This window comes from Nocardia sp. CDC160, from assembly GCF_035818795.1.
Classification (GTDB): Bacteria; Actinomycetota; Actinomycetes; order Mycobacteriales; family Mycobacteriaceae; genus Nocardia.
In genome coordinates this window covers 968,334-1,082,975 of sequence record NZ_JAYKYT010000002.1, presented here as the reverse complement: position 1 = coordinate 1,082,975, position 114,642 = coordinate 968,334, and the positions used below count along the sequence as shown (strand labels likewise).

101 protein-coding genes (2 of these 101 running past the window's edge) are annotated in these 114,642 nt (G+C 68.3%); 58 read left to right on the top strand and 43 right to left on the bottom strand.

What is annotated here, in order from left to right:
- The 3 genes from VMT40_RS12480 to VMT40_RS12470 all read left to right on the top strand — a co-directional run.
- On the top strand, positions 1-275 hold the 3' portion of the coding sequence (locus VMT40_RS12480) for a DUF6879 family protein (protein ID WP_326358132.1). It extends 244 nt beyond the left edge of the window; only the last 275 of its 519 coding nucleotides appear in the window; its start codon lies off the left edge, out of view; it ends in the stop codon at positions 273-275.
- Positions 276-278: 3 nt separating this feature from the next.
- The gene (locus tag VMT40_RS12475; protein WP_326358131.1) at positions 279-1,112 is read left to right on the top strand and encodes a helix-turn-helix domain-containing protein; all 834 of its coding nucleotides are present in this window, start codon (positions 279-281) and stop codon (positions 1,110-1,112) included.
- Between the two features lie 299 nt (positions 1,113-1,411).
- The gene (locus VMT40_RS12470; RefSeq protein WP_326358130.1) at positions 1,412-1,912 is read left to right on the top strand and encodes a GNAT family N-acetyltransferase; all 501 of its coding nucleotides are present in this window, start codon (positions 1,412-1,414) and stop codon (positions 1,910-1,912) included.
- Here the strand turns inward: VMT40_RS12470 and VMT40_RS12465 are convergent.
- From VMT40_RS12465 to pflB, 3 genes are all read right to left on the bottom strand, one after another.
- Positions 1,909-2,592, bottom strand: coding sequence for a response regulator transcription factor (locus VMT40_RS12465; RefSeq protein WP_326358129.1), 684 nt, complete (start codon positions 2,590-2,592; stop codon positions 1,909-1,911). The two genes, VMT40_RS12470 and VMT40_RS12465, sit on opposite strands and share 4 nt — an antisense overlap.
- Positions 2,593-2,711: 119 nt before the next feature.
- A complete protein-coding gene (pflA, locus tag VMT40_RS12460; RefSeq protein WP_326358128.1) occupies positions 2,712-3,461 on the bottom strand; it encodes a pyruvate formate-lyase-activating protein in 750 nt (249 codons plus the stop codon).
- Positions 3,461-5,707 (bottom strand): formate C-acetyltransferase, encoded by a 2,247-nt coding sequence (pflB, locus tag VMT40_RS12455; RefSeq protein ID WP_442789978.1) that lies wholly within the window; start codon positions 5,705-5,707, stop codon positions 3,461-3,463. Before pflB ends, pflA begins: the two co-directional genes overlap by 1 nt.
- A 113-nt stretch (positions 5,708-5,820) precedes the next feature.
- Here pflB and VMT40_RS12450 point away from each other — a divergent pair, with 113 nt between their 5' ends.
- A complete protein-coding gene (locus tag VMT40_RS12450; protein WP_326358126.1) occupies positions 5,821-7,035 on the top strand; it encodes a GAF domain-containing sensor histidine kinase in 1,215 nt (404 codons plus the stop codon).
- A 34-nt stretch (positions 7,036-7,069) separates the two neighbouring features.
- On the opposite strand, the gene VMT40_RS12445 is transcribed toward VMT40_RS12450, so the two are convergent.
- Positions 7,070-7,807, bottom strand: a complete 738-nt coding sequence (locus VMT40_RS12445) for a hypothetical protein (RefSeq protein ID WP_326358125.1) — start codon at positions 7,805-7,807, stop codon at positions 7,070-7,072.
- A gap of 212 nt (positions 7,808-8,019) precedes the next feature.
- Here VMT40_RS12445 and VMT40_RS12440 point away from each other — a divergent pair, with 212 nt between their 5' ends.
- Entirely contained in the window at positions 8,020-8,520 is a 501-nt protein-coding gene (locus VMT40_RS12440) for an NUDIX domain-containing protein (RefSeq protein ID WP_326358124.1), read from the top strand.
- Between the two features lie 161 nt (positions 8,521-8,681).
- Here VMT40_RS12440 and VMT40_RS12435 read toward each other — a convergent pair whose 3' ends face one another.
- Together VMT40_RS12435 and VMT40_RS12430 are read right to left on the bottom strand one after the other, a co-directional pair.
- On the bottom strand, positions 8,682-11,258 hold the full coding sequence (locus tag VMT40_RS12435; protein ID WP_326358123.1) for a polynucleotide kinase-phosphatase: 2,577 nt from the start codon (positions 11,256-11,258) through the stop codon (positions 8,682-8,684).
- Complete coding sequence (locus VMT40_RS12430) at positions 11,258-12,865, bottom strand: 3' terminal RNA ribose 2'-O-methyltransferase Hen1 (protein ID WP_326358122.1); 1,608 nt, start codon at positions 12,863-12,865, stop codon at positions 11,258-11,260. Before VMT40_RS12430 ends, VMT40_RS12435 begins: the two co-directional genes overlap by 1 nt.
- A gap of 278 nt (positions 12,866-13,143) precedes the next feature.
- Here VMT40_RS12430 and VMT40_RS12425 point away from each other — a divergent pair, with 278 nt between their 5' ends.
- From VMT40_RS12425 to VMT40_RS12395, 7 genes are all read left to right on the top strand, one after another.
- Entirely contained in the window at positions 13,144-14,424 is a 1,281-nt protein-coding gene (locus VMT40_RS12425) for a DUF7373 family lipoprotein (RefSeq protein ID WP_326358121.1), read from the top strand.
- A 127-nt stretch (positions 14,425-14,551) separates the two neighbouring features.
- Entirely contained in the window at positions 14,552-15,118 is a 567-nt protein-coding gene (locus tag VMT40_RS12420) for an FKBP-type peptidyl-prolyl cis-trans isomerase (RefSeq protein ID WP_326358120.1), read from the top strand.
- 163 nt (positions 15,119-15,281) lie between these two features.
- Entirely contained in the window at positions 15,282-16,685 is a 1,404-nt protein-coding gene (gene tig, locus VMT40_RS12415) for a trigger factor (RefSeq protein WP_326358119.1), read from the top strand.
- Between the two features lie 233 nt (positions 16,686-16,918).
- Complete coding sequence (locus VMT40_RS12410; protein WP_326358118.1) at positions 16,919-17,500, top strand: ATP-dependent Clp protease proteolytic subunit; 582 nt, start codon at positions 16,919-16,921, stop codon at positions 17,498-17,500.
- A 102-nt stretch (positions 17,501-17,602) separates the two neighbouring features.
- Positions 17,603-18,226, top strand: coding sequence for an ATP-dependent Clp protease proteolytic subunit (locus VMT40_RS12405; protein ID WP_326358602.1), 624 nt, complete (start codon positions 17,603-17,605; stop codon positions 18,224-18,226).
- A gap of 326 nt (positions 18,227-18,552) precedes the next feature.
- The gene (gene clpX / locus VMT40_RS12400) at positions 18,553-19,833 is read left to right on the top strand and encodes an ATP-dependent Clp protease ATP-binding subunit ClpX (RefSeq protein WP_326311754.1); all 1,281 of its coding nucleotides are present in this window, start codon (positions 18,553-18,555) and stop codon (positions 19,831-19,833) included.
- Between the two features lie 136 nt (positions 19,834-19,969).
- Positions 19,970-20,158, top strand: a complete 189-nt coding sequence (locus tag VMT40_RS12395) for a hypothetical protein (RefSeq protein WP_326358117.1) — start codon at positions 19,970-19,972, stop codon at positions 20,156-20,158.
- On the opposite strand, the gene VMT40_RS12390 is transcribed toward VMT40_RS12395, so the two are convergent.
- The 5 genes from VMT40_RS12390 to VMT40_RS12370 all read right to left on the bottom strand — a co-directional run bounded on the left by VMT40_RS12390 (position 20,155) and on the right by VMT40_RS12370 (position 25,106).
- Positions 20,155-20,769 carry a dihydrofolate reductase family protein gene (locus VMT40_RS12390; protein ID WP_326358116.1) on the bottom strand — a complete coding sequence of 205 codons (615 nt, stop codon included), beginning with the start codon at positions 20,767-20,769 and terminating at the stop codon, positions 20,155-20,157. The genes VMT40_RS12395 and VMT40_RS12390 overlap by 4 nt on opposite strands.
- Before the next feature lie 200 nt (positions 20,770-20,969).
- Positions 20,970-21,509: a hypothetical protein gene (locus VMT40_RS12385; RefSeq protein ID WP_326358115.1), complete on the bottom strand. Its 540-nt coding sequence runs from the start codon at positions 21,507-21,509 to the stop codon at positions 20,970-20,972.
- A 73-nt stretch (positions 21,510-21,582) separates the two neighbouring features.
- Positions 21,583-21,954 (bottom strand): nuclear transport factor 2 family protein, encoded by a 372-nt coding sequence (locus VMT40_RS12380; protein WP_326358114.1) that lies wholly within the window; start codon positions 21,952-21,954, stop codon positions 21,583-21,585.
- Between the two features lie 42 nt (positions 21,955-21,996).
- Entirely contained in the window at positions 21,997-22,809 is an 813-nt protein-coding gene (gene fdhD, locus VMT40_RS12375) for a formate dehydrogenase accessory sulfurtransferase FdhD (RefSeq protein ID WP_326358113.1), read from the bottom strand.
- Positions 22,806-25,106, bottom strand: a complete 2,301-nt coding sequence (locus VMT40_RS12370) for an FdhF/YdeP family oxidoreductase (RefSeq protein WP_326358112.1) — start codon at positions 25,104-25,106, stop codon at positions 22,806-22,808. The genes fdhD and VMT40_RS12370 overlap by 4 nt, the downstream gene beginning before the upstream one ends.
- 149 nt (positions 25,107-25,255) lie before the next feature.
- Here VMT40_RS12370 and VMT40_RS12365 point away from each other — a divergent pair, with 149 nt between their 5' ends.
- The 4 genes from VMT40_RS12365 (at position 25,256) to VMT40_RS12350 (ending at position 33,084) form a co-directional block, all read left to right on the top strand.
- Positions 25,256-26,563, top strand: a complete 1,308-nt coding sequence (locus VMT40_RS12365; RefSeq protein WP_326358111.1) for a hypothetical protein — start codon at positions 25,256-25,258, stop codon at positions 26,561-26,563.
- A complete protein-coding gene (locus VMT40_RS12360; RefSeq protein ID WP_326358110.1) occupies positions 26,560-27,795 on the top strand; it encodes a hypothetical protein in 1,236 nt (411 codons plus the stop codon). Before VMT40_RS12365 ends, VMT40_RS12360 begins: the two co-directional genes overlap by 4 nt.
- A complete protein-coding gene (locus VMT40_RS12355) occupies positions 27,792-29,921 on the top strand; it encodes a serine/threonine-protein kinase (RefSeq protein ID WP_326358109.1) in 2,130 nt (709 codons plus the stop codon). Before VMT40_RS12360 ends, VMT40_RS12355 begins: the two co-directional genes overlap by 4 nt.
- A gap of 94 nt (positions 29,922-30,015) precedes the next feature.
- Entirely contained in the window at positions 30,016-33,084 is a 3,069-nt protein-coding gene (locus VMT40_RS12350) for an FAD-dependent oxidoreductase (RefSeq protein WP_326358108.1), read from the top strand.
- Between the two features lies 1 nt (position 33,085).
- Here the strand turns inward: VMT40_RS12350 and VMT40_RS12345 are convergent, their stop codons facing one another.
- Positions 33,086-34,375: an FHA domain-containing protein gene (locus VMT40_RS12345; RefSeq protein WP_326358107.1), complete on the bottom strand. Its 1,290-nt coding sequence runs from the start codon at positions 34,373-34,375 to the stop codon at positions 33,086-33,088.
- A gap of 205 nt (positions 34,376-34,580) precedes the next feature.
- On the opposite strand from VMT40_RS12345, the gene VMT40_RS12340 reads away from it, so the two are divergent.
- Positions 34,581-34,991 carry a hypothetical protein gene (locus VMT40_RS12340; protein ID WP_326358106.1) on the top strand — a complete coding sequence of 137 codons (411 nt, stop codon included), beginning with the start codon at positions 34,581-34,583 and terminating at the stop codon, positions 34,989-34,991.
- Positions 34,992-35,027: 36 nt separating this feature from the next.
- On the opposite strand, the gene VMT40_RS12335 is transcribed toward VMT40_RS12340, so the two are convergent.
- Both VMT40_RS12335 and VMT40_RS12330 read right to left on the bottom strand, forming a co-directional pair.
- Positions 35,028-36,566 carry a glycerol-3-phosphate dehydrogenase/oxidase gene (locus VMT40_RS12335; protein WP_326358105.1) on the bottom strand — a complete coding sequence of 513 codons (1,539 nt, stop codon included), beginning with the start codon at positions 36,564-36,566 and terminating at the stop codon, positions 35,028-35,030.
- Positions 36,567-36,609: 43 nt separating this feature from the next.
- Positions 36,610-37,197, bottom strand: a complete 588-nt coding sequence (locus VMT40_RS12330) for a TetR/AcrR family transcriptional regulator (protein WP_326358104.1) — start codon at positions 37,195-37,197, stop codon at positions 36,610-36,612.
- Positions 37,198-37,360: 163 nt separating this feature from the next.
- Here VMT40_RS12330 and VMT40_RS12325 point away from each other — a divergent pair, with 163 nt between their 5' ends.
- Positions 37,361-38,938 (top strand): FAD-binding oxidoreductase, encoded by a 1,578-nt coding sequence (locus tag VMT40_RS12325; protein ID WP_326358601.1) that lies wholly within the window; start codon positions 37,361-37,363, stop codon positions 38,936-38,938.
- Positions 38,935-39,861, top strand: a complete 927-nt coding sequence (locus VMT40_RS12320; protein ID WP_326358103.1) for a diacylglycerol/lipid kinase family protein — start codon at positions 38,935-38,937, stop codon at positions 39,859-39,861. Before VMT40_RS12325 ends, VMT40_RS12320 begins: the two co-directional genes overlap by 4 nt.
- Before the next feature lie 80 nt (positions 39,862-39,941).
- Here VMT40_RS12320 and VMT40_RS12315 read toward each other — a convergent pair whose 3' ends face one another.
- A complete protein-coding gene (locus tag VMT40_RS12315) occupies positions 39,942-40,316 on the bottom strand; it encodes a hypothetical protein (RefSeq protein WP_326358102.1) in 375 nt (124 codons plus the stop codon).
- 226 nt (positions 40,317-40,542) lie between these two features.
- On the bottom strand, positions 40,543-41,181 hold the full coding sequence (locus tag VMT40_RS12310) for a class I SAM-dependent methyltransferase (RefSeq protein ID WP_326358101.1): 639 nt from the start codon (positions 41,179-41,181) through the stop codon (positions 40,543-40,545).
- 326 nt (positions 41,182-41,507) lie between these two features.
- Here VMT40_RS12310 and VMT40_RS12305 point away from each other — a divergent pair, with 326 nt between their 5' ends.
- From VMT40_RS12305 to VMT40_RS12260, 10 genes are all read left to right on the top strand, one after another.
- On the top strand, positions 41,508-44,207 hold the full coding sequence (locus VMT40_RS12305; protein ID WP_326358100.1) for a valine--tRNA ligase: 2,700 nt from the start codon (positions 41,508-41,510) through the stop codon (positions 44,205-44,207).
- Between the two features lie 74 nt (positions 44,208-44,281).
- Positions 44,282-45,652 (top strand): bifunctional tetrahydrofolate synthase/dihydrofolate synthase, encoded by a 1,371-nt coding sequence (gene folC / locus VMT40_RS12300; protein WP_326358600.1) that lies wholly within the window; start codon positions 44,282-44,284, stop codon positions 45,650-45,652.
- Positions 45,649-46,068 (top strand): DUF4233 domain-containing protein, encoded by a 420-nt coding sequence (locus VMT40_RS12295; protein WP_326358099.1) that lies wholly within the window; start codon positions 45,649-45,651, stop codon positions 46,066-46,068. Before folC ends, VMT40_RS12295 begins: the two co-directional genes overlap by 4 nt.
- A gap of 84 nt (positions 46,069-46,152) precedes the next feature.
- On the top strand, positions 46,153-46,569 hold the full coding sequence (gene ndk, locus VMT40_RS12290; protein ID WP_326358098.1) for a nucleoside-diphosphate kinase: 417 nt from the start codon (positions 46,153-46,155) through the stop codon (positions 46,567-46,569).
- A gap of 485 nt (positions 46,570-47,054) precedes the next feature.
- Positions 47,055-50,291 carry a translation initiation factor IF-2 N-terminal domain-containing protein gene (locus VMT40_RS12285; protein ID WP_442789953.1) on the top strand — a complete coding sequence of 1,079 codons (3,237 nt, stop codon included), beginning with the start codon at positions 47,055-47,057 and terminating at the stop codon, positions 50,289-50,291.
- Positions 50,292-50,627: 336 nt separating this feature from the next.
- Positions 50,628-50,939 (top strand): 50S ribosomal protein L21, encoded by a 312-nt coding sequence (gene rplU, locus VMT40_RS12280; RefSeq protein ID WP_036547931.1) that lies wholly within the window; start codon positions 50,628-50,630, stop codon positions 50,937-50,939.
- A gap of 43 nt (positions 50,940-50,982) precedes the next feature.
- Positions 50,983-51,249: a 50S ribosomal protein L27 gene (gene rpmA, locus VMT40_RS12275; protein ID WP_040806195.1), complete on the top strand. Its 267-nt coding sequence runs from the start codon at positions 50,983-50,985 to the stop codon at positions 51,247-51,249.
- A 135-nt stretch (positions 51,250-51,384) separates the two neighbouring features.
- Positions 51,385-52,839 (top strand): GTPase ObgE, encoded by a 1,455-nt coding sequence (gene obgE, locus VMT40_RS12270; RefSeq protein WP_326358097.1) that lies wholly within the window; start codon positions 51,385-51,387, stop codon positions 52,837-52,839.
- 139 nt (positions 52,840-52,978) lie between these two features.
- Positions 52,979-54,079: a glutamate 5-kinase gene (gene proB, locus VMT40_RS12265; RefSeq protein ID WP_326358597.1), complete on the top strand. Its 1,101-nt coding sequence runs from the start codon at positions 52,979-52,981 to the stop codon at positions 54,077-54,079.
- A gap of 142 nt (positions 54,080-54,221) precedes the next feature.
- Positions 54,222-54,905 (top strand): hypothetical protein, encoded by a 684-nt coding sequence (locus VMT40_RS12260; protein WP_326358096.1) that lies wholly within the window; start codon positions 54,222-54,224, stop codon positions 54,903-54,905.
- A gap of 177 nt (positions 54,906-55,082) precedes the next feature.
- Here VMT40_RS12260 and VMT40_RS12255 read toward each other — a convergent pair whose 3' ends face one another.
- Both VMT40_RS12255 and VMT40_RS12250 read right to left on the bottom strand, forming a co-directional pair.
- A complete protein-coding gene (locus VMT40_RS12255; protein WP_326358095.1) occupies positions 55,083-56,183 on the bottom strand; it encodes a methyltransferase in 1,101 nt (366 codons plus the stop codon).
- Between the two features lie 146 nt (positions 56,184-56,329).
- Positions 56,330-57,172 (bottom strand): NAD(P)H-binding protein, encoded by an 843-nt coding sequence (locus VMT40_RS12250; RefSeq protein ID WP_326358094.1) that lies wholly within the window; start codon positions 57,170-57,172, stop codon positions 56,330-56,332.
- 111 nt (positions 57,173-57,283) lie between these two features.
- Here VMT40_RS12250 and VMT40_RS12245 point away from each other — a divergent pair, with 111 nt between their 5' ends.
- Positions 57,284-57,778: a MarR family winged helix-turn-helix transcriptional regulator gene (locus VMT40_RS12245; RefSeq protein ID WP_326358093.1), complete on the top strand. Its 495-nt coding sequence runs from the start codon at positions 57,284-57,286 to the stop codon at positions 57,776-57,778.
- Between the two features lie 6 nt (positions 57,779-57,784).
- On the opposite strand, the gene VMT40_RS12240 is transcribed toward VMT40_RS12245, so the two are convergent.
- The 4 genes from VMT40_RS12240 to VMT40_RS12225 form a co-directional block, all read right to left on the bottom strand.
- Entirely contained in the window at positions 57,785-57,955 is a 171-nt protein-coding gene (locus tag VMT40_RS12240) for a hypothetical protein (RefSeq protein ID WP_326358092.1), read from the bottom strand.
- Between the two features lie 33 nt (positions 57,956-57,988).
- Positions 57,989-60,142 (bottom strand): RecQ family ATP-dependent DNA helicase, encoded by a 2,154-nt coding sequence (locus VMT40_RS12235; protein ID WP_326358091.1) that lies wholly within the window; start codon positions 60,140-60,142, stop codon positions 57,989-57,991.
- Between the two features lie 121 nt (positions 60,143-60,263).
- On the bottom strand, positions 60,264-60,578 hold the full coding sequence (locus tag VMT40_RS12230; protein WP_326358090.1) for a hypothetical protein: 315 nt from the start codon (positions 60,576-60,578) through the stop codon (positions 60,264-60,266).
- Positions 60,575-60,784 (bottom strand): hypothetical protein, encoded by a 210-nt coding sequence (locus tag VMT40_RS12225; RefSeq protein WP_326358089.1) that lies wholly within the window; start codon positions 60,782-60,784, stop codon positions 60,575-60,577. The genes VMT40_RS12230 and VMT40_RS12225 overlap by 4 nt, the downstream gene beginning before the upstream one ends.
- A 56-nt stretch (positions 60,785-60,840) precedes the next feature.
- Here VMT40_RS12225 and VMT40_RS12220 point away from each other — a divergent pair, with 56 nt between their 5' ends.
- Together VMT40_RS12220 and VMT40_RS12215 are read left to right on the top strand one after the other, a co-directional pair.
- Positions 60,841-61,587: an MBL fold metallo-hydrolase gene (locus VMT40_RS12220; protein ID WP_326358088.1), complete on the top strand. Its 747-nt coding sequence runs from the start codon at positions 60,841-60,843 to the stop codon at positions 61,585-61,587.
- 199 nt (positions 61,588-61,786) lie between these two features.
- Positions 61,787-62,185 carry a hypothetical protein gene (locus VMT40_RS12215; protein WP_326358087.1) on the top strand — a complete coding sequence of 133 codons (399 nt, stop codon included), beginning with the start codon at positions 61,787-61,789 and terminating at the stop codon, positions 62,183-62,185.
- A gap of 4 nt (positions 62,186-62,189) precedes the next feature.
- Here VMT40_RS12215 and VMT40_RS12210 read toward each other — a convergent pair whose 3' ends face one another.
- The 3 genes from VMT40_RS12210 to VMT40_RS12200 form a co-directional block, all read right to left on the bottom strand.
- Positions 62,190-63,413, bottom strand: a complete 1,224-nt coding sequence (locus VMT40_RS12210; protein WP_326358086.1) for an RtcB family protein — start codon at positions 63,411-63,413, stop codon at positions 62,190-62,192.
- A 74-nt stretch (positions 63,414-63,487) separates the two neighbouring features.
- Positions 63,488-64,711 (bottom strand): glutamate ABC transporter substrate-binding protein, encoded by a 1,224-nt coding sequence (locus tag VMT40_RS12205; protein WP_326358085.1) that lies wholly within the window; start codon positions 64,709-64,711, stop codon positions 63,488-63,490.
- Positions 64,712-64,918: 207 nt separating this feature from the next.
- Positions 64,919-65,473 carry a TetR/AcrR family transcriptional regulator gene (locus VMT40_RS12200; protein ID WP_326358084.1) on the bottom strand — a complete coding sequence of 185 codons (555 nt, stop codon included), beginning with the start codon at positions 65,471-65,473 and terminating at the stop codon, positions 64,919-64,921.
- Between the two features lie 84 nt (positions 65,474-65,557).
- Between VMT40_RS12200 and VMT40_RS12195 the strand changes: the two genes are divergently transcribed.
- The 3 genes from VMT40_RS12195 to VMT40_RS12185 all read left to right on the top strand — a co-directional run bounded on the left by VMT40_RS12195 (position 65,558) and on the right by VMT40_RS12185 (position 66,931).
- Complete coding sequence (locus VMT40_RS12195; protein ID WP_326358083.1) at positions 65,558-65,989, top strand: nuclear transport factor 2 family protein; 432 nt, start codon at positions 65,558-65,560, stop codon at positions 65,987-65,989.
- Positions 65,990-66,077: 88 nt separating this feature from the next.
- Positions 66,078-66,566: a MarR family winged helix-turn-helix transcriptional regulator gene (locus VMT40_RS12190; protein ID WP_326358596.1), complete on the top strand. Its 489-nt coding sequence runs from the start codon at positions 66,078-66,080 to the stop codon at positions 66,564-66,566.
- On the top strand, positions 66,563-66,931 hold the full coding sequence (locus VMT40_RS12185) for a DUF5313 family protein (protein ID WP_326358082.1): 369 nt from the start codon (positions 66,563-66,565) through the stop codon (positions 66,929-66,931). The genes VMT40_RS12190 and VMT40_RS12185 overlap by 4 nt, the downstream gene beginning before the upstream one ends.
- Positions 66,932-66,964: 33 nt before the next feature.
- Here VMT40_RS12185 and VMT40_RS12180 read toward each other — a convergent pair whose 3' ends face one another.
- The 4 genes from VMT40_RS12180 to VMT40_RS12165 all read right to left on the bottom strand — a co-directional run bounded on the left by VMT40_RS12180 (position 66,965) and on the right by VMT40_RS12165 (position 70,341).
- Positions 66,965-67,369 (bottom strand): DUF4189 domain-containing protein, encoded by a 405-nt coding sequence (locus VMT40_RS12180; RefSeq protein WP_326358081.1) that lies wholly within the window; start codon positions 67,367-67,369, stop codon positions 66,965-66,967.
- Between the two features lie 92 nt (positions 67,370-67,461).
- Positions 67,462-68,415, bottom strand: coding sequence for an alpha/beta hydrolase (locus VMT40_RS12175; RefSeq protein WP_326358080.1), 954 nt, complete (start codon positions 68,413-68,415; stop codon positions 67,462-67,464).
- Positions 68,416-68,442: 27 nt separating this feature from the next.
- Positions 68,443-69,198, bottom strand: a complete 756-nt coding sequence (locus VMT40_RS12170) for an SDR family NAD(P)-dependent oxidoreductase (protein WP_326358079.1) — start codon at positions 69,196-69,198, stop codon at positions 68,443-68,445.
- Positions 69,199-69,213: 15 nt separating this feature from the next.
- Complete coding sequence (locus VMT40_RS12165; RefSeq protein ID WP_326358078.1) at positions 69,214-70,341, bottom strand: LLM class flavin-dependent oxidoreductase; 1,128 nt, start codon at positions 70,339-70,341, stop codon at positions 69,214-69,216.
- A gap of 166 nt (positions 70,342-70,507) precedes the next feature.
- Here VMT40_RS12165 and VMT40_RS12160 point away from each other — a divergent pair, with 166 nt between their 5' ends.
- The 4 genes from VMT40_RS12160 to VMT40_RS12145 are packed head-to-tail and all read left to right on the top strand — an operon-like array spanning position 70,508 to position 74,543.
- The gene (locus VMT40_RS12160; RefSeq protein WP_326358077.1) at positions 70,508-71,272 is read left to right on the top strand and encodes a glucose 1-dehydrogenase; all 765 of its coding nucleotides are present in this window, start codon (positions 70,508-70,510) and stop codon (positions 71,270-71,272) included.
- Between the two features lie 13 nt (positions 71,273-71,285).
- Positions 71,286-72,965, top strand: a complete 1,680-nt coding sequence (kstD, locus tag VMT40_RS12155; RefSeq protein ID WP_326358076.1) for a 3-oxosteroid 1-dehydrogenase — start codon at positions 71,286-71,288, stop codon at positions 72,963-72,965.
- Between the two features lies 1 nt (position 72,966).
- A complete protein-coding gene (locus VMT40_RS12150) occupies positions 72,967-73,698 on the top strand; it encodes a glucose 1-dehydrogenase (RefSeq protein ID WP_326358075.1) in 732 nt (243 codons plus the stop codon).
- A gap of 29 nt (positions 73,699-73,727) precedes the next feature.
- Complete coding sequence (locus VMT40_RS12145; RefSeq protein ID WP_326358074.1) at positions 73,728-74,543, top strand: SDR family NAD(P)-dependent oxidoreductase; 816 nt, start codon at positions 73,728-73,730, stop codon at positions 74,541-74,543.
- On the opposite strand, the gene VMT40_RS12140 is transcribed toward VMT40_RS12145, so the two are convergent.
- Positions 74,540-76,102 carry a FadD3 family acyl-CoA ligase gene (locus VMT40_RS12140; RefSeq protein WP_326358073.1) on the bottom strand — a complete coding sequence of 521 codons (1,563 nt, stop codon included), beginning with the start codon at positions 76,100-76,102 and terminating at the stop codon, positions 74,540-74,542. The two genes, VMT40_RS12145 and VMT40_RS12140, sit on opposite strands and share 4 nt — an antisense overlap.
- Positions 76,103-76,396: 294 nt before the next feature.
- On the opposite strand from VMT40_RS12140, the gene VMT40_RS12135 reads away from it, so the two are divergent.
- On the top strand, positions 76,397-78,553 hold the full coding sequence (locus VMT40_RS12135) for a pyruvate, phosphate dikinase (RefSeq protein ID WP_326358072.1): 2,157 nt from the start codon (positions 76,397-76,399) through the stop codon (positions 78,551-78,553).
- Positions 78,543-79,304, top strand: a complete 762-nt coding sequence (locus VMT40_RS12130; protein WP_326358071.1) for a tyrosine-protein phosphatase — start codon at positions 78,543-78,545, stop codon at positions 79,302-79,304. The genes VMT40_RS12135 and VMT40_RS12130 overlap by 11 nt, the downstream gene beginning before the upstream one ends.
- On the opposite strand, the gene VMT40_RS12125 is transcribed toward VMT40_RS12130, so the two are convergent.
- Positions 79,301-80,263, bottom strand: coding sequence for a LysR family transcriptional regulator (locus tag VMT40_RS12125; RefSeq protein WP_326358070.1), 963 nt, complete (start codon positions 80,261-80,263; stop codon positions 79,301-79,303). The genes VMT40_RS12130 and VMT40_RS12125 overlap by 4 nt on opposite strands.
- Before the next feature lie 210 nt (positions 80,264-80,473).
- Between VMT40_RS12125 and VMT40_RS12120 the strand changes: the two genes are divergently transcribed.
- Genes VMT40_RS12120 through VMT40_RS12110 form a run of 3 tightly spaced genes read left to right on the top strand, consistent with a single transcriptional unit; the run spans position 80,474 to position 83,857 of the window.
- A complete protein-coding gene (locus VMT40_RS12120) occupies positions 80,474-81,163 on the top strand; it encodes a succinate dehydrogenase cytochrome b subunit (protein WP_326358069.1) in 690 nt (229 codons plus the stop codon).
- A 2-nt stretch (positions 81,164-81,165) separates the two neighbouring features.
- Entirely contained in the window at positions 81,166-83,100 is a 1,935-nt protein-coding gene (locus VMT40_RS12115; protein ID WP_326358068.1) for a fumarate reductase/succinate dehydrogenase flavoprotein subunit, read from the top strand.
- A 13-nt stretch (positions 83,101-83,113) separates the two neighbouring features.
- Positions 83,114-83,857, top strand: a complete 744-nt coding sequence (locus VMT40_RS12110; protein WP_326358067.1) for a succinate dehydrogenase/fumarate reductase iron-sulfur subunit — start codon at positions 83,114-83,116, stop codon at positions 83,855-83,857.
- 42 nt (positions 83,858-83,899) lie between these two features.
- Here the strand turns inward: VMT40_RS12110 and VMT40_RS12105 are convergent, their stop codons facing one another.
- A complete protein-coding gene (locus tag VMT40_RS12105) occupies positions 83,900-84,991 on the bottom strand; it encodes a winged helix DNA-binding domain-containing protein (RefSeq protein WP_326358066.1) in 1,092 nt (363 codons plus the stop codon).
- Between the two features lie 54 nt (positions 84,992-85,045).
- Here VMT40_RS12105 and VMT40_RS12100 point away from each other — a divergent pair, with 54 nt between their 5' ends.
- The 5 genes from VMT40_RS12100 to VMT40_RS12080 all read left to right on the top strand — a co-directional run bounded on the left by VMT40_RS12100 (position 85,046) and on the right by VMT40_RS12080 (position 89,965).
- A complete protein-coding gene (locus VMT40_RS12100; RefSeq protein WP_326358065.1) occupies positions 85,046-85,888 on the top strand; it encodes a glycosyl hydrolase family 32 in 843 nt (280 codons plus the stop codon).
- Between the two features lie 88 nt (positions 85,889-85,976).
- Positions 85,977-87,395, top strand: coding sequence for an L-fucose/L-arabinose isomerase family protein (locus tag VMT40_RS12095; RefSeq protein ID WP_326358064.1), 1,419 nt, complete (start codon positions 85,977-85,979; stop codon positions 87,393-87,395).
- A gap of 1 nt (position 87,396) precedes the next feature.
- Positions 87,397-88,872 carry an FGGY-family carbohydrate kinase gene (locus VMT40_RS12090; RefSeq protein WP_326358063.1) on the top strand — a complete coding sequence of 492 codons (1,476 nt, stop codon included), beginning with the start codon at positions 87,397-87,399 and terminating at the stop codon, positions 88,870-88,872.
- A 110-nt stretch (positions 88,873-88,982) separates the two neighbouring features.
- On the top strand, positions 88,983-89,735 hold the full coding sequence (locus VMT40_RS12085; protein ID WP_326358062.1) for an ATP-binding protein: 753 nt from the start codon (positions 88,983-88,985) through the stop codon (positions 89,733-89,735).
- Positions 89,732-89,965 carry a CopG family transcriptional regulator gene (locus VMT40_RS12080; protein ID WP_326358061.1) on the top strand — a complete coding sequence of 78 codons (234 nt, stop codon included), beginning with the start codon at positions 89,732-89,734 and terminating at the stop codon, positions 89,963-89,965. The genes VMT40_RS12085 and VMT40_RS12080 overlap by 4 nt, the downstream gene beginning before the upstream one ends.
- On the opposite strand, the gene xylB is transcribed toward VMT40_RS12080, so the two are convergent.
- The 5 genes from xylB to VMT40_RS12055 all read right to left on the bottom strand — a co-directional run bounded on the left by xylB (position 89,956) and on the right by VMT40_RS12055 (position 97,120).
- Positions 89,956-91,344, bottom strand: a complete 1,389-nt coding sequence (gene xylB, locus VMT40_RS12075) for a xylulokinase (RefSeq protein WP_326358060.1) — start codon at positions 91,342-91,344, stop codon at positions 89,956-89,958. The two genes, VMT40_RS12080 and xylB, sit on opposite strands and share 10 nt — an antisense overlap.
- 15 nt (positions 91,345-91,359) lie before the next feature.
- A complete protein-coding gene (locus VMT40_RS12070; RefSeq protein ID WP_326358059.1) occupies positions 91,360-92,370 on the bottom strand; it encodes a zinc-dependent alcohol dehydrogenase family protein in 1,011 nt (336 codons plus the stop codon).
- A gap of 176 nt (positions 92,371-92,546) precedes the next feature.
- A complete protein-coding gene (locus tag VMT40_RS12065; RefSeq protein WP_326358058.1) occupies positions 92,547-93,551 on the bottom strand; it encodes a glycoside hydrolase family 172 protein in 1,005 nt (334 codons plus the stop codon).
- A 112-nt stretch (positions 93,552-93,663) separates the two neighbouring features.
- Positions 93,664-94,581: a tyrosine-protein phosphatase gene (locus VMT40_RS12060; protein ID WP_326358057.1), complete on the bottom strand. Its 918-nt coding sequence runs from the start codon at positions 94,579-94,581 to the stop codon at positions 93,664-93,666.
- A gap of 151 nt (positions 94,582-94,732) precedes the next feature.
- Positions 94,733-97,120 (bottom strand): PEP-utilizing enzyme, encoded by a 2,388-nt coding sequence (locus VMT40_RS12055; RefSeq protein ID WP_326358056.1) that lies wholly within the window; start codon positions 97,118-97,120, stop codon positions 94,733-94,735.
- Positions 97,121-97,286: 166 nt separating this feature from the next.
- Here VMT40_RS12055 and VMT40_RS12050 point away from each other — a divergent pair, with 166 nt between their 5' ends.
- The 5 genes from VMT40_RS12050 to VMT40_RS12030 all read left to right on the top strand — a co-directional run bounded on the left by VMT40_RS12050 (position 97,287) and on the right by VMT40_RS12030 (position 103,686).
- Positions 97,287-98,795, top strand: a complete 1,509-nt coding sequence (locus VMT40_RS12050; RefSeq protein WP_326358055.1) for an FAD-dependent oxidoreductase — start codon at positions 97,287-97,289, stop codon at positions 98,793-98,795.
- A gap of 279 nt (positions 98,796-99,074) precedes the next feature.
- Positions 99,075-100,967: an alpha/beta hydrolase gene (locus tag VMT40_RS12045; protein WP_326358054.1), complete on the top strand. Its 1,893-nt coding sequence runs from the start codon at positions 99,075-99,077 to the stop codon at positions 100,965-100,967.
- Between the two features lie 93 nt (positions 100,968-101,060).
- Positions 101,061-102,221, top strand: coding sequence for a 3-hydroxy-9,10-secoandrosta-1,3,5(10)-triene-9,17-dione monooxygenase oxygenase subunit (hsaA, locus tag VMT40_RS12040; protein WP_326358053.1), 1,161 nt, complete (start codon positions 101,061-101,063; stop codon positions 102,219-102,221).
- Complete coding sequence (locus tag VMT40_RS12035; RefSeq protein ID WP_326358052.1) at positions 102,221-103,075, top strand: alpha/beta fold hydrolase; 855 nt, start codon at positions 102,221-102,223, stop codon at positions 103,073-103,075. The genes hsaA and VMT40_RS12035 overlap by 1 nt, the downstream gene beginning before the upstream one ends.
- A gap of 86 nt (positions 103,076-103,161) precedes the next feature.
- The gene (locus VMT40_RS12030; protein ID WP_326358051.1) at positions 103,162-103,686 is read left to right on the top strand and encodes a DinB family protein; all 525 of its coding nucleotides are present in this window, start codon (positions 103,162-103,164) and stop codon (positions 103,684-103,686) included.
- Positions 103,687-103,688: 2 nt separating this feature from the next.
- On the opposite strand, the gene VMT40_RS12025 is transcribed toward VMT40_RS12030, so the two are convergent.
- Both VMT40_RS12025 and VMT40_RS12020 read right to left on the bottom strand, forming a co-directional pair.
- Positions 103,689-104,315, bottom strand: a complete 627-nt coding sequence (locus VMT40_RS12025; RefSeq protein WP_326358050.1) for a hypothetical protein — start codon at positions 104,313-104,315, stop codon at positions 103,689-103,691.
- A gap of 6 nt (positions 104,316-104,321) precedes the next feature.
- Positions 104,322-106,625, bottom strand: coding sequence for a LuxR C-terminal-related transcriptional regulator (locus VMT40_RS12020; protein WP_326358049.1), 2,304 nt, complete (start codon positions 106,623-106,625; stop codon positions 104,322-104,324).
- Positions 106,626-106,781: 156 nt separating this feature from the next.
- Here VMT40_RS12020 and VMT40_RS12015 point away from each other — a divergent pair, with 156 nt between their 5' ends.
- Positions 106,782-107,159 carry a hypothetical protein gene (locus tag VMT40_RS12015; RefSeq protein WP_442789977.1) on the top strand — a complete coding sequence of 126 codons (378 nt, stop codon included), beginning with the start codon at positions 106,782-106,784 and terminating at the stop codon, positions 107,157-107,159.
- Position 107,160: 1 nt separating this feature from the next.
- Here VMT40_RS12015 and VMT40_RS12010 read toward each other — a convergent pair whose 3' ends face one another.
- Together VMT40_RS12010 and VMT40_RS12005 are read right to left on the bottom strand one after the other, a co-directional pair.
- Complete coding sequence (locus VMT40_RS12010; RefSeq protein ID WP_326358047.1) at positions 107,161-108,081, bottom strand: alpha/beta hydrolase; 921 nt, start codon at positions 108,079-108,081, stop codon at positions 107,161-107,163.
- Between the two features lie 59 nt (positions 108,082-108,140).
- Entirely contained in the window at positions 108,141-108,989 is an 849-nt protein-coding gene (locus VMT40_RS12005; protein ID WP_326358046.1) for an alpha/beta fold hydrolase, read from the bottom strand.
- Between the two features lie 52 nt (positions 108,990-109,041).
- On the opposite strand from VMT40_RS12005, the gene VMT40_RS12000 reads away from it, so the two are divergent.
- The 3 genes from VMT40_RS12000 to VMT40_RS11990 all read left to right on the top strand — a co-directional run bounded on the left by VMT40_RS12000 (position 109,042) and on the right by VMT40_RS11990 (position 113,117).
- Entirely contained in the window at positions 109,042-109,635 is a 594-nt protein-coding gene (locus VMT40_RS12000; RefSeq protein WP_326358045.1) for a TetR/AcrR family transcriptional regulator, read from the top strand.
- Positions 109,636-109,690: 55 nt separating this feature from the next.
- A complete protein-coding gene (locus tag VMT40_RS11995; protein ID WP_326358044.1) occupies positions 109,691-111,229 on the top strand; it encodes an HNH endonuclease signature motif containing protein in 1,539 nt (512 codons plus the stop codon).
- A 799-nt stretch (positions 111,230-112,028) separates the two neighbouring features.
- Positions 112,029-113,117, top strand: coding sequence for an erythromycin esterase family protein (locus VMT40_RS11990; protein ID WP_326358043.1), 1,089 nt, complete (start codon positions 112,029-112,031; stop codon positions 113,115-113,117).
- On the opposite strand, the gene VMT40_RS11985 is transcribed toward VMT40_RS11990, so the two are convergent.
- Together VMT40_RS11985 and VMT40_RS11980 are read right to left on the bottom strand one after the other, a co-directional pair.
- The gene (locus VMT40_RS11985) at positions 113,092-113,826 is read right to left on the bottom strand and encodes a carbon-nitrogen hydrolase family protein (RefSeq protein WP_326358042.1); all 735 of its coding nucleotides are present in this window, start codon (positions 113,824-113,826) and stop codon (positions 113,092-113,094) included. The genes VMT40_RS11990 and VMT40_RS11985 overlap by 26 nt on opposite strands.
- 24 nt (positions 113,827-113,850) lie before the next feature.
- A protein-coding gene (locus VMT40_RS11980) for a bifunctional 3,4-dihydroxy-2-butanone-4-phosphate synthase/GTP cyclohydrolase II (protein WP_326358041.1) crosses the window boundary here: on the bottom strand, positions 113,851-114,642 show its 3' portion. It continues 456 nt past the right edge of the window; the window shows 792 of its 1,248 coding nt (coding positions 457-1,248); the start codon falls outside the window, past its right edge — the gene reads right to left on this strand; it ends in the stop codon at positions 113,851-113,853.

Here is a 114,642-nt window from a genome sequence, read left to right as displayed (position 1 = left end):
ACTATCAGCGGTGGCTGTTGTCCATCACAGCGGGGAACGTCGAAGCAGGGGAAGACATTCGGTACCTGCCCCGGCATCGTGCCGGGAACGTGCCCTCGGATGACTGGTGGCTGTTCGACGACACCACCGTGGGTTTCAACCTGGTGGACATCGATGGGAAACCTGCCGGTGCAGCTATCACCACGGACTCCGGTATAGCTGCGTACTGCCGAAGCGTGAAGGAAAGGCTTTGGCAGTCCGCAGTGCCCTTCCGGGAATATGCGGGTGAAGTCTGATCGGTGGTTGATTCGGTACAGCAACAGCGTGAAGCGCTCGGGGAACGTCTGCGGGCGCTTCGCCAGGCCGCCGGTCTCAGCGGCAGTGAGCTTGCCCGTCGCGCGGGCTGGCATCAGACCAGGGTTCCCAAGATCGAGTACGGCAAGACCAAGCCCTCGGTGGTCGACATTCAGCTCTGGTGCAAGCTCACCGGGGCTCAGAGCGAGATGCCGGACCTCGTTGCGTCCCTGCGGAACATCGACGCCGCTTACCGGGAGTGGCGTCGAACCCTCAGCGGCGGGACCAAGCAGAAACAACATGAGATTCTGCGCCTGATGCAGCAGGCCAAGGTGATTCGGGCGTATCAGCCGTCGCTGATACCCGGATTGCTCCAGACCGCCGAATACGCTTCGGCGATACTACGCAGGTCTATCAAGTTCCATGGGATACCTGATGACCTGGATGAAGGCGTAGCCAAGCGCCTCGAGCGCCAACAGGTTCTCTACAAGGGTGACCATCGGTTCCACCTGCTGATGGGCGAGCAAGCCCTGTACAACAAAGTCGGTGGCGACTCAGTGATGCGAGGACAGCTGGACCGGCTTATAGCGGCAATGGGGTTGCCGCGTGTCACCTTCGGGATAGTCCCCCTGAGTACCGAACTGCCGATGCAGCTGACCAACTTCGTCATGTTCGACGAGCGGCGGGTAACCGTCGAGGGGATCACCGCAGAACTGACGATCACTCAGCCACGAGAAATCAGGCTGTACCACCGGACATTCGACGTCTTGGCGGGTCGGTCCGTGACCGGCGCAGTGGCACGGGAGCTGATTCTCCAGGCCATCAGCAGGCGGGGCTGAATTCCCACCAGCATGCAATTGAGCAGGGGTCTTCTCGGCCGATGCCTGCTCGATTGCATGCTCGTGGCATTTCTCATTCGTTGGGGGGCTGGGGGTTCGGGTCTCGGTCTTCTACTTCGATGTGGACGGAGCCTGCTCGGACGGAGCGGAGGATGAGCCAGCAGATGAAGATGGCTATCGCGAGGGCGGCTATGAGGATGAGGATGCCTGTCATGGGAACCTTCACGCTTGCGTTGGGCGGGTTCTCGATCGGGGGCTAGCAGTGACACCGTAGTGCGGGTGGGGCGCAGAATGGGCGGGTGGTGTGGATCGTGGGGGTGGAGGCGTTCGATTCCGCGGTTGCTCGCGCGCTGTGGCGGGCGTATTACACCGAAGTGAGTGATCGGTGGTTTCTGGCCCGCGGTGGGGTGGGTACGGAGCCTGAGGAGCTCGAACGGGGGATCGCGGCAACCAGTGGGAGCGAGCTTGAGCCGCCGGGTGGGCGGTTGTTGGTTGCTTGGTATGACGGGGAGCCGGTGGGGAGTGCGGGGGTGCGGTTGTTGGATGGGAGTACGGCCGAACTCACTCGGGTGTTCCTGCAGAAGTGGGTGCGGGGGAAGGGGGGTGCCGCCTTGCTCGTGGGGGCGGCCGAGGATGCTGCCCGGGAGCTCGGGGCCACGGAGATGGTGCTCGATACCCGGAGCGATCTGGTCGAGGCGCGCAACCTGTACAAGCGGTTGGGGTATGTGGAGACCGAGCCGCACAACGACTCTCCGTATGCGGAGCATTGGTTCCGCAAGCGGCTCGACGCGGTGGGCTAGCGGACGCCGTCGGCCCAGTTGTCGCCGTGTTCGTGGCGGAGGTGTTCGGCGAGGATGGCCGCCTGGGAGCGGCGGGCCAGGCCGAGTTTGGACAGGAGGGCGGAGACGTAGTTGCGGACCGTCTTCTCGGAGAGGTAGATCTTGCCCGCGATCTCCTTGTTGGACAGGCCCTGGCCGATGTGGAGGAGGATCTGCTTCTCGCGTTCGGTGAGGTCCACGTCGGCCAGCGGGTTGGCGGGGGCGCGCTGTTGCAGGCGTTCGGTGACCTCGGCGGCGGTGCGGGGGTCGATGAGGGATTCACCCGCGGCGACCCGGCGGATGGCGTCGATCAGCTGCGGGCCGCGAAGTTGTTTCAGGACATAGCCTTTGGCACCGGCCAGGACCGCGCCCAGGAGCGCCTCGTCGTCGGAGAAGGACGTCAGCATGAGGACGTTGAGGTCGGGGATTTCGGAGATCAGGTCGCGGCAGACGGTGACGCCGTCGCCGTCCTCGAGGCGGACGTCGAGGACCGCGACGTCGGGGCGGACGGCGGGGACACGGCGCAGCGCCTCGGCGGCGGACCCGGCCTCACCGGCGACCTCGATGTCGCCCTCGGCCTCCAGCAGATCCTGCAGGCCGCGGCGCACGATCTCGTGGTCGTCCAGAAGGAAGACTCGGATCTTCTTGTCTGAGTTGTCCACGGTGATCATCCTCGCAGCCGATCGGGTCGAATCCGGGTAGGCGAACGCGGCGGGTGGCGGTCCGAAACCTCCGCCATCCGCCGCGTCCATTCCCCTGTTTCCTTGTCCCCGACAAGGTCTTAGTAGGCCGTCAGGCCCGCGTCCCGGAAAATATCTCGTGCTCGTTCGACCTGCTCGGTGGTCGGTGTCGGGGTATCGGCGAGCACGAAACGGCGGTTCAGCGCCTCCCATTTGGACTGGCCCAGCGTGTGGAACGGGAGCACATCCACCCGTTCGATATTGCCGAGGCCACCGGCGAACCCGGCCACCGCCCCGATCTCCTCGAGGGGGTCGGTGAGGCCGGGGACCAGCACATACCGCAGCCACACCCGCTTGCCGCGCTTGGCCAGCCGCTGCGCGAAGTCCAGCGTCGGCTTCAGATCGCGGCCGGTGAGCCGACGGTAGGTCTCGGGCTGTCCGGCCTTGATATCCAGCAACACCAGGTCCGTGGCCGCGAGCAGCTCATCGGACGCCAGGCGCCCCAGATAGCCGGAAGTATCGAGGGCGGTGGACAGCCCGAGACCTTGGAATCCCTGCAGCAGGGAGGTCGCAAATTCCGGCTGCTGCAACGGTTCCCCGCCGCTGATGGTCGCGCCGCCGCCGGACGCACGGATGAACGGCACGAATTTGGCCGCCTCCAAGAGGACGTCGTCGACGCTCATGGGAGTTCCGTTGCTGCGCAACCAAGTATCGGGATTCTGACAGTAGAGGCACCGCAGCGGGCAGCCGCTGAGGAAGGTGACGAAGCGGGTGCCCGGCCCGTCCACCCCGGTGGAGATGTCCCAGGAGTGGACGGACCCGGTGCGGGTCGGAGCCAGGACCGCGGTCATCACAGGCTCGCGTGGAAGGTGCGGTTGATGACGTCGAGCTGCTGCTCGCGGGTCAGTCGGACGAAGTTCACGGCGTAACCCGAGACGCGAATCGTCAACTGCGGGTAGTTCTCCGGGTGCTCCATGGCGTCCAGCAGCGTGTCCTGGTTGAGGACATTGACGTTCATGTGGAAGCCATTGGTCGCGATGTAGCCGTCCAGCACGCCGACGAGATTGGTGATCCGCTCGTCGGCACTGCGGCCCAGGCCCTGCGGCGTGACCGTGGTGGTCAGCGAAATACCGTCCGTCGCATGCTCGTACGGCAGCTTGGCCACCGACATGGCCGAGGCCACGATGCCGTGGGTGTCGCGCCCGTTCATCGGGTTCGCGCCCGGCGAGAACGGCTCGCCCGCCCGACGGCCGTCGGGGGTATTGCCGGTCTTCTTGCCGTACACCACATTCGAGGTGATGGTCAGCACCGACTGGGTGTGCTCGGCGTTCCGGTAGGTCGGGTACCTGCGGACCTTCTGCATGAACCGCTCCACCAGCTCGGCGGCGATGGAGTCGACGCGGTCGTCATTGTTGCCGTACTTGGGGAAGTCGCCCTCGATCTCGAAGTCGACGGCCAGGCCGGTCTCGTCGCGGACCGGGGTCACCTTGGCGTACTTGATGGCCGACAGGGAGTCGGCGGCGACGGCCAGACCGGCGATACCGCAGGCCATGGTGCGGCGAACATCCAAGTCGTGCAACGCCATTTCGATGCGCTCGTAGGCGTACTTGTCGTGCATGTAGTGAATCACGTTGAGCGCGTGCACATACGTCTTGGCCAGCCAGTCCATGAGCTTGTCCATGGCGGCGTCGACCTCTTCGTAATCGAGCACCTCGGAGGTGATCGGCTCGAAGCCGCGCGCCACGACCTTGCCCTTCTTCTCGTCGCGCCCGCCATTGATGGCGTACAGCAGCGTCTTGGCGAGATTCACTCGCGCGCCGAAGAACTGCATCTGCTTGCCGACCTCCATGGCCGAGACACAGCAGGCGATGGCGGTGTCGTCGCCGAAGCGCGGCCGCATCAGCTCGTCCGACTCGTACTGGATGGAGCTGGTGTCGATGGACACCTTGGCGCAGAAGCGCTTGAAGCCCTCCGGCAGCGCGGGCGACCAGAACACGGTCAGGTTCGGCTCGGGGGCCGGGCCGAGGTTGTAGAGGGTCTGCAGGTAGCGGAAGCTGGTGCGGGTCACCAGCGGACGGCCGTCGCTGCCGATGCCGCCGATGGACTCGGTCACCCAGGTCGGGTCGCCGGAGAACAGCTCGTCGTACTCGGGGGTGCGCAGGAAGCGGACGATGCGCAGCTTGATCACGAAGTCGTCCACCAGTTCCTGGGCGCGCTCCTCGGTGATCAGGCCTTCCGCGAGATCCCGCTCCAGGTAGATGTCGACGAAATTCGCGGTGCGGCCCAACGACATCGCCGCGCCGTTCTGCTCCTTCACCGCGGCCAGGTACGCGAAGTACAGCCACTGGATGGCCTCCTGCGCGGTGCTCGCGGGCTTGGAGATGTCGAAGCCGTAGGACGCGGCCATCTGCTTCAGCTCGCCCAGCGCGCGGATCTGCTCGCTGACTTCCTCACGGCGACGGATGGTTTCGTCATCGGCCCACAGCTCGTCGAGCGCGGCCCGATCGGCCTGCTTGGCCTCGACCAGCTTGTCGATGCCGTAGAGCGCGACGCGGCGGTAGTCGCCGATGATGCGGCCGCGGCCGTAGGCGTCCGGCAGGCCGGTCACGATCCCGGCGCTGCGGGCGGCGCGAATATCGGCGGTGTAGGCGTCGAAAACGCCGTCATTGTGGGTCTTGCGGTACTTGGTGAAGATCTCGGTGACCTTCGGATCCTCCTCCACGCCGTAGGCCGCGAGGCTGGTCTGCACCATGCGGTAGCCGCCATAGGGCATGATGGCGCGCTTGAGCGGGGCATCGGTCTGCAGGCCGACGATGAGCTCATGGTCCTCGTCGATGTAGCCCGGCTTGTGGGCGGTGATGGTGGACGGGGTGTGCTGGTCCACGTCGTAGATGCCGCGCTCGCGCTCGGCGGGGAACATGGCGCTCAGCTTGTCCCAGATGCCCAGGGTGCGGGCGGTGGGTCCGGCCAGAAAGCCGCCGTCGCCCTCGTAGGGCGTGTAGTTCTGCTGAATGAAGTCGCGCACGTCGATGGTGTCTCGCCACAGGCCGCCTTTGAATCCGGTCCAGGCTTCGGTGCGCGGCTCGGTTCCGATCATCGTCATTGTGTGACTCCTCAATCAGCCGAAATGGTGTGACTTCATGCTTCTCCCCGGCGACACCCGGCCACAGAGACAAATGTCCCCATGTTGCTGATGGGTAGCCTTTGGTCATGTCCGAGGAGTCGTGGGGTGTCGTACCGGATGAGCTGCGGGAGCTGACCGCGCCGGGGGAGCGGCTGCATGATCTGGTCGAGGCCGTCTATTCGGTGGTCTCCGACCTGGACGTGGATCTGGTGCTGCGGAAGCTGGTGTCCGCGGCGGTCCGGCTGGTCGATGCCGAATACGGTGCGCTCGGGTTGCTGGAATCGGATGACGGGCCCGGTGAGCGACGGCTGGCGCAGTTCGTTCCGGTCGGTATGGACGAGGCGACCATTCGGCGGATCGGGCACTGGCCGAGCGGTCTGGGCGTGCTCGGGGTGGTGCTGTCCGGGGAGGATCCGGTGCGGCTGGACGATCTGACCCAGCATCCGGCCTTCCTGGGCTGGCCCGCCGGGCATCCCCCGATGGGCAGCTTCCTCGGGGTGCCGGTGCGCTATCGCGGGCGGGTGCTGGGGGACCTCTACCTCGCCAACAAGCGCGGCGGCCGCGCCTTCACCGACGAGGACGAGCGGATCATCGACGCGCTGGCCGTCATTGCCGCCACCAAGATCACCAATGTGCGCATGTACGAACAGGTGCAGCTCGATACCGTTCGGCGACAACAGGATTCGGCCAAGATCGCCGTCATGGAGGACCGTGATCGCATCGCGCGCGACCTGCACGACTCCGTCATTCAGCGCATCTACGCCTCGGGGCTGGCGCTGCAGGGCGCGCTGCGCATGCAGCCCGCGCCGGAGATCGCCGACCGCCTCGAGCGTGTGGTGGCTGACCTGGACGACACCATTCAGGACATTCGCGGCACCATTTTCTCGCTGCAGTCGACGAACGGGGGACAGGGCGGATTACGCAGTGCCATTACCGAATTGGTGACCACCGCCGCCCGCCACCTGGGCTTCACCCCGGAGCTGCGCCAGGACGGACCCATCGACACCCTCGTCCCGCCGGAGACCGCGCGTCAGGCCCTGGCGGTGCTGCGGGAGTCGCTGTCCAATACCGTCCGGCACGCCGACGCCACCCGCATCGATGTCGCCGTCACCGCCGCCCGCGGCGAGTTGCGAATCTCGGTGGCGGACAACGGTATCGGCGTGGGCGACGCGCCGCGACGCGGTGGCCTGCGCAATATCGCGGAGCGGGCCACCGAGCTCGACGGCGTGGTGGAGATCGGGCGGGGACTGGACGGGCGCGGGACGACCGTGGTCTGGCGGGTGCCGATACCGGAGGCCTGACCCGAACCCGTTGTCCGCGTGTGATTTCGAGGAGCTAGCTGCCCGGGACGGCGGCGGGCTGGGGTGCGGCGGGTTGCGGGGCGGGAGTCGTCTTGTCGGCCCACCGGGTGGTGCCGTCCGGGGCCTGCAGGGTGGTGAGCAGGTCGATGCCGGAGGCGATGAGGGTCGGGCCGCCCAGGGCGATGGTGCCGAGGATGCCGCCGACCGTCGCGCCCGTGAGGAACCCGGCGACACAGCCCGCCATGATGGTGGCCACGCAGCCGACGGTCGCGCCCAGGGCGGTGCCGACGAAGGTGCCGATGGTGGTGGCCAGGCCGAACTGGGTGGTGAAGTAGCTCAGGGCGCGGTCGTCCTCGGTCTTGGAGGCGACGGGTTTCACGGTGATGGGCTCGGTGAGTGTCAGGCCGGAGGGTTTGTCGGGGGTGAGCGCCAAGACGCTCCCGTCCTGACGCAGCTCGGGCTTGACGGGGATATCGACCGGTCCCAGATGGAAGTGCAGTGGCAGGGAGAGCAGCACCTTGCCGGTGGCGTCCTTCAGGTTCACGACATCGAGCTTGGCCGGATCGGAATCGGGGGAGGCGGTCAATTCGAAGGTGCCGCCCTTGATCGTGGTGACGACCGTCTTGTCGACGAGCTTGGTGGAGTACACGAGGCCGGGTGAATCGGGGGCGGGTGCCGCGGGCTGGGCGTGGACCACCGATAGTGCGACCGCCTGACCAATGAGCGCGGCGGTCACCAGGGTGGCAGTCGCGGAGACGTTGCGAAACGACATGCGCTATCCATTCCGTCATCAGGTGTTGGGCCGATCCGAATCTCGGAGCTTAATGGAATTCGTATGTTCCGAATAGGTTTCGGGCGTAAGCGGCCGATGGGAATTGTTCGTCCGATATTGGGAAATAATCCGAAACATCCGGTTTGCCGCAGTGTCGCTCACCGTAGCGCCCGAGGTGCGCGCCCGCCGAGGGATTCGGCAAACTCGGTGGCATGAGTCTCAGATACAGCGCCGGAGTCCTGCTGTTCCGCCGCACCGCCGGACTGGAAGTGCTGCTCGGACACCTGGGTGGCCCGCTGTGGGCCAAGAAGGACGCCGCCGCCTGGTCGATCCCCAAGGGCGAATACGAACCCGACGAGGAGCAGCCGCGCGCCGCCGCCCGCCGCGAATTCACCGAGGAACTCGGCCTGCCCGTCCCCGACGGCGAGTGGATTCCCCTCGGCGACGTCGAATACGGCAGCGGCCGCGGCAAGAAGCGACTCACCGTCTGGGCCGTCGAAGCCGACCTCGACCCGACCCAAATAGTCCCCGGCACTTTCGAAATGGAATGGCCACCCCGCTCCGGCCGTCTCGCCGAATTCCCCGAAATAGACCGCGCCGCCTGGTTGGACCTAGTAGCCGCCGAAGAAAAACTGGGCAAAGGCCAACGCCCCTACCTCCAACGCCTCCAGGACCACCTCTCCGCCGCCGAGACCGCCGACGGCACCGTCTGACGCCCCTCCCCGGACGGATCCATATCGGCTCAACGGATTCCGCCCAAGTGCGTGTCGGAATGACCGAGAGGCTCTCCGAGTAGTCGGTAGCCAGTAATAGGGCGGGGCCGCTGCACTGGGTAAGTGGCAGCGGCCCCGCCGTTTCCAGCCGGTGCCGGGGCCTACAGGCGCGGGTCGACCGGTTCGGTCTCGAGCGCCAGGACGGCGAAGACGGCCTCGTGAACCCGCCACAGGGGCTCGCGGGCTACGAAGCGGTCCAGGGCTTCCAGGCCGAGGGCGTATTCGCGCAAGGCCATGGAGCGCTTGCCGCCGAGGCCGCGCGAACGGAGCCGGGTCAGGTGGTCCGGGTGGAGGTATTCCGGGCCGTAGATGATCCGGAGGTATTCCGGGCCACGGCATTTCACGCCCGGCTGGACCGGGCGGCCGCTGCGGTTGGCACCGGTGACCAGGGAGCCGAGCGGTTTGACCACCATGCCCTCGCCACCGGCCGCGGTGAGGTCGGTCCACCAGGCCGTCGCGTCGGCCTCGGCCTCCGGGGAGGAGAGGTCGACCACGCGGCGGCCGGTCGCGGTGAAGAGCTCAGCGTCGGCGGCGGCTAGGCGGTCGAGGTGTGCCAGGTGCCAGTTGTGGTCGCGGACGGCGTAATTCGCGCCGGAGGCGGCCAGCAGCTGGAACGGGGCCAGGCGGACGCCGTCCAGACCGTCGGTGGGCCAGCAGTACCGGCCGTAGGCGGTGGTGAAGGCGTCGGCGTCGGCCCGGCGCGCGGTGGTGCGCGCGGCGAGATCGCCTACCGCCAAACCCCTTTCGGTCGCGGCCGCGAGCAGCTCGGAGGCTTCACCGAGCGAGGCCCGCGCCGCTGCGCCGACCGCCGCGTACTGGGAGCGCAACAGCCCCATCGCCTTGGCCGACCACGGCAGCAGCTCGGTGTCCAGCAGCAGCCAGTCGGTGTCCAATTCCTCGAACAGCCCGGCGATTTCGGCCGCCGCCCGCACCCGGGCCAGCAGCGTCTCGGTCCGCGCCGGATCGTCGAAGAACGGGCGGCCGGTGCGGGTGTACACCGCGCCGGTGCTGCCGTCCTCGACCCCGAAACGGTCCCGGGCCGCCCGCGCCGATCGCGAAACCGCCACGACCGCACGCGAACCCATGTGCTTCTCCTCGCACACCACCGTGTCGACGCCCTCCGCGCGGTAGTACTCGAAGGCCTGGGCCGGATGCTCGAGGTAGCCGTCGAGGGTGGAGGTGGCGCACGGCGACATGGTCGGCGGCAGGTACACCAGCCAGCGCGGGTCCACCGCGAAGCGGCTCATCACCTCGAGCGCCGCGCTCGCGGCGTCCTCCCGGACGCTCACCCGGCCCAGGTGGCGGGTCTCCACCACGCGGCGGCCGAGCACGTCGTCCAGGTCCAGCACGCCCGGGTCCCGCTGCACCACGGCCGTACCGGTGGCGAAGGTGGCGGCCTGCAGCGGGCGCACCGGCTCGAACCAGACCTGTTCGGCCGCAACCGATACCGGCTCGCGCTCCGGGTAGCGCAGGGCGGTCAGGCGGCCGCCGAACACCACGCCGGTGTCCAGGCACAAGGTGTTGTTCACCCATACCAGCTCGGTCATCGGCGTGTGGCCGTAGAGCACCAGCGCCTTGCCGCGGTAGTCGTTGGCCCACGGGTAGCGCACCGGCAGCCCGTATTCGTCTGTCTCGCCGGTGGATTCGCCGTACATGGCGAACTCGCGCACGCGACCCGAGGTGCGGCCCTGGTACTCCTCTTTCAGCCCCGCGTGCGCCACCACCAGCTTGCCGCCGTCGAGCACATAGTGACTGACCAGGCCGCGCATGAATTCGTGTGCGGCCTTGCGGAACTCGGCGTCCTCGCCCTCGAACTGGGCCAGCGATTCGGCCAGTCCGTGCGCCACCTTGACCCGGCGGCCGTCGAGCGCGCGCACCAGCTTGAACTCGTGGTTTCCGGTGACGCACAGGGCGTTTCCGGATCCCACCATGCCCATTACCAGCCGCAGCACGCCCGGGGTATCGGGCCCGCGATCGACGAGGTCGCCCACGAAGATCGCGGTCCGCCCGTCCGGGTGGCGCGCGTCGACCGCGCGCCCGTCCTCGTCGCGGGAGATGACGTAGCCGAGTTCGCCCAGCAGCGTCTCCAATTCGCTGCGGCACCCGTGCACGTCGCCGATCACGTCGAACGGCCCGGTGAGATCGGTGCGGTCGTTCCACAGCCGCTCGTCGCGAATGGTCGCCGCGTCGATCTCCTCGACGCCGCGCAGCACGTGCACCTTGCGGAAGCCCTCGCGCTCCAGGAATTTCAGCGAACGCCGCAGATCCCGCTGGTGGCGGCCGACCACGTGCGGACCAAGATCGGCGCGATCGGCGCGCAGCGCATTGCGTCGCACGCATTCGGCCTCGGGCACGTCCAGCACGATCGCCACCGGCAGCACGTCGTGCGCGCGAGCCAGTTCGACCAGCGCCTGCCGCGCCTTGGGCTGCACATTGGTGGCGTCGATGACGGTCCGCAGCCCGCGCCGCAACCGCACGCCCGCCACATGGTGCAGCAGCGCGAACGCCTCGTCGGTGGCCGACTGATCGGCCTCGTCATCGCTCACCAGCCCGCGGTACGCATCCGAGGACAGGATCGCCGTGGACCGGAAGTGCTTGTGCGCGAAGGTCGATTTCCCGGATCCGCTGCTGCCGATCAAGACGACCAGCGACAGCACCGGTACGGACAGCTCAGCCATTACGCGGCTCCTTTCTCGTCGCTGTCGTTCTGCTGTTTGGTGAACACGGCCATTTGTGTCGAGGGCCCCAGCTCCGGGTCTTCGGGCCCGACCGGCTCGAATCGCACGGCGTAGCCGTACGTCTCGCCGACCCGGCCCGCCCAGTCGGCGAATTCGGCCCGGCTCCACTCGAATCGGTGATCGGTGTGCCGGAACGTGCCCGCGTCGAGTCCGTCGTAGCGCACGTTGTATTCGCTGTTGGGCGTGGTCACGACGACCGCGCCCGGGGCCGCCGCCACGAACACCGCGTGCTCCAACGCCTTCAGCCGGGGCAGGTCCACGTGCTCGATGACCTCCATGAGCACCGCCGCGTCGTAGCCCTTCAGCGACGCGTCGGTGTAGGTGAGCGCGCCCTGCCGCAGGGTGACCCGCCGCGACTGCCATTCCGGCAGCCGCCGCAGTCGCCGGGCCGCGATGTGCAATTCGCGCATCGAGACGTCCACGCCCACGATCTCGGTGAACGCCCGGTCCGCGGCCAGCTCCCGCAGCAGCGCCGCCTGCCCGCACCCCAGATCCAGCACCCGGCTCGCTCCGGCCTCGAGCAGCACCCGGTGTACGGCCTGCCGCCGCAGCACCGCCAACGACGGCCCGCGCTCCTCGCCGGACACCGCGTCGGCCGTACCCGGACCAACCTCCGACGGTGCGTGGCTCGTCGCCGCAGACGCCGAATCCGGCTCCGCCGCAGGAGAATCAGCCTCCGATTCTCCGGCCGGATCAGTGTCGGACGCGGTCGCTTCGACTTCGCTGCCCGCCGCGGCGTCGCTCGCGTCGTCGTCGAAATCCTCCTCGACCGCGCCGAGTTCTTCGGGTTCGGCGTCATCGAGTTCGGCCAGGCGGGCCAGGGCGGTCCGCACCAGGGTGTGGCGGCGGGTGAGGTAGCGGCGGGTGATCCACTCCCGCTCCGGATGGCCGGTGAGCCAGCCCTCGCCGAAGCGCAGCAGCTTGTCGATCTCATTGGTGTCGAGCCAGTAGTGCTTGCTGCCGTCGAGCACGGGCAACAGCACGTACAGATGCGACAGCGCGTCCGCCAACCGCAGCGTTCCCGTCAATTCCACACGCACGTAATGGGAGTCACCCCATTCCGGGAACGCGGGATCCAACGGCACGGGCGTGGCCACGACCGTCCAGCCCAGCGGCGCGAACACCCGCTCGGCGTACTCCGGCCCGCCCTTGCACGGCACCGCCGGGAGCGCGATGCGCAACGGCAGCGCGGTCTCGGCCAACTCCGGCCGCTGCGCGCAACGCCCGTGCAACGCGGTACCGAACACCGTGGACAGCGCCACCGACAGCAGCGACGACGCCGCGTACGGCCGATCGTTCACGTACTGTCCCAGGCTGAATTCCGGCGTCCCCTTGGACTTCCCGCGCACCAGCCGCACCGGATCGATCTCCAACATGAGCGCCGCCGTGCAGCGGTCCGCGTCGGCCTCGGGGTAGAACACGTGTGCCACCCCGTAGGACTGTTCGAAAGTCTGTATGCGCGAGGGATTCTTGTGCAGCAGGAAACCCAGGTCGGTCGCGGGCCAGCCCGCCGCCTCCGGTCGCGTACAAGAAATCGTCAACAGCATCCGGTGATGCTCCCGTACCAGCGGCGATGCGGCAATCACATTTCCGGCGCGTTGGCTTCCGGCAGACCGTTGCCCGGGGGCGGCGAAACCCGCACGCGCCGGGTCGGCGGAGCCACCGGTGTAGGGGGCTTGCCGAGCACGGTGACCGCGCTCACACTCGAAAGAGTATGTCCGGGGGAGGGTTTCGTCGGCGATCCGATGGACCGGGACGAAACGGCGGTCGGCTCATCGCGATCGGGGGCCGGACCCGGGCCGGAGCTGTGACAGGCGGTGGCGACATGCACCGATTCGTTCGACCCACCCGGCGGGTAAACGTCGGATCCCTCTCGGTAATCGCGGTCGTGGGCCTGGTCGGCGCCTGCGCGATCGCGGGCACGCCACAGGCCGCGACGCCGGAACTGCGGACCCTGGATCTCGGCGGCTACAGCGGCAGGCCGCTGGCCGCACCGCCGAATGCCGGGGAAACCTATGGGCGACTGATGGAATCGGCGCGGATGGCCGACGCGGTCGTCTCGCCCCGCGATATCGACCCGGCCCTGTCCCGGATCTCGGCGATTCCGGTGCCGACACCCGAGGAGGTCGTCGGCATACTCGCCGACGCCACCGTGCAGACCCTCGTCGCGCACGGCATGCTGGCCGGGTTCAGCATCGGCGGCACCGACGATCCCACCGGCATGCCGGTAATCGACGCCAGCGGCATGCCCGCGACCGGCCCGGCCCGCTCGGTCCGCCTCACCGTCCTGCGCATGCGCGACAACATGACGGCCATGGACGCGGCCCGCGCGATCGACTCGCGCGACTTCGCGGTCAATCGCGACAATGTCGATATTCCCTTCCCCGATTACTTTGCGACACACGGGCATTGGCGCAGCTACGTGCCGACCATGGCGGCCACCCTCGCGCACGGCCCTTTCGTGGTGAGCCTGTTCATCACCTACCCGACCTCCGACCGCGCGGCCATGGAGACCTTGGTGGAGAAGACCTTCGACGCCGAGCTGCCGCGGCTCGACGCCTTCGCGCCCACCCCGGACGATCAGCTGGTGGCCCTGCCCATGGACCCCGACGCCATGCTGAGCCGCCTGCTCCCCACCGAACCCGGGCAGTGGCCGAACCCGCGACTGGCGCACGATGAGCAGCAGCCCATCGCCGGATGGGGCGGGCACCGCAGCGCCAGCGGAGTCGTCTACGGCCCGGTCGTCGCCGACACCTGGGTCAACCGCCCCGGGGACAGTGAACGCATCCCGGTCGAAAGTGTCGCGATCACCGATTCCGCTCGGCTGCTTCGCTTTCCGGACGCCGTGGCGGCCCGCCGGGCACTGCGCCGACTCTCGCAACCGGACGCGACGCACACCGTGGCCACTGCACCGTCCGGCGTCCCCGACGCCGTCTGCCTCCGGAACACCGACGCGAACCCGGCTGCGCGCGACAGCGAATACTCCTGCCTGGTCCTCGACGGCCGCTACCTGGCCCTGATCACCGCCTCCACCGAGGCGGACGCCCACCACCGCGCGTCCGCCCAATACGCACTGCTGGTCACCGACCGCCAGGCACACGGCTGATCAGCCACCGCCAGCCCTGTCGGCCACTCGCCAGCCGCGCCCACACCGGCGCAATCCGATCCCGCCGTGTAGGTTCGGCGCGGCGTCGCAATCTCCGCGGCACCCCGGATCACGGACAGGAGCGGGAATGCGCTTGGTGGGCAAGGTCGGTGCGATCGGTGCGGTCGTGGCAGCGGTGGTGCTGGCGGCGGGATGCTCCAGCGGCGGCGACGACAAGGCGGCGCCGACCACCACGGCGAAGGCCACCACCAGCGCGGCCGCCACCACCACGGCCAGCAAGGGTCGCGAATGCACCGCCGATGACATCAAGGTCGATGGCGGCTTCGGCCAGGCGCCCAAGATCACCATTCCGGACGACTGTGATCCGCCCAAGCAACTCATCGTGAAGGACCTGGTCGCGGGCAGCGGGCCGGGCGCGCAGGCCGGGCAGAAGCTGACCATGAACTACACGCTGGTCACCTGGTCGAACAAGAAGGTGCTCGACAGCTCCTTCACCCGCGGCGAGACCTTCCCCCTGGATCTGGGCGCGGGCGAGGTCATCAAGGGCTGGGATCAGGGCCTGGTCGGCGTCCAGCAGGGCGCGCGCCGCCTGCTCATCATCCCGCCGGACCTCGGCTACGGCGCGGGCGGCCGCGGCATGAAGCCGTACGAGACCCTCGTCTTCGTCACCGACGCCGTCAAGGTCGGTAGCTGACCCAAAACCCCCGATACCAGGGCGACCGGTCATCTGACCGGCCGTCGCGCTGCCCTCTGCCGTGACCGGTTACACGGCTCATCGGGCCGTCAACTAACCTGGTCGGGATGCGTTCGGGGGGAACCTAGACGTCAACCATGAACAACGAACAAGGAGCATGTCCGTGAAGAGCACCGTCGAGCAGCTGAGCCCGACTCGGGTCCGCATCAATGTCGAGGTGCCCTTCGAGGAGCTCAAGCCGGACTTCGACCGCGCCTACAAGGCCCTCGCGCAGCAGATCCGGATCCCCGGCTTCCGCCCGGGTAAGGCACCGGCCAAGCTTCTCGAGGCCCGTGTCGGCCGTGGCGCGGTGCTGGAGCAGGTCGTCAACGACGTCCTGCCCAAGCGCTACAGCGAGGCCGTGCAGGAGACCCAGGCCAAGGTCATCGGCCAGCCGGAGATCGAGATCACCAAGATCGAGGACGGCCAGGAGCTGGCCTTCACCGCCGAGGTCGACGTCCGCCCGGAGATCACCCTGCCGGAGTACTCGTCGCTGGCCGTCTCGGTCGACCCGATCGAGATCACCGACGCCGACATCGACGAGCAGCTGCAGTCGCTGCGCGCCCGCTTCGGCACCCTGACCTCGGTCGAGCGCGCCATCGAGAACGGCGACTTCGTCTCCATCGACCTGTCCGCCACCGTCGACGGCGAGGCCGTCGAGGAGGCCTCCACCACCGGCCTGTCCCACGAGGTCGGCTCGGGCCAGCTCATCGAGGGCCTGGACGAGACCCTGGTCGGCATGAAGGAGGGCGAGTCCAAGGACTTCACCTCCAAGCTGGTCGCCGGTGAGCACGCGGGCAAGGAAGCCGTCATCACCGTGACCGTGCAGTCGGTCAAGGAGCGCGAGCTGCCCGAGGCCGATGACGAATTCGCCCAGCTGGCAAGCGAATTCGACACCATCGACGAGCTGAAGGAAGACCTGAAGACCCGCGTCGAGCGCGTCAAGAAGGTCCAGCAGGCCGGTGAGATCCGCGACAAGGTGCTCGAGGCGCTGCTCGCGGCCGTCGAGATCCCGCTGCCGGAGAAGGTCGTCCAGGCCGAGATCGACGCCGTCGAGCACGACGCAGTCCACGGCTTCGACCACGACGAGGCCAAGCTGGCCGAGGCCCTCGAGGCCGAGGGCTCCTCGCTCGAGGAGTTCAAGAAGGACACCAAGGAAGCCGCCGAGAAGTCGGTCAAGACCCAGCTGCTGCTGGACGCCGTCGCCGAGGCGGACAACACCCAGGTCGGCCAGGACGAGCTGTACGAGCGGATCATCTTCCAGGCCCAGCGCTACGGCATGAGCCCGGATCAGTTCATCCAGCAGATCCAGCAGGCCGGTCAGCTGGGCGCGGTCTTCGCCGACGTGCGTCGCGGCAAGGCGCTGGCCGGTGTGGTGGTCAAGGCCGCCGTCACCGACACCGCGGGCAACACCGTGGACACCGCCGAAATGTTCGGCAACCCGGCCGAAGAGGCCGAGGAAGTGTCCGCCGAAGAGCTCGCCACCGTGGCCGATGCCACCGAAGCCGCCGAGGCCGAGGCCAAGTAAGAATTCAACACACCCCGTGGTCAGGGGTTCTCGAGGGTGAGACCCTCGAGAACCCCCGGACGGGGGAACGCGAAGCGTTCGCGTAAGTTTGCGCTGTGAGCGAAGCAGGGCGGTACCGGGAGTTCGGTGCCGCCCTGTTTCGTTAGGGTTTGTGTCAGCGAATCAGTAGGGGCTTGTAACCGAGCCGTGAGAGAGGGCAGGTATCCGTGACAATTCATCAGGCAGGGGTGCAGATGACATCGCCGACTGCTGGTCTGAACCTCAGTGATTCGGTCTACGAGCGACTGCTGCAGAATCGAATCATCTTCCTGGGCACTCAGGTCGACGACGACATCGCGAACAAGCTGTGCGCGCAGATTCTCCTGCTGTCGGCCGAGGACCCGACCAAGGACATCTCGCTCTACATCAACTCCCCCGGCGGTTCGGTGACCGCGGGCATGGCCATCTACGACACCATGCAGTTCGCGGAGTGCGACATCCGCACCGTGGGCATGGGTCTGGCCGCCTCGATGGGTCAGTTCCTGCTCGCCGCGGGCACCAAGGGCAAGCGATTCGCGCTGCCGCACGCCCGGATCATGATGCACCAGCCCTCCGCCGGTATCGGTGGCTCCGCGGCCGACATCGCGATTCAGGCCGAGCAGTTCGCCTACACCAAGCGTGAGATGAACGAGCTCCAGTCGCAGTTCACCGGTAAGACCGTCGAGCAGGTGACCGCCGACGCCGACCGTGACCGCTGGTTCACCGCGAAGGAAGCCCTCGAGTACGGCTTCATCGATCACGTGATCACCCACGCGAACCAGGCGAACGGCAACTAGGTCCGCAGCCCACTCACACAGACTTTGGAGACGCGTATGTCCAACATGATCGACCCCCGGGCCGCGGGCATCACCTTCGCTGCCGCCGGTTCCTCCAACGGCATGCAGATGCCGCAGGGCCGCTACATCCTGCCTTCGTTCGTCGAGCACTCGAGCTTCGGTGTCAAGGAGTCCAACCCCTACAACAAGCTGTTCGAGGAGCGCATCATCTTCCTCGGCGCGCAGGTGGACGACACCTCCGCGAACGACATCATGGCGCAGCTGCTGGTGCTGGAGTCCCTGGATCCCGACCGCGACATCACCATGTACATCAACTCGCCCGGTGGTTCCTTCACCGCGCTGATGGCCATCTACGACACCATGCAGTACGTGCGCGCCGACGTCGCGACCGTCTGCCTGGGCCAGGCCGCCTCGGCCGCGGCCGTGCTGCTCGCCGCCGGTGCCCCCGGCAAGCGCGCCGCCCTGCCCAACGCCCGCGTCCTGATCCACCAGCCGTCCACCTCGGGTGGCATCCAGGGCCAGGTCTCCGACCTGGAGATCCAGGCCGCCGAGATCGAGCGCATGCGTCGTCTCATGGAGACCACGCTGGCCCGTCACACCGGCAAGGACGCCGACACCATCCGCAAGGACACCGACCGCGACAAGATCCTCACCGCCCACGAGGCGAAGGATTACGGGATCGTCGACACCGTCTTCGAGTACCGCAAGCTCAGCGCCCAGAAGTGAACTGGGCGGGTGGCGGGGCCGCGATGAGTGCGCCGATGGGCGCGATCGTCCCCGCCGCCCAGGGCAGAGGTGAGTCCACGCACATGTCCGGTGAGAAACGTGCCCAAGTTGTCGACCTCGGTCACGAGAAGCGGGTACGGTCACTCTAGGGACCTTTGCTCGTGGTTGTCGGCTCTGCTTTTTGGATCCATCACAAGCTTTTGGAGACACGGCCGAATTGCCGGATCCGCAAACTCAGGGGTCGCGGCATACGCTCGAAGTAGGCAAGCTCGCCGACAACCGGGGACAGACGGTTGCACGCGGACAAGGAAGTAGGGACCCAGGAGATGGCGCGCATCGGTGATGGCGGCGATCTGTTGAAGTGCTCGTTCTGCGGAAAGAGCCAGAAGCAGGTCAAGAAGCTCATTGCGGGACCGGGGGTGTACATCTGCGACGAGTGCATCGACCTGTGCAACGAGATCATCGAGGAAGAGCTCGCCGAATCGAGCGAGGTCAAGCTCGACGAGTTGCCCAAGCCCGCGGAGATCCGGGATTTCCTCGAGCAGTACGTGATCGGGCAGGACGCGGCGAAGCGCACCCTCGCGGTGGCGGTCTACAACCACTACAAGCGAATTCAGGCGGGCGACAAGGGCCGCGACTCGCGCGGCGAGGCCGTCGAGCTGATGAAGTCCAACATCCTGATGCTCGGCCCGACCGGTTGTGGCAAGACCTACCTGGCGCAGACGCTGGCCAAGATGTTGAACGTCCCGTTCGCGATCGCCGACGCCACCGCGTTGACCGAGGCCGGTTATGTCGGTGAGGACGTCGAGAACATCCTGCTGAAGCTGATCCAGGCCGCCGACTACGACGTGAAGCGCGCCGAGACCGGCATCATCTACATCGACGAGGTCGACAAGATCGCCCGCAAGTCCGAGAATCCGTCCATCACCCGTGACGTGTCCGGTGAGGGCGTGCAGCAGGCGCTGCTGAAGATTCTCGAGGGCACCCAGGCCTCGGTGCCGCCGCAGGGTGGCCGCAAGCATCCGCATCAGGAATTCATCCAGATCGACACCACCAATGTGCTGTTCATCGTGGCGGGTGCGTTCGCGGGTCTGGAGAAGATCGTTCAGGATCGAGTCGGCAAGCGCGGCATCGGTTTCGGCGCGGAGGTTCGCTCCAAGGTCGAGATCGACACCGCCGATCACTTCGCCGACGTCATGCCGGAGGATCTGATCAAGTTCGGTCTGATCCCGGAGTTCATCGGTCGTCTGCCGATCGTCGCCTCGGTCACCAACCTGGACAAGGACTCGCTGGTCCGCATTCTGGCCGAGCCGAAGAACGCCCTGGTGAAGCAGTACGTGCGCCTGTTCGAAATGGACGGCGTGGACCTGGAATTCACCCAGGACGCCCTGGAAGCCGTTGCGGATCAGGCGATTCTGCGCGGCACCGGCGCCCGCGGCCTGCGCGCCATCATGGAGGAAGTCCTCCTCCCGGTCATGTACGACATCCCCAGCCGCGACGACGTCGCCAAGGTGGTCGTCACCGCCGACACCGTCAACGACAACGTCCTACCCACGATCGTCCCCCGCAAGCGCCAGACTCCCGAGCGCCGCGAAAAGTCGGCCTAGGCAACTCTCGGCCTCTCAGGGGCTTCCCCTGAAACCCCTTCCAAAAGCAAAAACCGGCTCCACGAGGAATCTCTCTCGTGGAGCCGGTTTTGCTATCTCGCTCTACGGTGGACCGCTCACCTGCAGAATTGGTCGGATGGCGGATCTGACGATCGAGGTGCCGGAGGAACTGCGACAGCGGTTGGCTCAGCTTGCGAATGAGCGTGGGCAATCAATCGAGGCGTACCTGCTCGACTTGATCACCGTGGAGGCCAGCCGCACGGATAGCCTTGTGGCTCTGAAGCGTTTCAGCCCGCCGGGTGGGTTCCCAATGCCCCATGCCTAGTCTGCGCCGACGGTGCCGTAGGTCGGATCGCCCTGCTTTCGATACGTCGCGATGACGACGCCCTTCGGGGTGACGCGGGTTTCGGTGACGGTGAAGGCGGTCGGGTGGGCGTTTTCGGGGAAGAGGCGCTTGCCGGTGCCGAGGATGACCGGGAAGGTCAGGATGTTGAGGGTGTCGACGAGGTTGGCGGCGAGGAGGGAGTGGATGAGGGCGCCGCTGCCGTGGACCTGGAGTTCGCGGCCGGGGCGGGCCTTGAGGTCGGTGACCTCCTTGACCAGATCGCCGCGGAGGAGTTCCGTGCCGGACCAGTCGGCTGTGTCCAGGGTGCTGGTCGGGACGTACTTGGGGAGGTCATTGAGCTTGTTCGCGATGGGGTGGCCGGGCGGATTGTTCTTGGGCCAGTAGCTCGCGAAGATCTCGTAGGTGCGGCGGCCGAGGAGGAAGGCGTCGACGCGGTCGAAGACCGAGACCATGAATTCGCCGAAGGCGTCGTCTCCGAAGGGCGCGGACCAGCCGCCGTGCGCGAACCCCCCGCTCGGATCTTCCTCCGGTCCACCCGGCGCCTGGTAGACACCGTCGATGGTGACGAACTGGGTGACCGACAGTTCCATGATGTTCTCCTGTGGGCTCTCCGTTGGGCTGGAAACCACACCGCCGGAAAGCCTCTGGAGTCGGTGACGATCGGCAAGCCGTTCGCGCCCGTGATGAGGATCGTCCTTGATCCGCCTGGTTCGCCGTTGAACCTTTACTCCGCTACTCCGAAAATCGGTGCGATCGGGTCACCTGTTACGACGGTGCGATGCCCCGAAATTCATCGGCGCGGGGGTTCGCGGCGGGGAAATTTCAGGGTGAAGGGCGCGGGCTCGGGGACCGGGAAGCGTTCGCGCGGGGCGACCAGCAGAATCGCCAGGCCCAGGGCCGGAATGAGCAGCACCGCAAGCAGTTCGAGGGTGAAGCTGAGGCCGCCGATGGTCTCGGGGCGGTGGAAGACGTGGTAGATGGCATGCGGGACGCCGAAGACCAGCCAGCCGAATCCGGCGACGCGGGCGATCACGCTGTCGCGGTAGTAGAGCCCGGCCGCGGAGATGGCGGCCAGCGCCAGAAAGAAGGCACCGACATCACCGGCGAGGTGATGGTTGTACGGGCCGTCGGCGCGCACCCAGTGCAGGCCGAAGCCCGGGAAGCTGTCGTAGAACGACTCGGGCGCGACCACGGCCCACAGGCCGCTGTAGAGGCCGATGGCGGTGAGCAGCCCCAGCATGACGAGCAGGGCGATCCAGCGCCGCCGGTTGATCTCCAGCCGGAAATTCACCCGTACGCCGTCACCGGTGCCACGCAACGAGATCCGCACAGGCCCTCCCGCCCTCGCCGAATCACTGTGCTGCCACCGTAATTCGGGGAGGGAGAGGGGACAAGCCCGTGGGTTAGATCTGCTCCATCTTCAGGTCCTCGGCGCTCCAGTAGGCGCGCATGCTGATGATTTTGCCCTCGTCGTTCAGCTCCATGACATCGATGGGCGAGAGGGTCATGCGATGGCCATTGGCGACGGTCACCAGGGTGAAGTGGGCGGCCACCTTGTTCCCGGCGACCTTGACCGTGTGCAGCTCGGTCTCGCGGTCGAGGTTCTCGAGCGCCTTGTACATCTCACCGATGACCTCGTGGCCACGGCGTTCCGGGCTGCCGATCGGATCCTCGACCACGGCGTCCTCGGCGTAGAGGTCGACGATCGCCGACGTGGGCCCGGTGGCCACCAACTTCACGTACTGCTCGACCACATCCCGAGGCTGCGCTGCCATGGAAGACTCCCATCAAAAGTGAAACGTGTTCTAGATCGGAGCCTAGCAGTTCAGGCGGTCTTCCCCGGTGTAGACGTTCATGGTTGCCCCGCGCAGGAATCCGACCAGGGTGAGGCCGGTGTCGGCGGCCAGGTCCACGGCCAGCGAGCTGGGGGCCGAGACCGCCCCGAGCAGCGGAATGCCCGCCATGGCCGCCTTCTGCACCAGCTCGAAGGAGGCCCGTCCGCTCACCATGAGCAGCAGATCGTGTGCGGGGAGCCGGTTTTCACGCAGGGCCCAGCCGATGAGCTTGTCCACGGCATTGTGTCGGCCGATGTCCTCGCGCACGGCCAGGGCGGTGCCGTCGGCGGTGAACAGGCCCGCCGCGTGCAGGCCGCCGGTGGCGTCGAAAACCTGTTGGCGGGAACGCAGTTCGTCGGGGAGCTTGGCGAGGGTATCGATCTCGACGCGCGGGGTGGCGGCGGGGAGGGGATGGCGCAGGCGAGTGCGGACCTCGTCCAATGCGGTCTTGCCACACAGCCCGCACGAGCTGTTGGTGAGGAAGGGGCGCGGCGTGATCGGGACGGGCGTGCGCAGCTGGACGTCGAGCACGTTGTAGGTGTTCTGCCCGTTCTCGTCGGTGCCCGCGCAGTAGCGGGCGGTGACGATGTCCTCGGCGGAGTCGATGATGCCCTCGGCGTAGAGGAAGCCGTGGACCAAGTCGATGTCCGCGCCGGGTGTGCGCATGGTGACCGTCAACGACTGCCCGCCCGTACGGATTTCGAGCGGCTCCTCGACCGCCAGGGTGTCGGGGCGGGTGATGGTGCCGGTGGGGGAGATGCGGAGGGTGCGGCGGCGGGCGGTGACTCTGCTCATGCGGTGTGGATGTGGCGTTCGAGGCGAATGGTGACGGCCTTGGAGACGGGCGTATTGGAGCGCAGGGCGACGTGGTCGAGGGGGATGAGCGGGTTGGTCTCGGGGTAGTAGGCGGCGGCATTGCCGCGCGGGGTGGAGTAGCCGACCAGTCGGAAGCCGGTGACCTTGCGTTCGACGCCGTCGCCGAACTCCGAGATCACGTCCACCAGTTCGTCTTCGGCGAAGCCGAGCGCGGCGATGTCCTCGGGATTGACCAGCACCACGCGACGGCCGTTGTGGATGCCGCGGTAGCGGTCGTCGAGGCCGTAGATGGTGGTGTTGTACTGGTCGTGGCTGCGTAGGGTCTGCAGGATGAGGCGGCCCTCGGGGACGGGCAGCCAGTGCAGGTCGTTGACGGCGAAGTTGGCCTTGCCGGTGGCGGTGCGGAATTCGCGGGCGTCGCGGGGCGGGTGCGGGAGCTGGAATCCATTGCGGCCCCGGACCTTCGCGTTGTAATCGGCGCAACCGGGCACCACCTTGGCGATGGCGTCGCGGATGGTGTCGTAGTCACGCTGGAACTCGGCCCACGGCACGGGGTGGTCGGGTCCGAACAACTCTTGCGCCAGCTCGCACACGATGGCGACCTCGCTGCGCAGCTGATCGCTGAGCGGGGTCAGGCGGCCGGTCGACAGGTGCACCATCGACATCGAGTCCTCGACCGAAACCTGTTGGCGCACACCGTTCTGGGTGTCCTCATCGGTGCGGCCCAGCGTAGGCAGGATGAGCGCGGTGCGTCCGTGCACGACGTGGCTGCGGTTCAGCTTGGTCGAAATCTGCACGGTGAGTTCGCAATTGCGCAGCGCCGCCTCGGTGACCTCGGTGTCGGGGGTGGCCGAGACGAAGTTGCCGCCCATGCCGAAGAACACCTTGCCGCGCCCGTCGCGCATGGCCCGAATGGCGTTGACGGTGTCGAAGCCGTGCGCACGCGGGCTGGTGATGCCGAATTCGCGGTCCAGGGCGGCCAGGAAGGTCTCGGGCATCTTCTCCCAGATGCCCATGGTGCGGTCGCCCTGCACATTGGAGTGCCCGCGCACCGGGCACACGCCCGCGCCCGGCTTGCCGATCATGCCGCGCAGCAACAGCAGATTGGTCGCCTCCTCGATGGTGGCGACGCCGTGCACCTGCTGGGTCAGGCCCATGGCCCAGCAGATGATGGTGGCCTTGGATTCGGCCAGCAGCTTGGCGGTGCGGTCCAGGTCTTCGCGGGACAGGCCGGTGGCCTGCTCGACAATGCCGAGATCGACCGCGCGCATGTGCTTTTCGTATTCGGCGAAGCTCGCGGTGTGCGCGTCGACGAAGGCGCGGTCCACGACGGTGCCGGGTGCGCGGTCCTCGGCCTCGAACAGCAGCCTGGCCAGACCCTGGAACAGGGCCATGTCGCCGCCGAGGCGGATCTGGAGGAAGTCGTCGGCAATGGTGATGCCGCCGGTGAAGCCCTTGACCGTCTGCGGATCCTTGAAGCCGATGAGCCCGGTCTCGGGCAGCGGATTGACGGCGATGATCTTCGCGCCGTGCGCCTTCGCCTCGCCCAGGGCCGAGAGCATGCGCGGGTGATTGGTGCCCGGGTTCTGCCCGGCCACGATGATCAGGTCCGCGTCCTTGAAGTCGTCGATGGTGACCGACCCCTTGCCGATGCCGATCGAGCTGGTGAGCGCGGTGCCCGAGGACTCGTGGCACATGTTCGAGCAGTCGGGCAGGTTATTGGTGCCGAAGCTGCGGACCAGCAGCTGGTAGGCGAAGGCGGTCTCGTTGGCGGTGCGGCCGGAGGTGTAGAAGATGGCCTCGTCGGGGGAGTCCAGGCCGCGCAGGGTGTCGGCGATGAGGCGGTAGGCCTCGTCCCAGGCGATGGGGGAGTAGTGGTCTTCGCCCTCGCGCAGCACCATCGGGTGGGTGAGGCGGCCCTGCTGGCCGAGCCAGTAGCCGGACTTGTCGGCGAGGTCGGCGATCGAGTGCGTGGCGAAGAATTCGGGGGTGACGGTGCGCAGGGTCGCCTCCTCGGCGACGGCCTTGGCGCCGTTCTCGCAGAATTCCGCCGGGCGACGCCGACCGGTCGGTTCCGGCCAGGCGCAGCCCGGGCAGTCGAAGCCGTGCCGCTGATTCACCCGGGCCAGCGTGCGCGCGGTGCGCACCACGCCCATCTCCTCGACCGCGCGTTCCAGCGCGACCGTGACCGCCTTGACGCCCGCGGCCTCGGTCTTCGGTGCGGTGACCGCCAGCGCGGACTCGTCGATATCGGACTTGGGGGCGGAACGATGCATGGAGACGATTGTCCTCCATCGTGAGCGTGCGAAACGGTCGACCCTGCCGATGATCAGGTCTCGACTGTGAACGTCGGTGATCACCATCGCGATAGACAGGGCGGTGGGGGCGTGCATGGCCTTACCATCGAACAAGCGAGGTCACGCCGATGAGAACAATTGCGTATTCTGTTCGGCGTGCCGGTGGGGACCGGCATGCGAAACTGGTCCGCGCGGTGAGCCTTTCACCCCGAACCTTACACATCATTCTGCTCCTCGCGGCGGCGTTCGCGCTGGCGGTCCCGGCCGCGGTCGGCTGGGCCAATCCCGGTGTCACCCAACCGGTCCCGATCACCAGCGTGCCGGTCGCGGTGCCGCAGGAGCATGCGCCGGTGAAAGCGCCTGTCACCACGGCGAACCCGATCACCAGCCAGCCGTCCCCGCACTGCGACGATCCGCTCAAGTGCGATGGCTCCGGCACCCACGACAGCCTGCCCGGCGGCAATGGCAAGACCTCGCCGTGCACGGAGAACTGCAAACCGAATCCGGGCGGCGGGTGCGGGAACTCCTGCGACGGCTCCGGAGGCAAGACGGAGCCGGAATACTGTCCGGACGGTTCGGTCAAGCCCGCCAGCGGAATTTGTCAGACGACGCCGAAGCAGCAGTACTGCCCGGACGGCTCGGTGAAACCCGCGTACGGGACGTGTCCGACGACGCCGAAGCAAGAGACCTGTCCGGACGGTTCGGTCAAGCCCGCCTACGGAACATGCCCGACGCCGAAGCAGGAGACGTGTCCCGACGGTTCGGTGAAGCCCGCGAACGGGACGTGCCCGACGACGCCGAAGCAAGAGACGTGTCCGGACGGTTCGGTGAAACCCGCCAACGGGACCTGTGCGACGACACCGGCGCAGCCGGGCGGGAATCAGCCGCAGCCGCAACCAAATCCGGTGCAACCGCAGCCGAACTCTGTTCAGCCGCAGCCGAATTCGGTTCCGCCCACGACGCCCGTGGTGACCACCGGGGCGGTCGCGCCGCCGACCACTCCGGCGGCGGTGGTGCCGCCCAGCGCGGATCCGCCGACACCCGCCGCGGCCGTGCCGGTTCCGGCGCAGACCTCCGGGCTCTCGTTGAATCCGCCCGCGGTGCCGCCCGGCGCGCAGGTGACGGCCAGCGGTAGCGGCTGCGAACCCGGATCCGAGGTGCGCCTGTCGATCGGTGGTGCCAAGGTCGGTGACACCAAGGCTCGCGCCGACGGTGGCTTCGAGGCCACCCTCGCCACGGGCGACACCGAAATCGGTCAGCACGAGGTGACCGCCGAGTGCGGTAGGAAGCTGGCCGCCGACTTGGACATCGTGCTGGTCAGCCAGGTTGGTGGCGGCGCGGCCACCATGACCGTCCTGCTGTTCTTCCTGTTGATCGGCGGCTGGTTCTACGGCCACCGCCTGATCTCCCATCTCCCGGCACGGAGGCCCCGATGATCAGTCGCACGCCCGCCCGGCGCGGATCGGCGGCGCTCGCCGGTCTGGCGGCCGTATTCCTCGCTCTCGCTGCACCGTTCGCGGCCACACCGGCCGGGGCCGCGGGTGGGGTGAGCGCGACCGCCACCGTCGACGGGCGCGCGATCGCCGGTGCCACCGCGAGCAATCCCGTGCGCCTGGATCCCAAGAAGGTGGTGCTGGTCGTCGTCGAGGTGAACAACGGCACCGCCAATGCCGTTTCGGTCCGGCGGGTGGATCTGGCCGGGCACGTGCTCGGGCTGAACTTCTACTCCTATTCCACGACGGTCGAATTGACCGTGGCGGCGGGCAAGACCGAGAAGCTCACCTATCGACTGGATCCGGCCGGACTCGACGGTCAGGCCACCGGGCTGGTGGGCTCGGACCTGACCCTGATCGGCGGCGACGGCAAGCCGTTGACCTCCGTGCACACGGTCGTCGACGTGCGCGGGTCGCTGGTGTCGGTGTACGGGCTGTTCGGCATCATTATCGCGGTGCTGACCGCGCTGGCCATCGCCGACGCGGCCTTGACCGTTGCGCGACACCGGCTTTCGGCCAATCGCTGGCAGCGCGGCCTGCGCCTGCTGGCACCCGGTATCGGGATCGGGCTGATGACCGGGTTCACCGCCTCGGTGGCGCGCTGGTGGGTGCCGGGCACCGCCCTGTGGCTGTCGCTGGCAGGGGCGACCGCCGCCGTGTTCTTCCTGGCCGGGTACCTCTCACCGACCCCGGGGCAAGCCGACGACCTGGGTCTGGATCCCGAAGATCTCGCCGCCGCAAAGGAACTCGACGCCATGGGCTTCTCGGCCGGTACGCCCGTCGGCCCGGTCAGCCCACCCGTCGGGTTCCCGGCCAGCCCGCCGATCGGCCCGAATCCACCCTACGGCGGGACCTTCCCCGACCTGGCCCCGATCGGGCAGCCCGGCGGAACCTTCCGCGACCTCCCGGTGCCGGGGCAACCCGGATCAGAGGGCGAGACGCAGAAGATCAACACCGGCAGTCGATATCCGGGCAACGGTCCGCTGGCCTCGGCCATGGAGCCGAACTCCGGCGGAATGCCACGCTCGTCTGGCGGATTCGGTGAGACCACCCTCGGGCGAGGTGTGGATCTGGGCAAGGGCGCGCCCGTGCCGATCGAGTTGGGCGAAGACGAGCCGACTATTCGGAGTGCCCCTGAGGGGCAAGGTTTTTCGGCCGGAGGCGCGGGTCGATGAGCGTGGCGAATCTGACCGACGCCGAACTGGCGCGGGTGCGGGCGGCGCTGCCCGGCTACGAGATCGGCGGGCAGATCGGGCGCGGTGGCTGCGGGGTGGTGCTGGCCGGGGTCCATCGCGGGCTCGGGCGGCGGGTGGCGATCAAACAGATTCCGCCGCAGTTCGCCGACGATATGCAGGTGCGGCGGCGATTCGTGGCCGAGGCGCGGGTGATGGCCGCGCTGGACCATCCGCACGTGGTGCCGGTCTACGACTACGTCGAACACGACGACATGTGCCTGCTGGTCTTGGAGTATCTGCCCGGCGGCACCGTCGAAAACCGGTTCATCACAGCGGGATTCGAGGCCACCGCCGCGCTGGCCGTGGCGCTGTCGTGCGCGGCCGGGCTGGACGCGGCCCACCGGGGCGGGATCCTGCATCGCGATGTGAAGCCGTCCAACCTCCTGTTCGCCGCCAATGGGGCGTTGAAGCTCACCGACTTCGGCATCGCCAAGATTGTCGGCGGCGAGGACACGCTGGTGACCCGGGCGGGGGAGATCATCGGCACCCCGTCCTACATCGCCCCCGAACAGGTTCGAGGGCAGCAGCTTTCACCCGCGACGGATGTGTACGCCCTGGCGACCATGTTGTACCAGCTGCTGTCGGGCGTACTCCCGTTTCCGCCCGGGGCCGACGCCCTCGCCCTGCTCTTCGCCCACGCTTACGGCGAGCCCGTCCCGCTGACCGAGGTCGCCCCCTTCGTCCCGCAACCGATCGCCGACGCCGTCATGCGCGGCCTGGCCCCCGACCCGGCCGACCGCTACGACACCGCCGAAACCTTCGGCATCGCCCTCGCCGAACCCGCCGCCCACCTCTGGGGAGCCAATTGGCTCACCCCCGTGGGCATCCCGGTCATCGGCGCGGACACCATCGTCGCGGCCGCCACCGGTAGCTCCCGCGGTCCGCGCGGCTCGAGTGCTTACCGGCCATTCACCCCGCCACCGGGTCCCATGGGTCGGCCACCGGGCCCCATGACCCCACCACCCGGCGCGGTGACCCGCGGCTCCGGCCCGAACACTCCGCCGCCGCACGCCACCACCGCGGACTCGCTGTCGCGGGAGGCGTTGCGGCAGACCCCGCGCACCCCCACGGACCGCGCCGCGCCGCGTCCGAGACCGGAACCCTTCACCCCGCGCTCTGGGGCGGGCGTTCCTGCCGAGCGGAGACCAGGGACCATGCCGCCTGGCCGGGGATTCGCGGGCGCGCGACCGGAATTCGGTCAGGGCCCGGGCGGTGGGGCTTCGGGTGCCGCGTGGAGCGGCCCGACGGAGCGGGTGCGGCCCAAAGAGCCGATTCAGCACGGTGGGGTTCGGCTGGCCGAGGTGCAGCGGGCGGATCTGGTGCCGGTGCAGCGGGTGGTCACCTTGCCGTCGCCGCGGGTGCCGTTCCTGGCGGCGGGGGTGCTGGCGGTGGCGACCGTTGCCGCAGCGGTGCTGGGGCTGGGGGTGGCAGAGCGGAATGTACCGCCCGCGGGGATGATTCGGATCGGTGGGGTTGACCCGGCTTCGGGGACGGTCGATCTGGATCTTTCGAAGCCGGTGCCGATCACGGTGGCCGGGGGTGAGGCGGATGGGGCGAAACTGTCGGTGGATGTGCTGGGGGTGCGGGTCGGGGGACAGAGCGCGGGATTGTCGGGCGGGGCCGGGGAGTTGGGCGCGCCGGTGAATCGGTATGTGCTCGCGGGGCGGCTGACCGGGGAGTTGGCGTTGTCCCGCAATGGGTCCGAGACGGCGGTCTACCGGTTCGGGACGAAGACCACGCAGCGGTCGACGACCACGGCGACCGCCGTCGGGCTGCTGTTGCTGTTGCTGTTCGCCGGGGCGTACGCCGAGTCCAATGCGCGGACGCTGCGGCGAGGGAGCGCGCGCTTCGCCGCGAGCGTCGGTCTCGCGGTCAGTGCGGGCCTGCTCGGTGTGGCGGCGGTCGGCGCGGCGTGGGTGCTGCTGGGCCGCGAGCCCACGGTGCTCGCCGTGATCGCCTGTGCCGCAGGCGGTGTCGCGGCCGGGCTGGCGCTGGCGACGGGCTGCCGCCGGGTCGGCAAGCGGTACCGCTACGTGCGGATCCAACGGCTGCGGGAGCGCGCCTGACGGTGTGCTGCCGCGACGGGTAATGGCGGGCCCGCGGCCGGGCGATATACGCACGAGCGCGGCGCGACGATCGCGGGAAACAGGGGGTGGAAACATGGCGGGGCGGCCGGTCATCGAGATCCGGGAGTGGGGGCGGCCCGCGCGGCGACGCCTGCTCGACGGGCCGATCATCTTCGGACGCGAGGGCAGTCACGAAGTCTTGGCCGACGGCGGGGTGTCGCGCAAACATCTGCGCCTGGTGCCGACGCCGACCGCGCTGTCGGTGGTCGACCTGGGCAGTCGCAATGGCACCACCGTCAACGGAGTCGCGCTGACCGGGCGGCGGGAACTGGTGACCGGCGACGTGGTCCGGTTGGGCCGCAGCGAGATTCTGGTGTTGCACACACCCACCGCCGAGCCGGAGGGGCCCGAGCTCTCCTCGACCGTGCAGGGTCCCTCGGGACCGCTGCCCCGGCCGCCGGGCGGGGATGCGGCCCTGCCGCGTTGGGTGGCCGTCGCCAACCGGGTGCTCGGTATCGACCCGACCGGAGAGCGAAACCTGTTCCCCGCCTTCACCGAACTGCCGAGCCGGATACCTTTGCGGGTCTGGCAGGCGGTGCGCTTCCTGAGTATCACCGCCTATCTGGCACTCATCGTCACCTCGTTCGTGCGCCCGGCGGCCGGGCTGTTCTGGTTCTTCAAGGTCGTCGTCCCGCTGTTGCCCGGCCTGTTCCTGATCGCACCGGGCCTGTGGCGCAACACCTGTCCGCTCGCGGCCACCAACCAGTTGCCCAGGCTGTTCGGCTTCACCCGGGCGGGCACGGCACCGGGCTGGATGCAGCGGCGCGGTTATCTCGTCGGGGTCGCCCTGTTCTTCGGTATCGCCGGATCCCGAGTGGCGGGCCTGGATCGCAATGGAATCGCCACCGGCATAGTGCTTTCGGCCGTCCTACTGGCCGCCTTCGTCGGCGGCGTGGCCTTCAAGGGCAAGAGCGGGTGGTGCAGCAGCATCTGCCCGCTGTTCCCGCTGCAGCGCGCCTACGGGCAGACACCGTTCGTCACCATCGCCAACAATCACTGCCAACCGTGTGTGGGCTGCGCCAAGAACTGCTACGACTTCAAGCCACGCGCCGCCTACCAGGCCGATATGGCCGACCCCGAACGCGGGTGGAGTGGCCCGCGCAAGCTGTTCGCGGCGGCGCTACCCGGGTTCGTGCTCGGCTTCATGGTGCTGGCCGGATACGCGAATGTGCCGGTGCTGAACCGGTATCTGGTGCTGGCATTGTTCCTGCTGGTGGCGATCGGGTCGTATTTCGCGATCGAGGCGCTGACCGGTGTCAGTCCGGCCATGCTCGCGGCGGTGTACGCGGTCGTGGCGCTGAACGTCTTCTACTGGTTCGCCGGACCGGTGCTCGCCGCGTCGTTCACCACCCTCACCGGCGTGGGCGTGGCCTGGTTTCGGTGGCCGATCAGCGTTTTCATCTTCGCGGCCACCGTGCTGTTCCTGGCGCGGACCCGGGTCAGTGAGCTGCAATTCGCACTGACCACCGGGGCCCGAACCGAGCCGGTGCTGCTGCCCTTCCCGCGCCCGCGCACCGACGCCGAAAAGCCGGTCGCCCAAGGACCTTCGGTGATCATGGACGGGACCGCCGTCGCGGCCGAGACCGGTGCCAGCCTGCTCGAACTCGCCGAACGGGCGGGCCTGCCACTGGAATCGGGCTGCCGCATGGGTGTCTGCGGCGCCGACCCCGTGGCCGTACTCGACGGTGCCGACCAGCTCTGCGCACCCACCGGCGACGAGCGAAACACCCTGCGGCGACTGGGTTTCGCCGCCAACACCCGCATGGCCTGCTGCGCCCGCGTGAACGGCGGCGGAGTCCGGGTGTCCCTCACACCCGAACCCGGTCACGGAAACGGCCAGCGCCCAGCTTATTTCGATCGTTCGCTCGTGAGCCTGGTCGTCATCGGCAACGGCATCGCCGGTGTCACCGCCGCCGATTTCCTGCGGCGCGGCCACCCCGACTGCGAGATCCACCTGATCGGCCGGGAATCCCACGACTTCTACAACCGCATGGGCATCTCGCGCCTGATTCCCGGTCGCTCCGCCATGCAGGGCCTGCACCTGCTGCCCGAGCAGTGGTACGAGGACCATCGCATCCATCCGTGGCTGAATACCCTTGCCACCCGGGTGGATCCGCGCGCCCAGCGCGTGTACCTCGGCACCGGCGACGTGCTGCCCTACGACCGGCTCATCCTCGCCACCGGGTCCTCGGCCGCACTGCCGGAGATCGAGGGACTCACCCGTCCGGGAAGCTTTGTGCTGCGGGAAGCCGGGGACGCGTTGAACATTCGCGCCTACGCCCAGCAGCGGTCCTGCACGCGCGCCGTCGTCGCGGGCGGCGGACTGCTCGGGCTGGAAGCCGCGTATGCGCTGCACCAGTTGGGATTACGGGTCACCGTACTGGAGCGCGGCGAGCGCCTGCTGGGCAAGCAGCTCGATGCGCGCGCTTCCGCCATCGTGCTGGACCATTTCACCCGGGCCGGGATCGAGGTCCGGCATCTGGCCGAGACCGCCCGCCTGACCGGCGCTGCCGGGCCGGGCGCACGCGGCGCTGCCGACCCGGTGCGATTCGTCGTGCTGAAGGACGGCGGCGTGGTGCCGTGCGAGGTGTTCCTGGTCGCCACCGGCATCCGGCCGAACACCGAGCTGGCGATGCGCGCCGGAATCCCGTGCCGCCGCGGCATTCTCGTGGACGACCGGATGCGCACCGCGGCACCGCACGTCTACGCCGCCGGGGATGTGGCCGAGCATCGCGATCGGGTACTCGGGCTGTGGCCCATCGCGGCCGAACAGGCGCAGGCGGCCGCGGTCAACGCACTCGGCGGCGATCAGGTGTTGGTCGCGGAGACGCCCGCCACCATTCTCAAGGGGGTCGGGCTGGAGCTGTTCAGCATTGGGCAGGTCGAGCCGGGGCGACGCGACGAGGTGATCGTGGTCGACCGCTCGGCCCAGCGGTCCTACCGTCGCCTGGTCGTGTCCCAGAACCGGCTCGTCGGCGCGATCGTCCTCGGCCATCACCCCACCGATGTGGCCGCCGCTCAGCAGGCCGTTCGGGCGCGAAAGGAGATTTCCCCGTTCGCCCGCAACGACTTACAACGCGGGGACTGGTCGTCCCTGCAATAGCCTAGGACGTGCGATAGGTGAGAATCCGCTCCCCGATGCGCAGACTCCAGCCCACCTTCAACTCCATCGGTCGCTGCCCGACCCGAACCCAGTCCGCCGCACCGGGAGCCGCCACGAACGTCCCGCCCGGCGTCCCCGCATCCCGCACGTACACCAGGCCGTTCTCGATGAACACCCGCGCGTGCACCCGCGACACGTGGCGGTCCCGCGCGATCACGATGGGCGAGGCCACCGCCCGCCGCACCGCCTCGTCGATCATGGGATCGCGGCCGATCACATACGGGCGGTCCAGGGGATACACCGCGCCCTCGGGGCTGGCGAGCGCACCGCCCGCGGCGGCCAGGGTCGAGGTGGGCGGTGGAGTTCCGACCGCGGGCACGGCCTCGGAATCGAATCCCTCGACGCCGGGAATATAGGCGGCGGTCGGCGGCTGATCCTCGGGGTCCGGCCGATCCACCCGGCGGCCCGCCGGTCTCGAATCGGGCCCGGGCGCGGGCTGTTTCGCCAGATCCGGTCCGGCCTGCGCGTCGATCCGCACCGGCTTGTCGAGCGGGGTGGCGGCACGATCCGACCCGGCGTCACCGCCCAGTCGTGAGCCCGGGGCCGGGGTCGTGGCGGCAATGCGCGGATTCGAGGGCGCGGCTCCGGCGGCCGGTTCCGGCGATACCGGGGAAACCTCTGGTGCGGAAGCGGATTCCGCGACCTGTCCGGAAAGGCGCGTATGCGAGGGCGTCGGAGTCGGTGCGCGCCGGGTTGGTTCTGGCGCAGCCACCGGCTCGGCGGCCTTCGCGGGCTCGCTCGGGCGCGGGGCCGCAAGACCAGACACCGGGGCGTGCACCACGAAGCCGCCGCCCAGCACGATCCCGGACCGCAGGTCCGTGTGGGCGATCTCCCCGCTCGCGCCGTCGGCGATGACGCCAATGCGGCGCACCGGATCACGCACGATCTCATCGGCCCAGGTCATGGCGCGCGCACCCGACAGCTTGCGGGAACCCTCCGGCCCGTCCACCGCCGCCGCCACCGGACCGCGCAGCAGTACCAGGATTCCGTCGGCGGTGGGCGCGATCAGACCGAAGGCGGGCGGCTGCGCGGAACCGCTGCTGAACACCGTCGCCGCCAGCCGCTGGGCGATGGCCACGCCCGGATCGGCGGCTGTCGCCGCGGTCTCGGCGGCACCGAGAATCCGTTCCGTGGAAGGACTTTCGCCGTGCACGAAGATGACCACATTCCCGAACCGTGCGACCAGCCCGACCCCCGGCACCAAACCCACCGTCGTCGGAATCCGACCCATCCGCGCCTCCCTCTCCCGGCGCTGTCACCATCGCTGCCAAGCATAGGGCCGTTTCGCATGCTCCCGCAGCGACCCACAGACGATCCCGCCGCGACACGGAATCGGCCAGATTGCCGCAATGCCGCCCATACCCTTGACCCACCGGAGAGGATCGAGGCATCGTGTCGGTGCACCCGGCTCCGGCATCACCGATGAGGACCGAACCATGATGGGCACGATCATCAGGACCGCCACCGCGACCACGGTCGGCTGCGCCGCGCTCGCGACCGTCGTCGGCCTGTCCGCACCCGCCGGTGCGACGGGCACCCGGATCGGCATCGACCCGGGCATCAGCTTCGGCATGGCCAGCAACTACGGCACCGGCTGCAGCTACGACGTCGACGGGTACGTGGACGATCCGGTCACGCCGGTCGTGTTCTACGACAACAGCGTTCCCATCGGCATTGCCAAACCGTCCGGGGCGCTGGCCCAGATCCGTTGGACGCCCACCACCACCGGGCAGCATCGCCTCCAGATCTGGCAGTACCACCCCGACAGCGAGGACGTCTTCCCGTACGTCGACATCCACGTCGGAACCGGCATCGCCACCGGCTCCGGCTGCAACGTCTTCAACTAGGCGAACAGAGTCTTCGACCAGGCGAACTGATTTCAGCTAGTCGAGTGCGGCGCGGGCGGCCGGTTCGGCGGCCTTGCGGTCCTCGGCGACCAGGCCGATGCGGGTGCGGCGGTCCAGGAGATCGGATTCGTCCAGCGCGCCCTCGTATGCGACGGCGAAGGCGAATTCGGCGGCGGTGACATCCATGCCGGGCGCGACCTCCGCGGCGAGGGTCGGATGCTGTTCGGCGAGGCCGAGAACCGTGGCGGCCTCGCTGCCGTAGCGCTCGACCAGCCGGGGCGGGGCCGCGATGGCATCGCGGGCCGCGCCCGAGACCGCGCCGACCAGGGGCAACCGCCGGGTGCGGCACGGACCGGCGGCGAGTTTCGCGTGGGCGACGGCCGCGTCCACGGCGTCCTCGGCCATCTTGCGGTAGGTCGTGAGCTTGCCGCCCACCACGGTGATCACCCCGGTGGGGGAGGTGAGGACCGCGTGCTCGCGCGAAATGTCGGCGGTGCTGTCCCCGCCGGTGCGCAGCAGGGGCCGCAGGCCCGCGAAGGTGCCGCGAATATCGCTGCGGCGCAACGGCTCCCGCAGCACGGTATTGACGGTGTCGAGCAGGAAATCGATCTCGGCGTCGGTGGCGTGCGGCACGTCCGGCACCGGGCCGGGCGCTTCCTCGTCGGTGAGGCCCAGGTAGACCCGATTGTGGGCGGCCGGGAACGCGAAGATGAATCGACTGGTGCTGCCCGGAATCGGCACGGTCAGCGAGGCGGTGAGACCGCCGAAGGCCGCCGCGTCGAACACCAGGTGGGTGCCGCGCGAGGGCCGCAACTCGATGCTCGAATCCACCTGATCGGCCCACACTCCGGCGGCATTGATCACCGAACGCGCTGTCACGGCGAGGGTTTCGCCGGTCACCGTGTCCCGCAGCGTGGCCGAGGTGCCGGTCACCTCCGTGGCCTCGACCCGGGTCAGTACCGTCGCACCCTCCCGGGCGGCCGTGCGGGCAATGGCCACCACCAGCCGCGCGTCGTCCACCAATTGCCCGTCCCAGGCGAGCAATCCGCCGCGCAGCCCGGCCCGTCGCACGGTGGGCGCGAAGCGCAGCGCCTCCGCCGCCGCGATCCGCCGCGAGCGCGGCAGCACCGACGGCGAGGTCCCCGCCGCCCGCCGCAGCACGTCCCCGGCCAGGAATCCCGTGCGCACCAGCGCTTTCTGCGCCGCGCCGATACTCGGCAGCAGCGGCACCACCTGCGGCAGCGCCCGCGTCAGATGCGGCGCGGTGCGGGTCAGCAGGATGTCGCGCTCGACTGCGCTCTCGTGCGCGATCCCCACCCCGCCGCTGGCCAGATAGCGCAGCCCACCGTGCACCAGCTTGGAACTCCATCGACTGGTTCCGAACGCGAGGTCGTGCTTCTCGACCAGGACGGTCCGCAATCCGCGCGCCGCGGCGTCCAAAGCCACACCGACCCCGGTGATTCCGCCGCCGATCACCAGCACATCGATGACTCCGCCATCACCCAGCGCGGCCAACTCCCGCTGCCGTCGGGTCGCATTCAGCGCCGAATCGCCCTGAGACGTAGTCGTTGTCATCGAAGAACCTCTCAATCAGTGAGCCATAACGCCGATCGGCGGATCAGGGCGTGGGGGTGAGATAGCCGTGGAGGGCCTTGGCCAGTTCGGCGTCGAGCTGGTCGGTGCCCAGGACCGGGGCGAAGGTGGTGGCCGACTGGACCGCGGACTGGGCGATCAGCAGCAGCATGGCGGCCAGGTGATTCGGGTCGCCCGCGCGAATCGAGCCGTCGCCCTGGCCTTCTCGGATGGCCTGGGCGAACAGCTCGAGCAGGGCGCGCTGGTTGCGACCCAGGCGCTCGAACACGTAGGTCAGCATGATGTCGGTGTCGGCGCGAAAGATCTTGGCGAAGAGCGGGTTTCGGCGCATGACCGCGCCGCCGCCGACGATCGCGCCGACCAGGCGTTCGCGGGCGGTGCCGGTGGTGGGTGCGGTGTCGGCGATGATCTCGCGCAGTTCGCGCACGAGCAGGTCCGCCACCAGAGAGCCGGTGTCGGGCCAGCGGCGGTAGACGGTCGGGCGGCTGACGCCCGCGCGGCGGGCGACCTCGGTGAGGGTGGTCCGGCGGACACCGAATTCCGCCACGCAGGCGCGCGCCGCGTCGAGGATGGCCCGATCGACGGCGGACGAGGGGGATTCGGTCGAACTCATGGCTTGCACCACCGGAGAGTAGTACCGTTACTGCTTGACATTCTATGTCAGACTGTAACGCATGGTCGACGAACACGCAGCCGCCACTTCCCAAGGCAGTGACCTCGAGGCAATCCCGGGCGAGCCCGCTGCAATCCCGGGCGCGCCCGTGGCCCGCGCGAGTATGGTGTGGGACGCCTGGGGCTCCCCGTCCGGACACAAGCCGCTGCCCGAGCAGATTCGGGGACTGCTCGCACAGGTTTTCGGGGTGTCCGGCGAGCCGGTGACCCGTCGCGATGAGGGCGACGTGCCGCTGCGCGCCTCGGCGCTCACGCCGGAACAGCACGCCGGGCTGGTCGCGGTGGTCGGAGCCGAGAATGTGTCGCACGACCACCGCGACCGCCTGCTCCACGCGGGCGGCAAATCCACCCCGGATCTGCTCCGCCGCCGCGCCGACGGCGAACAGGACGCGCCCGACGCCGTCGTCTTCCCCGCCGACCACGCCGAGGTCCTCGCGGTGCTGAAGTACTGCTCCGCCAAGGCAATCGCGGTCGTCCCCTTCGGCGGCGGCACCAGCGTCGTCGGCGGCCTCGATCCGGCGCGCGGCCGCTTCCCGGCCCTCATCGCCCTGGACCTGCGCCGCCTCGACACCCTCACCGCGGTCGATCCGATCAGCGGCACCGCCACCCTGGGCGCGGGCCTGTCCGGCCCGCAGGCCGAGGAACTGCTTGCCCGCCACGGCCTTTCGCTCGGTCACTTCCCGCAGAGTTTCGAATTCGCCACCATCGGCGGCTTCGCGGCCACCCGTTCCTCCGGACAGGCGTCGGCCGGGTACGGGCGCTTCGACGACATGATCATGCGCCTGCGCGTGGCCACCCCCGCGGGCGAACTCGACCTGGGCCGCGCACCCGCCTCGGCCGCCGGACCCGATCTGCGCGAACTGTTCTCCGGCTCCGAGGGCACCCTCGGCATCATCACCGAGGTCACCTTGCGCGTGCACCCGATCCCGGAGACCACCGCGTATCAGGCGTGGTCGTTCCCCGACTTCGCCACCGGCGCTTCGGCCCTGCGCGCCGTCATCCAGGCCGGGGCCGCGCCCACCGTCATGCGCCTGTCCGACGAAGCCGAGACCGGGCTCAATCTGGCCCGCGCCGGGGACATCGGCGGCGCGGCCGTCGGCGGCTGCCTGGCCGTCACCACCTTCGAGGGCACCGCCGCGCACGTCACCGCGCGCAGCGCCGAGGCCGCCGCACTGCTGGCCGCGGCGGGCGGCACCGCCCTGGGCGAGACACCCGCCCGCGAATGGGAGCACGGCCGCTTCTCCGCGCCCTACCTGCGCGACGCGCTGCTGGATGTCGGCGTGTTGTGCGAGACCCTCGAAACCGCCACCAGCTGGGCCAATCTCGCGAACCTCAAGGCGAAAGTGACCGCCGCGCTGACCGATACGCTCACCGCGCAGGGCACCCCGGCGCTGGTCATGTGCCACATCTCCCACACCTACCCGACCGGCGCGTCGCTGTACTTCACCGTGGTCGGCAAGCAGGCCGAGGACCCGATCTCGCAGTGGGCCAAGGCCAAACAGGCCGCGGGCGACGCCATCGTGGCCGCGGGCGGCACCATCACCCACCACCACGCCATCGGCGCGGACCACCGCCCGTGGATGACCGACGAGATCGGCGAGCTGGGCGTGCGGGTGCTGCGCGCGGTCAAGAACGCCGTCGACCCGTCCGGAATCCTCAACCCTGGGAAGCTGATTCCGTGACGACCATTCGCTCCATCGCCCTGGTGACCAACCCGCTCTCCGGCCTCGGCAAGGGCGCGCTGGTCGCCGTCGAGGCGGCCAACCGGTTCGCGGCCGCGGGCGTCGCGGTGACCGAGATCCGGGGCGACTCGGCCGCCGACACCGAACGCCTGGTCCGCAAGGCCCTGGCCGACCCGGACGCCCGGCCCGACGCCGTGGTGGCCGCGGGCGGCGACGGCCTCGTCTGTGTCGTGCTGCAGGCGCTCGTCGGCACCGGCGTCCCGCTGGGCCTGGTGCCCGGCGGCACCGGCAACGACCTGGCCCGCGAACTCGGCATCCCCGACGCCACCCCCGCGGCGGTCGCCACCGTGCTCGGCGGCACCACCCGCGGCATCGATCTCGGCACCGTGGAAACCGACGAGTCCGGCCGGGCCATCTGGTTCGCCACCGTCACCGGCACCGGCCTCGACGCCCGGGTCACCCTGCGCGCCAATGGTTTGCGCTGGCCCAAGGGCCCGATGCGATACACCGTCGCCGCGCTCATCGAGCTCGCGGGCAGGCTGGCGGTGCCGTATCGCATCGAACTCACCGGCTCGCCCGACCACCCGGACGGCACCGTGATCGAAACCCCCGCGGTCATGGTGGCGGTCGGCAATACCCGCACCTACGGCGGCGGCATGCTCGTCGCGCCCGACGCGGTCATCGACGACGGACTGTTGGACCTGACCGTGGTCGGGGCCATGTCCCGCCTGGAGATGCTGCGGCTGCTCCCGGCCCTGTCCTCCGGCAAGCGGGTCGACCATCCGGCCATGACCCAGTACAAGGCCCGGGAATTCCGGCTCACCGCACCGGGCGCGCCCGCCACCGCCGACGGCGATCCCGTGGGGCTGCTCCCGGCGCTGTTCCGCGCCAACCCGGGAGCGCTGGACGTGCTCGTGCCCTGACACCCCTGCACACGAGTGCGCCCCATGCCGAATTGGCATGGGGCGCACTCGATGTCTCGAGATGTCTCGACCGGAGAAACTCACCAGTCCTGAAGGACGACCAGGCCGCCGTCGACCCAGACAACGTCCACCGAACCGTTCGGGTGGGCCGCGGCCTCGCCGATGATCGCGGGCATATCCGCGTACACGCCGGTGTCGTCCTGCGGCAGCGTCGAATCGGGTTCCATGCCCACGCTCACGAAATCGCGCGGCGCGAACCTGTCGACGAGGGCCGGGACGGGGCTGTTGGCCAGGGACTGGGTCTCACCGGGGGACAACGCCAACCCGGCCGCACCGATTTGCGGAATCACGTACGGGGTTGCGGCGGAAGCGGTTCCGGTCGCGAAAAATCCGGCGAAGGCGAGCCCGGTGACCGCGGTGGCGGTGGCAGTGGCGGCGATGGTTCGAACGCGCATGATGACTCGCTTTCCAACAGGGGGACGGTGTGTCCCTCGGGAGCTGTCTCGGTCCTGCGATGAACGATGGAGACGACTGGCGCCAGCCGGATAGCTAGAAGACATCACCGCAGGTAGGCGTGGCAAGGGGTATGCGAGTCAGCTCACTGAAAGCGGCCGGGGTGGCCTTCGACACGCGGTTTGACCGGGCGAATGCGCTGGCCGACCGAGCGAACGAGACAGTCGGTCAGGCGGGACGACCGATCAGCAGATGCCCCGGAATCGGCTTGTGCGGCAGGTCTCGATGCTCGACCGTGAGCCCGGCTCGCTCCAGTGCCGCCGTGACCTCGGCGACCGGGCGCAGCGTGAAACCGTATGACGTGAAAGGCATCCTCGCCATGGCGTCCGGATCGCCGATGCCGACCACCAGTCGGCCCTTCGGTCGCAGTACCCGGGCGAGCTCGGCGGCCGCCGCATCCAGATCCGGTACGAAATACACGGTGTTGCAGGTGATTACGGCATCCAGCGAATCGTCCGGCAGGGGTAGCCTGGTGAGCGAGCCCTCGACCACCTTCAATCGCCCCGAGGTCAGATCGTCGGCGAATTCCGAGCGCGCCCGCGTCAGCATGTCCTGCGACAGCTCCACGCCGGTCACCGTGCCCGTCGTGCCGACCCGTTCCAGCAGCAGCGTCAGGCCGATGCCGCCGCCGAAGCCGATATCGGCCGCCGCGTCCACGGGCCCGACCTCGGCCGCCGCCACCGCGGCCGCGATCATCGGGCGATTGCCACGATTGAGGAAACGGGCCACGCCTTTGCCCAACACGCCGTGTGGATTGCCCAACTGGCCCGCCACGGTCGACATCACCCGCGCCACAATCGGATTCATTCGCCCAGGCTACCCCCGCAGCCTCACTGTCACGACGGGGAAACAATGCGTTCGACGCAACGTTGATGCAACGAATGTTGGTCTACCCTGGCCGATTTGGCCTCGATCCTGAGAATTGCCTATGGAATCGGCGACGGGGCTCGAAACGACGGTAGTCTGGACTTCGAGGGCGAGGCTTCCAGCGTCCCTCATCCGCCGGAAGCCTCGCCCTTCGGCTTGCCCGGGGTAGGTCTCGAGCGCCGACCGGGTAGGTCTCGAGCGCCTACCGGTTGGGCCTACTAAAAACCCGGTCGTTGCGCGATAATCCCAGCCCTTAGAATCGACCGGTGACCAGCGCAGCCTCTGAGAACCCACGTAATCGTGCCGATGCCCTCCCCAAAAGCTGGAATCCCAGCGACGTCGAGGCCGACCTGTACGAGCGCTGGGTAGCCGCCGGTTACTTCACCGCCGACCCGAGCAGCGACAAGCCCGCCTACTCGATCGTGCTGCCCCCGCCGAACGTCACCGGCACCCTGCACATGGGCCACGCCCTCGACCACACCCTCATGGATCTGCTCACCCGCCGCAAGCGCATGCAGGGCTTCGAGGTGCTGTGGCTGCCGGGCATGGACCACGCGGGCATCGCCACCCAGACCGTGGTGGAGAAGCAGCTCGCCGTCGACGGCAAGACCAAGGAGGACTTCGGCCGCGAGCTGTTCGTGGACAAGGTCTGGGATTGGAAGCGCGAGTCCGGCGGCCAGATCCAGGGCCAGATGCGCCGCCTCGGCGACGGCGTGGACTGGAGCCGCGACCGCTTCACCATGGACGAGGGCCTGTCCCGTGCCGTGCAGACCATCTTCAAGCGCCTCTACGACGCGGGCCTCATCTACCGCGCCGAGCGCCTGGTGAACTGGTCGCCGGTGCTGCAGACCGGCATCTCCGACCTCGAGGTGGACCACAAGGAGGTCGAGGGCGAACTCGTCTCCCTGCGCTACGGCTCGCTGAACGACGATGAGCCGCACGTGATCGTGGCCACCACCCGTGTGGAGACTATGCTCGGCGACACCGCCATCGCCGTGCACCCCGACGACGAGCGGTACAAGGACCTCGTCGGCACCACCCTCTACCACCCGATCACCGGCGGACAGATCCCGGTCATCGCCGACGACTACGTCGATCCCGAATTCGGCACCGGCGCACTGAAGATCACCCCCGCGCACGACCCCAACGACTTCGAGATCGGCCTGCGCCACGGCCTGCCCATGCCGACCATCATGGACAAGACCGGCAAGATCGCCGACAGCGGAACCGAATTCGACGGCATGGACCGCTTCGAGGCCCGGGTGAAGATCCGCGAGCGGCTCGAGGCCGAGGGCCGCGTGGTCGGGCGCAAGTTCCCCTACCTGCACCAGGTCGGCCACTCCGAGCGCTCCGGCGAACCCATCGAACCGCGCCTGTCCATGCAGTGGTGGGTGAAGGTCGAGGCCATCGCCAAGGCCGCCGGTGACGCGGTCCGCAACGGCGACGTGAAGATTCACCCCGCCAGCCAGGAACCGCGCTGGTTCGAGTGGGTCGACAACATGCACGACTGGAACATCTCGCGCCAGCTGTGGTGGGGTCACCGCATTCCGATCTGGTACGGCCCCGAGGGCGAAATCGTCTGCGTCGGACCGGACGAGCAGGCCCCCGAGGGCTACGTCCAGGACCCGGACGTGCTCGACACCTGGTTCTCCTCGGGCCTGTGGCCGTTCTCCACCATGGGTTGGCCCGACGCCACCGACGAGCTGGCCAAGTTCTATCCGACCAGCGTGCTGGTGACCGGCTACGACATTCTGTTCTTCTGGGTCGCCCGCATGATGATGTTCGGCATGTTCGTCTCCGACGATCCGGCGCTCACCGCGGGCAAGGATGCCGACCAGAAGCAGGTGCCGTTCCAGGATGTGTTCCTGCACGGCCTGATTCGCGACGAATTCGGCAAGAAAATGTCCAAGTCGCGCGGCAACGGCATCGACCCGCTGGAATGGATCGACGAATACGGCGCGGACGCCACCCGATTCACCCTCGCCCGCGGCGCGCAGCCCGGCGGCGACCTCTCGGTCGGCACCCCGCACGTGACCGCCTCGCGCAGCTTCATCACCAAGCTGTTCAACGCCACCAAGTTCGCGCTGATGAACGGCGCGCAGCCGGGCGAGCTGCCCGCGCGCGACACCCTCACCGACGCGGACCTGTGGATCCTGGACCGGCTCGACGAGGTCATCGCCGAAGTCGATGCGGCCCTGGACCGTTACGAGTTCTCCAAGGCCCTCGAGGGCCTCTACCACTTCGCGTGGGACGAATTCTGCAGCTGGTACCTGGAATTGGCGAAGGTCCAGTTCGCCGAGTCCGACGAGCGCGCCGCCAGCACCCGCCTCGTGCTCGGCAACGTCCTGGACGCGGTGCTGCGCCTGCTGCATCCGGCCGTCCCGTTCGTCACCGAGACCCTGTGGCAGGCCCTCACCGAGGGCGCGGCGGGCGAGTCCATCGTGGTCGCCTCCTGGCCGACGGTCTCCGGTGCCACCGCCGACGCGGCCGCGGCCCGGCGCATCGCCGACACCCAGAAACTGATCACCGAGATCCGCCGCTTCCGCTCCGACCAGGGCCTGGCCGACAGCCAGAAGGTGGCCGCCAAGCTGAACGGCCTCGACACCGCCGACCTGCTCGCCCAGCGGCCCGGCATCGCCAACCTGGCCAAGCTCACCGAGGCGGGCGACGACTTCGCCGCCACCGCCTCGCTCGAGGTGCGCCTGAGCACCGCCACGGTGACCGTCGAGATCGACACCTCCGGCACGGTCGACCTCGACGCCGAGCGCCGCCGCCTCGAGAAGGACCTGGCCGCCGCGCAGAAGGAGCTCGCGGGCACCACCGGCAAGCTCGGCAACGAGGCCTTCCTGGCCAAGGCCCCCGACGAGGTGGTCGCGAAGATCAAGGCGCGCAAGGAGATCGCCTCGACCGACGTCGAGCGCATCACCATCCGCCTCGCCGAGATCGCCCAGCTGGCGGCCAAGTGAACGACGAACCGGAGCGGCAGTACGCGGAGGGCTCGCTGAGCGCCACCGGCACCTCGCCGGTGGACCTCGCCGAAATGGCGCTGGTCGAGGCCGAACTCGACCAGCGCTGGCCGGAAACCAAGATCGAGCCGTCGCTCACTCGCATCGCGACCGTCATGGACCTGCTCGGCTCGCCCCAGCAGTCCTATCCGGCCATCCACATCGCGGGCACCAACGGCAAGACCTCGGTCACCCGCATGATCGACGCCCTGCTCACCGCCCTGCACCGGCGCACCGGGCGGATCACCAGCCCGCACCTGCAGCTGGCCACCGAGCGCATCGCCATCGACAACGCGCCCATCACCCCGGGCCGCTACGTCGAGGTGTACCGGGAACTGCTGCCCTACATCGAGATGGTCGACAAACAGTCCAAAGCCGCTGGCGGACCGGCCATGTCGAAGTTCGAGGTGCTCACCGCCATGGCCTACGCGGCCTTCGCCGAAGCGCCGGTGGACGTGGCCGTGGTCGAGACCGGCATGGGCGGACGCTGGGACGCCACCAATGTGATCGACGGCCAGGTCGCCGTCATCACCCCGATCGGGTTGGACCACACCGAATATCTGGGCCCCGATCTCACCTCCATCGCGGGGGAGAAGGCCGGAATCATCAAGAAGGCCCCGCAGGATGACCTGGTCCCGCGCGACACCGTCGCCGTCATCGCCCAGCAGGAACCCGAAGTCATGGACGTGCTGCTGCGCCGCGCCGTCGAGGTCGACGCGGCCGTGGCGCGCGAAGGCTCGGAGTTCCAGGTGCTTTCGCGGCGCATCGCCATCGGCGGGCAGATGCTCGAACTGCAGGGCCTCGGCGGCGTGTACGACGAGATCTTCCTACCCATGCACGGCGAACACCAGGCCCGCAACGCGTCGCTGGCCCTCGCCGCGGTGGAGGCGTTCTTCGGCGCGGGCGCGTCCCGTCAGCTCGATATCGACGCCGTGCGAGCCGGTTTCGCCGCCGCCGTCAGCCCCGGCCGGATGGAGCGCATGCGCAGCGCGCCCACCATCTTCCTCGACGCCGCCCACAACCCACACGGGGCCAAGGCCCTAGCGGCCACGCTGACAAGCGAATTCGACTTCCGCAAACTGGTGGGTGTGATCGCGGTACTGGGTGACAAGGACGCCGCGGGCATCCTCGACGCCCTCGAACCGGTCTTCGACGAGATCGTCGTCACCGAGAACGGCTCCCCGCGCGCCCTGCCCGTCGACGATCTGGCCAACCTCGCGGTCCAGCGCTTCGGCGACGAACGCGTGGCCGTGGCCCACGATCTGGCCGACGCCATCGAAACCGCCATCGCCCTCGCCGAAGGCGGGGAGGACGGCGAATTGGTCTCGGGCGCGGGCATAGTCATCACCGGCTCCGTCGTCACCGCCGGGGCGGCCCGCAGCCTGTTCGGAAAGGACCCAGCGTGAGCGAACCGACCGAAGGCCCGGCCACCCCGGACGTGCCGCCGCCCGCCACCGACCCGTGGAAGGGTCTGCGCGGCGTCATGGCCGGAACCCTGGTCCTCGAGGCCATCACGGTCCTGCTCGCGCTGCCGGTGATCAGTGCCGTCGGCGGCGGCCTGCGCTGGTGGTCGGTCCTCTATGTGGTCGGCCTGGCCGTGATCATGTTCCTGGGCGCGGGCCTGCAGCGCCGCCCCTGGGCCATTCCCTTCAATCTCGCCCTGCAGGTGGCGCTGCTGCTCGGCGGCTTCATCCACCTCTCGATCCTGGTGATCGGTGTGGTCTTCGTCGCCGTTTGGATCTTCGTGCTGTTCCTGCGCGCGGACGTGAAGAAACGCATGGAGGCGGGGACACTGCCCAGCCAGCGCATGTCCGGAGCCTGATCCGGACCTCCGAAATCCGGCAGACCGGGCCGTGCGTTCGGTCTGCGTTTTTCCTGCTGAGCGCATCCCGGTTAAGGTTGCGCTGTGACTGAGCAGACGCTGGTACTCATCAAGCCCGACGGCGTGGCCCGTGGCCTCATCGGGGAGATCATCGCCCGGATCGAGCGCAAGGGCCTGAAGTTCGCGGCCCTCAAGCTGGTGAACGTCTCCGAGGAGCTGGCCGCCCAGCACTACGCCGAGCACGCCGAGCGCCCCTTCTTCGGCTCCCTGATCGAATTCATCACCTCCGGCCCGGTCGTCGCGGCCGTCCTCGAGGGTGAGCGCGCCATCCCCGCCTTCCGTCAGATCGCGGGCGGCACCGACCCGGTCGAGAAGGCCGTCCCCGGTTCCATCCGCGGCGACTTCGCCCTCGAGACCCAGTACAACCTCGTGCACGGCTCCGACTCGCCCGAGTCCGCCAAGCGCGAGATCGCCCTCTGGTTCCCCGAATTCGCTCTCTGATTCATCGGGGGTGAGAGCCCCCGCACTCTCCACCGACAGGTCCGGGGGCCCACCCCCGGACCCCGGACACAGCGGACGCCCGTGAGACTCGCGAGGCCCGCTCCGGGCCGCGTGGGCACGACGCCCCGACGTGGTGTGGGATACTGGCTCTGGAAGTGACCGACGCGGGCCGTTTGCGGCGCGCGTCAGCCACCTTCGAATTGACACCGCGGAGCGACGGACGATCATCGCTGCCCGCCGACGGCTTCCAAGACTCGGCCGCCGGGCAGGCACGCTGGATGAACGCTCGTGACACGGAGTTGAGCCAACCAACCAGGCGCCACGTGACCAGTTAGCCCGAACGACGAGATACCGGTGATAACGGGCCACACGGCGCGAAGACTTACGATCTCATGCCCGCGGGCGTGAGGCCGACAAGACAGCGCCCCCGCGACGGCCGCGTCACTCCTGAAGAGGAACGCGCCCGGGGGCCCCGAGGAGATTTCGTGGCCGATCAAGAGCCGCTGGAAGCATCGCAGAGCAATGGCGAAGGGGAGGGCGCTCAGATCACCCCGGCTGCCGAACAGTTGCCGGAACGGATCCGAGTGCACGCACTGGCGAAGCTGCTGGGCACCACCAGCAAACGAATCCTGGCCCACCTGACCGAGATGGGCGCGCAGGCGAGAAGCCCGCAATCGAGTCTGGACCGCACCGTCGCCGAGACCGTCCGCGACGCCTTCGGCCCGCGGGACATCGAGGCCGCCGAGCCGTCGGCCGCGCCCGGGCCGATCGCCGAATCGACCGTCGACGCGGCCATCGCCGCCGGAGACGACCGGGCCGCCGACGAACTCGCCGCCGAGGAAGTGGAGGCCGCCGAGGCCGCCGTGCCTCCGGTCAAACCGACCACCTTGTTCGCCAGTCCGTTCCAGAGCGAGCCGCTGATCGAGGAGCCGGTCCAGTACCAGCCCGCGCCCGTGGTGGCCGCGCCGCTGTTCCAGGCGCCCGACGCCGCGGCCGCCGAGGAGGCCCGCCGCAGGCGTCGCGCCGAGCGCAAGTCCCGCGCCGAGGAGAAGGCCGTCGAGGACAAGGACCTCGAGGCCAAGGCCGTCGCGGTCGAGGCCGTCACCGAGGAGACCGCGTCCGAGGACACCGAGGACGAGGGCGACTGGGACGGCGATCAGGATCGCGACCAGCGCGGCGAGGGCACCTCGCGGCGTCGCCGTCGCGGCCGTCGCGGCCGCGGCCGGGGTCGCGGTGAACAGCACGGGGACAGCGACACCGACGACGAGGGCGACGAGCAGCCCGAGACCGACGAGTCGGCCGAATCCGCCGACACCGACACCGCCGAGGACGACGACGAGAGCGCGCCCCTGCCCGAGGGTTCGAGCAGCCGTCGCCGCCGTCGCCGTCGCCGCCGCAAGGGCGGGGAGGACAACGAGCCCGAGGTCGCCGACGACGATCCGCCCAACACCGTCGTCCACGAGCGGGAGCCGCGCAGCAAGCGCCGCGCCGCCAAGGACGTCGACGAGGTGCAGGGCATCAGCGGCTCGACCCGCCTGGAGGCCAAGCGCCAGCGCCGCCGCGACGGCCGCGAGGCCGGTCGCCGTCGCCCGCCCATCCTGACCGAGTCGGAATTCCTGGCCCGCCGCGAAGCGGTGGACCGCGTGATGGTGGTGCGCGAGAAGCACTTCCCCGACCACCCGACCTCCACCACCCAGGTGGCGGTGCTCGAGGACAACATCCTGGTCGAACACTTCGTGACCTCCACGGGCTCCGCGTCCATGGTCGGCAATGTGTACCTGGGCAAGGTGCAGAACGTGCTGCCGTCGATGGAGGCCGCCTTCGTCGACATCGGCCGCGGCCGCAACGGCGTGCTGTACGCGGGCGAGGTGAACTGGGAGGCCGCCGGTCTGGGCGGCAAGGAGCGCAAGATCGAGCAGGCGCTCAAGCCCGGTGACGCCGTGCTGGTGCAGGTCTCCAAGGATCCGGTGGGCCACAAGGGCGCCCGCCTGACCACGCAGATCAGCCTGGCCGGACGCTTCCTGGTGTACGTGCCCGGCGGCACCTCCACCGGCATCTCCCGCAAGCTGCCCGACACCGAGCGCAAGCGCCTTAAGGAAATCCTGCGCGACATCGTGCCGCAGGACGCGGGCGTCATCATCCGCACCGCCTCCGAGGGTGTCTCCGAGCCGGAGCTGGCCCGCGATGTCGAACGGCTGCAGGCGACCTGGCGCACCATTGAGGAGCAGTCCAAGAACGGCTCCGGCGCGCCCAAGACCCTGTACGAGGAGCCGGACCTGTTGGTCAAGGTCGTGCGCGACCTGTTCAACGAGGACTTCTCCAAGCTGGTCATCGAGGGCGAGCGCGCCTGGACCACGGTCGAGAACTACGTCCGCACCGTCGCTCCCGACATGCTGAACCGCGTCGAGCGCTACGAGAACAACGGCGTCGACGTGTTCGGTTCGCTGCGTATCGACGAGCAGCTGGCCAAGGCGCTCGACCGCAAGGTGTGGCTGCCCTCGGGCGGCACCCTGGTGATCGACCGCACCGAGGCCATGACCGTCATCGACGTCAACACCGGCAAGTTCACCGGGTCGGGCGGGTCCAATCTCGAAGAGACCGTGACCCGCAACAACCTGGAGGCGGCCGAGGAGATCGTGCGCCAGATGCGGCTGCGCGATATCGGCGGCATGATCGTCGTCGACTTCATCGACATGGTGCTCGAATCCAACCGGGATCTGGTGCTGCGCCGCCTGACCGAGGCGCTGGGCCGCGACCGCACCCGCCACCAGGTCTCCGAGGTCACCTCGCTGGGCCTGGTCCAGATGACCCGCAAGAAGCTGGGTACCGGTCTGGTCGAGGCGTTCTCCACCACCTGTGAAACCTGCCACGGGCGCGGCATTCTCGTGCACAACTACCCCGTCGAATCGGGTTCGGCCCCGGCCGAGAGCGGTGAGGGCGTGGGTCGCCGCGAGGGTTCGCGTCGCCGCCGCAAGGACCGCAGCGCGGCCGTCGCCGAGACCCCGGCCGTCGAGCCGGTGGTCGAGGAGAAGGAAGACAAGCCCGAGGAGAAGGCGGAGAAGGCCGAGAAGGCCGCCGCCAAGCGCGCCCACCCGGTGGCCATGGCCATGGCCGCGCACGCCGCCGAGGAAGCCGCGCACGCCTCGGAAGAGGACGCGATCGCCGCCGCCGACGCCGCCAACGCGGTACTGGCCGAGGGTGATTCCGCGACCGTGGCCGATGTCGACGCGGCCGAGTCGACCATTGTCCGCGAGGCCGAGGACGCCGCCGCCGAAGCCGCCATCGCGGCCGACGCGGTGACCGAGATCGAGTCCGAGACCGAGAAGGCCGCGGAGAGCGCCGCGGCGCATGCCGCGACCAATGGCACCTCGACCGTGCCGCCCGCCGCCGCGGCGGCCGCCGACGAGCTGGCCGCGACCGATGCCCTGGCCTCCGGGGCCGAGGCGGCGGTCCTGGTGGACGAGGCGCAGGCCGCGTCCGGCGCGCAGACCGCCGAGCCCACGCTGTCCGGTCGTCGTCCGGCCCGTCGCCGGGTGGCGCGCACGGCCTCGGCTCCGGCCGCCGACAGCGCGGGCGCGGTGTTCGTGCTCTCCAGTTCGGATCAGACCGAGAAGCCGGGCTTCAACCTCGACGACCTGGCCCCGGCCGTGGTCCCGCCGCGGGCCCGCCCGCGTCGTCGGGCCGCGGGCCGTCCCGCCGGTGCGCCGGAGGGCGAGAACTAGCCACTCGGTAGCGACATCCGTGGCCCCGCCGGATTCCGGCGGGGCCACGGCTTTTCTCCGAGTGACGAAGCTCCCTGCTACCGGCGGGCAGCCCGGTTTGGAGGGGGTTGGGCCCGTCCTGTAGTCTTGGTCAGTCGCTGCCCCTGCGACGGCACTCTGTTGTGACTAGTGCTGTGAGTGGGCCCGGTTCGGTTCAACAGAGCCAAAGGCCCGAGGCGGCGGTGAAACCACCAGACCAGTCTGCGGCGGTTTCCGGTGCGAACCGGGTGACCAGCCGCGTGAGCAGAGTGCCGAGTACTTCGCGCACTTGAACAGAGAAAGAAGGGCAGCCGACCGATGGCAACGTACGCGATCGTCAAGACCGGCGGAAAGCAGTACAAGGTCGCGGTCGGTGACCTGGTGAAGGTCGAGAAGATCGAGGGTGAGCCGGGCACTTCGGTGTCGCTGTCGCCGGTGCTGGTCGTTGATGGCGCCGAGCTGACCACCGATGCTGACAAGCTGGCGAAGGTCTCCGTGTCCGCCGAGGTCGTCGAACAGACCAAGGGCCCGAAGATCCGCATCCACAAGTTCAAGAACAAGACCGGCTACCACAAGCGTCAGGGCCACCGTCAGAAGCTGACGGTCCTGAAGGTCACCGGCATCAAGTAATCCGACTTGGGGTTCGTCACCCCGGCACGAGGAGTTCTGAGAAATGGCACATAAGAAGGGTGCATCCAGCTCGCGCAATGGTCGCGATTCGAATGCCCAGCGGCTCGGCGTGAAGCGCTTCGGCGGTCAGACCGTCAAGGCGGGCGAGATCCTGGTTCGCCAGCGTGGCACGCACTTCCACCCCGGCGTCAATGTCGGCCGTGGCGGCGACGACACCCTGTTCGCCCTCGAGGCGGGCGCGGTGCAGTTCGGCACCAAGCGTGGCCGCAAGACCGTCAACATCGTGGTCCCGGAGCCGGTGAACGCCTGACCGGCGCACCGGAGTTCCTACTCCACTAGCTTTCGAGCGGGTCAGGGTTATGGATTAACCCTGGCCCGCTTTGCTGTTTTCAACACGAACCCTGCATTTGCAGACGACCAGTCCTGAAGGAGGATGATCACCGATATGTCCAAATTCATCGACCGTGTCGTACTGCACGTTCGTGCGGGCAAGGGTGGGCACGGGTGTGCCTCGGTGCGGCGTGAGAAGTTCATGCCCCTGGGCGGACCCGACGGCGGCAATGGCGGCAATGGCGGGGATGTGATCCTCGAGGTCGACCCGAACGTCCACACCCTGCTGGACTTCCACTTCCACCCGCACGCCAAGGGCGGCAACGGCAAGCCCGGCGAGGGCGGCAATCGCAATGGCAAGCAGGGCGAGGGGCTGCTGCTGAAGGTGCCGGACGGCACGGTCGTCATGAGCACCGACGGCGAGGTCCTGGCCGACCTGATCGGCGCGGGCGCGACCTTCGTGGCGGCCCAGGGTGGCCGCGGCGGGTTGGGCAATGCCGCGCTGGTGTCCAAGTCGCGGAAGGCTCCCGGTTTCGCGCTGCTCGGCGAGGACGGCCAGGAGCGCGATCTCGTGCTCGAGCTCAAGTCGGTGGCGGATGTGGGCCTGGTGGGCTTCCCGTCGGCCGGTAAATCCTCGCTGGTGTCGGTGCTCTCGGCGGCCAAGCCGAAGATCGCGGACTACCCGTTCACCACGCTGGTGCCCAATCTCGGTGTGGTGCAGTCGGGTGACACCACCTTCACCGTGGCCGATGTGCCCGGGCTGATCCCGGGCGCGAGCGAGGGCCGCGGCCTGGGCCTGGACTTCCTGCGGCATCTGGAGCGCTGCGCGGTGCTCGCCCACGTGGTGGACTGCGCGACGCTGGAACCGGGCCGCGATCCGATCTCCGATGTGGACGCGCTCGAGGCCGAGCTGGCCGCGTATCAGCCCGCGCTGCAGGGCGACACCGGGCTCGGCGATCTGGCCGACCGTCCGCGCGTGGTCATCCTCAACAAGGCCGATATCCCCGATGCCGACGAGCTGGCCGAGTTCGTGCGGCCGGAGTTCGAGAAGCGCGGGTGGCCGGTGTTCAAGATCTCGGCGGTGAGCCGGGAAGGCTTGCGGCCCTTGACCTTCGCGCTCGCGGAAATGGTCGCGCAATACCGCGCGGAGCATCCCAAGGCCGAGCCGAAGCGGCAGATCATTCGCCCGGTCGTCAAGGGCGACAGCGGTTTCCGGGTCATCAAGGATCCGGAGGTCGAGGGCGGCTTCATCGTCATCGGCGAGCGTCCCGAGCGCTGGGTGCACCAGACCCAGTTCGACAACGACGAGGCCGTGGGCTACCTGGCCGACCGCCTGGCCCGCCTCGGCGTCGAGGAGGAGCTGGTCAAGCTGGGTGCCGAGCCGGGCTGTTCGGTGACCGTCGCCGACTACTGCTTCGACTGGGAGCCGTCGATCTCCGCGGGCGTGGAGACCCTGATGACCCGCCGCGGCGTGGACCCGCGCCTGGACCAGACCGAGCGCATCGGCGCGGCCGAGCGCAAGCACGCCTCGCGCGTGCGCCGCGGTCTGGTGACCGAGGACGACGAGTAATACAGTGCCGCAGGGCCGTTCGCGAGCGGGTGGGCGGCCGGTGTGGTCGAGGAACGGATTCGGGTGCGACGATGCCTCGGCATCGCGGGCGAATTGAGGTGTGGTGCAAGTGAGTTCGGGTGGCACTCGGGTGAGCGAGCTGAGCGCGGCGCGGCAGGCGATCGCCACGGCGCGCAGTGTCGTGGTGAAGATCGGCTCCTCGGCGCTGACCAGCCTGGAGGGCGGTCTGGACACCGGGCGGCTGGACAAGCTGGCCGACGCGGTGGAGGGCCGCATGCGCGCCGGTTCGGATCTGGTCGTGGTGTCCTCGGGCGCCATCGGGGCGGGCATGGCGCCGCTCGGATTGTCCAAGCGCCCAAAGGATCTCGCGACCAAGCAGGCCGCGGCGAGTGTCGGACAGCTGGCGCTGGCGCACGCCTGGGGCACCTCCTTCGCCCGCTACGACCGGGTCGTCGGCCAGGTGCTGTTGAGCGCGGGGGACTTCGGCCGCCGCGAACCGCATCGCAATGCCCAGCGCACCCTCGATCGGCTGCGTTCGCTGCACGCCATCGCGGTGGTGAACGAAAACGACACCGTCGCAACGGAAGAGATCCGCTTTGGCGACAATGACCGGCTGGCCGCGCTGGTGGCGCACCTGGTCGGCGCGGACGCGCTGATCCTGCTGTCGGACGTCGACGGCCTCTACGACGGCGACCCGCGCAAGGGTGCCGCCACCTTCATTCCCGAGGTGCGCAGCAGCGCCGACCTGGACGGCGTGATCGCCGGATCCGGGGGCGCGCTCGGCACCGGAGGCATGGCCTCCAAACTCTCCGCCGCCCGCCTGGCCGCCGATGCCGGTGTGCCGGTGCTGCTGGCGGCGGCTTCCGATGCGGCCGCGGCCCTTTCGGGCGCGACGGTCGGCACCGCCTTCGCCGCCCGACCCGTACGACTCTCGGCCCGCAAGTTCTGGGTCCGCCACGCCGCCGACGCGCGCGGCGCGGTCCACCTGGACGCGGGCGCGGTGGCCGCCGTGGCCGAGCGCCGCCACTCCCTGCTGGCCGCCGGAATCACCGAGGTGGCAGGCCATTTCTACGGCGGCGACGTGATCGACCTGATCGCACCCGACGGTCACACCGTGGCCCGCGGCGTGGTCGCCTACGACAGCGACGAACTCGAAACCATGAAGGGCCGCTCCACCTCCGACCTGCCCGACAGCATGCAGCGCCCGGTCGTCCACGCCGACGACCTCGTCAAGGTCTGACCGCTGCGCTCCAGCCCGTGGGCGACGGGGAGGTAGTCGCGCGGTTACGGCTGAATTGCGTTGGGGGAGAGGGCGAGTAACGGGTACAGACCGGCCGGTTGGTCTCTGGGGTGAGGGGCAGTCGCAGGGCGGGGGAAGGGCAGTGGGCGGGACGGCCGCAGCGGTCATTCTGGAAGTGCACCCGGTGCCGCATCGAGATGTGCCCTTCGCCGATAGCGGTTGCCCGGATCCGGCGCGGTCCGCCCTTGCCGCGCCGGGCTCGCGGTCCGGCGACCGCCCGCGGCTCCGGGTGCGCCGCACCGCCGTGGAGGTAGGTATGTACGTACCCCAACCTGATAGCACACACCTGTGGCGGGCGAGCGGCCGTGCCGGAAGTTCGACCGATGCGAGTTTCGAGGAGAATCGCCCGCTCTTGCCCGACTGGCACGAGTTGCTGGCCGCCTTCTGCGGTCACATCGGCGATCAGCCCGAGGACCACGCGGTCACCCGCTGGGCCCGGGCGCTGGCCGAACTGCACCTGCAGCGCCGGGACCGACCCGGCGACACCGGCGGGATCGACGAGCTACGAGCCGAATTGGTGACGTTCATCGATGAATGGGTGATGAGCCGGGCGCTGCCGAGGGGTGCAGCGCGGGCCGAATCCCTCGGGGCCGTGGTGGATGCCATGGCGGCCGCCCACGTGCGCGCCGTGCATCTGTTGAAGACGGCCGAGAAGGTATCGGACGAACAAGTACACGCCGCCTGGTTCCTGTTGGCGCAGATGGCGGACGGCTGGACCGATCGGGCCGCAGGGGTTGTCGGCCCACGAATCCGCCGTTCCGCCTGAACGCGTCTGCGCGACAGTCGAATCAGGGGGTAGCAGGCCCGTGGCGGGCGTGTGGGATTGCGCCGCGCACGCCCCGCGGGCGGCGTCGACGGGCCCGGGTGTGGATCGGTGCAGGGGGACGACCAGCACCCGGGCCGTCGTCGACCTCATATCGGTCTCGCGCAGCTCGCGGGAGACTCACCAGGACGGATGGGCCTCGATCACGCTGACGTGCGCGACGGTGGGAACCACGCGGGTGAGCACGAAACCGGCGCGGGAGAGCAGGTTTCCGAACTCGGTCTGCGTGCGCTCGCGCCCGCCGGGGGTCTGGACCAGCATCTCCAGGTCGATGACCTTGCCCGGATGCGGGCGTTGGTTCTCGGGCATGACCACATCGATGATGAGCAGCCGCGCCTCGGACTCCATGGCGGTGCGCACGGTGCGCAGAATGCGTTCGGCGTCCTCGTCGTTCCAGTCGTGGATGATGTGTTTGAGCAGGTAGGCGTCGCCGCCCTTGGGCACCGAGTCGAAGAAGCTGCCGCTCTCGAAGGTGAGGCGACCGGTGAGGCCGGGGCCGAGCAGCTGTTCCGGCAGGCTCTCCACCACACGCGGCAGGTCGAAGACGATGCCGCGCATGGACGGATGCCGCCGCAGAATGTCGAGTAGCAGGCTGCCGCGACCGCCGCCGATATCGATAATGCAGCCGTAGCGCCCGAAATCGTAGGCGGCCTGCACGGGTTCGGTCGCCAGGGAGCTGACGCTGGTCATGGCGCGGTCGAAGATCTCCCCGGCCTCCGGATGCTGCTCGGCGTATTCGAAGAACTCCATGCCCTCGGTCTCGGGCCACAGGGACCTGCCGCGCCGCACCGACTCGGGCAGGGTCGTCCAGTGCTTGCGGTGTAGGTCGGATCCCAAGAGCAGGAACAGATCTCGCAGCGACACCGCCGCGTCCGAGCGCAGCCCCTCCGAGATTCCGGTCTGCTGATACGCCCCGTCGCGTCGCTGCGCGAAGACCCCGCCGCTGATGAGCAGGCGCATCAAGCGCCGCAGCGCGCCCTCGTCCACGCCGATCGCGCGCGCCAGGTCCGCCGGTTGGCGGGGGCCCTCGGCGAGCGCGTCGGCGATGCCGAGTTCGGCCGCGGCGCAGGCGGCCTGGGTGAGGTAGCCCAGGGTGGACAGTTCCAGCAGCGCGATGTGCCCGGGGACCATTCGTCGATGCAGGGCGGCCAGACCGTCACGGAGACGCGCGAGGACGCGCACGAGGGGCAGGGGCGGGGCCTTGGGTGCTGCGGACGCCATGAGAACTCCCCGGGATCATTTCGGCGACTGCGGGATTTGTCTGAGCCTACGCGCTCCACCCCTGGTGGACAGTGGTTTCCGCGACCCTCGGGCAACCGGATTCGACGGGCCGGACGGGATTCGGCGGGCCGGGGTGCCCGCTGCGGTCAGGCCGGGGCGAAGGCGGCCGCGTTCTCGCGGGCCCACTGCGCGAAGGTGCGGGCGGGGACGCCGAGCAGGGTCTCGGTGGTGTCGGCGGGTGCCTGCGGATGTCCGTCCATGTCGGCCCAGACCGACAGCAGCGCGTCCGCGATGAAGGGCGGCATGCTGCGCGCCATCTGCTCCCGTGCGGCCTCGGGGGTGACCGTGACGACCGGGATCTCCCGCCCGATGGCCGCGGACAGCGCGGCGATCTGCGCGCGGAAGCTGATCGGCTCGGGACCGGTGAGAGAGACTGTGCGGCCGCGCAATTCGTCGCCGGTGAGGGCGGCGACCGCGATGTCGGCGATATCCAGCGGGTGGATCATGGCCAGGGCGACCTCGGGGTAGGGGAGTTCGATGGGCCGCCCGGCCGCGACGGCCTCGACCCAGCCGAGGGCATTGCTGTCGAAACCGCCCGGGCGCAGGACGGTGGTGGTGAGACTCGAAGCGGCCAAGGCCTTTTCGACGGCGACATGCATGGCGCCGATCGGATTCGCCTCGGCATTCGGACCGTCGACCGCCGAGGAGGAGAGCAGCACGACGTGTTCGACACCGGCCTTCTCCGCGGCGGTGACGAAGGCGTTGGCGAGGGCGGGGTTGGCATAAAGGAAGACCTGTTGCACGTTTTCCAGTGCGGCAGTGAGGCTTTCGGTGTCGTCCTCGCCGAGGGCGACGGCTTCGACCCCGGCGGGGAGCGTGAGCGCGGACGGATCCTTGCTGGCGGCACGCACCGGAAGGCCCTTGGCGTGCAGGCTTTCCAGGACGGCGCGGCCGATATGGCCGCGGGCACCGGTGACGAGGATGGTCATGGTGAACTCCGATCGAGTTGGAATCCATGCGTATGGACAAATGCATGCTGTCATGCACACATTTGCGAGTCAACACATATATGTGTTCGCGCATGCAGATAGGATGACCCCATGACCGAGGACGACCGCACCCCCGACGAGCTGCTCGACGCCATCGGCCCGGCCTTCGGCAAGCTCAAGCGCGGCGTCCTGCAGGAGGTCGAAAACCCCATTTCCACCAAGGACGCGACCCGCGCGATGGTCCTGGGCATGGTGCTGGGCTGCCCGACGGGTCCGGACGGGTCGACGGGGGAGATGACCGTCGGCGGCATCGCCGCCGCCCTGTGCGTCGACCCGTCGGTGGCCAGTCGCATGGTCACCGACAACATCAAGGCCGGTTACCTGCGCCGCGTCCCCTCCCAGCTCGACGGTCGCCGCGCGGTCCTCGAACTCAGCCCGCAGGGCATCGAATTCATGGCCGAGTTCCGCCGTCGGCAGCGCGCGGCCTTCGAATACATCACCGCCGACTGGCCCGAACAGGACCGCCTCGACTTCGCCCGCCTGATGCTGCGCTACGTCGACGCGATCGACAATCTCAAGAACCGCGGACCCGCGACCGGCGACTGAGCCGCCTCACGGCTGGCCTGCTCCCCACCAGGGCAGCTTGGCGTCGGGATCGTAGTTGGTCCCGTAGTCGATGGCCGACGGTTCACGATCTGTCTCTTCGATGAATTCGACGGGTTCGGGCGGCAGCTTGCGCCAGCGCGCCCGCGGGTCGGGTTCTTGGTTTCCAGTGTCGCTCATGATGATTCCCCTCCTAATTCGAGCGTACCGAGATCACGACGGGGTGGCGAGGGCGAAAGGCAGGACGGCGTCGGCTCCGGCGGCGCGCAGGGTGCGGGCGGCCATCGTGAAGGTCCAGCCGGTGTCCGTGAGGGCGTCGACCAGCAGGATGGGACCGTCGACGCCGCTGAGATCCGGTGTCTCCCAGGCATTGTGGAGAGCGGCGACGCGGTGGGCGGAGTTGGCGGCCGACACCGGCGGGAGATCGGGGCGCAGGTGCAGGACGCCGAGGTCCTGGAGTCGGCCGACCTGGGCCAGGCGCGCCGCGAGGGAGCGGGTCAGGATGGGGTGGTTGCCGGACTCCAGGGTCATGACGGCGGTGGGGCGCTGAGCCCAATCCCATTCGCGGAGAACCGTTGTGCAGAAGCGGAAGACCTCGTCGGGGACGGGGGCATCGGGACCGTCGAGGAGAGGGCGCAGACGCTGGCCCCAGCCGAGATCGCTGAGGCGTCCCAGGACGCGCCCGACCTCGGGACCGTCGGTGATCTTGCCGGACAAGGGAATCCCGAGTTTTGCCAGACCGGTGGGCCACTGCTTGCGGGGCGCGAGATCGATGCCGGGGCGGTCCAGGCGGGTGCGGATCTCGGCGAGGGCGGTCGCGTCCACGGTGGTGTCCTGGCGGGTGCCGGTGCAGTTGTCGCAGCGGCCGCAGTGGGTGCCCGGGACCAGGCCGGGATCGTCGAGTTGGCTGCGCAGGAACGTCATTCGGCAACCGGTGGTCGACTCGTAGTCGATCATGGCCTGCTGCTCGGCCGCGCGTGCCAGGCTCAGCCGCTCGTAGCGTTCGGTGTCGTAGACCCACGGTTGGCCGGTGCCGAGCCAGCCGCCGCGGACCCGGCGCACCGCGCCGTCCACGTCCAGGACCTTCAACACCATTTCCAGGCGCGAGCGATTGAGCTCCACCAGCGGTTCGAGCGCCGCGGTGGACAGCGGCCGGTCCGTGTCCAGCGCCGCCAGCACCGAGCGCACGATGTGCTCGCGCGGAAACGCCACGGAGGCGAAGTAACTCCAGATCTGGCGGTCCTCCGGGCCGGGCAGCAGTATCACCTCGGCCCGCTCGGTGCCACGGCCCGCGCGGCCCACCTGCTGGTAGTAGGAGATGGGGGAGGAGGGCGCGCCCAGATGCACCACGAACCCGAGATCCGGCTTGTCGAAACCCATTCCGAGCGCCGAGGTGGCGATGAGCGCCTTCACCTCGTTGTTCAGCAGCGCGGCCTCGAGGTGCTCGCGTTCGGTGGGATCGGTCTGCCCGGTGTAGGCGGCGACGGTGTGTCCGTGCGAGTTCAGCACATCGGCCAGATCATGCGCGGCGGCGACGGTCAGTGTGTAGACGATGCCCGACCCCGGCAGCTCGTGCAGCCGCTTGCTCAGCCACGCCGTGCGCTCCACCGCGTCGGCGATCCGCACCACCGACAGGTGCAGCGACTCCCGGTCCAGGCTGCCGCGCAAAACCAGGGTGTCCGTGCCGATCTGCGTCGCCACATCGGTCACCACCCGGTCATTGGCCGTGGCCGTGGTGGCCAGCACCGGCACCTCCGACCCGAGATCGGCGATGAGCGTGCGGATCCGGCGATAGTCCGGCCGGAAATCATGCCCCCAGTCCGAGACGCAATGCGCCTCGTCGATCACCACCAGCCCCGCGTCGGCCGCCAGCTTGGGCAGCACCGAATCCCGGAAGTCCGGATTGTTCAATCGCTCCGGACTCACCAGCAGCACATCCACCTCCCCGGCCGCGACCCGCGCGTGAATGTCGTCCCACTCGGTTACATTGCCCGAATTGATGGTCGCCGCAACGACTCCCGCCCGCTCGGCGGACGCGACCTGGTTGCGCATCAACGCCAGCAGCGGTGACACGATCACCGTCGGCCCCCGCCCTTGCGCCCGCAGCAGCTTCGCCGAAATGAAGTACACCGCCGACTTGCCCCACCCGGTCCGCTGCACCACCAGCGCCCGCCGCCGCCCCACCACCAGCGCCTCGATAGCGGTCCACTGATCCTCCCGCAGCCGCGCCCCGGGCCCGGCCAACTCCCGCAGCAGCCGCTCCGCGTCCTCGCGCAGACCGTCCGGCGCGGCGGCGGGGCCGACCGGGGTACGCGGGTCGGTGGTGTCGGGCGCAGCGGAGGAGTCGGTCGAGGTCACGCGCTCCATCGTGCCCCACCGCACCGACATCGTCGGGCCGCCGCCCGCATAGTGGGGCAACTTCGCACCCCCGGGTACGGCTGTCGGCACGGCTGGTCGACCCGCCTGCGGGAACTCGGATGTCCTGTCCTCAGAGGTCGAATCGCACCGCGAGGACCATTTTGATGAAGTCGAGCGTCTCGGTGCTGACCGTCCCGTCGTAGGTCCCTGCGTCCAGGACCGCCCGCACGCAGGGTATGAACCGGTGGATCGCGAGGACGCGACCTTCGTCCCAGTCCACTGAGAAGATCCGCAGATCTCTCGGCATCTCGCGAGCGTCGACCACCGGCACCGCCAGCGCCACATCGCGATGTCTCAGCAGCGTCTGGCCGTCGACGATCACCACTGTCAGATAGCCGTCACCGGCGGCGATGGTGTAGATGTCGCCCTGGCGCAGCTCCCTCACAGGGGCATGCCCATGCCGATGCGCACCAAATCGGCATCACTGAACTTCGGCGGGTTCTGCTGCTCGTGCGCGGCAATACGCCGCAACTCCTTGTCCGCGAGCCGCTGGAGAACGGCCCGATTGATCTCGGCACTGACATTGCCCCCCGCGCTTTCGCGCAGCGCCTCAGCGGTCGCGTCCGGGAGACTGATGTTAAGTTTCGCCATGCCAATACGGTAAAGCGTTACGCTTTACCGTGGCAACCTCAGCCGGGAGACCCGCCATGCTCACTGTGACCCGTGTCGTCCATGCCAGTGCCCTCCTCGACTTCGGGGGAGCCCGAATCCTCACCGACCCGTGGCTTTCGGAGACCCGGTTCTATCGGCAGGGCGAGCCACGCGCCTTCGCCACCGCGGCCGAGCTGCCCGAGCTGTCCGGAATCGTCATCAGCCACGGCCACTACGACCACTGCGATCTCGATGCCCTGATCACCTACCCCGACAAATCGGTGCCCTTCGCGGTGGTCCCGGGACTGGCGAACAAGGTTCGCGCCGCGGGCTTCACGAATGTCGTCGAATTGGCGCCCTGGCAGCGAACCCATCTCGGTCCCGTCGAGGTGACCGCCGCCCCGGCCAGCCACGGTGTCCCGGAGGTGACCTTCGTGCTGCGCGCCGACGGCCACACGGTCTTCTTCGGCGCGGACACCCTGCGCATTGCCGAACTCGACGACATCGCCCGGCGTTTCCCGGATTTGGATCTCGCGCTGCTGCCGGTGAACGGCCTGCGCATCCGCCCGGCCCGGAACAAGCAGGTGGTGATGGATGCCGTCGAGGCCGCCGACCTCGCCACGGTGCTGCGGCCGCGCGTGGCCGTCCCGATTCACTACGCCTTCTCCAGCGGCCCCCTCGGCGACCGTCTCATGACGAAGGGCGACCGCCGGGGTGCCGAGCATTTCCGTGCCGCCGCAGCCGATCTCGCACCCGACACAATCGTGCAAATACTCCCAACCGGACAGGAATTCGCCCTGTAAAACACCGCTGAACAGCGCCTTGATTGCGGACCGGTCAAGATCGCGCGGAATCCCGTGGCCGGACGGACAATAGGGGTCCGGGCACGAAGGGCGTCCGGGGGTGCGCAGGGAGACGCAAATGCCGGAGAAGTTTCCGTCGCCCGCGGGGTGGACTCCGCCCGGGGCACAATTTCGCACGAGCGGCGGTGCGTCACGGACGATGATCGGCGCGCTGGTGGGGTTGATCCTGACCCCGATCGGTATCGCCTTCGCCGCCCGGGGCGCGGCCGGAACCAGACAGTGGACGATCCTGGGGGACTTCGCCGATCGGGTCGGCTCGACCTTCGAGATCGTGATCGCCGCGGCGATTTTCCTGGTGGTGGCGGCGCTGGCCGCCTATTCGGCGGCGGGCACGATCACCGCCGGTCTGGTGTGGGGGGTGCTGCCGGGGATCATTCACTTCATCTTCCCGGACGACACCTTCCGCCTGATCGGCGATCTGCCCGTCTCCGACGACATGCACATCGCGCTGTTCCAGTGGCTGCAAACGGGATTCCCGCTCATTGTGGGCATCCTGCTGGTGGGTGCGGGAGCGGCGGCGACCTTCCGCCGCCGCTGACCCGTCAACCCTTGACGCACAGCACCTGCCGCAGCGTCGCGACGATATCGACCAGATCGCCCTGGGCGGCGATGACCTGATCGATGTCCTTGTAGGCCGCCGGGATCTCATCGATCACCCCGGCGTCCTTGCGCGACTCCACGCCCTCGGTCTGGGCCACCAGATCCGCCACGGTGAACTGCCGCTTGGCCGCGTTACGGCTCATCCGCCGCCCCGCCCCGTGCGACGCCGACTGGAACGAGGCCGGATTCCCCTTGCCCCGAACCACATACGAGCGCGTACCCATGGACCCGGGAATCAACGCCAGATCCCCGGCCCCCGCCCGCACGGCACCCTTCCGCGTCACCAGCATCGGCATCCCGTCGATGACCTCCTCCGCCACATAGTTGTGGTGGCAGGAGATCGGCTTGTCGAAATGCACTGCCAGGCCAGTGAATTCGTCACGCACGGCCTTGCAGACCAGTGCCAGCATGACGGCGCGGTTGCGGGCCGCGTACTCCTGCGCCCAGGTCAGATCGCGGCGGTAGGCGTCCATTTCCGGTGTGCCGGAAAGGAATACCGCCAGATCGCGATCGGGCAGGTCGGCATTGTGCGGCAGGGCGCGCGCGACGGCCATGTGCCGCTCGGCGAGTTCCTTGCCGATATTGCGGCTTCCGGAGTGCAGCAGGATCCAGACACGATCTTCCGAATCCAGACATACCTCGCAAAAGTGATTACCTCCGCCAAGGGTTCCCATCTGCTTGTGGGCCTTGGACTCACGCGACTGCACGGCGGGATCCAATGCGTCGAACGACTTCCAGAAGCGGTCCCACCCTGCGCGCAGCGTTGTCCCCGCCGCTCGCTGACCGAACACTTCCGCGTTCAACCGGTTCACATTGACCGGATCATCATGCGCCGCAAAGCCAACCGGCACCGCCGCCTCGATCCGGGACCGCAGCGAATGCAGGTTGTCCGGCAGATCCGCCGCGGTCAGCGAGGTCAGCACGGCCTCCATCCCGCATCCGATATCCACACCCACGGCCGCGGGCGCGACCGCGTCCTTCATCGCGATGACCGATCCGACCGTCGCCCCCTTGCCCAGGTGGACGTCCGGCATGACTCGCACGCCGTACACCCACTCCAGTTGCGCGATGTTCCGCAACTGCTGCAGCGCGGCCGGTTCGACCTCGTGCTCGTGGGCCCACATGAGCGTCTGCGCGCGAGTTCCGCGCAGCTCGACGGGAAACATTGTTTCGTCCTTCCTTCTGACTGCCGTCGAGGGTAGGTGCACCGCCCGTCTCGGCGCACCGCATTATTCGCCCGTCAGGGTTCGACGAAGTCGGCGGCGAGGGCGCAGAGTTTCCAGGAGCCGTCGCGGCGGACCATGCTGCCGGTGTAGTCGATGTCCTTGAAGTAGCCGCGGTATTTTTCGGGGACGTTGGTGAAGGTTTCGTGGAATGCGAAGGTCGCGGTGTTCGGGTCGGTTTGGGTGACTCCGGTGACGGTATTGGTGTAGCCCGCGTTCTTCACCTCCGCGCCGAGCGTTTTGTCGAATTGCGGGGTGTATTGAAAAACGATTTCATCAATGGCGTCGGCGGTTTCGGGGCAGACCAGCGAGCGGAAGCCTTCCCAATCGCGCGCATTCGAGGTGGCGGCGACGGCCTTCGTGGCATTCACCAATTCCGGATCGAGGGTGGTGGGATCGCCGGGTTCGACCACTTTGTCGGGGGCATTGAATACCACCGGTGCGGGCAGCGGCTTGTATCCGCTCGCCGCGAGATTGCCCTCCATGGCCCGCCGCCAGCTGCCGTCCTCGATCATCAGCCGAACGGCCGAGGTGATGCGGCTCTGTAAATCCAAGTCGCCCTTGTGCACTCCGACCCCGTAGCGCTCGCGGGTGAAGCGATGCCCGACCACGCGCAGCAGGCCCGGGTGTTCGTGGGCGTACCCGGCCAGGATGACGTCGTCGGTGGTGACGGCGTCGATGGTGCCCGCGATGAGGTCGGAGACGCACTGCGCGTAGGTATCCCGGGTCGTGAGCTTCACATTGTGGGCGAAGCTGCGGCGGATCTTGTCGGCGGAGGTGGAGCCCTCGGCGGTGCAGACCGTGCGCCCGTCGAGGTCCTCGGGCTGGTCGATGGCGTGTTCGCTCTGCCGCACGAGCAGGTCCTGTCCGGCCATGAGGTAGGGCCCGGCGAAGGAGACCAGCTGCTGGCGGGCCGCGGTGATGGAGTAGGAGGCGACGACGAAATCGACCGCGCCCGAGTTCAACAGGTCCTCGCGCTGCTCCGAGCGCGCTTCCCGCCAGGTGATGTGTTCGGGGGTGACGCCCAGCTTTCCGGCGATGTACACGGCGGTGTCGACATCGAATCCGTGTGGTTTGCCGTCGGGTCCCTTCACCGACAGCCCGGGCTGATCGAATTTGATGCCGATGGTGAGCGTGCGGGGCGGCGGTTCCTGCGGTGTGTCCTCGGCCTTGGGGGTGGTGCCGCAGGCTGCCACGGTCAGACCAGCCGCAATGGCGACGGCGCGAATCGCACGCTTCATCGAATCTGATCTCCTGTCGTCAACTCATGCGGATGAAACACGAAGAACAGCCCCGGACCGAGGTGCCGGAAGGCAACCGATCAGCACATGGTGCATCAAATCATCCGAGTTGCAAAAACGTGCGGACATTGCGGAACACTGCGGGCGATTCGCCCACGTTTCAGTTCGCTCCGCAATATTTCAGCGATTATTGCCCGTGGTTTGCGATCAACGGGTACGGAGTCCGTCGGCGATCACGGCGAAGGTGCGCTCGCGCAGCCCCGGATCGGCTCCGGCCTCGTGCACGGCGAGAAAAACCCCTTTGACAATTGTCAGTAAATCGTCGACGCCGATGTCGGGTCGTACCGCCCCGGCCTCCTGGGCGCGGGAAAGCAGTGTCGCCAGAGCCTGTTTGAGGTCATGGGAGATGGTGCGCGGATATTCCCCGCCCTGCGTGCGCAGGGCGTCGGCGAGGTCACGCTTGACGGTGCCCTGCAGGACCAGCAACTCCAGGAATTCGAAGAACACGGTGCCGGGGTCCTCGGCCTCGGTCAGCCCCCGCGCGTGCGTGGTGATCTTCTCGACCTGATCCAGGATGGCCGCCTCGAAAAGCGCTTCCTTGGTGGGGAAGTGGCGGTAGACGGTGCCCGCGCCGACGCCCGCGCGGCGGGCGATCTCGTCGAGGGGAACCGAAATGCCTTCGGCGGCAAAGGCTTCCTGGGCGGCGGCCAGCACCCGCTCGCGATTGCGGCGGGCATCGGCGCGCAGGGGTCGATCCGTCACGACCGACAGCCTACCCACCCGTTGACAAGCGGGGCGCACGCCCCGAATACTAACCGGGTCCAACGTTCCGTTTTTGGAGGCATGGTGTCCACTTCCGTCGAAACCCCTCGTGATCTTGTCGAACGTCTCTTCCTCGGCCTGCCCTCGCGCGATGCCGACCGCTTCGCGGCACTGCTCGCCCCGGATGTCGTGTTCGAGATTCCGTTTCCCATCCCCGGTGAACCGACCCGTATCGAAGGCCGGGAACAGGTGCGCGAGTACCTCGCGTCGCGTTGGTCGGGCATGCCGGGTGTTCAGGTCCACGGCATCCGACCCGCCATCCACGAGACGACCGATCCCGAGGTCTTCGTGGTCGAGAACGATGTCGAGGTCACCCGCCCGACCGGTGAGCGGGGCTGGTTTCGAAGCTCCGTCAATGTGATTCGAGTGCGGGACGGCCTGGTCACGCTCTTCCGCGACTACATGGATACCGGGCGGATCCTGACCATGCGGCAGGAGATGCAGGGTCGGGTGTGACCGCTATTACCCACCGAATCGTCGACTAACAGTTAGTGCGTTAACTATTGTTGCCCTAACCAAGACGATTCGGGAGGGTCCGGTGGAGTTGGCGGCCGAGATCGACGATCCACTGCGGTTGGATCGACAGGTGTGTTTCGCGCTGGCGGTGGCCAATCGCGCTGTGCTGGCGGTGTATCGGCCGCTGCTCGAACCCATGGGCCTGACCCATCCGCAATATCTGGTCATGCTGGCGCTGTGGGGTGAGGCCCCGATGTCGGTCAAGGACATCGGCGAGGCCATTCAGTTGGATTCGCCGACGCTCTCGCCGCTGCTCAAGCGGCTGGAGGCGGCCGGGCTCATCACCCGCCGCCGCGACAGCAACAACGAGCGCAATCTCGTCGTGGATCTCACCGACGCCGGGCGGGAACTGCGTCGGGAGGCGGAGAAGATTCCGCCCGCGGTGGTGGCGCGACTCGGGGTGAGCCTGGCCGATCTCGAAGAACTGCGCGAGGTGCTGAACCGGGTCAACGCCGCGGCGCGGGGATCGGTGCTGGCGCAGGCCGAGCCGGATTCGACGAAGGGAAACCGGAAATGAAGCGCCCCAACCTCATTCAGTGGCTCGGCTACTCGTGCGGGCGGGTGCTGCCCGAGGATCTGCACGAGTGGGTGCGCAATGATCTGACCGGCACCTGGGCGGTCCCGCGGCACCTGGTGCGCCAATTGGTGCCGCTGGTACCGGTTTTCGCGTTGGCATTCCTGCTGCCGGGTGAGCTGTGGCTGCAACTGGCCGTGATCCTGCTCGGCCTGCTGCTGGCGCTGTTCTACATCGTGGCGTACATGCCGATGAACCGCGCGCATCGACTGGTGAAGCACGGCTTCCCCGAGGATCTGGAGAATCCGACCCGCGCGGCCCGGCGCGCGGCCGAGCGGGCGGCCTACGAGGCCCAGTACCCGCACTGAGCCCCGGAAACCGGGTGACCCCGAAACCGTTTGCTACTGCGCGTTTTTGGTGCAGGCGCTGGTGACGACGTGGGCGGCGACCGGTTGGGCGCTGCCCAGGTCCGGGAATGGGGGCGCGCTCTGGCCGAGCCCGGCGACGGCGTTCTGTTCGGCCTCCTCCTGGCTCGCGCCCGTGGCCCAGCCGAAGGTGCCGTCCGCGCCCTGGGCGACCGCGCCGCAGCCGTCGGTGAAGCGCAGCACGATCTCGCAGTCGTAGCTGGCGCAGTCGCGGATGGCGGCGGCGTCGGCGGCGACCCGATTGGCGTCGATGCCGCTGACCGCGGTGTTCCGCAGGTGGGAGAGGGCCAGTGTGCCGTAGCCGCCGGGGGCCGCGTCGGCGGTCGCGGCCAGTCCGGCGGTGAGGGTCAAGGCGGCGGTGAGGGCGGCGGTGCCTGTCACAATCCGTGCTACCGACAAGAGACTTCCTGACGTTTCAAAAAGATCGAACGCAGGTGATGCTAGCCCGTCGAGTTGTGAACCCACTGGGAATTTCAGACGACGGGTGTGCGCGTCAGTGCTCGCCGCAGCGCGGTGAAGGCCGCGTCGTTGGCGCGCTGGGTTTCTCGCAGATGCCAGGCCATGGACATGAACCCGTGCACGGTGCCGTTCCAGCGGTGGATCTCGGTCTCGACCCCGGCGTCGCGCAGCCGCCGACCGTAGGCCTCGCCCTCGTCGCGCAGCGGATCGAATTCGGCGGTCGCGATATACGCGGGCGGCAGACCGGTGAGATCGGCCCGGGTGGGATTGGCGTACGGGTCGGACTTCTCGGCGTCGCAGGTCAGGTACTGCTGCCAATACCAGCGCAGCTGGGCGGCGGTCGTGAAGTAACCCTCGGCATTCTCTGTGTAGGACGCGCTGTCGCAGGCCGGGTCCAGCATCGGGTACAGGAGCAGTTGGAAGGCGATATCGGGGCCGCCATTGTCGCGGGCGGCCAGGGCGGCGACGGTGGCGAGATTGCCGCCCGCGCTGTCACCGGCAACCGCGAGCCGGTCCGGGTCGCCGCCCAGGGATTCGGCATGATCGGCGACCCAGCGCAGCACGGCGTAGGCGTCCTCGGTGGCGGCGGGGAAGCGGGCCTCGGGTGCGCGGCGGTAGTCGACCGAGATCACCAGGACACCGGCCGCATTGGCCATGGTGCGGCAGAAGCGGTCGTGGGAATCCAAGTCGCACAACACGAATCCGCCACCGTGGTAGAAGACCACCACGCCCGGAACGGTTTCGGCGTCCAGCGGGCGGTAGAGCCGGACGGGTACCTCGGGCGCGTCGTCGGGTCCGGGCACCAGCCATTCCTCCACCGCCGCAACGGGAATCGGCTCGACGGGAGCGGCGGGTCGGGCGGCCAGGAAGGCCCGCGCTTCGGCGGCGTCGAGCACCTCGGTGCCCAGTGCCGGGAACGCCGCGCTGGCGGCGTCGACGAAGCTCTGCCATTCGGGGGACAGGGTCATCTGCGGGCCCTCCTGAATCGTGCCGTCTTACTGCGTGTTTCGCGGAATGAACTTGCCCGCGGCCAGACCGCCGTCGACGGTCACCTCCGCGCCGGTGATATAGGCCGAGGCGTCCGAGGCCAGGAAGGCGACCAGTTCGGCGACCTCCTCCGGCAGCCCGGTGCGCTCCAGCGGCAGGGTCGGGAAGCTACCCGGACCGGTGGTCAGGTACGGCACCATCGGGGTGGCGATGGGCCCGGGATGCACGGAGTTGACCCGAATCTGGGACGGGCCCAGCTCCAGCGCGGCGATCTTGGACAGGCCGCGCAGACCCCACTTGGAGGAGCCGTACGCGCCGTGGTTCATCAGGCCCTCGAGCCCGGCCTGCGAGGAGATGTTCACGATGGAACCGCCGCCCGCCGCGGTCATGGCGGGAACGACGGCCTTGATGCCGTGGAACGCGCCGACCAGGTTGACCTTCAGAATCCGTTCCAGCTCCTCGGCGCCGGTCTCCATGATCGGCTTCATGATGTAGATGGCCGCATTGTTGACCAGCACATCCAGCTTGCCGAAGGTATCGACGGCGACCTTGACGGCGGCATCCCAGCTTTCGGCGTCGGTGACGTCGTGTTCGACGAAAACCGCTGCCTCGCCGAGGGAGTCGGCCAGTTCCTTGCCCTCGGCGGCGAGCACGTCGGTGATGACCACCTTCGCGCCGAGCGCCACGAACAGGCGGGCCTCGGCCGCGCCCTGCCCACGGGCGGCACCGGTGATCAGGGCGACTTTGCCGGTCAGATCAGCCATTTCGAGTTCCTGTCTCTAGTTGTTACGGAAGTGGGGGATGACCTTCTCCCCCCACTGACGGATGGTTTCCAGGCACACGGCCTGCGGCACGGTGCCCATTTGAATGAGGCACAGGATCTCGTCGGCCCCGGCCTCGGCCAGTCGCTCGACGTAGGCAATGGCGTCGTCGGCAGTGCCGTAGGCGTGTTCGGTATTGAAGATCGCCGTGGAGCCCGATTTCACCGGGATCTTGGCCTCGTGCAGGAAGGCGACGTGCTCGTCGGCGGCCTCGCGCATCTTGGCGACCTCGTCCACGGTGGGGTCGACGGCCTCGTCGGGAACCGGGCCCGCGCCGTAGTAGTACTTGATGGACTGGGCGAAGAACCGTTGCCCGCGCGCGCCGATTCGCTGGGCCTGCTCCCGGTCGTCGAGGACAATAGTGGGACACAGAGCGGCGAAATGATCGTTGACGACGGTGGAGACGAATCGTTCCCCGGTGCGGGCGGCAATGGCCCGGTCGTAGATGCCGCGCAGTTCGGCGATCTCCTCGATGCCCGCGAAACCCAGGACCAGAGCGCCGATTCCGTACTCGGCCGCCAGTTTCAGGGTGTCCTTCTTGGTGCAGGCCATGAACAGCGGCGGATGCGGTCGCTGCACCGGGCGCGGCAGCAGGTGATGCGGGTCGATGTCCAAAAGCTCACCGTGATAGGAGAATTCGCTCTCCGGGTCCTGCCATGCGGTCGCGATCATGCGCAGCGATTCCTCGACCTCCTGATACGTGCGGTCGGGATCGACTCCGCAGAAGGAGGTTTCGACGGCGGTCGCGCCGCGGCCCGCTCCCACATTCACCCGTCCGCCGGAGAGCACATCGAGCATGGCCGCGCGTTCGGCGGTCCGGACGGGGTGATTGAAGCCGAACGGCATGCACACCACGCCGTGCCCGATGCGCACCCGAGAGGTCTTGGCGGCCACATAGGTCAGGAAGATCTCCGGCGCGCTCATGTGGGCGTACCACTTGAGCCCGTGATGCTCGACCGCCCACACCGTGTCGAAACCCAGCTCGTCGGCGAGCACCGCCTGTTCCACGCAATCGCGCAGGACCTGGGCCTCGTGGGCGGCGGTCGGGTCGGTCATCTGCGCCTCGAAGATCATCGAGAACTTCATTCGGACTCCTTGCCGCACCGCTTCCGCACCCCGCTGGGCCTTTATGCCTAACCGGAATACTTCTGCACCCATAGCCTCAGGTCATCGGGATGTCTCAGTGGCCGGGACCACACCGTGCCGGGCTCGAGGCTCCGGACTTAGCGTCGGGAGACGAGCAGCGGAAGGGATGGATTCGGTGGGACAGTTGGACGGCAAGGTGGCGCTGGTGACCGGTGGCGCGCGCGGCATGGGGGCCGAGCATGTGCGCCGCTTCGTGGCCGAGGGCGCGCGGGTCGTGTTCGGCGATGTGCTCGACGAGGAGGGCAAGGCCCTCGCGGCCGAGCTGGGCGCGGCCGTCCGCTACGTGCACCACGACGTGACCAGCGAATCCGATTGGCAGGCCGCGGTTTCCGAGGCCACCACCGGGTTCGGTCGGCTGGATGTGCTCGTCAACAATGCGGGCATTCTGCGGTTCCGGCGGATCGTCGAGATGAGCCTGGACGAGTTCCAGACCATCATGGCCGTCAATGTCACCGGTGCCTTCCTCGGCATCAAGACCGCCGCGCCCGCGCTCACCGAGGCGGGCGGCGGGTCCATCGTGAATGTGTCCTCGGTCGAGGGCTTCGTCGGTGCGGCCGGTCTTTCCGCCTACAGCGCAAGCAAATTCGCGCTGCGTGGGCTCACCAAGTCCGCCGCCCGGGAGCTGGGGCACTCGGGTATCCGGGTGAACTCGATTCATCCCGGCGGCATCGCCACACCCATGACCGCGGCGGTCGCGGGCGCGTCGGGGGTGGACGGCGACAGTTTCTTCTCCGAACTGCCCATTCCGCGCTGGGGTCGGCCGGTCGAGGTCTCCGAGGTGGCGTTGTTCCTGGCCTCGGACGCCTCGAGCTATTGCACCGGAGGCGAATTCGTCGTCGACGGCGGCATGCTGACCAGCTGCGGCTACTAAGGATAGAGCTTTCATGGAATTCGAATTCGACGTCGTGGTCGTGGGTTCCGGCGCGGCGGGCATGACCGCCGCGCTGACCGCCGCTTATCGCGGCCTGTCGGTGACCCTCATCGAGAAGAGCCGCAGCTTCGGCGGTTCCACCGCGCGCTCGGGCGGCGGCATCTGGGTGCCCAACAATCCGGTGTTGCAGGCCGCGGGCGTGCCCGACAGCCCGGAGCTGGCCCGCACCTATCTGAAAGCCGTTGTCGGCGACCGGGTTCCGGAGGCCAAGCAGCGCGCGTTCCTCGAGCACGGCCCGGAGATGTTCCGGTACCTCGGTGCGCGCTCCAAGTACTGGGACTTCGCCTACGACCACGGCTATTCCGACTACCACCCGGAGTTCCCGGGCGGACTGGCGCAGGGCCGCAGCATCGAGCCCAAGCCGATCGACGGGCGACTGCTCGGCGGTGATCTGCACAAGATCAACCAGCCGACCATGTCCGCGCCCAAGGGCATCGCGATCACGGTCAAGGACTTCCACGACCTGAACATGATCGCGCGCACCTGGACCGGCAAGAAGACCGCCCTGAAGGTGGGCGCGCAGACCGCGCTGAACCTGCTCAAGGGTGCGAAACCGCTGAGCCTGGGCAAGGCGCTGGCGGCCCGGCTGTGGCTGTCGCTGCGGGACGCGGGCGTGCCGGTGTGGTTGAACACCCCGCTCACCGACCTGATCGTGGAGGGCGACACCGTGGTCGGCATTCGCGCCGAGCACGAGGGCCGTCCGGTCACCATCAAGGCCCGCCGCGGCGTGGTGCTGGCCGCGGGCGGCTTCGAGCACAACCTGGAGATGCGCAAGCAGTACATCGACGGGCCGCAGAACACCGGCTGGACCGTGGGCGCGACCGAGAATGTCGGCGAGGGCATTCTGGCGGGCCAGAAGGCCGGTGCCGCAGTGGATCTCATGGACGACGCCTGGTGGGGTCCGTCGGTGCGCAACCCCGATGGGCCGCCGTTCTTCATGCTGGCCGAGCGGTCGCAGCCGGGTGCCATTGTGGTCAATGCCAAGGGCGAGCGCTTCGTCAACGAGTCCGCGCCGTACGTGAACGTCGTGCACACCATGTACGAGGAGGAGAAGAGGGTGCCGGGAAGTATTCCGGCGCATTTCATCTTCGACCAGAACTTCCGCGACCGGTACCTGTTCCTGGGCAACTTCCCCAAGCGGCCGCTGCCGCAGAAGTACTTCGACGCGGGAATCATCAAGCAGGCCAACACCCTTGCCGAGCTGGCCGAGAAGCTGAGCATTCCGGCGAATGCGCTGGCGGCCACCGTCGAGCGGTTCAACGGCTTCGCGCGCACGGGCCGCGACGAGGATTTCCAGCGCGGTGACTCCGCCTACGACCGGTACTATGGCGACCCCACCGTCAAGCCGAATCCGACCCTGGCCCCGCTCGAGCGCGGCCCGTTCTACGCGGTCGAGATGGTGCCCGGCGACCTGGGCACCAAGGGCGGCCTGGTCACCGACGAGCACGCCCGGGTGCTCACCGAGCAGGGCGAGGTCATTCGCGGCCTGTACGCGGCGGGCAACAACTCCGCGGCGGTCATGGGCAACGACTACGCCGGTGCGGGCGCGACCATCGGACCCGCCATGGTGTTCGGCTATATCGCGGCGAATCACCTGGCCGACGCGGAAACCGAAGCGGCACAGGAGGACTGAGATGGGACGGGTGGATTCCAAGGTGGTCATCGTCACCGGCGGCGCGCGCGGCATGGGTGCGGCCTTCGCCCGCACGCTGGCGGCCGAAGGGGCGAAGGTCGTGATCACCGACGTGCTGACCGAGACCGGGCAGGCCGTCGCCGCCGAAATCGGTGACGCGGCACGGTTCTTCCCGCTCGACGTCACCGACGAGGCCGCGTGGAACGACGTCGTGGCGCGGACCGAGGCGGCGTTCGGGCCGGTCTCGGGTCTGGTCAACAACGCGGGCATCGTGCATGTCGACCCGATCGAGAAGCTCTCGGAGGCCGACTACCGCAAGGTGATCGACGTCAATCAGGTCGGTGTGTTCCTGGGCATGAAGGCCGTCATCGGGTCCATGCGCCGCGCCGGGGGCGGTTCCATCGTGAACATCTCCTCGACCGGCGGGCTCATCGGTTACTCCAACATCCTCGGTTACGTGGCCTCCAAGTGGGCCGTGCGCGGCATGAGCAAAACGGCCGCACAGGAATTCGCGGCCGACAACGTCCGCGTCAACTCCGTGCACCCGGGCATCGTCGCCACCGAAATGGTCGCGACGTCCGATCGCTCGGCGAACATCGCGGCCAATCAGCCCATCGCCCGGCCCGCTAGCCCGGAGGAACTCGCCAACCTGGTGCTGTTCCTCATCTCCGATGACTCCTCCTACAGCACCGGCTCCGAATTCGTGGCCGACGGCGGCTTCACCTCTCAGTAGTAACTCCATTGCGAGACAAGGAAATACCCATGAAGGACTTCCACGGCAAGGTCGCCGTCATTACCGGTGCGGGGGCGGGCATCGGCCGGGCGCTGGCCCTGGAACTGGCTCGCAATGGCGCGCAGCTCGCGCTGTCCGGGCGCAATCTCGACAATGTCGCCGAGACCGCGGCATTGTGCGAGAAGGAGGGCGCGAAGGCCCGGGCCTACCGGCTCGACGTGACCGATCGCGCCGCGGTCTACGCGCACGCCGACGAGGTGGTGGCCGACTTCGGCAAGGTCAATCTGGTCATCAACAATGCCGGTGTCTCGCTGACCGCCAATATCGAGGAAGTCTCCTGGGAAGACCTGGAGTGGATCTTCGGCATCAACTACTGGGGCACGCTGCACGGCGTGAAGGCGTTCCTGCCGCACGTGATCGCCTCCGGGGACGGGCATATCGCCAATGTCTCCAGCATGTTCGGCCTGGTGGCCTGCCCCAGCCAGGGCGGGTACAGCTCGTCGAAGTACGCCATGCACGCCATTACCGACGCGCTGCGCCAGGAAATGATCATCGCCGGACACAATGTGGGCGTCTCCAGCATTCACCCCGGCATGATCAAGACCGAAATCGCCTGGAAGGCACGGGCGGCCGCCAACCGCTCCCGCGACGACCTGGCCGCCAACTTCGACCGCCTGGCCCAGACCAGCCCCGAGGACTGCGCCCGCGTGATCGTCAATGGCATCCGAAAGAACAAGCCGCTCATCCTGATCGGCAAGGACGCCAAGGCCATGAACATCATGCGCCGCCTGCTCGGCTCGGGATACATGAAGCCCCTCACCGCCCAAATGCGCAAAGAGATCTAGTCGCGCAGTCGGTCTTTGAGGACCTTGCCACCGGCATTGCGCGGGAGGTCGTCCACCAGGACGACCTCCCGCGGCACTTTGTAACTCGCCAGCCGGGCACGCGACCACTCGATGATCGCGGCCGGATCCGGGGTGACGCCCTCGGCGGGCACCACTACCGCGCGGCCCACCTCGCCCAGGCGTGGGTCCGGGATGCCGACCACCGCGACATCGCGAATGTCCGGATGCTGCAAGAGGACTCGCTCGATCTCGGCGGGGTAGGCATTGAAGCCGCCGACTATGAACATGTCCTTGAGGCGGTCGGTGATGTGCAGATAGCCGTCGTGGTCGAGGATGCCGACGTCGCCGGTGTGCAGGAAGCCGTCCGCGTCGATGGTGGCGGCGGTGGCCAGCGGATCGTCCAGGTAGCCGAGCATGACATTCGGGCCCTTGACGGTGATCTCGCCCGGGTCGCCGGGCTCGACCTCCTTGCCGTCGCGGTCGACAATGCGAACCTCGGTGCCCGGCAAGGGTTTACCCACCGTGCCCGCCACCAGTTCGGCGGGAGAATCGGGTGGGCAGATGGAGACGACGCCAATGGATTCGGTGAGGCCGTAGGCGGTGAAGACGTAGGGGACGCGCAAGTCGTCGCGGATGCGGCGGATCAGTTCGGTGGGGATGGTCGCGCCGCCGGTACCCGCCAGGCGCAGGGAGCCGAGCATGAAGTTGTCATGGTCGGCGGCCAGCAGATCGGTGAAAAGCGTTGGGGGACCGGCCAGGACGGTGATGCGCTCGTTCTCGATCAGACGCAGCGCCGCGGCGGCGTCGAAGCGCTCCATCGGGACCATGGTGGCGGTGCGCAGCAGACAGGCCAGAATGCCCGCCTTGTAGCCGAAGGTGTGCGAGAACGGATTCACCAGCAGATACCGGTCGCGGGGGCGCAGGGTGACCGCGTCGGCCCACTGCGAGAACACCTCCAGGCTCTGGCGATGGGTGGCCAGCACGCCCTTCGGTGCGCCCGTGGTGCCGGAGGTGAACAGGATGTCCGATACCGCGTCCGGTTCGATCTCGGCGGTGCGTTCCAGGGCCGACTGCGGTTCGATCACCGTGCCGGGGGCCAGGAATCCCTCCCACGAACTGATGTCCCAGTCCGCGTCGCCCTCGCCGCGGGCGTCGTCGAGCAGGATGAGATGTTCGAGATCCGGTAGGGAGCGCCCGGATTCGGCCAGCATGCGTGGATAGTCCCGGCCCAGGAACTCCTGCACCGTGCACACCGCCTTGGCGTGGCTGCGAGCCAGCACCTCCGCGGTCTCCGCGCCACGCAGCCGGGTGCTGATCGGCACCAAAGTCGCTCCCGCGCCGAGCATTCCGAGCGCCGTCACGATCCACCGCACGCTATTGGGGGCCCAGATCCCGACCCGATCGCCGACCTCGATACCGGAGGCCATGGCGGCCCGCGTCACGGCGGCGACCTCGGCCGCCAGTTCGGCAAATGTGAGCCGCCCGGCCGGTCCGGCAATGGCCACCGCGTCGGGATAGCGCCGCGCCCGTTCCGCCACCAAACCCGGAATCGTTGTCACGGGTCCGACCGCGGAGCTCCCGCCCGAGTGCCGCCGATCCATCCGCCCATCCTGCCTCGAGCCCCATCCCTGAATCCTCATTTTCGCTGTGCCATCCCGCTGACCGGGCGTGCCACGTGCAGGGCTGCGAACGCACAACGTTCCGCTGATCGGGATGGAAGTTGGGTGTGGGAGCGGTCACGCGGCACGCTCGATGGAGTGGTCCCGTGGGGGTACGGGATGTTGCCCGGCAGGCTGCGGGAGCGGCGGCGGAGCGCTGGAGGGCGGATGGATTCTCGATCTCGGAGGAGTGACATGACGGCCGGAATGGAGTTGGCGCGGCATATGGATAGTGCGGCGGCTGCGGTGACCGTTGTCGAACTCGACGGTGCGTGTGGGCTGTCGCGGGAGAAGATCGGTGGCAAGGCGTGGAGCGTCGACCACATGCGGGCGCTGGGGTTGCCGGTGCCGCCCGCGTTCGTCATCACAACCGACGGGTGGGCCGATTTCACGCGGCGCGGGGTCATTGCCGAGGAGATCTGGGCGCGGGTGCGGGACGGGATCGCCGGGATCGAGCGGGGGACCGGGCGGCGGTTCGGGGCGGCGGAGCGGCCGCTGCTGGTGTCGGTGCGATCCGGTGCGGCCATTTCCATGCCGGGCATGATGGATACCGTTCTCAACCTCGGCATGACCGATGCGGTGCAGCGGGCGTTGGCCGAGGAGACCGGCAATCCGGAGTATGCGCGGGACACGCGGGAGCGGTTCGTGCACCAGTATCGGGAGACCGTGCTCAGTGACGCGAACGGCGTCGTGCCGGTCGATCCGTGGGAGCAGCTGCGCGGTGCGGTCGAGGCGGTGTTCCGGTCCTGGGATTCCGCGCGCGCCAAGACCTATCGCGCCAATCGCGGTGTGCCCGACACCCTCGGGACCGCGGTCACCGTGCAGGCCATGGTATTCGGCAATCTCGACGAATCATCGGGCACCGGAGTGCTTTTCACCCGCAATCCCAATACCGGCGACGGCCCGGTGTACGGCGAGTGGCTGGTCGGCGGGCAGGGCGAGGACGTGGTGTCGGGCCGCCTGACCCCGCGTCCCCTCGATGACCTGGCCGCCACCCAGCCCGCGGTGCACGAGCGGCTCATCGCCGCGGCGCAGCTGCTCGAGCGCGATGGCCGGGACATCCAGGATGTGGAGTTCACCGTCGAATCCGGGACGCTGTGGCTGCTGCAGTCGCGTCCGGCCAAGCGGTCGGCGCGGGCGGCGGTGCGGGCCGCGGTCGCCATGGTCGAGGAGGGACTGATCGGCGCCGACGAGGCCCTGGATCGGGTCACCGCCGAGCAGGTGCGCGAGGTGCTGCGCCCGGCCTCGGGTGACTCCGACGGTCGCGAGCCCGTCGCGCGCGGCGAATCCGCCTGTCCCGGACTGGCTTCCGGTGTCGTCGTCACCGACCCCGAAGAGGCGGAGGCGCGGGCGGAGGCGGGCGAGGACGTGATTCTGGTCCGTCCCACCACCAGCCCGGACGATCTGCACGGCATGATCGCCGCGCGGGCCATTGTCACCGAATTGGGCGGCACCACGTCGCATGCCGCGCTGGTGAGCCGTGAGCTCGGCCGCCCGTGCGTGGTCGGCTGCGGTCCGGGCGTGGTCGAGGCGCTCGCGGGCACGATCGTGACCGTCGATGGCGGTGCCGGACTGGTGCTGCGCGGCGAGGTCACCGCCAAGCCGGTCGAACAGGCCGTGCTCGAGGAGGTCGCGCAGCTGGCGCGGTGGGCGGGTGTGGAGAGCGACGAGCTGGCCGATCGTCTCGAGCGCCGGATACCCGAAAGCGTTGAACAGGAAGAGGTTTCCGTCGCCGCCCCCGTCACCGAGCTGGCCGTGCTGCGGCTGGTGGGCATCAAGGGTCGGGTGAATGCCGACAATCTGGCCACCAGCCTGTTCGCCGATGTCAGCGAAATCAGCGCCTGCTGTGAGGGTTTGGTGACCGCGGGCTACTGCGCGACCACCCCGGCCGGTTTCCGCCTCACTCCCGAGGGCCGTCCCCGTCTCTTGCAGCTGCTCGCCGAGGAGCGCCGGACCGTCGACGCCGCCGCCATGACCGCCGCCTATGACGAGTTCTGTGTCTTCAACGCCGACCTCAAGGTCATCATCACCGACTGGCAGATGAAGGACGCGGCCACGGTCAACGATCACGCCGATGCCGACTACGACGCGGGAGTCCTGGCCCGTCTCAACGACACTCACCGGAATCTGCGTCCGCTCGTCGGCCGCCTGGGCGTGTTGGCTCCTCGCCTGTCCCGCTACCTGGACCGCCTCGATCGGGCGATCGAGCGCATAGCCGAGGGCGACCACAGCTATGTGGCCCGGCCCATCATGGACAGCTATCACACCGTCTGGTTCGAGCTGCACGAAGACCTCATCGGCCTGTGCGGCCTGACCCGCGCGGAAGAGGCGGCGGCCGGTCGTGCCCACTGATTCGATGCCGAACCGCTGGATCGACTTCGCCCAGATCGACAACGTCCGGGATCTGGGTGGGCTGCCCGTAACCGGCGGCGGCACCACTCGTTTCGGTGTGGTCCTGCGCTCCTCCACGCTGCAGCAGGCCACCTGCGAGGATCTCTCGCACTTGATGGTGAAGGTGGGTCTGCGCACGGTCATCGATCTGCGGCTGCCCGACGAGGTGGAGCGGGAGGGCTACGGGCTGATCGGCGACGCGGATCTCCACATCGCCAATCTGCCCATCCGCAAATCGCCCCAATCCTCCTTGGCGGCACGGGATCTCGTGCCGGACAAGACGCGGGTCGATCTCACCGCGCTGTACGGTCAGCTGCTGGCGGGCAGTGGTGAGCACATTGTCGAGGCCGTCCGGCTGATCATCGACCCGGACCGTCGGGCGGTGCTGTTCCATTGCGCCGCGGGCAAGGACCGGACCGGCGTTCTCGCCGCGGTCCTCCTGGACGCGGTGGGCGTCCCGGCCGAATTCATCGCCGACGACTACGCGCTGACCAATGAGCGCATGCGGCGCGTCCGCGACCGCCTCGACGCGCTGCCGTCCTACGCGGGCCTGCCGCAGGCGAATACCGGCATCCTGGCGGTGACGGCCGACGTCATGCTGCGGTTCCTCGACAACCTGTACGCGGATCACGGCGGTGCCGCGAAATGGCTGCTCACCCAGGGTCTTTCGGAGACCGAACTGGAACAGCTCCGGGACACCCTGGTCGGCTAGCCTCCGATCAGCGACTCGACACCGACCGGAAGGCCGCCGTCCACCGCCGCCGCGCGCAGAAAGCCCTCCAGGGTCGCGCGAAACGCCCCGGCCGCATGGGTCGGGGCGACATCCTTGCGGTGCGCGAGCGCGACCGTCCGGTGCAGGCCGTGCGCGATTCGCGCCGTGCCGCCGGTCGCATCGGACAGCGGAATACCTTGGAGCATAGGCCGCCCGGCCAGCACGGTGCTCGGCACCACCGCCACTCCCAGCCCCACCTCCACGAAGCGAAGGACCGCGTCCATCTCGCCGCCCTCGACGGCGAAGCGGGGTTCGAATCCGGCCGCCCGAAACGCGGCGATGGTGGTCTCACGCAGGTCGTAGCCCTGCCGGAACATGACCAAGGGTCGGTCCCGCAGATCGGTGACTCGCAGGGAGGTCCGGCCGTGCAGTGTGGCGTCGTCGCGGCGGGTGGCGACCACCAGGTCGTCGCGCAGGATCGGAGTGGTCGCGAGGGGAGTGTCCTCGGGCAGCGGCAGGATCACCAGCGCCAAATCCAGTTCACCCCTGGTCAATTGGCGGATCAGATCGCGCGACCCACCCTCCTCGACCAGCAGCCGGATCCCCGGGTAGGCGTCGTGGTAGTGGCGCAGCGCATCGCCCAGCAGTCCGGAACACAGCGAGGGCGTCGCGCCGAGCCGGACCCGACCGTGTCGCAGTCCCACCAGCTCTTGGACCTCGAGCCGCGCGGTATCCACATCGGCGAGAATCCGATTGGCCAGCGGGAGCAGCGCCTCACCGGCCGGAGTCAGCGTGATATTGCCGCGGGCCCGGCTGAACAGCGGCGCGCCGAGCTCGGTCTCGAGCACCCGAATCTGCTTGGAGAGCGACGGCTGGGCGACGCCCAGCGCATCGGCGGCCCGGGTGAAGTGCTGGGTTCGTGCCACCGCCAGGAAATAGGACAACTGCTGCAACTGCACGGTCGCCAGCCTAGGACTCTGAACTGCGGGTTTTCCGATTCCGAGCGAATGATCACAGTCGATGTGACGTGGCGTGTGACATCCTTCACGCCGCGAATTCACTACTCGCGGTAGTAATCCCGGTCCCAGCTCGGTCCATAGACGCGGGCCATGGAGACCAGATCCAAGCGGACTTGGACCGGCCCGGGCGCGCGGATCTACCGTCCGCTCATGGCTGTCGCATTACCCGAGCTCTACCGCACCACGGTGGGCAAGAAGGCCGTGATGGCGGTGACCGGGGGCATTCTCGTGCTGTACCTCATCGCCCACATGATCGGAAATCTGAAGATCTTTCTGGGCGCGGCCGAGTTCGACCATTACGCCGACTGGCTCCGGACGGTCGGTTCGCCCGCGGTGCCGCGACGGGGGGTGCTGACGGCCGTCGAAGTCGTGCTCGGGGTGAGTGTGGTCCTGCACATGTGGTCGGCGGTGTCGTTGGCCCGCACGGCGCGCCGGGCTCGGCCGGTCCGGTACGCGGCCGGTCGGAAGTCGCATGCGCACGGCTACGCGGTGCACACCATGCGCTGGGGCGGGGTCGTCATCGCCCTGTTCGTGGTCTGGCATCTGTTGGATCTGACGTTCGGGGCGGTGAATCCTCGCGGCGGCCGGGCCACCCCGTATGCGAAGGTGGTCGCCGACTTCGCGCCGTCGCACTGGTACATCACCCTGTTCTACGTCGCCGCCGTGGTCTTGGTCGGCGTGCACCTGCGGCACGGTATCCGCAGTGCCGCACAGACTTTGGGCTTGACCGCCAGCGGCGGCGCGCGTCGTTACGACCTGCTCGCGGCCGCCGTCTCGACCGTCTTGGTCACCGGTTTCCTTTCCGTTCCGACCGCCGTCTCTCTCGGATGGGTGAAATAGCCATGAACGACAGTCTTTTCAGCATTGGCGAGCCGATCGCCGACACCGCCGCGCCGAGTGGTCCGATCGCCGACCGCTGGACCACCCGCAAATTCGAGGCCAAGCTGGTCAATCCGGCCAACAAGCGCAAGAAGACGGTCATCGTGATCGGGACCGGTCTGGCCGGTGGCTCGGCCGGGGCGACCCTGGGGGAGCAGGGCTATCGCGTCATCCAGTTCTGTTTCCAGGACTCGCCGCGCCGGGCGCATTCGATTGCCGCGCAGGGCGGGATCAATGCCGCCAAGAACTACCGCAATGACGGGGACAGCGTGCACCGGCTGTTCTACGACACGGTCAAGGGCGGCGACTATCGCTCCCGGGAGTCGAATGTGCACCGGCTGGCGGAGATCTCCACCCAGATCATCGATCAGTGTGTGGCGCAAGGTGTTCCGTTCGCACGGGAGTACGGCGGGCTGCTCGACAACCGGTCCTTCGGCGGCGCGCAGGTCTCGCGCACCTTCTATGCCCGGGGGCAGACCGGGCAGCAGTTGCTGCTGGGCGCGTATCAGGCGCTCATGCGTCAGGTCGACGCGGGCACCGTGGAATTGCATGCCCGCCACGAGATGCTCGACCTGATCATGGTCGACGGGGTGGCGCGGGGCGTGGTGGTGCGCGACCTGATCACCGGCGCGATCCGCTCCTACACCGGCGACGCCGTGGTGCTGGCCTCCGGCGGGTACGGGAATGTCTATTTCCTGTCGACCAATGCCATGGGCTCTAATGTCACCGCCGCCTGGCGGGCGCACAAGCACGGCGCGTATTTCGCCAATCCGTGCTTCACCCAGATTCATCCGACCTGCATCCCGGTCTCGGGCGAACACCAGTCGAAGCTGACGCTTATGTCGGAGTCGCTGCGCAACGACGGTCGGGTGTGGGTGCCGAAAAACGTTGGTGACCACCGTAATCCCGGTGACATTCCCGAGGACGAACGCGACTACTACCTCGAGCGCATCTACCCGGCGTTCGGCAATCTGGTCCCGCGTGACATCGCCTCCCGCGCGGCCAAGAACGTCTGCGACGAAGGGCGCGGCGTCGGTCCGGGCGGGCTCGGTGTGTATCTCGATTTCGCCGACGCGATCGAGCGGCTTGGCGTGGAAGCGGTGAAAGCCAAGTACGGCAACCTGTTCACGATGTACGAGCGGATCACGGGCGAGAACCCGTACGAGACGCCCATGCGCATCTTCCCGGCCGTGCACTACACCATGGGCGGGCTGTGGGTGGATTACGATCTGCGGTCCACGATTCCGGGGTTGTTCGTGATCGGCGAGGCCAATTTCTCCGATCACGGCGCGAATCGGCTGGGTGCCTCGGCGCTCATGCAGGGCCTGGCCGACGGGTATTTCGTGCTTCCGACGACGCTCGGCGACTACCTGGCCCGGGGGCCGGTCGGGGCGGTTCCGGCCGAGGCGATCGCGGCCGCCGAGCACCGGGTGACCGCGCGGATCGATCGCCTGCTCTCGATCCGCGGCGACCGCACCGTGGACTCCTTCCATCGCGAACTGGGCCACATCATGTGGGAGTACTGCGGTATGGAACGCACCGACGCGGGTCTGCGCAAGGCGCTGGCTCTGATTCCCGCTCTGCGCCAGGAGTTTTGGGAGCGGGTGAACGTGCCGGGGTCCGGGGACGACCTCAATCAGTCGCTGGAGCGGGCGGGTCGGGTGGCCGACTTTCTGGAGTTGGCCGAACTCATGGTCATCGACGCCCTGCATCGCACCGAATCCGCAGGCGGCCACTTCCGCGCCGAATCGCAGACCGAGGACGGCGAGGCGCGGCGCGACGACGAGAACTTCTCCTATGTCGCCGCCTGGGAATGGAACGGCGGTGGGCCGCCCACGCTACATAAGGAGGCGCTGCGCTACGAGTACGTCCAGCCCAGCACCCGGTCCTACAAGTGAGGGAGAGTCGAAAATGAAACTCACACTGCGTATTTGGCGTCAGCGCGACGCTCGCGACCGGGGCAGGCTCGTCGACTACCCGGTGGAGATCTCGCCGGACGCGTCGTTTCTGGAGATGCTCGACGTCCTCAATGAGCGGCTGACCGCTGCGGGCGAGGAACCCATCGCCTTCGACCACGATTGCCGCGAGGGCATCTGCGGCATGTGCTCCCTCGTCATCGACGGGACCCCGCACGGCCCCGAAAAGGGCACCACCACCTGCCAACTCCACATGCGCAAATTCTCCGACGGCGACACCATCACCGTAGAACCCTGGCGCGCACGACCTTTCCCCGTCATCAAGGATCTGGTGGTCGACCGCTCCGCCTTCGACAAGATCATCCAAGCGGGCGGCTACATCACCGCCCCCACCGGCACCGCCCCCGACGCCCACGCCCTCCCGGTGCCGAAACCGGACGCCGACAACGCCTTCCAGGCCGCCGAATGCATAGGCTGCGGCGCCTGCGTGGCCGCCTGCCCCAACGGCTCCGCCATGCTCTTCACCGCCGCCAAGATCACCCACCTCGGCCTCCTCCCCCAAGGTCAACCCGAACGCTACTCCCGCGTCACCAACATGCTCGAAACCCACGACGACCTAGGCTTCGGCGGCTGCACCAACACCGGCGAATGCACCCTCGCCTGCCCCAAGGAAATCCCCCAAAACGTCATCGCCCACCTCAACAAAGACCTACTCCACTCCACCCGAAAACCCCACTGAGCCAGCGGTGTCGGAGTCGTGGTGGTCTTGAAGAGTGTCTGATCAGCGCGTTTCGATGATGATCTTGCCGTCTTCGTGGGGTGAGATTGCTGGCAGGAGGTGTTCGGCTTCGGCGCGGACGGCCTTCTCGGCGGCCTTGGAGAGGGGATGCCAGGGGGTTACTCGAATGGTGGAGCCGTCGAGGTCCCAGCGGCCGTGGACGAATCCGTCTACGAGGTAGAAGGGGACGCCGCCCGAGGCGATTTTGGCGATGCGGCGGCGGTCCTCGTCGCCGATGATCCGACGGCGGTCGCGGTGGGCGAGGCAGGAGTTGTCGAAAGCGGGGAGGAAGCGGACGGGGGCTGGGAGGTCGGGGGAGGCGAGGGGGGCGTCGGGGAGGTCGAAGAGTTCGCGGCCGGATTCGTCGTGGAGGATGCGGAGGTCGGGGCGGAGGCGGGTCAGCACCTCGGCGAGGCGGGTGACGCCCGCGAATTCCTGGATGTCGGCGGCGGTGGCGGGGCCGTAGGCGGCCAGGTAGCGGCGGATCAGGGTGTCGGGCTGGGGCGTGTCGGCCAGGGGTGCGCCGAGGAACTCCTCGGCTAGGGCGACCGAGACGGAACGGCCGCGCCACGCGCCCCACGCGCCGGACTGGGCATCGTGCAGCAGCGGGTGCAGGACGCCGAGCGCGTAGACCAGGGCACGCGCCTCGCGGTGAGGGAAGCGTTCGGTCAGCAGCCTGCCCAGTTCGCGGCGGGAGAGGATGCGCCCGGCCAGCAATTCTCTTCCCGCCGTGGAGAATTCGTCGATATTCAAGCCCTCGAGAGAATCGCGGAAGTAGGGCGAGCGCAGCGCGGGCTCGACGGCCGCGCGGACCGTCGGGTAGAGCCAGCGGTAGTCCGCGCCGTCGGCGAGGTGGACGGTGCGCCGAATCATGGTGGCGCGCACAATGGTTCGATCGCGCAGCAGCGATTCCAGCTCGTCGCGGCGGAAATCGGTGAGCCGGGTCCACAGACCGATGTAGGGCCAGTTGGGCTCTTGCGCCTGGACCGCGACGAGGTGACGGACGAGGTCGGCGGCGGGCATGGACACCCGTTCGTTCAACTTCTGCCGCAACAGCAGCGTGCGGTTTAGAGTCCTCAGCGAAATTTCCGGCATGAACCCATTGTCGACAACGACTAGGACAGAATATGTCCTAGATGGAGAGGGCGAATGGACGGGCACGTCGCGGCGGGCGATTTCCGGCACATCTACGACCCGAGCGAGCCGGGAGAACCCTGGTACATCAACGACCACACCGTGATCCGGGCCGCGGACGGCCGCTGGCATCTGTTCGGCATCACCCATCCCGAGCCCGCCGACCCGCTCGACGAGTCGGAGTTCGCACACGCGACCGCCGAGGACCTGCACGGGCCGTGGACCAAGCATCCGTCGGTCTTGACGGTGGACCCGGATCGAGGCGAGACCCACCTGTGGGCTCCGTTCGTGGTCCGCGACGGCGACCGCTACCTCATGTTCTACGACGGCGGCGGAACCGATCTCACCGCGACGGGTATGGGGCTGGCCACCTCGACCGACCTGTTCTGCTGGACTCGGCATCCGGACAGCCCGGTCTTCTACGACGGTTACGAGGCCCGCGACCCCATGGTGCTGCGCATGGGTGACAAGTGGGTGATGTATTACTGCGCCACCAGCACTCCCGCGGGCGGCAATCATGTCGTCGCCTACCGCACGAGCCGCGATCTGGTGCACTGGAGCGCCCGCCGCATCGCCTACACGGATCCGACCACCGGCACCGGCGCGGGCAATACGGAGTCCCCTTTTGTCTTCCGGCACGACGGCGACTGGTATCTGCTGATCGGCCCCCGCCCCGAGTATGTAGGCACCGAGATCTTCCGCAGTGACAACCCTTTTCACTTCGACACGTCCGACCGCGTGGGGCACATTCCCGCCCATGCCGCCGAAGTGATCGTCCACGACGGCACCCTCTGGATCACCCGCGCGGGCTGGGGCCAGGGCGGAGTCGCCCTGGCCCCCTTGACCTTCCCGCCCTGACCGATAATTCCATTTCGGGCGTGGCGTGCGGTCCGCACTGGGATTCTGGACGGAAGTCGAGAGTCCACCCACCGTGGGGAGGCAGGCAATGGCCCGAATCGGCGTGATCAGTCTTTCCGACGGCCGCGACTATGTGCACGGCGGCATTGTCGGATTCATTCGGGCGGCGGAGGATCGGCTCGTCAGCGAGCTGACCGCCGCCGGGCACACCGTGATTCGCGGGATGGAACCCGTCGGCGGCAATGACCGGGCCGTGGCGGTGGCCCGGCAGGTGGCGGCCGCCGAGGTGGATCTGACCGTGCTGCACTACGCGGTGTGGGCGTTCCCGCACTTCACCATGCTCGCCGCCGGTGCCCTCACCAGTCCGCTACTGCTGCTGTCGAATATCGATCCGGTCCAGCCGGGCATGGTCGGCATGCTGGCCGCGGGCGGCGCGCTCGATCAAATCGGACGCGCCCATGCCCGACTCTGGGGCGATCCCGCCGATCCGGAACTCATCGCGGCCATCGGCGAGCGGGCCAGCGCCGCGGCGGCGGTGGCCAGCCTGCGCGGCAGCACCTTCGGTCGCCTGGGCGGTCGGCCCATGGGCATGAACACCGCCGTCGCGAACACCGATCAATGGCAGCGCGTCTTCGGCGTCGATGTCGAGGAGATCGATCAGTGGGAGATCGTGCGCCGCGCCGAACTCGCCGACCCGAGTGAGGCCAGAGCCGCGCGAGAATGGTTGGAGCGCAATGCCGCCGGGGTGCACTACGACGGCCGCAAGCTCACCCCCGAGCTGCTGGAAAGACAGATCCGCTCCTATCTGGCCATGCGCGATCTGATCGCCGAATGGCATCTGGACTTCTCCGGCATCAAGGGCCAGCCGGAACTCACCCAGTATTTCGCGACCATGGACATCACCGAGGCCTTCCTCAACGACCCCTACGACTGGAACGGCCCCAAACAGCCGCACATCTGCGCCACCGAGGCCGATATGGACGGCGCGCTCACCATGCAACTGCTGCACCGAATCGCCGACACCCCCGTGCTTTTCGCCGACGTCCGCCACTATCACGCCGATCGCGACATCTGGGATCTGTGCAACTCCGGCCAGCACGCCACCTGGTTCGCCGCCCGCAGCGCGGATCCGGCGGAGAATCTGGCCCGCGTGCACTTGTACCCGGAGGTGTTCTTCTTCCCCGCCGGTGGCGCGTCGGTGCACCACCTCGCCGCGCCCGGGCAGATGACCCTGGCCCGCCTCACCCGCCGAAACGGTTCCTACCGAATGCAGTTGATGCTCGGCGAGTTCGAGACCTACGACCAGGCCACCAACGAGTCGCTCATGAAACAGTCCACCTGGGAGTGGCCACACGCCTTCGCCCGCCTCGACGCCGAGGCCGGTGACTTCCTGTCCCGGTTCGGGGCCAACCACATTCACGCCGTGCCGGGCGATCACCGCGCCACCGCGCGCGCGGCCTGCGACCTGCTGGGGGTCACCCTGGACGAATTCACCAGGGCGAGTTGACATGCTCCTCGGCATCGACATCGGCACCTCCGGATCCAAGGGCGTCCTGGTCGACCACGCGGGCCTGGTCGCCATGAGAGCCGAACGCCCGCACCGGGTTTCGACACCACGTCCGGGCTGGGTGGAACACGACGCGGAGGCCGTGTGGTGGAACGACTTCGTGGCCATCGCCCGCGAATTGGTGGCGGCCGCCGACGGCGACCCCATCGACGCGCTCGCGGTCAGCGGCATCGGCCCCTGCCTGCTCCCGGCCGACGCCGACGGCAACCCGTTGCGCCCCGCCATCCTCTACGGCGTCGACACCCGCGCCAGCGTCGAAATCGAGGAATTGGACGCGGAATTGGGCGCGCGCACCGTGCTCGAACGCTGCGGTTCCCCGCTCACCAGTCAGGCCGTCGGCCCGAAGCTGCGCTGGCTCATGCGCCACGAGCCCCGGGTGTGGCAGTCCACGCGCATGCTGTTGATGGCCAGTTCGTTTCTGGTGCACCGCCTCACCGGCCGCTACGTCCTGGACCATCAGTCCGCCAGCCAGTGCGTGCCCATGTACGACATGACCGCCCGCGACTGGGCACTGGACTGGGCCGAATCCGTCGCCCCCGGTCTGCGATTACCCGAATTGTCCTGGCCCACAGAGATAGTCGGCCACATCACCGCGCGGGCCGCCGCGGCCACCGGCCTGCCCGCCGGGCTGCCCGTCACCACCGGCACGATCGATGCCTGGGCCGAGGCCGCCGGGGTCGGTGTCCGCGAGCCCGGCGACTGCATGATCATGTACGGCACCACCATGTTCCTCACCCAGGTGCTCACCACCCCGCACCCGCAGCCCGGCCTGTGGACCACCTGCGGAACCTGGCCCGACACCTACACTTCCGCGGCCGGAATGGCCACCTCCGGCGCGGTCACCGACTGGCTGCGCGCCCTGACCGGCAGCGATTTCACCGAACTCCTCGACGAGGCCGCCCACGTCCCGCCCGGCAGCCGCGGTCTGCTCGTGCTGCCCTACTTCGCCGGGGAACGCACTCCGCTGTTCGACCCGAACGCCCGCGGCATGATCGCCGGGCTCACCCTCACCCACCAGCGCGCCGAGCTCTACCGCGCGGTCCTCGAGGGCATCGGCTACGGCGTGCGCCACAATCTCGAGGCCATGGCCGCCGCCGGAACCCACGCCACCCGCCTGGTCGCGGTCGGCGGCGGCACCAAGGGCGGGCTGTGGACCCGCATCGTCTCCGACATCACCGGTCTGCCCCAACAACTCCCGGCCGATACGGTCGGAGCGGCTCTCGGTGACGCCCTGCTCGCCGCCGAGTCCGTCGGCATCGACACCGCGGCGTGGAACCCCATCATCGCCACCCTCGACCCGGACCCCGCCCACACCGCCCACTACGACTCCTACTACCGCCACTACCGCGCCCTCTACGACTCCACCAAGGCCACCGCCCACTTCCTGGCCCGCGAACAACACCGAGCCGCGACCTGAGTCGAACGCGACCGTCCGAATTCGCCACCGCCCCAGGGTCTTCGAAAAAGACACCCGACGCCCGTACCCGATGCCGCGTGCGGCGCGGAGAATTGGGGTGAGGGCACACGATGAACCTGGATGCGGAAATCAGGTGGTATGTCACCACTTCCGACGATGCGGTGGTGGCGTGGCCGCAGGGCACGGTCGACCTGGACAGCTGCGGGCGCTTCGCCGACAGCGTGGTGAAGCTGGCGGCGGAGCTACCGCGCGCGGTCATTGTCATGACCGACCGGTTGGATGGCTCTCCGGAGCTGATCATGTCGGCCATCCTCAACGCCGCCATTCGCCTGAGCGAGGATTCCGGCGTGCCGGTCGTCATGGTCCACCGATCCGCGCTCCAGCCGCGCATCCTCGGCCAATTCGTGCCCGTCTTCACCAGTCTCGCCGCGGCCCGCCGCGCCATCCCCACCCTGCCGCGTCGCCAGCGGGCCACCACGACCCTGCCCATGTCGGCCGAATGCAGCCAGCGCGCACGCCGATTCATCGCCCAGATCTGCGCCGACTGGAACCTCCCCCAGCTGCGCGCCCCCGCCCAGCTGGTCGCCACCGAACTGGTCCACAACGTCTTCCTCTACGCTCCCGCCAGCCCCGATATCGGCCTCCGCCTGGAACTCCGAGACCCCTACCTCCTCATCTCCGTCGCCGACGCCGACCCCCACCCCCCGATCATGCAAGAGCCCCGCGCGGGCGAACACCGCTACTACGGCCTCCATCTCGTCGACCGCCTGTCCACCTCCTGGGGCTACTTCCCCCGCAAGGGCGGCGGCAAGGTCGTCTGGGCCTCCCTCCTCCTCGCGGGCACCCCCGCATCGGAACTATGAAACACATCAATTTCACAGTTGTGTCGCATCCCGTTACCTCGAGGTGGTATGACTTGCCGGTGGCATGGACTTTGCGGCTCAGCGAGGACGAAGAAGCTGCGCTGAGCGCGCAGGCGGCGATGGAAGGGCGATCGAAGCACGAGATCACCCGCGACGCCATCCGTAACTACATCACCCGGCAGCGCACGTGGGATGAGTACTTGTCGGATGGACCCGTCGTCTATGGGTAGTACGTGTCTCTGATCTCGGTGTAGCGCTGGCGGATGGCCGCGCCGATTCCCGTTGCCAGGGCGTGGAATTCGGTGCCGGTGGGGGCGGGCCAGCGGGGTGGGCGGGGGCCGCCGCGCAGGGCCCAGGCGGCTTGGCGGGCCGCGCCGAGGGCGACGTATTCGCTGGGGTTGGGGACGGTGACCGTGCGGCCGAAGATGGTGGCGGCGGCGTGGGCGATCAGGCGGGAGCGGGATGCGCCGCCGATCAACAGGATTCGATGCGGCACCGTCGGCAGGCGGTCGAGGGCGTCGGCGATATTGCAGAGCATGCCCTCGATGGCGGCGCGGGCCAGGTGATGCGGGCGCATGGTGTGCGGGCGCAGGCCGTGCAGGCTGCCGGTGGCGTGCGGGAGATTTGGGGTGCGCTCGCCGGTCAGATAGGGCAGCAGGGTGAGGCCGTCCGCGCCCGCGGGGGATTGGGCGGCAAGGACTTCCAGGCCGGACAGGTCGGTGCCGAGCAGGACAGCGGTGGCGTCCAGCACGCGGGCCGCGTTGAGGGTGCAGACCAGCGGCAGGAACGCGCCGGTGGCGTCGGCGAAGCCATTGACCGCGCCGGAGGGATCGGCGATGGGTCGGGCGGCGCGGGTGAAGACGGTGCCGCTGGTGCCGAGGGACACCACCACATCCCCGTCCTCTATGCCCAAACCCAGTGCGGCGGCGGCATTGTCGCCGGTGCCCGCCGCGACCAGGCGGCCGCCGGGGGTGTGGCCCGCGATCTCGGCGGGCGCCAGCACCCGGGGCAGGGCGGGATTGCGGCCGCGGAAGGCCAGCGATAGCAGGTCCGGCCGATACGCCCCGTTGGCGGGCGACCAGTATCCGGTGCCGGAGGCATCGCCGCGATCGGTGGTGGGCTCGGTGGCCGGATCCCCGCCACGCAGCTGCCAAGTCAGATAGTCGTGCGGTAGCAGCACGCGAACCGTTCGGTCGGCTAACTCCGGTTCGTGATCGGCGAACCAGCGCAGCTTGGCCACCGTGTGCGCGGCCAGCGGCACACTGCCCACCGCGTCCACCCACGCCTGCGGCCCACCCAGCTCACTCACCAGCTGCGTCGCCGCCTCCGCCGACCGAGTGTCGTTCCACAGCAGCGCGTCCCGCACCGGATGCCCGGCCGCGTCCAACACCACCAGCCCGTGCTGCTGTCCGGCCACCGCGATGGCCTCCACATCACGCATCATGCGATCGCAGGCCGCGCGCAGGGCCTCCCACCACATGAGCGGCGGCACTTCCGTCCCGTCGTGATGTGGAATCTGGCGCTGCCGCAATACCGTTCCGGTATCCGCGTCGCACACCACGATCTTGCAGGACTGTGTGGACGAATCCACTCCGGCAACGACCGTCATTGGCCCCTACCTTGTCTATCGTGCCGCCCGCCGTCCGGGATGCAGTTGGATCTTGCGTCCGGTGCCCGCGCGGAAGGTCCGCAGGGCATCGTCGAATTCGTCGAGGGCGAAGTCGTGGGTGATGACGGTGTCGGCGTCGATCACGCCCTCGCCCAACAGGTCCACGGCCCGCCCGAAGCTGTGCAGCACGGCCATGGAGCCGACAATGGTGATCTCGTCGTTGTAGATCCGGAACGGGGAGACCTTCGCCCGCGCCGCGCCGGGCGCCACCCCGAACTGCTGGAAGGTGCCCCCGCGCCGCACCCGCGCCAGCCCGTCCTCGATGGCGGCCACCGTGCCGCTGCAATCGATCACGATCTCCCAGCCCTCGGGCCGATCCAGATCGTCGGCCGAGACGGTCGCCGCGTCCGCGCCCAGGGTGCGGGCAATGGCCAGCCGATCGGCATTGGTGTCCACCATCGACACCGACGCCGCGCCCGCCGCGATGCCCAGCTGCAGCATGAGCAGCCCCATGGTGCCCGCGCCGTAGATCAGATAGTGCGCGCCGAGTTGCCGTGGCAGCCGGTCGAATCCGTGCACCGCGCACGAGAGCGGTTCCACCAGCGCGCCGTGCGCGGGCGGAATGTGCCCGGGTAGCCGGTAGCAGTTCCCGGCGGGCACCTTCACGTATTCGGCCATCGCGCCATCCACGGTGTCGCCGATGGCGCCCCAGTTCTCGCACAGATTGCCGCGCCCGATCGCACAGTAGTGGCAGCGTCCGCAGAACAGCGAGGGATCCACCGCCACCCGATCGCCGATCCGCACCCCGGCCGCGTCCGGGCCGAGCGCCACGACTTCCCCGGCGAATTCGTGCCCGGGCACGATCGGATAGGGCGTGGGCGGGAATTCCCCCTCGACGATATGGATATCGGTACCGCATATGCCGACCGCGTCGACTTGTACCAGCACCTCCCCGGAACCGGGTACGGGATCGGGAACCGATTCGACCGAGAAGTGTCCGGGCTTCTCGACGACCAAGGCGCGCATAGCAATACCATGCACCCGCGCGACTCGCGGTCGACGCGTTTTACGCAATAGCAATGCATTCTCGTCATTTCGGCATGTTTGTGGCCGAAATCCACCTGTATTCCGGCCGAAAACACGCCGGAATGACGGGGATGGGTAGGGGATCGCACGCGAAAATCACGGGGATGTATCGGGGATCAGGGGAGGGCCTGATACCAGAAGGCGGTGGAGGCCACGTGGGCCTGGTCCAACGGTAGGTAGTGCCCGTCCTCGCGCCAGCCCAGCGCCTGCACGGTGGCCCGCAGGCCGTGCTCGAAACAGATGGGGTCGGGAATGTGCCAGCGGTACATGCCGAATCGCTGGTGCGGTTCATAGATTCGGTGCGGCGGCAACACCTGCGCCATGCCCAGATAGGGGGCACAGTAGGGGCGATAAGCGCCTTCGAGATCGAAATTCCAGGCGCCGCCGAAATAGTCCTCGGTACCGGTGCCGCACACGGTCGGGAATTCGGCGTCGTCGTCGAGATAGAACTTCAGCTCGCCCTCACCCCACCAGCCCGCCGCGCGCGGCTGCACCGCCAGATAGGTGCCCGCATAGCGGCCGGGCCCGCCCTCGATTTCGACGATCGGATGCTCGGCCGGAGTGCCCAGCGGGTCGCTGCAGCGCCACCGGGCGTGGAGATACCCGGCGGCGTCGGGTAACTCCTCCTCCAGATAGGTGATCTGGTAGTAGACGGGCGCCGCGCGCTCCGAGCCGTTGTGCAGGGTGATGACGGCGCGCGTGTGGAAGGGCATGGGCCAGTAGCTGTTCAGGCCGCCCGCGGGTGCGACCACCACCATGGCGGAATTGACGAGCGCCAGCTGATCCCAGCCATTGCAGAAGAAGTCGCCCAGCGGCACGGCCACCGCCGGTTCCGGCGCACCGTCCCAATACATCTGGAGGGTGAAGTCGCGCAGCAGCGTCCGGTCGGTGGTGAGCCACAGATGTCGGATCACGCCCGGCCCGGAAACATCGGCGAGCGTGGCGGTTTCGCCCGGTGGCAGATCGATGGAGGGCGAGACCTTCCAGCCCCGCCCCAGCCCGGCCGCCGCGAACGCGCCCGTCCCGGAAATGGCTCGACCCCCACCGCCGGGTTCGCCGGTGGGGTTCTCCGCACTCACCGAGCGGGTGCGCCGACCGTCCAGTTGCCAGATCTCGTGCACCATGCGAATTTTCGCACGGCCGTACCCGATCCGACCCGGACATGGGCAGGACAAGCGAATGCCGACGTCGTCCGATTCGCGACGTCGGCATTCGTGGTACAACGCCCGCGGCCTACTTGCCGACCAGCTTGGCCTTCAGCGTCGCGACGGTGGCGTCGTCGATGCCCAGGCCCTGCGACAGGAAATTGTCGAACGAGCCGAAGCTCTGCTGCACCGCGTCGAAGGAGGCGTCGAGGTAGTCGCGGTCCACGCCGAGGACCGGGGTGAACAGTGAGGGATCGGTGACCAGACCCTTGGCCACCAGACCGTCCAGGGTCGCCTGGTTGGCGGCCGCCAGATTGTCGTTGGACTCGAGGTAGTTGTTGTAGATCTGGCCCTTGGGCGCGTTCAGGGCGCTGAGCAGGATGGCCGACATCCAGCCGGTGCGGTCCTTACCGGCGGTGCAGTGGAACAGCACCGGGCCATTGGCGGTGGCGATGTCCTTCAGCGCGGCGCCGAACTGCGAGCGCGCCGTGGCATCGGTGACCATCCACCGGTAGTAGTCGATCATGAACTGCTTGCCCTTGCCGTCGCCGAGGAGTTGCTGCTGCACGGCCGGGCCGCCCTGCACGGCCTTGGCGAAGAACAGGTAGAAGTCATTGTTCGGGTCGTAGACGGGCAGCGACTTCTCCGGAATCGAGGCCGGGATCTTGTCGGGGTTCTGGCCGCGCTCGGTGGGGCTGCGGAAGTCGATGATCTCCGCGATGCCCGCCGACACCAGCTGCTGCTGTTCGGCATCGCCGAGCTTGTTCAGGGCGTCCGCGCGGAACACCGACCCATCCTTGACCTTGCCGCCACCGCCCTTGGTCGGAATGCCGCCCAGGTCACGGGCATTCGGGGCATCGGGGAGGTTCAGCGACACGCCCTTGGGCGACTGCAGCACCGGGATGTTCGGCGCTGCCAGCGCCGGGGTCACGGCGATCGGGATGAGGGCGATGAGCGCGGCGGCTACACCGGTGAGTGTGCCGCGCACGGCGCGCGAAATCGTCACTGGGGGTATTCCTTTCGATCACGGACCGACCTGGAGGGGTACGTCGGTCCGGGCTTGCGCGGCGGCCGGAGGGCACGCCGATCCGGGGCCGAACGGCAGGCGTCCGGCCCGGATCACGGTGTCGCGGAGTGCTATTCGGTGTTGCGGAGGACTATTCGGCGTCGGCGAGCAGGGTGATGGTTCCGGCCGCGCCATCCACGCGGACGCGCTGGCCGTCCTTCAGCGCATCGCTGGCGGTCTTGGTGTCGACCACGCACGGCACCCCGAATTCGCGGGCCACAATGGCGGCGTGGGAGGCGGTGCCGCCGATATCGGTCACCACCGCGCCCGCATAGGCGAACATGGCGGTGTGCCCGGTGTCGGTCACGGCGGCGACCAGGATGTCGCCGGGCTCGATATCGTCGTCGAGGGTCAGGACGCGCTTGACGGTGCCCTCCACCACGCCGGGACTCACGCCGAGCCCGGAAATGGTGTCGCCCACCGCGATCGCGCCGGAGACCTCCTCCGGTTCCCACGGGCCATTGACCACATCGGGCATGCGCACGGCCTGGAATTTGGCCCGCTCGGCGCGGCGTCGGGCCACGCGCTCCTTCAGATCGGCCGGGGCCCAGAGGATTTCATCCAGGCTCAGGAACGCCGAGTCTTCGATCTCGGTGAGCTTGCCCGCCTTCACCAGGCGCGCCGCGCGCTCCTGGGTGGCCAGGCGCAGGCAGTGGGTGACCCGGACGACGGCGTCGCGGGCGCGTTCGCGATAGACGGTCGCGCCGACGGCCATCTTGGCGGTGCGGCCGGTCGGCTCGGGCACCGGTTCCCGGTGTGGCGCGGGCATTTCCGCGGCCCGCCCGGCGGCGGTGACCAAGAGTTCGGGGCGGTCCCCGAAGGTGGCGTTGATGAGCTCGCATTCGCCCGGTCCGCGATGGCCGATCCGGGCCAGCTCCTGATCCAGGGCCGTGCCGAACTCCGGCGACTTCTCGCGGGCCGCGGCCACATCCCCGCTCTTGGCGACCTCCTGCAGCCCGGCGTCCTTGCGGCACAGGGCCGCCAGCCGCTCCACGGCCAGCATGGTCTTGGCGGATTCCAGGCGGTTCGGGTCGATCTTGACCTCGCCCTTGTGGGCGGCGGTGGCCGCACCGGTCATCATGACGCCGATCGACGCCGCCTGCCACGCCTGATTGAGGCGGTCGCGCCACAGCAGGGCGCGGGCGTGCAGCTGCTCGTCGGTGAGCTCCGAAATCTGGTCGCGGGTCAGGGCTTCCGCGTGCGCGGCGGCATTGATGTGCTCGGCGGTCTTGGCGTACTTCATCGCGGTGGCGGCGACCCGACCCATGGCCTTGAACGTGCCCGCGCGGGCGGCCATTCCGGTCGGCATGGCCGGTCGGCCCTTGGGGTGCAGTTCGACATCGCCGATGGTGCCGTAGACGTCGCGGCGCACGCTCTCCTCGTCCCAGCCGGGCATGTTCTGCGCGGAGAAGACGCCGATGGAGGCGTTGATGTACATGTGGTGGCCGAGCACGCTGGTGACGCGGGAGACCCAGTGCTCCAACGCGATTCCCTCGATGGCGATCATATTGCCCATGGCCTCGTTGCCGAGGCGGATGGCACCGGCCTGCAGGTCGATGGTCAGCGGGGTGAGCGGGCCGGGCAGCGCCTCGGAGGTATTGGTGGCGGTGTAGACCGGAATGCGGTCGTCGACCAGATCGTCGAACTCGCCCTGAAGTCCCTCGGGCGCAGCGGAACTCAACGGGTACCCGTCGGAGGTCGGGGCGTTCTGCGGTACCACGTGGGTGGGCAGCGGGATCGCGCCGCGGCGGTCGCGAATGCCGGAACCGCCGGACTTGCGCCCGTGCAGGCCGCGCGCCACATCGGCAATGGTCTCGGCGGCGGTCCAGCCGTAGCGGAAGCCCCACTCCTGACGGGCGGCGGACGAGTCGAGCCGAACTCGTGCGATCGACGACTTCGGCAGCCACGCACTGTATTTCACGCCCGCCTCGGCGAAGATGCGCTTGACTTCGGCCCCGGACACCTCACCGGGCGCGGCCAGCTCGACCGTGCCGGAGCGCTGGGACAGGGCCGCCAGCACCAGGAAACGCTCGAAGTCGTCGTAGTGCAGGACCTGAATGCTGCCCTTGCCGCCGGTCAGCGCTTCCAGGGCCCGCCAACTGCCCTGGTCCATGCGGCGGCCCGTCACCAGGGCGGTGCGCACCACCAACACGTCCGCGCCGGAGCGGGTCGCGATCTGCTCGACGCTCGAATCCGTGCCCGCCGCAACGGGAATCACGAGGTGCGCCCCGGACTCCGCGGCCGCCTTCGCGATCGCCGTGATGGCCGGACCCGCGAGGTGGACGATGGCGTCGGCACCGGCCGCCGCCCGCGCGCAGACCTGGACATCGGACAGGTCGCCGACGCTCACCGCGACCCGCGGATCGACATAGCGGTGCCGCTGCCGGTCCAGACCGACCACCTCGTGGCCCGCCGCCGACAGCATGCGCGCCACGGCCCGACCGCTCGGCTCGGTGACCCCGGTGACCAGAATCCGCATTGACTCTCCTCCTCGTGCAGGCGTCCCCAACCACAGTGACGCCGTTCACACACCATCCCCAGTGCGCAGTCGGGTGACCGGTCGCAGTCCCGGTCAACGGGATCGGGGAATCGCTCACCAAGATGGGGCGCTAAAGAAGCCCGTGGACGGCGTGCACCGTCGAGGCATGACAGTGCGGAATTCGGTGCGGCCGCGGGCGGCCGGTGCGGTGAGCCACTACGACATCGAGACCGATGTGCTGGTCGTCGGCTATGGCGCGGCCGGTGCCGCGGCGGCCTTCGAGGCCGCCCACGCCGGGGCGCAGGTGCTGGTGGTGGACCGGTCCGGCGGCGCGGGCGGCGCGTCGGCCATGTCGGGCGGCGAGATCTACCTCGGCGGCGGCACCCCGATCCAGGTGGCCTGCGGCTACCACGACACCCCGGCGGCCATGGCGGCCTTCCTGACCGCGGCGCTGGGCAGCGGCGCGGATACGGCCAAGATCGAGGAGTACTGCGCGGGCAGCGTCGAGCACTTCCACTGGCTCGTCGACCGCGGTGTCCCGTTCAAGCCGACCATGTGGGACGCGCCGACCTGGGTGCCGCCCACCGACGACGGGCTCATGTGGCTGGGCGAGAACAGTTGGCCCTTCACCGAATCGGCCGCACCCGCCCCGCGCGGGCACCGGCCCACCGCCAACGACTTCGGCGGCAAGCTGCTGATGGAATGCCTGTCGGCAGCGGCCGAATCCGCCGGAGCCACCGCGCTTTTCGACACCTATGTCCATGTCTTGATCGTGGCCGAGGACGGCGGCGTGGTGGGAGCGGTGGCGCGACAGTACGGCAAGGAGATCACCATTCATGCCCGGCGCGGCGTCGTGCTCACCACCGGCGGGTTCGTCGACGACGACGAGATGCTCGCCGCGCACGCGCCGGAGTTGCTGGGCCACACCAAGGTCAGCGCGGGCACCGACGACGGGTCCGGCATTCGCATGGCCCAGGCCCTCGGCGCGGCGGTGCGTCACATGTCGGCCGGGCAGGTCGGCATGTCCCTGATTCCCGGTCTCGCCGCGCGGGGCATGGTGGTGAACGCGCTGGGGCGGCGGTTCATCAACGAGGACACCTACCCGGGTCGCATCGGCCAGCACGCGCTCTACCGCCAGAACATGGGCGGCAGCTGGGCGGGGGACGACACCGCCGTCTGGGTGATCGTCGACGAGGAAGGGTTCGAGGAGGTGCCGGAACCGCAGCGCTGGGGTGTGCGGCCCACACACGTCGCCGAGACTCCGGAGGAATTGGAGTCACTCACCGGACTGCCGACCGGATCGCTGGTGGCCACCCTTGCCCGCTACAACGAATTCGCCGCGCGCGGACAGGATCTCGACCACCACAAATCTTCCCGCTGGCTGCGCCCCTTGACCGCGCCCTTCGCGGCCATCGACGTCAAGGCCGGGGTCCGCCCGCCTTCGGAATCCGGCAACCGCCGCGGCACCGGAGCCTCCGTCTTCACCCTCGGCGGTCTCCACACCGATCTCGACGGCCACGTCCTCGACCTCGACGCCCGCGCCATCCCCGGCCTGTTCGCCGCGGGCCGAGCCGCCAATGGCCTGCACGGCTTCGGCTACATTTCCGGCACCTCCCTCGGCGACGCCACCTTCTTCGGCCGCCGCGCGGGCACGGCCGCCGCCCGCCGCGGCTGACCGAATCACCATCCGACCTTGTCAATCGCTCTGAATAGCTGTTTCCCAGGTATTCGGCTGCGGCATAGGGTTTTCAGCGTGGGCGGACAACGCGGGGATTGCGGCGCCCACGCCCGGACCGCCCAATGGCCCGGACCCGCCCCGGAGTTTCCCCGGGGCTATCTCGGATAACCGGCACCGCCGGACTCCGGCCTGAGCCCCCGGCGTCCGACGGTTCCGGCCCCCCTCCCACGCGTGTCGCTACCACCCGGGCGTGTCCGGACCACCAAACTCGAACCCATGACGGCGGAAGATCGGTCGAACGACAACCCGCACACCGGCGACCGGCCCGCACCGGGCGACCCGCACGAGGCCAGCGGTAACTCCGGGCCTGTGGAGGCGGAGAAGGGCGCGGCAGCTGGTGATTCGCGAGCAGTGGCTGGTGAATCGGGTGCGGTGGCGGCGGTGCTGTCGCGGTTCTGGGCTCTCGCGGATCGGGCGGAGCGGGCGGTCGATCCGAGTTATCCCGGGTTGGTGGTGGCGTGGATCTTCTTCCTGTGGGCGGTGTCTCCGTCGTTGTTGCCGCGGACCTGGTTGTTCGAGGGGCTGGTGTGCGGGATCAGCGCGGCGATCGGGTACGGGGTGGGGTGTGTGTTGGAGTGGGCGTTCAAGAAGTGGGTGCGGCCGCGGCTGCCCGAGGAAGCGCGGGGGATCGCGAAGTTGTGGCATCCGTCGGAGACGGCGCGGGCGGTCGGCAAGGCCGTGATCGTGGTGGGGACGATCGCGGGGGCGGCGCTGGTGCTGGCGCGGTCGGCGCGGTGGCAGCGGGATCTCGAGACGCTCATGGGGATGAAACCGACCAATACGTCGAGTTATCTGCGGGCCGAGTTGCTGGCGGCGGCCACACTGGCCTTGGTGATCGTCGTCTTCCGCGCGGTGCGGTGGCTGATTCGGTTGATCGTGCGGCTGCTCAATATCGAATGGCGGATTCCCCGCAATGTCGCCTACGTGGGCGCGACCGTCGTGGTGGCGGTGGTCGCCGTGCTGCTGTTCCAGGGTGTGCTGGCGAAAGCCTTCTTCTCCGTGGCGAATTCGGCGTTCAGTCTGCGCAATGGCAAGACCTCGGAGTTCGCCGTCCAGCCGCACATGCCCGAAAGGTCCGGCAGCCCAGAGTCTTTGGCGCAATGGAACACCCTCGGCTCGGAGGGCCGCTGGTTCGTGGCGAACGGTCCCAACGCACAGCGGATCGAGCAGGTCACGGGAAGGCCAGCGCGCGAACCGATTCGGGTCTACGCGGGCCTGAATTCGGCCAAGACGCCGGAGGACATCGCGGCCCTGGTTGTGAAGGAGCTGGATCGGACCCACGCCTTCGAGCGCAAGGTCCTGGTCGTGGTGACCACGACCGGCACCGGCTGGGTGGACTCCACGACCGCCGAATCCATCGAATACATGTACGGCGGCGACACCGCCATCGCCGCCACCCAGTACTCGTATCTGCCGAGCGTGCTGTCGTTCCTGTCCGACCGGCAGAAGGCGACCGAGTCCGGAAAGCTGGTCATCCACGCGGTGCACGAGCGCTGGGCGCAACTGCCGCCCGGCCAGCGCCCGAAGCTGCTGGTGTACGGCGAGAGCCTGGGGTCGCAGGGTTCGGAGGGCGCGTTCACCGGGCTCGATGACATCCGCACCCTGGTCGACGGCGTGCTGTGGGTCGGCCCGCCCAACTCGAACCGGATCTGGAGCCAACTCGAGCAGCGCCGGGATCCGGGCACCCCGGAGATCCTGCCCGTCTACGCCGACGGCCTGATCGTCCGATTCGCCGCCACCGCACCGGATCTGGCGCGACCGGACCGGCAGTGGTTCACCCCGCGCGTGGTGTACCTCCAGCACGCCTCCGACCCCATCGTTTGGTGGTCGCCGGATCTGCTGTTCACCCAACCGGATTGGCTGAAGGAACCGCGTGGCGCGGATGTCTCCAAATCCATTCGCTGGTGGCCGATCGTCACCTTCTGGCAGATCAGCGCGGACCTGGCCAATGCCCAGGGCGTGCCGTCGGGCCACGGCCACCGCTACGGCGATCTGGTGCTGGACGGCTGGGTCGCCGTCGCCCAACCGGAAGACTGGAACCCGGATCTCGACCGAGCTGTCCGCAAGGCCCTCGACGAGGACATCACCTGGGAGTACGCGCACAAGTAGCGTCTCCCGATCATTGGGACTATTTCGGATCGAAACACTCATCGGGCCATAACTTCGAGTGCAGAAACTCTTGCACGAGGAGGGAACACCCGCATGACGAACAAGGTGCTCGATCGGGTTCGGGACCTGTTGCCCGCGCTCCGGGAACGCGCGGCCCAGGCCGAGGAGCAGCGGCGGGTGCCCGACACCAGCATTGCCGAGCTCACCGACGCCGGTGTGTTCCGCATGCTGCAGCCCGCCCGCTTCGGCGGCGACGAGGCCTCGCCGGTGGAGTTCTACGAGGTCATTCGCACCATCGCCACCGTGTGCCCGTCCACCGCGTGGGTGTCCTCGGTGCTGGGCGCGCACCCTTGGCAGCTGGCGCTGTTCGAAGACCAGGCGCAGCAGGATGTCTGGGCCGAGAACCCCGACACCCTGGTGTCGTCCTCCTACGCGCCGACCGGCAAGCTGACCGTGGTCGAGGGCGGCTACGAGCTGTCGGGCCGCTGGGCCTTCTCCTCCGGCTGCGATCACGCGCAATGGGTGTTCCTGGGCGCGCTGGTGCCGGGCGAGAACGGCATGGACTACTACACGATTCTGGTGCCGCGCACCGACTACCGGATCGAGGACACCTGGAACGTGTCCGGCCTGTCGGGCACCGGGTCGAATGACATCGTCATCGACAAGGCCTTCGTGCCCGCCCACCGCGCCTACTCGGCCGCGGATCAGGCCAACCTGATCGGCCCCGGCCAGACGGTGAACACCGCTCCGCTGTACAAGATCTCGTTCGGCGCACTGTTCTCCAACACCATCACCGCCCCGATCATCGGTGCCGCGCAGGGCGCATACGAGGCACACATCGAGCGCCAGCGTGAGCGGGTGCGGCTATCCTACGGCGGGCAGAAGGTGTCCGAGGATCCCTTCGCGCACGTCCGAATCGCCCGTGCCGCTTCGGAAATCGACGCCGCCGTGCTCCAGATGGAACGCAATATGAGCGAGCAGCTGCGGTATGCCCAAGCGGGCGAGGAGATTCCGTTCGAGCTGCGCCTGGCCACCCGCCGCGATCAGGTCCGCGGCACCGAGCGCGCGCTCGAGGCGATCGACCTGCTGTTCAAGAACTCCGGCGGGCACGCGATTCGCCGCCCCAACATCATCGAGCGCAACTGGCGCGACGCGCACGCCGGTAGCGTGCACGTCATCAATGATGTGGAGCGAGCGCTGGCCATGTACGGCAAGGCCGCCATGGGCCTCGAGGTCGCGGATCGGATGCTCTGATGACTCTCACCGTCGAGAACACCACCCGCTGGGTCAGCGTCGACGGCCACAAGCTGCGGTATCACGAGGCCGGGTCGGGTGCGCCGCTGGTGCTGCTGCATGGCTCGGGTGCGGGTGTGTCCGGCTGGGCCAACTTCGGCAACAACCTGGAGGTGCTGTCGCGGCACTTCCGTTGCCTGGTCCTGGATCTGCCAGGTTTCGGCGAGTCGGGGCGGCCGGAGGTGTACGAGCGCAACTATCTGCGTATTGCCGCCGACGCGGTGCTCGGGCTGCTCGATGAGCTGGGTATTGCGAAGGCGCACCTGCTGGGCAATTCCATGGGCGGCACCGTTGCGACGCTACTGGCCCTCGACCATGCCGAGCGGGTCGACCGGCTGGTGCTGATGGCTCCCGGCGGCGTCGGCGTGAATATCTTGGGACCCGAACCGTCCGAGGGCATTTCGCGCCTCATGGAGTTCAACGCCGACCCCAGCGACGAGAAGGCGATGGGCTTCCTGCGGGCCATGGTCTCCAATCCCGCCACCCTCACCGAGGAGTTGGTGGCGACTCGTTTGAAGGCCGCCGCCGACCCTCGCGCCCAGGCCGCGTTGCGTGACGCCTACGCCACCTTCTACAACCCGAAATTGGCCGAACCGCTGCCACTGTGGGCGCGGTTGAAGGGGCTGACCAAAGAAGTCCTGATCCTCTGGGGCCGTGACGACCGGGTGACACCGGTCGAAGGCGCGCTCTTCGCGGCCCGCCAGCTGCCGAACGCGGATCTGCGGACCTTCGCGCGCTGTGGCCACTGGGTCATGGTGGAGCGCAAGGACGCCTTCGAGCGCTCGGTCATCGACTTCCTGAACAACGGCCTGTAGCAGGCGGTTTCCGACGGGTTTCGGGGTGGGAAATCCCATCCCGAAACTCGTTTTCGCGTATCCGGGGTCGGCGCTACAGTCCGAAGATGACGTGGACAGCCCCCGACATCGCCCGTACGCCCCAGGTGCTCATCGGTGACGAGCGCGCCCTTCTGCACTCGCTGCTGACCCGCGGCCGCGAGATCCTGCTCTGGAAATGCCAGGGCCTCAATGGCGAACTCCTCGCCATCCGCAGCGTGGAACCCTCCAGCATGTCCCTGCTCGGCCTGATCCGCCACATGACCGAGGTCGAACGCGGCTGGTTCCGAAGGCGCGCGGCGGGCGAGCCGCTCGACTACGTCTACTGCTCCGAAACCAACCGGGACGGCGACTTCCACGACACCGTCCCCGACCAGGCCGAAGCCGACTACGCCCGCTTCGTCGAGGAAATCGCGTTGGCCGACAAGGCCATTGCCGACCTGCCCCTCGACCACACCGCCCTCCACCCCGGCACGGGCACCGAACTCTCCCTCCGCTGGATCTACCTCCACATGATCGAGGAATACGGCCGCCACGCGGGCCACGCCGACCTCCTCCGCGAACGCATCGACGGCTCCGTCGGCTACCAGTAGCCCTAGGACTCGGCCGAGACGCGTCGGCCTTCGGTGAAGAAGCCGACCAGTGCATCGAGCCCGCCGAGTTCGGCGAGGGTGCGGGCCGCGCCGAAGGATTGGTTCCAGAAGGGGCCGCTGCGGGGTGTCCAGGGGCCGACATAGGCGTACGGCTCGGGAATGAGGGTGTCGCCGGGGGAGACGCCGTAGTTGACCTCGTCCAGGTCGATACCGAGGTCGAAGTGTTCGGGCCAGAGGATCGGCGTGTGGTCGGCGGCGAGGGCGCGCAGGGCAGTGTCGCCGAGTTCGTATGCGCGGCTGAGGGTTCGGGCGTGGTCCGGATCGATCCAGAGTTCGGTATGCGGGTCGAAGCCGGTCACATCGGAGTAGACGCCGTCCGGCATACCGGCTTCGAGGCCTGCGGCGGCGGCGAGATCGGCGATGGTCGCGCCGTGCAGCTTGCCGATCGGCTCGTCGTCCAGCAGCAGCAGATCGTCGCGCACCGCAAGGTTCGGCTCCTTCACCGTCGCGAACCCACCCGGCGCGGCAGCAAGCCGAATCGTCTTGCTGCGCCGATACTCCGGCCCGGCCAGGAGCTGTTCGGCCACCGCATGCAGGCTCTCGCGGGTACGGCGATAGGAGTCGGTCATATCCACCTACAGGTCGTGTTCGTGGGCCCAGGCGGCGAGCTGGGTGCGGGAGGTGAGGCCTAGCTTGGTGAGGATGTGTTCGACGTGGGTTTCGGCGGTGCGGACCGAGATGACCAGGTCGGCGGCGATGCGCTTGTTGCTGTGGCCCGCGGCCACCAGGCGGGCGACGTCCTTTTGACGGCGGGTGAGGACGTTGGTTTCGGAGAGGGTGGCGGTGCTGGCGCGCGGGGACCGCTGCAGAGGGGACGGCGCGACAAGGGGTTCGGGTGCGGCCGGGGTGCGGCCGAGGGCGTAATCGATGGCCTCCTCGAGCGGCAGGCTCGCACCCGCGGCGAAGGCGGCGCGGAAAGCCTCCTCGCCCAAGGCTTCTCGCACCTTGAGGCGTTCCTTCTCGCCGACCGCGACGGTGATCGTGTGCGCCAGCCGAATGGTACTGCGCTGCAATGTCTCCGCCGCGCCGAGCAGCCGCGCCGCGCGCTCGTAGTCGCCGCCCGCCGAGACGGTCCACGCCAGCCCCTCGAATGCCGACGATAGCCAGATACACCGTTCGAACAGCGCCAACTGCTCGATGGCCCGGCTGTGGTACGCGGCCGATGCCTCGAGTTCGCCGCGCCGCCAGTGGTCGATGCCGACTGTCCACAGCGCCAACCCGCCCAGCAGGTGTGAACCGCTGTCGGAGGTGAGTTTCAGGAAACGCTCGGCCAATTCGGTGCGGCCTGGGGCCTCCAACACCATGGCGGCCATGAAAGAGAAGGCGTGCGAATCCATTTCGATGGCGCTCTGCCCATGCGAGGCCGCCAACTCGATGGCACTGCGCCCGAGTTCGAGTGACCGCTCCCGATCGCTATTGGCGAAGGCAAGCAGCGACCGATCCAATGCCACCTCGGCCATGATGTCCGTATCACCCAGTACCGCAGCCAATTCCATGCACTCACCCACCAGCCGCGCGGCGGACTCCTCATCGCCCAGCAGGGCCGCCAGCGAGGCCGCCGAGGACAGCGCCTTGGCCCGCTCGGCGGTCGCCTCCGGATTGCGCGCCAGCGAATCGGTGAGCCAGCGATAGCCCTCGGACAGGAATCGATTGTGCTCCCAGAAGGGGCGCAGCACGGTCACGGTGGCCATGGTGCGCAGCGGCTCGTCCTCGAGCCCGGACTTCAACGCCGCCCGCAGATTGGCGTGCTCCCGGGACAATTCGCCGAACCACGCCACATCCTCGGCGGTCCAGTAGGCGGTCTGCCCGCGCATGGCCAGCTGCCGGTAGTGCTCGCGGTGTCGGGCCCGAACCTGCTGCGCCGCACCGCGTTCGGCCAGGCGGTCGGCGGCGAACTGGCGGATGGGTTCCAGCATCGAGTACCGGGCGACATCCCCGTCGAAGCGCAGCATCACCACGGACTTGTCCACCAGTCCGGTCAATGCCTCCATGAGCGAGCCCGATTCCAGCTCGCACACCGCCTCCGCGGCATCGATGTCGAAGCCGCCCGCGAATACCGAAAGCTGTTCCCACAGTGTCTGTTCCGCCGCCGTGCAGAGGTCGTAGCTCCAGCGGATCGCGCCCTCTATCGTCTGCTGCCGCTGCGGCGCGGTGCGCGGTCCGGCGCTGAGCAGACCGATGGTGTCGTCGAGTCGATCCAGGATCTGTTCCGGTGTGAACATGCGCAGCCGCAGCGCCGCCAATTCCAGGGCCAGGGGCATGCCCTCGAGCCGACGGCAGATCTCGGCCAGCACCGCGCGATTGGCGGGCGTGGCCTGGAAGCTCGGATTGGCGGCCGTCGCGCGCTCGACGAACAGCTGCAGCGCGTCCCCGTCCTCCCCGGCGGTCTCGGGCACGGTCAGCGGCGGCACCGGCATGACCTGCTCGCCCGGGATGCCCAGCACCTCCCGGCTGGTCGCCAATACCCGCACATCGGGCGTGGTCGCGATGATCCGACCGACCAGTGCCGCACACGCCTCGATCAGATGCTCACAGTTGTCCAGAATCAGCAGCAGCCGCTTGTCGGCCAGGAATTCGGTGAGCCGGGGCAGCGGCGCGGTGGATTCGTCGCGCAGGTCCAGCGCCTCGGTCACGGCCAGGGTGACGAGCGCGGGGTCCTGCACGTCGGCGAGCTCGACCAGCCACACGCCGTCCGGGAAGGCCCGCGACACCAGCTGCCCGATCTGCCGCGACAATCGGGTCTTCCCCATGCCGCCGGGACCCAACAGGGTGAGCACCCGGGTGGTGGGCAGCAGACGCTTCGCGGTAGCCAGTTCTTCGCGGCGGCCGACGAAGCTAGTCACCTCTTCGGGGAGGTTTCCATTGACACGCCGCGCCATGGCGTCAAACCTATGTGATTTGCGGCATGCTGTGCCAGCAGCGCCGCATAAACGCTGCTCGTGGCGGTCGCGAAGGTGTCCGGCGATACACTCGGGCGGGTGCCGAGCAGAACACGCCGAGCCCGTCTCTCCGACGTTCACGAGCTGGCTGCCGCCATGCCGCACGTCACCGTCGTCGAAGGTCCGGCGGGCAATCCGGTCTACCAGGTGGGCCAGAAGTCGTTCGTCTTCTTCCGCAGCCGCCGCCCCGATGCGGTCGACCCGGTGACAGGCGAACGCTATGACGACGTCATCGTCATCTGGGTCCCGTCCGAGGACGACAAACTGGCGCTCACCCAGGACCCCGACTCCCCGTTCTTCACCACCCCGCACTTCGACGGACATCTCTCGGTCCTGGTGCGCGGCAGCCGAATTCCCGAACTGACGCTGCAAGAACTGACCGAGGTCATCCAAGACGCCTGGCTGTCGCGGGCTTCGCCCACCCGCGCCCGCCGCTGGCTCGCGGAACACGGGCCCGACGCGACGAAGGCTTGACTCAGCGTGGCGACCGCGCGGGGGTCAGGGCGCGGCTCAGTGCGCCGATGATGACTTTTCGGGCCGCCCGCCCCTCCGGCGTCGGTGTCAGCGGATACACGTGGACCAGCCCCGGCTCCTCGACATAGTCGACGTCCACGCCTGCGGCCCTGGCCTTTTCGACCATGAGGCGGGTGTCGGGCACCAGGATGTCGCGCGAGCCGCAGAAGACGGTGAGCGGGCCGAGACCGGTGAAGTCGGCGAACAGGGGAGAGACGCGCGGATCGGTGATCTCCAGCGGTCCCCGCCAACTCTCGCCCAACACCAGCCCGCCCTCGCGGCCGAGCCACGGATCCTCGGGTTGGACGGCGAGAATCTCGGGATTGCTCATCGACAGATCCAGCGCGGGTGAAATCAGCACTGTGCGAGGCACACTCGGCTGCTCGTCGTCCCGCAGCAGCACGGCAGTGGACAGCGCGATCTGCCCACCCGCCGAATCCCCGGCCAGACAGACCTCGCCGTACCGCTCCCGATTGGCGCGCACCAGCTCGGCGAAGGCCGGAATCACCTGATCGGCGGTCCCGAAGGGAATCAGCGGATAGATGGGCAGGGTGACGGTGGTGCCCGCGTCGGCGGCGATATCGGCGGCCAATTCCCAGTGCTGCCGAGCAACCTCATTCACCCACGCGCCGCCGTGGCAATAGATGACATTGCCCCGCGCGCGGCCGGATCGGGGAGTGAGGGTGTAGATCGGCCAACCGCCCTCCCGACGCACCGAGATCTCGATATCGGAGCGCAGAATGCGAGGCGGTGCGAACGGCTGCGGCCGGATCGTGCGCTCTCGGATGTGTTCTCGCGCCCTCTCGGCGGTGAGGAAGGGCTGGTTGGCGCGGGTGATCCGCAGATAGGCGGGCACCACCACCCGACTCATGAAGCTCGGCATCGCGCCTCCAGTGCATTCGTCCGGCCGATCCCGCCGACCAAACCGAACGGTAACCCGGACTAGTCGGACTCGACGACGGCTTCGGTGAGAAAGGCCGACATGGCCGCGGCGACGGCATCGGGTTGATCGAGCATGGACAGGACGTAGGCGTCGTCGATCTCGACCAGCCGAGCCTTCGGAATGATGTCGGCCAGGCGGCGGCCGTGCTCGCGCGGCATCACCTTGCCCGCCGAGGACCAGAGGATCAGGGCGTCGCCCGAGAAGTTCCGCAGCGCTTCGGTATTCGCGATGAGCTCGGCCTTGGAGCGCTTGGACTTGGCGTAGGCGAGCATGTCGCGCTGAATCCGCTTGTCCCGCAGGCCGGGTTCGGTCCAGCCGTGCACCAGTTCGTCGCTGAGGGGATAGCGGGCCATCCAGCCGAAGAGAAGCGGCGACTTCCGCAACCACGAGACGCGTAATTGCTTGAGCCCCAAGGTGAGTGCGCCGGGTACGTACGCGGCGACGGTGACGGTCTTGCCGGGCAGTCCGGGTGGGAAGTTGGCGAATGCCTCGCAGGGCAGCACGATCATGCGGGCGATGCGGTCGTCGAGGCCGTAGGCGGTGAGGAACAGGCCGCCGCCCCAATCGGTGTGGACCAGGGTGATGTCGTGAAGGTCCAGTGCGGCAAGGAAATCGGCGATGAGCTGGTTCAATCCCCGCATGCTCAGATCCGCGCCCTCGCGCATGGGCTCGGGGTGTGATCCGAACGGTAGATCCGGGAGCAGGTAGCGGAAACCCTCCGGCAGCTTGTCAATGACTTTGTCCCACTGCGTGTGGTTCATCAAGAGTCCGTGCAAGAGCACGACCGCGGGCCCCTCACCCCGCTCGACGTAATGGATTCGACCTGCGCTTACTTCAATAGTCGGCATGATTTCCTCCTCTAGAGCACACGCTCTAGTGCGTTTGCTCTAGTCTGTATCGGTGAGCGAGAACCTGTCAACCACCACCCGGGACCGGCTGGTCACCGCCGTCGCCGAGCTCATGCGCGTCCAGGGCTACAGCGCGATCACCGTCAAACAGATCACCGCCGCCTCGAACGCCCCCATGGGTTCGCTCTACCACCACTTCCCGGCCGGGAAAGCGGCCATCGCCGCCGAGGCCCTACGCACCTCGGGCGCGGCCTACATCCAGTTGCTGCCTCTTCTGCTGGACGCCCATGACGATCTGCGCGAAGCGGTCCCGGCTGCTTTCGCGGCCGCCGCCGAGACGATCGAACAGAGCGGTTGGATGAATATGTGCCCCGTCGGAACGGTTGCCGGGGAAGTGGCGGACAGTGAACCTGGAATACGCGATGTCGCAGCAGAAGTCATGAATTCCTGGATCGATCAGGGTGTGGCATATTTCGTGCGCCGCGGGCTCGCGGACGATGACGCGCGGGAATTGATGATTGCGATTCTCTGTGCGCTGGAAGGGGCTTTCGTGCTCAGCCGCACACTGCGCTCGACGGAGCCGCTACTGGCTGCCGGAAAGGCAATGGGCGCAAGGGTTTCAGAGATTCTAAGAGTGAAAAGCTAAGTAACAACGGACATTTCGGGTTCCATTGGTTGGAATTCGGCGGTAGAATTAGCGTATGAATTCGAAGGGGGAATCACTCGACAGCACCGGCGTCAGCGCCCTGATGACCGTGGTAACCAACGTCAACGACAATGTCCTGCACGGCGGCCTCAACCACCTGTCCGATATCGATGTCGTGGAATTCATGCGCCGCTTGGAAATCTGCAAACGCCAACTGGCCGCACTGGATTCGACTCTGGTGATCGAGGCGTCGGAGCGGGACCTGCCGCGCAAGGCCGGGGTGAAGGACGCGGTGCCGTTCCTGCGCCAAACCCTGGGCCTGTCCCGGTACGACGCGGCGGTGCGGGTGAAGATCGCCGCAGCGTGTGGAGAGTTCCTCGGAGCCGACGGCAAGCCGCGCCCGATCACCCTGACGGCGACAGCGAATGCTTTTGAGGCGGGTGTGATTTCGCGTGATCATGTGCGCGGGATCGTGGACATCATGACGCATCTGCCCGCCGAGGTTCCCGCGCCCGCGCGGACCGAAACCGAGGCGCTGCTGGTCGAGCACTGCGTCACCGGCATGCCCGATGACCTGCCGAAGATCGGGCGCGAGATCCTCGCCCGCCTGGACCCGGAGGGCACGGTGATCTCCGATGCCGATCGTCGTCGCCGTCGTGGCATCACGATCAGCCGTCCCGGTGTGGATGGGATGTCGAAGATCGAGGGCTGGCTGACCCCCGAGTTGCGGGCGTTGTTGGATGCGATCTTCGCCAAGCTGGCCCGCCCGGGTATGTGCAACCTCGACGACACGGATGCCGAGATCCTCACCGCCACAGCGCGGGTCGAGTCCAAGGTGTTGGAGGCGGCGGCGCGTCGCGATCGTCGTGACGCCGCCCAGCGCACCCATGACGCGTTGTTCGCGCTCGTTACCGCGTTGCAGCCGGTCGCCGACTCCGCCGCCGATGCTGTTGCTTCCACCGCTGCTGCTGGTGCGGGTGTTGCTGCCGCTGCAGCGAAGGCGGGTAAGCCGGTGAAGCTGGGCAAGCACCGTGGCCTGCCGGTCGAGGTCGTCGTCACGATGAGCCTGGCCGATCTCGAGCGCGGCGCGGGGGTCGCGACCACCGCCTCGGGTGGGCACCTCTCGATTAACGAAGCTCTCAAGCTGGCCAAGGGTTCTCGCCCGGTGCTGGCGGTGCTGGACAAGGACGAGATCCCGCTCTACCTGGCTCACGGTGAACGCCTCGCGAGTTCCGGGCAGCGGTTGGCGTTGATCGCCCGCGATCGTGGGTGCACCCACCCCGGATGCGATGTGCCCGCCAGCATGTGTGCCGCCCACCACGTGATCGACTGGGCCAAGGGCGGACCCACCGATTTGAACAACCTCGCGCTCGTGTGCGATCACCACCACGCCCTCGTCAACGACAGCGACAACGGTTGGCAGACGGTGATGTTGGGCAAGGACTCCGCCCACCCGGGCCGGGTCGGCTGGATTGCCCCGGCGACGTTGGACCCCTCCCACACGCCTCGCGTGAACGAGCACCATCACGTCGGGCAGCGGGTCGCCACGGCGGTCGATTCGAGTTGCCGGAGGTGGGGTGCACGGGCAGCGTGAAACCCGGCTGCTCGTCTCCTGCTGGCGTGCGCAGGGACGGGGAAGTGTGGTCACCTCGCCTGCCCTACCGCACTTGGGCTGACGCCGGGTTGGGAGCCGCCACCTCACCTCCCAGCCCACGGACTGCACGCATCACCTTTAAAGACAAAACCCAAAAACCAAAAGACTCAAAAACCTCCGCCCTCCAACAGCCCCGCCCTCCAACAGCCCCGCCCTCCAACAGCCCCGCCCTCCAACAGCCCCGCCCACCGATCGCCCCGCCCACCGATCGCCCGACCTACCGATAGTCCCGCCCACCGAAACTCAACCGACCGACGGCCTGGCCCACCGACAGACCCGCCGACCGAGACCCTGCCGAAAGGCCTCAAGCCCAAAGACCGCAAGGCTCAACGCTTCCCGAACCCGACCACAGCTGGTCAGCTCTTTGACAATTTCACAGAGACGATGAACGGCCGAGCGGTGAGCGGGCTGGGACGTGAGTGAGGTGCCATAGGTGAGGGGGCTGGGAGGTGCGGTTGTTTCCGTGAGGGGGCTGGTAGGTGAGGGGGCCTCGCAAGCTCGACCCGCCTCTCTCCCTCCTCCAGGCATCTTTTGTCTTTCCGTGAGTGGGCTGGGAGGTGAGTGAGGTTCGCTAGGTGAGGTGGCTGGTAGGTGCGGTTTTTGCGGGAGGGGGCTGGTGGGTGAGGGGGCCTCGCAGGCTCGGCCACCCTCTCTCCCTCCTCCTGGCTTCTTTTGTCTTTTTGGGTTTTGTCTCTCTTCTGCTTGACCTGAACCAATGTTGAGGTTGGAGAGTGGGGGCATGGACGCCAGCACACTTGCAAAAGCATCGGTCGTGGGGATCGGCGAATCGACGCGGTTCGCTCATGAGACGTTCGCCTTGCGCGATGAACTTTTTCGGGACTTGGTGGAGCGCTACAACTTTCGGACTCTTGCTGTTCAGGACAGTGCCGATGTGGCCGAGGCTCTTGACGCGTATGTTCGGGAGGGGAAGGGGACTGCTGCCTCGGCGCTCGAGAATGCGTGGCGGCCTTGGCGTACGGAGGAGATGGTTGCGGCGCTGAGCTGGATTCGGGAGTTCAACGAGGCGCATCCTGACGATCAGGTTCGGATCATTGGCATCAAGCCGGTTCAGGCGAAACCGGAGGATTATGACGCGGTGTTGGATGCTGTTCGGGCACAGGCGCCGAGCTACGCTGCTGCGCTGGCCTCGCATTTGGAGCCTATCCGGACCGCGCACGCCGTCGACGAACACGTGCAGCGCGCCCGGGGCACGCACCCTGGCCGACCGTTCCTGGAGCATGCCCGTGACGCCTCGGCGCTGATCGCCGAAATCCCCGAACTGGACGAAACCATCCGCGCCCGAATGGCTTTGATCGAGGATTTCCACAAGCACAGCGTTGCGGGCCGTGGGAGCTTCGCCGGTGAGGGGAGGCTCTGGGCCGCGTCGATCATCGAGCACTATCGGCGCACGGGCTCGCGCATTGTCTACTGGGACGGCATCGCTCATGTTTCCGCCGAGTCCACGACTCTCGGCAAGGCCGCGGATCAGGGTGACATCGTCACCGTCGGCAGTGTTCTCCGCGAGCATTTCGGCCGCGACTACGCCTCGGTCGCCATCGGTTTCCATCATGGGAATGTCGGTGTCGCCGAGATACCGGCTCCCGCACCGGATTTCCTCGATGCAGAGCTGGGAGAACGCAGCGATGGGATTCAGTGGCTGGACATGCGCACCGATCCCATTTCGAAGCCGGTCAAGATGCGCGTGATCAGCGGCGTCTACAACCCGGCCCGAGATGCCGAGGAGCACTTGGCGATCCGCGATCTGTCGGCGGCCTTCGACGTGGTGGTCCACATTCCCGAGGTCACCCCGGTGAGCTGGTTGTCCTGACGGCCTTTTCGACGCGGGCGGCGACCACACCGGTCGAACTCGAATCACCCTCGACCAGCAGGTCGCCGCCGGGCCGCCACACCGCCGACCCGCCACAACCCACCCACGCTCCGGCCGGTCCGACGTGATTCGCCAGCACCACAGACATATTCGAATCACGTGCGATCGAGGGATAGATGCTCGCCCGCTCCCGCACCCCGCCGCCGGTGCCGTACAGCGAGCTGGCCAGATGCACATCGCAGCCGTCGGCGGCACTGCGCTCGATGAGATCCGGAAAGTGGTTGTCGTAGCAGGTGGCCAGTGAGAACCGCAGGCCGCCCAGCTCGAATCGACCGTCCTGCGAGCCCGCGACGAACACCTCCCGCTCATGCTCGAACAGGTGCCGCTTGAGGTAACTTCCGATCAACTCGCCAGAGCCCGAGTACACGAAGGTGGCGATGGCCGGACCGCTTTCGGTGGGGGCGGCGCAATTGAGCACGGTGGCGATCCCGCTGTTCCGCAGCGCATCCAGTCGGGCATCGTGCGGCCCGACCCACACCTCGGGATCGGCGGCCACGATATCCAGCTCGTACCCGGTGAGCGTCAGCTCGGGAAACACCACCAGATCCGCGCCATCCGCCGCGGCCCGCTCGGCGAGTTCGACCGCCTGCCGCACATTGGCGACGACGTCCCCGGGAACGCAGGTGAGCTGGGCGGCAGCGATCTTCATGCCCCCAGCATCCCAGTCGAGTGCTCAGCGGTAACCGACGGCCTCGAACTGCGGCAGCTGATGGCTCATCCGATCGCGTTTGGTGCCGAGGTAGTGCACATTGTGTTCGGTCGGCTGGGTCTGCAGCGGGATCCGAGTGTTGACGGTGATTCCGTTGGCTTCCAAGCCCGCCTGCTTAGCGGGGTTATTGCTCAGCAGCTGGACGGAGTTCACGCCGAGATCGGTGAGAATCCGCGCGGCCGCACCGTAATCGCGGGCGTCGATCGGCAGGCCCAGTCGGACATTGGCGTCGACGGTGTCGGCTCCGGCGTCTTGCAGCTCGTAGGCTCGCAGCTTGTTGAGCAGTCCGATGCCGCGACCCTCCTGCCCTCGGAGGTAGACGATGACACCCCTTCCCGCCGAGGCGACCGCCGCCAACGCGGCGTCGAGCTGCTCCCCGCAATCGCAGCGCAACGAGCCGAACGCATCACCGGTCAGGCATTCGGAATGCACGCGCGCCAAGACGTTCTCGCCGGAAGGCTCGCCGTAGACCAGTGCCAGATGTTCCGCGCCGGAGTGCTCATCGGAGTAGCCGTAGACCCGGAAGTCACCGAGCCGGGTGGGCAGCCGAGTCTCGACGATTCGAGAAACACCGTGCTCCAACCGTTTCCGATGCGCGATCAGATCGGCGATGGAGACGAGGGGGATATTCCATTCCCGAGCCCGGACCAGCAGTTCGGGCAGCCGAGCCATGGTCCCGTCGTCGTTCACGACCTCGGCGATGACGCCTGCGGGCCGCAGCCCCGCCAGCCGCATCAGATCGACGGCGGCCTCGGT

Excerpts from the sequence above, each read along its gene's own strand:
- VMT40_RS12425 (WP_326358121.1), top strand. The coding sequence starts at position 13,144 with ATGCACCGATTCGTTCGACCCACCCGGCGGGTAAACGTCGGATCCCTC.
- VMT40_RS12435 (WP_326358123.1), bottom strand. The coding sequence starts at position 11,258 with ATGGCTGAGCTGTCCGTACCGGTGCTGTCGCTGGTCGTCTTGATCGGC.
- VMT40_RS12010 (WP_326358047.1), bottom strand. The coding sequence starts at position 108,081 with ATGCCGAGCTTCATGAGTCGGGTGGTGGTGCCCGCCTATCTGCGGATC.
- VMT40_RS12020 (WP_326358049.1), bottom strand. The coding sequence starts at position 106,625 with ATGGCGCGGCGTGTCAATGGAAACCTCCCCGAAGAGGTGACTAGCTTC.
- obgE (WP_326358097.1), top strand. The coding sequence starts at position 51,385 with ATGTCCAAATTCATCGACCGTGTCGTACTGCACGTTCGTGCGGGCAAG.
- VMT40_RS11990 (WP_326358043.1), top strand. The coding sequence starts at position 112,029 with ATGGACGCCAGCACACTTGCAAAAGCATCGGTCGTGGGGATCGGCGAA.
- VMT40_RS12015 (WP_442789977.1), top strand. The coding sequence starts at position 106,782 with ATGCCGCACGTCACCGTCGTCGAAGGTCCGGCGGGCAATCCGGTCTAC.
- VMT40_RS12030 (WP_326358051.1), top strand. The coding sequence starts at position 103,162 with ATGACGTGGACAGCCCCCGACATCGCCCGTACGCCCCAGGTGCTCATC.
- VMT40_RS12250 (WP_326358094.1), bottom strand. The coding sequence starts at position 57,172 with ATGACCATCCTCGTCACCGGTGCCCGCGGCCATATCGGCCGCGCCGTC.
- VMT40_RS12175 (WP_326358080.1), bottom strand. The coding sequence starts at position 68,415 with ATGACCCTGTCCCCCGAATGGCAGAGCTTCGTCGACGCCGCCAGCGCG.
- VMT40_RS12150 (WP_326358075.1), top strand. The coding sequence starts at position 72,967 with ATGGGACGGGTGGATTCCAAGGTGGTCATCGTCACCGGCGGCGCGCGC.
- VMT40_RS12120 (WP_326358069.1), top strand. The coding sequence starts at position 80,474 with ATGGCTGTCGCATTACCCGAGCTCTACCGCACCACGGTGGGCAAGAAG.
- VMT40_RS12245 (WP_326358093.1), top strand. The coding sequence starts at position 57,284 with ATGACCGAGGACGACCGCACCCCCGACGAGCTGCTCGACGCCATCGGC.
- VMT40_RS12205 (WP_326358085.1), bottom strand. The coding sequence starts at position 64,711 with ATGAAGCGTGCGATTCGCGCCGTCGCCATTGCGGCTGGTCTGACCGTG.
- VMT40_RS12440 (WP_326358124.1), top strand. The coding sequence starts at position 8,020 with ATGAGTCTCAGATACAGCGCCGGAGTCCTGCTGTTCCGCCGCACCGCC.
- VMT40_RS12365 (WP_326358111.1), top strand. The coding sequence starts at position 25,256 with ATGAGAACAATTGCGTATTCTGTTCGGCGTGCCGGTGGGGACCGGCAT.
- VMT40_RS12430 (WP_326358122.1), bottom strand. The coding sequence starts at position 12,865 with ATGCTGTTGACGATTTCTTGTACGCGACCGGAGGCGGCGGGCTGGCCC.
- VMT40_RS12085 (WP_326358062.1), top strand. The coding sequence starts at position 88,983 with ATGAACCTGGATGCGGAAATCAGGTGGTATGTCACCACTTCCGACGAT.
- VMT40_RS12115 (WP_326358068.1), top strand. The coding sequence starts at position 81,166 with ATGAACGACAGTCTTTTCAGCATTGGCGAGCCGATCGCCGACACCGCC.
- VMT40_RS12395 (WP_326358117.1), top strand. The coding sequence starts at position 19,970 with ATGGCGGATCTGACGATCGAGGTGCCGGAGGAACTGCGACAGCGGTTG.
- VMT40_RS12325 (WP_326358601.1), top strand. The coding sequence starts at position 37,361 with ATGGTGTGGGACGCCTGGGGCTCCCCGTCCGGACACAAGCCGCTGCCC.
- VMT40_RS12345 (WP_326358107.1), bottom strand. The coding sequence starts at position 34,375 with ATGGGTCGGATTCCGACGACGGTGGGTTTGGTGCCGGGGGTCGGGCTG.
- fdhD (WP_326358113.1), bottom strand. The coding sequence starts at position 22,809 with ATGAGCAGAGTCACCGCCCGCCGCCGCACCCTCCGCATCTCCCCCACC.
- VMT40_RS12315 (WP_326358102.1), bottom strand. The coding sequence starts at position 40,316 with ATGCGCGTTCGAACCATCGCCGCCACTGCCACCGCCACCGCGGTCACC.
- VMT40_RS12045 (WP_326358054.1), top strand. The coding sequence starts at position 99,075 with ATGACGGCGGAAGATCGGTCGAACGACAACCCGCACACCGGCGACCGG.
- VMT40_RS12355 (WP_326358109.1), top strand. The coding sequence starts at position 27,792 with ATGAGCGTGGCGAATCTGACCGACGCCGAACTGGCGCGGGTGCGGGCG.
- VMT40_RS12215 (WP_326358087.1), top strand. The coding sequence starts at position 61,787 with ATGATCGGCGCGCTGGTGGGGTTGATCCTGACCCCGATCGGTATCGCC.
- VMT40_RS12420 (WP_326358120.1), top strand. The coding sequence starts at position 14,552 with ATGCGCTTGGTGGGCAAGGTCGGTGCGATCGGTGCGGTCGTGGCAGCG.
- VMT40_RS12235 (WP_326358091.1), bottom strand. The coding sequence starts at position 60,142 with ATGGAGCGCGTGACCTCGACCGACTCCTCCGCTGCGCCCGACACCACC.
- VMT40_RS12080 (WP_326358061.1), top strand. The coding sequence starts at position 89,732 with ATGAAACACATCAATTTCACAGTTGTGTCGCATCCCGTTACCTCGAGG.
- VMT40_RS12450 (WP_326358126.1), top strand. The coding sequence starts at position 5,821 with ATGTCCGAGGAGTCGTGGGGTGTCGTACCGGATGAGCTGCGGGAGCTG.
- pflB (WP_442789978.1), bottom strand. The coding sequence starts at position 5,707 with ATGATCGGAACCGAGCCGCGCACCGAAGCCTGGACCGGATTCAAAGGC.
- VMT40_RS11985 (WP_326358042.1), bottom strand. The coding sequence starts at position 113,826 with ATGAAGATCGCTGCCGCCCAGCTCACCTGCGTTCCCGGGGACGTCGTC.
- VMT40_RS12025 (WP_326358050.1), bottom strand. The coding sequence starts at position 104,315 with ATGACCGACTCCTATCGCCGTACCCGCGAGAGCCTGCATGCGGTGGCC.
- VMT40_RS12405 (WP_326358602.1), top strand. The coding sequence starts at position 17,603 with ATGCAGATGCCGCAGGGCCGCTACATCCTGCCTTCGTTCGTCGAGCAC.
- VMT40_RS12310 (WP_326358101.1), bottom strand. The coding sequence starts at position 41,181 with ATGAATCCGATTGTGGCGCGGGTGATGTCGACCGTGGCGGGCCAGTTG.
- VMT40_RS12360 (WP_326358110.1), top strand. The coding sequence starts at position 26,560 with ATGATCAGTCGCACGCCCGCCCGGCGCGGATCGGCGGCGCTCGCCGGT.
- clpX (WP_326311754.1), top strand. The coding sequence starts at position 18,553 with ATGGCGCGCATCGGTGATGGCGGCGATCTGTTGAAGTGCTCGTTCTGC.
- VMT40_RS12050 (WP_326358055.1), top strand. The coding sequence starts at position 97,287 with ATGACAGTGCGGAATTCGGTGCGGCCGCGGGCGGCCGGTGCGGTGAGC.
- VMT40_RS12035 (WP_326358052.1), top strand. The coding sequence starts at position 102,221 with ATGACTCTCACCGTCGAGAACACCACCCGCTGGGTCAGCGTCGACGGC.
- kstD (WP_326358076.1), top strand. The coding sequence starts at position 71,286 with ATGGAATTCGAATTCGACGTCGTGGTCGTGGGTTCCGGCGCGGCGGGC.
- VMT40_RS12005 (WP_326358046.1), bottom strand. The coding sequence starts at position 108,989 with ATGCCGACTATTGAAGTAAGCGCAGGTCGAATCCATTACGTCGAGCGG.
- VMT40_RS12170 (WP_326358079.1), bottom strand. The coding sequence starts at position 69,198 with ATGGCTGATCTGACCGGCAAAGTCGCCCTGATCACCGGTGCCGCCCGT.
- VMT40_RS12090 (WP_326358063.1), top strand. The coding sequence starts at position 87,397 with ATGCTCCTCGGCATCGACATCGGCACCTCCGGATCCAAGGGCGTCCTG.
- VMT40_RS12160 (WP_326358077.1), top strand. The coding sequence starts at position 70,508 with ATGGATTCGGTGGGACAGTTGGACGGCAAGGTGGCGCTGGTGACCGGT.
- xylB (WP_326358060.1), bottom strand. The coding sequence starts at position 91,344 with ATGACGGTCGTTGCCGGAGTGGATTCGTCCACACAGTCCTGCAAGATC.
- rplU (WP_036547931.1), top strand. The coding sequence starts at position 50,628 with ATGGCAACGTACGCGATCGTCAAGACCGGCGGAAAGCAGTACAAGGTC.
- VMT40_RS12135 (WP_326358072.1), top strand. The coding sequence starts at position 76,397 with ATGACGGCCGGAATGGAGTTGGCGCGGCATATGGATAGTGCGGCGGCT.
- folC (WP_326358600.1), top strand. The coding sequence starts at position 44,282 with ATGGCGCTGGTCGAGGCCGAACTCGACCAGCGCTGGCCGGAAACCAAG.
- VMT40_RS12210 (WP_326358086.1), bottom strand. The coding sequence starts at position 63,413 with ATGTTTCCCGTCGAGCTGCGCGGAACTCGCGCGCAGACGCTCATGTGG.
- VMT40_RS11995 (WP_326358044.1), top strand. The coding sequence starts at position 109,691 with ATGAATTCGAAGGGGGAATCACTCGACAGCACCGGCGTCAGCGCCCTG.
- VMT40_RS12445 (WP_326358125.1), bottom strand. The coding sequence starts at position 7,807 with ATGTCGTTTCGCAACGTCTCCGCGACTGCCACCCTGGTGACCGCCGCG.
- VMT40_RS12335 (WP_326358105.1), bottom strand. The coding sequence starts at position 36,566 with ATGACAACGACTACGTCTCAGGGCGATTCGGCGCTGAATGCGACCCGA.
- pflA (WP_326358128.1), bottom strand. The coding sequence starts at position 3,461 with ATGACCGCGGTCCTGGCTCCGACCCGCACCGGGTCCGTCCACTCCTGG.
- VMT40_RS12330 (WP_326358104.1), bottom strand. The coding sequence starts at position 37,197 with ATGAGTTCGACCGAATCCCCCTCGTCCGCCGTCGATCGGGCCATCCTC.
- VMT40_RS12185 (WP_326358082.1), top strand. The coding sequence starts at position 66,563 with ATGAAGCGCCCCAACCTCATTCAGTGGCTCGGCTACTCGTGCGGGCGG.
- VMT40_RS12240 (WP_326358092.1), bottom strand. The coding sequence starts at position 57,955 with ATGAGCGACACTGGAAACCAAGAACCCGACCCGCGGGCGCGCTGGCGC.
- VMT40_RS12220 (WP_326358088.1), top strand. The coding sequence starts at position 60,841 with ATGCTCACTGTGACCCGTGTCGTCCATGCCAGTGCCCTCCTCGACTTC.
- VMT40_RS12100 (WP_326358065.1), top strand. The coding sequence starts at position 85,046 with ATGGACGGGCACGTCGCGGCGGGCGATTTCCGGCACATCTACGACCCG.
- VMT40_RS12145 (WP_326358074.1), top strand. The coding sequence starts at position 73,728 with ATGAAGGACTTCCACGGCAAGGTCGCCGTCATTACCGGTGCGGGGGCG.
- VMT40_RS12095 (WP_326358064.1), top strand. The coding sequence starts at position 85,977 with ATGGCCCGAATCGGCGTGATCAGTCTTTCCGACGGCCGCGACTATGTG.
- VMT40_RS12350 (WP_326358108.1), top strand. The coding sequence starts at position 30,016 with ATGGCGGGGCGGCCGGTCATCGAGATCCGGGAGTGGGGGCGGCCCGCG.
- VMT40_RS12225 (WP_326358089.1), bottom strand. The coding sequence starts at position 60,784 with ATGGCGAAACTTAACATCAGTCTCCCGGACGCGACCGCTGAGGCGCTG.
- VMT40_RS12070 (WP_326358059.1), bottom strand. The coding sequence starts at position 92,370 with ATGCGCGCCTTGGTCGTCGAGAAGCCCGGACACTTCTCGGTCGAATCG.
- VMT40_RS12055 (WP_326358056.1), bottom strand. The coding sequence starts at position 97,120 with ATGCGGATTCTGGTCACCGGGGTCACCGAGCCGAGCGGTCGGGCCGTG.
- VMT40_RS12165 (WP_326358078.1), bottom strand. The coding sequence starts at position 70,341 with ATGAAGTTCTCGATGATCTTCGAGGCGCAGATGACCGACCCGACCGCC.
- VMT40_RS12370 (WP_326358112.1), bottom strand. The coding sequence starts at position 25,106 with ATGCATCGTTCCGCCCCCAAGTCCGATATCGACGAGTCCGCGCTGGCG.
- VMT40_RS12255 (WP_326358095.1), bottom strand. The coding sequence starts at position 56,183 with ATGGCGTCCGCAGCACCCAAGGCCCCGCCCCTGCCCCTCGTGCGCGTC.
- rpmA (WP_040806195.1), top strand. The coding sequence starts at position 50,983 with ATGGCACATAAGAAGGGTGCATCCAGCTCGCGCAATGGTCGCGATTCG.
- hsaA (WP_326358053.1), top strand. The coding sequence starts at position 101,061 with ATGACGAACAAGGTGCTCGATCGGGTTCGGGACCTGTTGCCCGCGCTC.
- VMT40_RS12410 (WP_326358118.1), top strand. The coding sequence starts at position 16,919 with ATGACATCGCCGACTGCTGGTCTGAACCTCAGTGATTCGGTCTACGAG.
- VMT40_RS12380 (WP_326358114.1), bottom strand. The coding sequence starts at position 21,954 with ATGGCAGCGCAGCCTCGGGATGTGGTCGAGCAGTACGTGAAGTTGGTG.
- VMT40_RS12110 (WP_326358067.1), top strand. The coding sequence starts at position 83,114 with ATGAAACTCACACTGCGTATTTGGCGTCAGCGCGACGCTCGCGACCGG.
- VMT40_RS12390 (WP_326358116.1), bottom strand. The coding sequence starts at position 20,769 with ATGGAACTGTCGGTCACCCAGTTCGTCACCATCGACGGTGTCTACCAG.
- VMT40_RS12105 (WP_326358066.1), bottom strand. The coding sequence starts at position 84,991 with ATGCCGGAAATTTCGCTGAGGACTCTAAACCGCACGCTGCTGTTGCGG.
- VMT40_RS12340 (WP_326358106.1), top strand. The coding sequence starts at position 34,581 with ATGATGGGCACGATCATCAGGACCGCCACCGCGACCACGGTCGGCTGC.